Raw genomic sequence first — 115,343 nt, forward strand, 5'->3', positions numbered from 1 at the left:
GATGTAATCGTCGTTACAGGATTCCAAGGGCAAACGAAAAAAGGTGATACGACAACACTTGGGCGCGGAGGTAGTGATACTTCAGCTTCAGCATTAGGTGTTGCACTTCATGCTGAATACATCGATATATTCACTGATGTAGAAGGTGTTATGACTGCGGATCCTCGTATTGTAAAAGATGCACGTCATCTTCAAACTGTAACGTACAACGAGATTTGTAACATGGCTTATCAAGGTGCGAAAGTCGTTCATCCACGTGCAGTTGAAATTGCGATGCATGCAAAAGTGCCACTTCGTGTACGTTCTACGTATTCTGATAGTGAAGGTACACTTATTTCAGCATATGATGGTGCTATGAGAGGTCGTGATGTAGAAGAACGTCCTGTTACAGGTATTGCCCACGTATCAAACGTAACGCAAATTAAGGTGCTTGCAAAAGAAACGGCATATGATTTGCAACAACATGTGTTTAAAGAGATGGCGAACGAAGGAATAAGCGTCGATTTAATTAATATTTCACCTACTGGCGTAGCATATACGGTGAGTGATAATGTATCAAGTCATGCAGTTAAATTATTAAAGAACCTTGGATATGAGCCAATTGTGACAGAACATTGTGCGAAAGTATCTATCGTTGGAGCTGGAATGGCAGGATACCCAGGGGTTACTGCGAAAATCGTTACAGCTCTAGCGGAAAAAGGTATTCAAATCCTACAATCGGCAGATAGTCATACAACAATTTGGGTTCTTGTAAAAGAAACTGATTTAGTGGAGGCTGTAAATGCATTACATAGTGCGTTTGAGCTTTCAAAAGAAAAGCAACTGGAACAATAAGGAGTGAGACCATGATAGATTTTGGGACAATTGCAACCGCGATGGTAACACCGTTTGATATAAACGGGAATATCGATTTTGCAAAGACAACGAAATTGGTAAATTATTTAATTGATAACGGTACAACAGCAATCGTGGTAGGAGGAACGACAGGAGAATCTCCTACATTAACTTCAGAAGAGAAAGTAGCGTTATATCGCCATGTCGTATCTGTTGTCGATAAAAGAGTGCCCGTAATCGCTGGAACAGGTAGCAATAATACGCATGCTTCTATTGACTTAACTAAAAAGGCAACAGAAGTTGGTGTGGATGCAGTAATGCTAGTAGCACCGTATTATAACAAACCGAGCCAAGAAGGGATGTATCAGCATTTTAAAGCAATTGCTGAAAGCACGCCGCTTCCGGTTATGCTATATAACGTTCCGGGACGATCTATTGTACAAATCTCCGTTGATACAGTTGTTCGTTTATCAGAAATAGAAAACATTGTTGCTATTAAAGATGCCGGCGGCGATGTGTTAACAATGACAGAAATCATTGAAAAAACAGCGGACGACTTTGCGGTATACAGCGGTGATGACGGTTTAACGTTACCAGCTATGGCAGTTGGAGCGAAAGGTATCGTTTCGGTAGCATCTCATGTTATCGGAAACGAAATGCAAGAGATGATTACAGCATTTCAAGCAGGAGAGTTTAAGAAAGCACAAAAATTACATCAATTACTTGTAAGAGTAACTGATTCATTATTTATGGCGCCAAGTCCAACTCCAGTAAAAACAGCGTTACAAATGGTTGGATTAGATGTAGGTTCTGTACGTTTACCACTTCTTCCATTAACAGAAGAGGAAAGAGTAACGTTACAATCTGTTATGCAATCTATCCCTCGTTAATAAAAAATGACCTAGTGTAGAACTAGGTCATTTTTTATTATATGCAAATCTTTTCCTCTTTTTCTCACCTATATGTGTTTTTATAAGAACATTAATCGCTTCTTCATTATGTGTATAAGAAAATAATCATACCCCTTTAACTGAGTCAAAAAATGATAGATATTATGGAATAAACGTAATAAACCACGGTGTCTGTTTTTAGAGAAATCCCCTAAAATGTGACGTAATTCATAAAAAAAATCCATTTTGTAAGTGTTTTTGTTGGATTCTAGAAAAATAAATCTTGAAACTTCCTATTATGAAATGAATTTGGCGTATGTATGGCTAGTTCTTCAAAATAATATGGAGTATAAAATCGGAGTAAATATAAAGGAAATACGTTCGATACTTTTATTGTCATTCCGTTCTTTTCCTCTTTCTTTCGCACGATTTAACTTGTGTTCTATTTCTTGTATCAGGTATAATATGGCTAAGTAGCTTAGTACGGGTATGCTTAGCAAAATTGGTAAAAATTATAATTTGATTACATTTTCATATCATATCGAATAAGATATTTGATTTATATAATGAAAGAGAGGTGAAACCTGGTTTAAAAAATAAACAAGGACATGATATCGCATAACGGTAAGGACATTCGTCTTGGACGGTGAATATATGGTGGTTGTAGAGTTTCCCCTGGTGTCTCTGCAATTTTAGTGAAATCAGTGTTTGAAAGATTTTTAAACCAGGCAACAACATGAAGAGAAAAGAGAATGAGTCTGTTAAAGTATTTGCTCTTGGTGGAGTAGGTGAAATCGGGAAAAACATGTACTGTGTTGAAATTGATTCTGAAATCTTTATTGTAGATGCAGGGTTAATGTTCCCAGGAGATGAAATGTTTGGAATTGATATCGTTATTCCTGATATTACATATTTAGTGGAAAACCAAGAGCGAGTAAAAGGTTTATTTATTACTCACGGTCATGAAGATCATATTGGTGGTATTGTTTACGTACTTCGTAAATTATCTATTCCAGTATATGCAACGAAATTAACAGTAGGACTTATACAAGAAAAACTTGGCGAAGCGGGTATGTTAGGCCGTGTAGACTTAAAAACAATCGATTCAAATTCAACAGTAGAGTTTAATACTACAACGGTGTCATTCTTTGGAACGACACATAGTATTCCAGATTCTGTTGGTGTTTGTTTCCATACATCAAAAGGTGCGATTGTATATACGGGAGACTTTAAATTCGATCAAACTCCAATTGGAAATAGTGGAGCAGACCTTGGGAAAATGGCGCAAATCGGAAATGAAGGCGTACTTTGCTTATTATCTGATAGTACAAACGCAGAGCGCCCAGGTTATACAGGTTCAGAAAAAGAAGTTGGTGTAGAAATCTCTAAAGTGTTCTACGGCGCAGAAGGTCGTATTATTGTTGCTTCATTTGCATCGAATGTACATCGTATTCAACAAGTATTTGATGCAGCTGCTGAAACAGGGCGAAAAGTGGCGGTTGTAGGACGTAGTATGGTGAAAGTGGTAGATATCGCAAGACGTCTTGGTTATTTAGATGTTCCAGAAGGTATGGTTATTTCACTACAAGAAGTAGACAATTTCCCAGAGAAAAAGGTAGCTATTTTAACGACAGGTAGTCAAGGTGAACCGATGGCTGCTCTATCTAGAATGGCAAAGCAAGCTCATAAACAAATTTCAATTCGTAAAGGTGACACGGTTATTATTGCGGCTTCTCCAATTCCGGGTAATGAAATATCTGTATCAAAAATTATCGACTTGTTATTTAGAGCGGGAGCTGAAGTTGTTTATTACGGTGAAAGAAAAGTTCACGTTTCAGGTCACGGTAGCCAAGAAGAATTAAAATTAATGTTAAATTTAATGAAACCAAAGTACTTTGTACCCGTACACGGTGAGTTCCGTATGCAAAAAGCACATGCATACTTAGCTGAAGATGTAGGTATTACAAGAGAAAATATCTTTATCGTAGAAAAAGGCGATGTAATTGCTTTTGGTGACGATGAAGCGAACTTAGTCGGTAAAGTACAAGCTGGTAATGTTTTAATTGATGGATTAGGTGTAGGTGACGTTGGTAATATCGTTCTTCGAGATAGAAAGATGTTATCTCAAGATGGAATACTAGTAGTTGTTGTAACGCTTGGTAAAGATGAAAAGAAAATTATCTCTGGTCCAGAAATCATTTCACGTGGTTTCGTATATGTTCGTGAATCAGAAGCGTTAATTGAACGATCTACAGAGATTGTACGTATGATTGTTGAGCAGTCAATTAAAGAATATTCAATTGAATGGTCAATGTTAAAACAAAATATTCGTGAATTATTAGGACAGTTTTTGTACGAAGAGACAAAGAGAAAACCTATGATTTTACCGATTATTATGGAAGTATAAAAAAGATCACCCTTATGGGTGATCTTTTTTCTTTTTAACCCTATCGAATGAAATTTATAACTTAAGAAATAATAGTTATATACGAGTGAAAGGGGATGCGAAATGACAGAACGTGATCGATATACAAATGAAGAAAAAGAAGCTGAGCCAAAAGAAGCTGGAAAAGAGGCTTCAATAGTCGAAAAAATTCAACAGCTTGGACAGACAAATGTACCACAGATGAATGAATCACGTATTCATTGTTTAACGATTATCGGACAAGTGGAAGGTCATGTTCAATTACCACCGCAAAATAAAACAACAAAATACGAGCATATCATTCCGCAAATTGTTGCGATTGAACAAAATCCGAAAATTGAAGGTTTGCTTTTAATATTAAATACGGTTGGAGGTGACGTTGAAGCTGGGCTAGCAATTTCTGAAATGGTAGCTTCACTTTCAAAACCAACAGTGTCTCTAGTTTTAGGTGGGGGACATTCCATCGGTGTACCGATTGCTGTTTCTACTGACTATTCGTTTATTGCGGAAACTGCGACGATGACAATTCATCCAATTCGTTTAACAGGTCTTGTCATAGGTGTGCCACAAACATTTGAGTATTTGGATAAGATGCAAGAAAGAGTCATTCGTTTTGTGACGAAGCACTCGAAAGTAACAGAAGATCGTTTTAAAGAGCTTATGTTTGCGAAAGGAAATTTAACGCGAGATATTGGGACGAATGTAATTGGTGGGGATGCAGTAAAGTACGGTCTTATAGATGATGTAGGCGGTATTGGAAATGCTATTCGAAAATTAAACGAATTAATAGATGTTCGCGCGGAAGATAGTACAGAAGGGACAATGCTACAATGATTTTATATACAATTATGCCAGAGCAACTTGTGTATCCGGCCGATTATTCACAATGTGAAAGTCAAAAAGTCGTAAATATAAATGGTGTGGAATTAATGGTTTCTGAAGAGGAACATGGATTTTATTCTATTGTACGTGTGCTAAGTACGGACCCACTTCATTATTTAGAGTTTGAGCCCGGTCAGAAAATAACCTTTTAGCAAAAAGAAGGATTTTGTTTAGAAGCTATGGTATAATATAAAAAACAAGACGGTTGAGCAGCCATGAGTAGGCTGCTTTCTTCTGTTTATTTAGCATTTTACAAGAAGTGTAAAAATAGAAGATATAAAGACCTGAAAAATAGAGAAAACAGACATATAAATAGAGCATTTTGAGGGGAGCTTTACTTATATGTAGAACACGAGGTGAAGAAATGGCAAAACAAAAGCAAAGAGGGACGAAGTCAAAGGCAAGACGTACGATAAAGCCAACTTTGTATTATGAAATTGTCGGTTTAACTCTTTTTGCACTTTCAATCATTACGATTTTACAGCTAGGCGTTGTAGGGAAATCGTTTGTGTTATTTTTTCGCTTCTTCTTTGGTGAGTGGTACATAATTGGTGTGTTAGGTGTAATAGCTTTATCGGTTTCCTTTGTTATAAAACGCGGATGGCCGAACCTTTTAAATAAACGATTAATTGGATTTTATTTAATTGTATTGGCGATATTAATGTTTAGTCATATTACATTATTTAACCTTCTTACAAAAGATGGAGCAGTGCAAAATACTTCTGTTATTGTGAGTACGAAAGATAACTTCTTTCTTGAAATGAAAAAGGGGCCAGATAGTGTTCATTTAGGTGGTGGTATGTTTGGTGCGCTTATGTTCGCAACATGTTACTTCTTATTTGACGAAGTAGGAGCTTATATCATTGGTATTATTCTAGTTATTCTCGGTATACTTTGTATAACAAATAAGCATATTGGAGAAGTGTTAGCTCCAGTTGGTAGAATTCTTAGAAGTCAGTTTCAAGTGATGCAAGGGGATTATAAAGATTGGAGAGCTAAAAGAACGGCTGAACAAACAGAAAAGAAAAAAACAACAAGAAGCACAAGAAGCAAACGTGCTGCAGAACAAGAAGAAATTATTGAGCCGATGGAAGAAATCTCAATTGATCCTCCGATTATTTCGAATTTCACTGAGAATTATCCTGTAAATGAAGAAGAGGATAAACGAATCGAAGTAGAGCAAGAAGATTTGATCACTTCACCGTTTATTGAAGAGACTCCGCCAATTGAAGAACCAAAGAAAAAGCGTGGAGAAAAAATTGTTGAATCGTTAGAGAGTGAAGCACAAGCACCTCCTATGCAATTTTCAAATGTAGAAAATAAAGATTACAAGCTTCCTTCACTTGATATATTAAAATTCCCAAAGAATAAGCAAGTTACAAATGAAAATGCGGAAATTTATGAGAATGCTCGTAAATTAGAGCGTACATTCCAAAGTTTCGGAGTGAAAGCGAAAGTAACAAAAGTACATAGAGGTCCGGCAGTTACAAAATATGAAGTGTATCCTGATATGGGGGTAAAGGTAAGCAAAATTGTCAGTTTAAGTGATGATTTAGCCCTTGCTTTAGCTGCAAAGGACATTCGTATTGAAGCGCCAATTCCCGGGAAATCAGCTGTAGGGATCGAAGTTCCGAACTCAGAAGTTTCGATGGTAACGCTGAGGGAAGTTCTTGATTCTAAGGCTAATAATCATCCGGAAGAGAAGTTGTTAATTGGTCTTGGCCGAGATATTACAGGTGAAGCTGTATTAGCCCGTCTAAATAAAATGCCTCATTTACTCGTAGCTGGTGCGACAGGTAGCGGGAAAAGTGTATGTATTAACGGTATTATTGTTAGTATTTTAATGCGTGCAAAACCGCATGAAGTAAAATTAATGATGATTGACCCGAAAATGGTAGAATTAAATGTATATAACGGTGTGCCTCATTTATTAACGCCAGTTGTAACTGATCCGAAAAAAGCATCGCAAGCATTGAAAAAAGTTGTGAGTGAGATGGAACGTCGTTATGAATTGTTTGCTCATAGTGGTACACGTAACATTGAAGGATACAACGATTATATAAAAGAGCATAATAGTCAATCAGAAGCGAAACAACCCGAATTACCTTATATTGTAGTAATTGTGGACGAGTTAGCAGATTTAATGATGGTTGCTTCGTCTGATGTAGAGGATGCGATTATGCGTCTAGCGCAAATGGCTCGTGCTGCTGGTATTCATTTAATTATTGCAACGCAACGTCCGTCAGTTGACGTTATTACGGGTGTTATTAAAGCAAATATTCCATCACGTATTGCATTCGCTGTATCTTCTCAAACAGATTCTCGTACAATTCTTGACGGTGGTGGCGCAGAGAAGCTACTAGGTCGTGGAGACATGCTGTTTATACCAATTGGTGCATCGAAACCTGTACGTGTACAAGGCGCATTTTTATCAGATGATGAAGTTGAGAGAGTTGTAGAATATGTTATTGGACAGCAAAAAGCACAATATCAAGAAGATATGATTCCGCAAGATGTTCCTGATACGAAGCAGGAAGTAGAAGATGAATTATATGATGAAGCGGTTCAACTTGTAGTGGAAATGCAAACAGCATCTGTTTCTATGTTACAACGTAGGTTTAGAGTAGGTTATACGCGAGCTGCTCGCCTAATTGATGCAATGGAAATGAATGGTGTAGTAGGTCCGTATGAAGGTAGTAAACCGAGAGAAGTGCTCATTAATGATGTACAAGAAAAAAGTTCTTAAAAAAAGCCTAATTGTTTTTACAATTAGGCTTTTTTATATAGTGTTTTTGTTATATACTATACTCAGCAATAAAGAAAGGGCTTACATTTAGAGGTGTTCTTTAGAATACGAATACTTTGATTATGTTTTGTGTAAATGTTCGATATTTAATGCAGAAAAATGTTAGATTTTGTTGACACGTATGAGAGCAAGTGGTAAGATTACTTCGAAAAGAATCACTGCCTCATATAATCTTGGAGATAAGGTCCATAAGTTTCTACCTGGCAACCATGAATTGCTAGACTATGAGGGGAAAAGTGTGTAACAAAGGATGTAAAGGATCTTTGTGCCGAACTTTTTCTCGAAATGAGGAATGTTTATGGTGCAAAGTTTTTTTTATGCAATAAAGAGTGAAAATTTTATTTAAAAAAATTATTATTATTTATTCGACAATTACGCTTATTTTGGTGTTTAGTCATTTGTACTATGTTGTAAGTTGAAAAAAGAGAAAAGAAGTCTTACATCAGAGGTCGAATAATTGAAATGCGGGGGAGTCTTATGTCAGTAAAATCCGATAGTCGTCACCTATATCTACGGGTGATTGATCACATCAAAGAAAAAATTAAAGATGGGGCTTATAAAGAACGACAAAAGTTACCATCAGAGTTTGATTTAGCGAAAGAACTTGGCGTAAGTAGAGCGACTTTAAGGGAAGCATTGCGTATTTTAGAAGAAGAAAATGTTGTCATTCGTAGACATGGTGTAGGGACATTTGTAAATGCAAAGCCATTATTTTCTTCTGGAATAGAACAACTTTCTAGTATTACAGATATGATTTCTAGTGTGGGGAAAACACCAGGAACAATCTTTTTATCATCATCTACTACAACTTTAACAGAAGAGGAAAAAGAGAAGTTTAATAGTGAAGATGGTTTTAATGCAGTGATGATTGAACGCGTGCGTACAGCAGATGGGGAACCTGTTGTGTATTGTATCGATAAACTTGCAAAAGAAATATTGCCAGATTTATCGGGTTACAATGAGGAATCATTATTAACGGTGATACATAATAACACGCATAAGCGCATAACATATGCGGTTGCTCACATTGAGCCAATTGGCTATCACCCTAAAATCTCACCGATTTTAGAATGTGAGCCTGAAACAGCGCTGCTTGTATTAAAACAAATGCACTACGATCAAAATGATGAGCCAATCTTATATTCTATCAATTACTTTAGAGCTGATAAATTTAGCTTCCACGTATTAAGAAAGCGTATGTAGGTAAATTCCTTTTTAGGGAGGTGACAGCAAGAAGTAAGGAACAGCAGCGTATAAAAAATAGACAAATCATTTCAGGAGGGGTTTCTAGTATGAAGAAAAAAACAGGTCTTTTATTATCATTAACATTAGCAGCAAGTACGGTGTTAGGTGCATGTGGTAACTCGGATAAGGCGAGCAGTGATAAGAAAGAAGATAAAGACTTCAAAGTTGGTATGGTAACGGATGTTGGGGGCGTTGATGATAAATCATTCAACCAATCTTCTTGGGAAGGTTTGAAAAAGTTTGGTAAAGATAATGGATTAAAGGAAAAGACAAATTATCGTTACCTACAGTCTGAAAAAGAAGCAGATTATATTCCAAACTTAAAGAAATTTTCAAAAGATAAGTATGATTTATCTTTCGGAATCGGTTATAAATTAGAAGGTGCAATTAAAGAAGTTGCAAAAGAATCTCCAAAACAACAATTCGCAATCGTTGATACTGTTGTAGATGCACCGAACGTAACAAGTATTACATTTAAAGATCATGAAGGATCATTCCTTGTAGGTGCGGTAGCAGCTATGTCAACAAAATCGAATAAAGTAGGATTTGTTGGTGGAATGAAAAGTGATTTAATTAGTAAATTCGAAAATGGATTTAAAGCTGGTGCAAAGGCAGTAAATCCAAACATTGAAATCGTATCTGAATATGCGGAAGCATTTGATAAACCTGAAAAAGGTACAGTTCTTGCATCAGCAATGTATGGTCAAGGTGTAGATGTAATTTATCATGCTGCTGGTGGTACAGGTAACGGTGTGTTCACTGAAGCGAAAAACCGTAAGAAAAAAGGTGAAAATGTTTGGGTAATCGGTGTTGACCGTGACCAACATCAAGAAGGTATGCCTGAAAATGTAACATTAACTTCAATGATTAAACGTGTGGATGTAGCTGTAGAAAAAGTAGCTAAAGAAGCAAAAGATGGAAAATTAAAAGGTGGAAAAATTGAAGCGTTTGGTTTAAAAGATGACGGTATTGGTATTTCAAAAACAACTGATAACGTGAAAAAGGTTAACCCTGAAATTTTAACAAAAGTAGAAGAGTTTGAAAAGAAAATTACAGATGGTGAAATTAAAGTACCGGCTACAGATAAAGAGTATAAAGAATATGAAGCTTCTCTAAAAAAATAAATAGAGAAATAGCAAAGGTTAGTTCATAGAACTAACCTTTGTATGTATAAAAATTCCAAATCGCTTAATAAGTTAATAGTGTAATAGGGAATGTTCCCTGTTAAAAGGAGGAACGAAATGGAATACGTAATTGAGATGAATAACATTACGAAAGTATTCCCAGGCATTGTAGCGAATGATGATATTACGCTGCAAGTAAAGCAAGGAGAAATACATGCTTTACTTGGAGAAAATGGTGCAGGGAAATCCACATTGATGAATGTACTATTTGGTTTGTACCAACCAGAGCAGGGTGAAATTAAAATTAAAGGTAAACCTGTAAAAATCACAAATCCGAATATAGCAAATGACCTTGGTATTGGAATGGTCCATCAACACTTTATGCTTGTTCATAATTTTACAGTTACAGAGAATATTATTCTCGGAAATGAACCGAAGAAAAAAGGGAAAATTGCTGTTGAGGAAGCTGCTAAAGAAATTCAAAAATTGTCTGAACAATACGGTTTAGCTGTAAATCCATATGCGAAAATACAGGATATTTCAGTGGGTATGCAACAGCGTGTTGAGATTTTGAAAACTCTTTACCGCGGTGCAGAAATTTTAATATTTGATGAACCGACAGCCGTGTTAACACCACAAGAAATTCATGAGCTAATTCAAATTATGAAAAAGCTTGTACAAGAAGGAAAATCTATTGTTCTTATTACACATAAGTTGAAAGAAATTATGGAAGTTTGCGATCGTTGTACGATTATTCGTAAAGGAAAAGGGATTGGAACGGTTGACGTTGCAAATACGGATGAAAATAAACTTGCAGAATTAATGGTCGGACGTCAAGTGAATTTTAAAACAGAAAAAATAGACGCGAAGCCAAAAGAAGAGGTACTTTCAATTGCAAACCTTGTTGTTCACGATGCACGTCAACTACCTGCTGTAAAAGGCCTTGACTTAACTGTTCGTGCGGGGGAAATTGTTGGGATTGCAGGGATTGATGGAAACGGACAAAGTGAATTAATAGAAGCAATTACTGGTTTACGAAAAGTTGAGTCAGGTTCTATTGCAATTAAAGGAAAAGAAATAACAAATTGGCCTGTTAGAAGAATAACAGAAGAAGGAATTGGTCATATTCCAGAAGATCGTCATAAACACGGACTCGTACTTGATTTTTCTGTTAGAGATAATATAGTTCTTCAAACGTACTATAAAAATCCATTTTCAAAGAAAGGGATTTTAAATTTCAGCAAAATTACAGAAAAAGCAAAGGCTCTTATTGAACAGTTTGATGTACGTACACCTAGTGAGCAAACGTTAGCACGCGCTCTATCTGGGGGGAATCAACAAAAAGCAATTATTGCACGTGAAGTAGACCGAGATCCAGATTTATTAATTGCGGCACAGCCAACACGTGGTTTAGATGTAGGAGCAATTGAATTTATTCATAAGAGATTAATAGAGCAAAGGGATAAAGGAAAAGGTGTATTACTTTTATCATTAGAGTTAGATGAAATCTTAAATGTTAGCGATCGAATTGCTGTTATTTATGAAGGGGAAATTGTAGCAATAGTTGATGCGAAAGAAACGAATGAACAACAGCTTGGATTGTTAATGGCTGGAGGAACAAAGAAGGAGCAGGTGGGTACAAATGGCTAAAAAGCTTTTAACAGAACGAACGATAAATATTTTAGTCCCAGTACTATCCGTTATTTTCGGCTTACTTGTAGGAGCGATTGTAATGCTAGTTAGTGGCTATGATCCAATTGTTGGTTATAGTGCACTTTGGACAGGAATGTTCGGCAGCGCAAGTGCGATTGGTGAAACTCTCCGTACAATGATACCGCTTATTCTTGCTGGCTTATCGGTGGCGTTTGCATTTCGTACAGGCTTATTTAATATCGGGGTAGAGGGTCAATTGTTAGTTGGTTGGCTTGCAGCAGTTTGGTTCGGTTATGCAGTTTCGCTACCAGCTGTTCTTCACATGCCGTTATCAATTTTATTTGCAGCATTAGTAGGTGGAATTTGGGGTTTCATCCCTGGATATTTAAAGGGGAAATTTCAAGTTAATGAAGTTATTGTAACAATTATGATGAACTATATTGCTTTATACGTAACATATGACATTATTAAGCGTTTCTTACACGAGGGTAATGATAAAACGTATGACATTAAAGAGAGTGCGTCACTATCTTCAGACTGGCTTGCTTCTATTACTGATGGTTCACGTCTACACTGGGGAATTATTGTAGCAATTTTAATCGCTATTTTAATGTGGTTCTTATTAGATCGAACAACTTTAGGTTACGAATTAAAGTCGGTAGGATTTAATCAGCATGCCTCTCAATATGCAGGTATGAAAGTTTCTCGTAATGTAGTATTCTCCATGACAATTGCTGGTGCATTTGCGGGGATTGGTGGGGCGATGGAAGGATTAGGGACATTCCAGAGTATGACAGCGATGTCTTCGTTTACAGGAGTAGGGTTTGATGGGATTGCCGTAGCATTACTTGGAGGGAACAATCCGTTTGGTATAATCCTTTCAGCTTTATTGTTTGGTGGTTTGAAAAGTGCTTCCCCTCAAATGAACTTTGAGGCAGATGTACCGTCAGAGCTTATTAATGTAATTATTGCATGTATCATCTTCTTTGTTGCATGTAGTTATGTGTTAAGATGGGCGCTTACACGCATGAGCAAGGAGGGGAAATAAATGAGCTTTTTAGATATATTAGCCATTCTTGTGACGGGTACGTTATATACATCGGCACCTATCATTTTCACAGCACTAGGTGGTGTATTTAGTGAACGATCAGGTGTTGTAAATATCGGATTAGAAGGACTAATGCTATTTGGTGCATTTATTGGAGTTGTTACAAACTTATTAATGGGTGATACTTGGGGCACGATGACTCCGTGGATTGCGTTATTATTTGCGGCAATTGGTAGTGGTTTGTTTGCATTACTTCATGCGGTAGCTTCTATTACATTCCGAGCAGATCAAGTTGTAAGTGGTGTAGCAATTAACTTCTTATCTCTTGGATTAACGGTATTTGCAATTAAGAAGATTTTTGATAAAGGACAGACTGACTTTATTCAGTACCGTATTGAAAAGATTGATATTCCAGGCCTTTCAGATATTCCGGTTTTAGGGAAAATATTCTTCTCTAACGTACCAATAACGTCGTATATTGCCATTATTTTAGCATTCGTTGTTTGGTATGTTATTTATAAAACACCGTTCGGTCTTCGTCTTCGTGCGGTTGGTGAGCATCCAATGGCAGCGGATACGATGGGGATTAACGTATATAAAATGCGCTATATTGGCGTTTGTATATCAGGGGTGTTTGCTGGAATTGGTGGAGCAATTTTTGCGATGTCAATTTCTAATAACTTCTCAGGGGCAACTATTACAGGACAAGGTTTCTTAGCATTAGCTGCTATGATTTTTGGAAAGTGGAATCCACTAGGTGCATTAGGTGCAGCGCTATTCTTTGGTTTTGCACAATCATTAAGTGTAACAGGTGGAACAATTCCTGTATTAGATCAAATTCCGAGTGTTTTATTAACAATATTACCGTATGTATTCACAATATTAGCACTCGTTGGTTTTGTAGGTCGTTCTGAAGCTCCGAAAGCATTAGGAACTCCTTATGAAAAAGGAAAACGATAAGTATAAAAAGCTCGCACATTAGTGCGGGCTTTTTTACATAGACTATATTTAATACGGAATTTTACTATGTTCCTTACATATTACAGTTTTTAGAAAGGGCCTTATGTAAGTATAGTGAGGAAGAAAAGTTGATTTTTCATTTCTAAAAACTGTATATTGAAGAGGAATATTCCTATATACGTAAAGGAGGGCTATAAATGAAACTAATGGAACAACAACTACATGAGTTAGGTGGTTTGCGCGTACATATTATTCCGACTGATAAATATAAAACGAATACCTTTGTATTTCGTTTTAAAGCGCCTTTAAATGAGGAGACGGTGACAGAGCGTGCCCTATTGCCATACGTATTGCAAAGTGCGACAGAAAAATTACCTTCTGTAATTCGTCTTCGTCAATATTTAGAAGAATTATACGGATCTTCTTTAGCGGTAGATGTAAGTAAAAAAGGGGAAGACCATATTATCTCCATTTATGTAGACATTGCAAATGAAGTTTATTTACATGATGCACCACCGTTATTTGAAAAAGCGCTTTCTATGTTGTCAGATATCGTGTTACATCCAGCAACGGAGGAGAACGGTTTCCTATCTTCTATCGTAGAAAGTGAAAAAAGAGCACTGTTACAGAGAATTGAAGCTACTTATGATGATAAAATGCGTTATGCAAACGAGCGTTTAATTGAAGAAATGTGCAAAGTAGAACCGTATCGTTTAAGTGCAAATGGAAAAAAAGAGAGTGTTACGTCTATTACAAATGAAAGTCTGTATCAATATTATCAAAAGGTGCTAGCGGAAGATGAAATGGATTTATATATTATTGGTGATATTTCAGAAAACGCCGTTGATCTTGTAAGTAAGTATTTTTCTATTTCAGCTCGTCCAGTGAGAGAAAGAAATGTACTCCTTCATAGACGAAATAATGAAGAAAAAGAAGTTGTTGAAAAACAAGAATTAAAACAAAGTAAATTACACATCGGTTATCGTACATTTGTCACATATAAAGATGAAGATTATTTTGCATTGCAATTGTTCAATGGATTGTTTGGTGGCTTTTCTCATTCGAAGTTATTCGTAAATGTGCGTGAAAAAAATAGTTTAGCGTACTATGCAGCATCGCGCTTTGAAAGTCATAAAGGTTTATTATTTGTTATGTCAGGAATCGAAGCGAAAAATTATGAAAAAGCAGTTGAGATTATTAAAGAACAAATGCTTGCGATGCAAAACGGAGAGTTTTCTGAAGAAGAAATACATCAAACAAAAAGTGTCATCCAAAATCAAATATTAGAGGCAATTGATACACCACGTGGTTTTGTAGAAATGCTATATCATGGTATTATTTCAGATCGTACACGTCCAGTTGAAGAATGGCTTACCGGTATAGAAAGTGTGACAAAACAAGAAATTGTAAAAGTTGCTAAAAATATTGAACTAGATACAATTTACTTTTTACAAGGAACGGAGGGAGAGTAAATGGAGAAAATTGTTTATGAACAATTAAAAGAAACACTCTATTATGAAAAACTTCCTAATGGATTAGATGTATATGTTTTACCGAAACAAGGATTTAATAAAACATTTGCGACGTTTACGACGAAATATGGTTCTGTAGATAATACATTTATACCATTAGGGAAAGAAGAAATGATTCGTGTGCCTGATGGAATTGCACATTTTCTTGAGCATAAATTATTTGAAAAAGAAGATCACGATGCTTTCCAATTGTTTAGTAAACAAGGGGCATCGGCAAATGCTTTCACATCTTTCACAAGAACAGCTTACCTTTTCTCATGTACATCAAATGTAGAACAAAATTTAAATACATTGTTAAACTTTGTACAAGAGCCTTACTTCTCTGAAAAAACCGTTGAAAAAGAGAAGGGTATTATTGGGCAAGAAATTCAAATGTATCAAGATAATCCAGATTGGCGCTTATATTTTGGATTAATTGATAGCTTGTTTGTAAAGCACCCGATTAAAATTGATATTGCAGGGACGATTGAGTCTATTAGTAAAATTACGAAAGACCTACTATATGAATGTTATGAAACGTTTTATCATCCAAGCAATATGTTAATGTTTGTTGTAGGTGCAATTGATCCAGAAAAAACGATGGATTTGATACGTGAAAATCAAGCGAAGAAAGATTATAAAAACCAACCAGAAATAGTACGTTCATTCGAAGAAGAACCAGATGAGGTAAATGAAAAGAAGAAAATTATTTCAATGCCTGTACAAACTCCGAAATGTTTAGTTGGTATTAAAGCGACAAACTTAAAAGAAAAAGGGGAAGCTCTTTTAAAACAAGAAATTGCGCTTACGTTACTTTTAGATTATTTATTTGGGAAAAGCTCCGTTCATTACGAATCTTTATATAACGAAGGGCTCATTGATGATTCGTTCTCGTATGATTATACAGAAGAGAATAACTTCGGTTTTGCAATGGTTGGCGGCGATACGAAGCAACCTGATGAGCTGGAAGAGCGTTTGAAAGGTATTTTATTAAACACAAATTATGATCAATTAGATGAGGCGGCATTAGAACGAGTGAAGAAAAAGAAAATAGGTGGCTTTTTACGTTCCTTGAATTCACCGGAATATATTGCAAATCAATTTACACGATATGCGTTTAATGAATCGAGTCTGTTTGATGCATTGACTGTATTAGAAAGTCTAACGGTTCAAGATTTACAAGAAGTAGCTCAATTACTATTATCAGAAGAGAAAATGAGTGTTTGCCAAGTTTTACCTAAAAAATAAAAGGTTTCATAACAATACCCTCATCTTATCATTGATAAATTGTAAGATGAGGGTATTATTTATTTGTAGGGAAAAGATTTTTTTGAGATAAGAGAGGAATTGTATGAAAAAGTATGCATTAGTAACTGGAGGAAGCGGAGGGATTGGCTCTGCTATTTCGAAACAATTAATTCAAGATGGATATACAGTATATGTTCATTATAATAACAGTGAAGAGAAAGTGAATGAGTTGCAGAAAGAATGGGGTGAAGTAATTCCTGTTCAAGCGAATTTAGTTTCTACTGATGGGGCAGAGCAATTGTGGAAACAAATTGAACATCCTCTTGATGTTATCGTATATGCAGCTGGGAAGAGTATTTTTGGACTCGTAACAGATGTAACGAACGATGAATTGAATGATATGGTAGAACTTCAAGTGAAGAGTATCTATAAATTATTATCGATGGCATTGCCATCTATGATTCAACGGAGAGGCGGTAATATTTTACTTGTTTCGTCTATATGGGGACAAATTGGAGCGTCATGTGAAGTGCTTTACTCGATGGTAAAAGGTGCGCAAAATTCATATGTGAAAGCTTTAGCAAAAGAAGTTTCATTAAGTGGAATAAGAGTGAACGCGGTGGCGCCAGGTGCAATTGAAACGGAAATGTTAAATGTATTTTCAGAAGAGGATAAGAATGAAATTGCGGAAGAGATTCCGTTAGGACGATTAGGATTACCAGAAGAAGTAGCAAAAACTGTGTCATTTCTCGTATCATCAGGTGCAGCTTATATAACAGGACAAATTATCGGAGTAAATGGCGGGTGGCATTGCTAAAAATTTCTTACATAAAAAATGAAAAACTGTACAAATTAAGCATGATTCTATTACTAAGTAGTGAGGTGCTTACACATGTCAGTTTTAGATAATTTTGATCAATGGAAGAGCTTTTTAGGAGAACGTTTAGAACAAGCGCAAGGAAAAGGTCTTGATGGTGGTGCTGTATCAGATATGGCATTTCGTGTTGGTGATTATTTAGCAAATGAAGTAGAAGCACGCAACGATCAAGAGAAATTATTAGCTGAACTTTGGAAAGTTGCTGACGAACAAGAGCAACATACAATCGCAAACTTAATGGTAAAGTTTGTACAACATAAGTAAAAAATAGAGAGGAGAATCTCCTCTCTATTTTTTTTGCATAATAATTGAAAGGGATAGATTATACATTTAGCTTCCCTATTAAGGTGAAATCATATAATATAGTACGTAGGTGTAAAGTAAGCAAGGGGAGTGATCTTGGATGATTGAATGGTATTTTGAATATGAAATACATAAAAACCGACCTGGCTTGCTTGGTGACGTTTCTTCGTTAATCGGTATGCTTGGCATTAATATTGTCACAATTAATGGTGTAGATAATGCACGACGTGGATTACTCCTTATGTGTGATAATCAAGAGCAAATCTCTAGACTTGAATCAATTTTAAATACGATGGATAACATAACGGTAACGAAATATCGTCCGCCAAAGCTAAGAGATAAGCTAGCGGTTAGACATGGTAGGTACATACAACGAGATGCAGATGATAAGAAGACATTTCGGTTTGTGCGTGATGAATTAGGGTTACTTGTAGACTTTATGGCTGAAATAATGAAAAAAGAAGGTCATAAACTAATTGGTATACGAGGAATGCCTCGTGTCGGAAAAACAGAATCCATTGTTGCTGCAAGTGTTTGTGCAAATAAAAGGTGGTTATTTGTATCATCTACTCTTATTAAGCAAACTGTTCGTAGTCAATTAATTGAAGATGAGTATAGCGATGACAATATTTTCATCCTAGATGGAATTGTGTCAACGAAGCGTGCTAACGAAAGACATTGGCAGCTCGTTCGTGAAATTATGAGATTGCCTGCAACGAAAGTTGTAGAACATCCTGATGTATTTGTGAGTCAGTCAGAATACACATTGGATGATTTTGATTATATTATCGAGTTGCGTAACGATTATGATGAAGAAATTCAATATAATTTAGTAGATGAAATTGAGCAAGGTACGCAAAATAATTTCTCTATGTTTGACTTTTAAAGAAATATTGAGGTGTTAGTAGTGACGGAATTGGGACAAAAGCTGAAAGAAGCAAGAGAAGCGAAAGGCTTGTCTATTGATCAGCTGCATGAGATTACAAAAATTCAAAAACGCCATTTAGTGGCAATTGAAGAAGGCAATTATGATGTATTGCCAGGAGCTTTTTATGCGCGTGCATTCATTAAACAATACGCAGATGCGGTTGGATTAAATGGAGAGGAACTGCTTGTAGAACATCAGAGTACGATACCACAATCTGAAAGGCGTGAAGTTCCACAAGTATCAACGGGACAAAAAACACAAGAAACAATGCAAAAATCTTCATCATGGCCAATTGCAGATCACATGCCGAAAATCTTAGTTGCGCTGTTAGTAATCGCAGTTGGAGTGGTAATCTGGTTTGTGTTTCAAGCGTTAACTGGAAAAGATGATGAAAAAGTTCCAAGCGCTCAAAGTGAGAAAATTGAAGTTCAAAAAGCGAAAGATTCTCCGTTAGATACGAAGAAAGATGAAGCGAAAGCGGAAGAGCCAAAAAAAGAGGAATCAAAAAAAGAAGAACCAAAGAAAGAGGAGCAACCAGCACAACCAACTGGACAGCAAGAAGTGAAAGTAGTTGGAACAACTGGAAAGGTATCTACTTTGGAAATTCATAATAATAAAACATTAGAACTGGAATTATCGGGTAAAGGTGCGAGTTATGTAGATGTTAAAGATGATGCTGGGAATGTGATTCTAAACGCTACAGTACAAGAGGGCCAAATAGAAAAACGTGATGTATCAACATTAAAAGAAGTGCGACTTAATATTGGAAATGCAACGAATGTTGAAGTTAAACTGAATGGCCAAGTGGTCGCTTATCCATTGGATCCAGAAAAAGAACTTCACCAAAGATTGGTGATAAAAAACCAAGGGATAGAGCAACCTGCACAATAACAGTCATCGCTTCGATGACTTTTTTTCGATGAACAAATGTTTTTGATATGATGGAGGAATAGCTGTGAATTTACCAAATAAAATTACAATATCTAGAATCTTCTTAATTCCAATTTTTATGGTAATTATGTTAGCACCCTTTGATTGGGGTTCATATAAAATTGGTGATGTTAATTTGCCAATTCAACATTTAGTGGGGGCGCTTATCTTTATCATTGCTTCAGCTACAGATTGGATTGATGGACATTATGCAAGAAAGTATAATCTTGTAACGAATTTAGGGAAGTTTCTTGACCCGTTAGCTGATAAATTACTTGTTTCGGCAGCACTTATTACATTGGTAGAGATGCAATATGTACCGGCTTGGATTGTTATTGTAATTATCAGTCGTGAGTTTGCAGTAACTGGTTTACGTCTTGTACTTGCTGGAACAGGGGAAGTAGTTGCAGCAAACCAGCTAGGGAAAATTAAGACATGGACACAAATTATTGCGATTGCAGCATATTTATTACACGATGTACCTTTAAATTTAATCCATATTCCAGTTGCGGATATCTTCATATGGATTGCATTAATCTTTACTGTTATTTCAGGATGGGATTATTTCTGGAAAAATAGAGCTGCTTTTGTAAACTCAAAATAGAAGTTTATGGGGGAATTGGGATGAATGCTGAGATTATTGCGGTTGGAACTGAATTATTACTTGGACAAATTGCAAATACAAACGCCCAGTTTTTATCTGAAAAGTTAGCTTCAATCGGAATTAACGTGTACTATCATACTGTTGTTGGTGATAATAATAAGCGACTGCAAAAGGCGATTGAAGCTGCGGAAGAACGTGCTGATATACTTATTTTTACAGGTGGATTAGGACCGACAAAAGATGATTTAACGAAAGAAACGATAGCTACTAGTTTAGATGAAGAGCTTGTGTATGATGAAAAGGCATTAGCCTTAATAAGTAATTACTTTAAGCGTACAGGCCGTGAATTTACGGAGAATAATAAAAAGCAAGCGCTCGTTTTAAATGGAGCAACAGTATTTGCAAATGACCACGGTATGGCGCCAGGTATGGGGGTAAATAAGAACGGAAAAGTTTATATTTTATTACCAGGGCCGCCAAAAGAAATGAAACCAATGTATGTAAGTTACGTAGAGCCTTTTTTACGTAATTTTACAACAGGAGAAAACATTTATTCTCGTGTGCTTCGTTTCTTTGGTATTGGGGAGTCCCAATTAGAGGTGAAAGTTCAAGATTTAATTGATGGACAAACAAACCCAACAATTGCCCCGTTAGCAAATGATGGAGAAGTGACATTACGTTTAACCGCTAAGCATCAAAATGTTAGCGAAGCGGAGAAACTAATTCAACATGTGGAAGATTTGATTTTAGAAAGAGTAGGAGAATTTTTCTACGGATATGACCAAGAATTTTTGCATTATAAGGCAATCGAGTTATTGAAGAGAAAAGGGTTAACTTTAGCGTGCGCAGAAAGTTTAACAGGTGGTTTTTTTGGAAATCAAGTAACTGAAAACGCTGGTGTTTCTTCTGTATTTAAAGGCGGTGTCATTTGTTATCATAATGATGTGAAGCAACATGTTTTACGTGTGCCTGAAGAAGTATTGCATACTGATGGTGCAGTTAGTAAAGAATGTGCTCGTTATCTTGCTGAAAATGTTAAGGATGTATTAAAAGCGGATATAGGAATTAGTTTCACTGGGGTAGCAGGGCCAGATGCTTCAGAACAGAAAGAACCAGGAACAGTATTTGTTGGGCTTTCGATTAAGGATGAACCAACTGTAGTCTTTCCTCTTAATTTAAGCGGAAGTCGTCAACAAATTAGAGAACGAACAGCAAAATATGGATTTTATCATTTATATAAAAAGTTAGAAGAGATATAAGTTTCTTCTAGCTTTTTTTACGTTTAAATTTAGATATTATTTGATAGAAAATAAAAAAATCGAATAAATGTTCGATTTTGTTGGCAAATTGAATTGAAAATAGGTATAATAAGATTAGCAATTCAGTTAAGGAGGAATTTTGAATGAGTGATCGTCAAGCAGCGTTAGATATGGCGTTAAAACAAATAGAGAAGCAATTCGGTAAAGGTTCAATTATGAAATTAGGAGAACAAGCAGAGCGTAGAGTTTCTACGGTTTCTAGTGGTTCTTTAGCACTTGATGTGGCACTAGGAGTAGGCGGATATCCACGTGGCCGTATTATCGAAATTTACGGACCTGAAAGTTCAGGTAAAACGACAGTTTCATTACATGCAATTGCAGAAGTACAACGTCAAGGTGGACAAGCAGCATTCATCGATGCGGAGCACGCAATGGATCCTGTATATGCACAAAAATTAGGCGTTAACATAGATGAATTACTATTATCACAGCCTGATACAGGGGAGCAAGGATTAGAAATCGCGGAAGCACTTGTACGAAGTGGTGCGGTTGACATTATCGTAATTGACTCTGTAGCAGCTCTTGTACCGAAAGCAGAGATTGAAGGCGACATGGGTGACTCACATGTAGGCTTACAAGCACGTTTAATGTCACAAGCACTGCGTAAGCTTTCAGGAGCAATCAACAAATCAAAAACAATTGCAATCTTTATTAACCAAATTCGTGAAAAAGTTGGGGTTATGTTCGGAAACCCAGAAACAACTCCAGGTGGTCGTGCGTTGAAATTCTATTCAACTGTACGTCTTGAAGTGCGTCGTGCGGAGCAATTAAAGCAAGGTAACGACATCGTTGGTAATAAAACAAAAGTAAAAGTAGTGAAAAATAAAGTAGCACCACCATTCCGTGTTGCGGAAGTTGATATTATGTACGGAGAAGGTATTTCAAGAGAAGGGGAAATCTTGGATATGGCTTCTGAGCTTGATATCGTTCAAAAGAGCGGTGCTTGGTATTCTTATAATGAAGAACGCCTAGGACAAGGTCGTGAAAATTCGAAGCAGTTCTTAAAAGAAAATACAGATTTAAGAGAAGAAATTGCCTTCTTTATTCGTGAGCATCACGGAATTAGTGAAGATTCTGGTGCTGAGGGCGCAGAAGATTCAACTCTTCTTGATTAAAAAATAAAAGACACGGCCTCGTGTCTTTTATTTTTTTATCTACTATTAAGGAGCATAATACTATTGATAAAAATATTTTTTTACTTCAAATGGGTTGTGTAAAGAGGGATATTTAAATATTTTAAGGAAAAGAAATTGCAATTACTAAGGTTTTCCAGTATAGTAGGCTCCTTACTTTTTAAATTTACATCACATTCAAGGCTGGAGGTAAAGAAAGTAAAAGTAGACAACGCTTGACAATGAAAATTACGATAGATACAATGAGAATGTATATTTTTTCTTATATACGATATACTCTTCTCAAGAAGAGAAGTAATATTCGGAGTAAGGTTTAAATCTTACCGAAATAATAATATGACATTTTAATTGTGAAATGAAGAAAGTCCCTTAAAAAAGCGGGACGACGGTCTTTGCTGTATGTTGTAATTTAATGTACATGCCGACAGTCTTTTTTCATTCATAGCAAGGGGAGGTGAAATCATGAGTAGTACAGTTTGGATACTCATCTCCATTTTGCTTGCAACAACAGTCGGTGCAGTTGTTGGCTTTTTTGTTCGAAAGTCTATTGCTGAAGCGAAGATTAATGGTGCGGCTAATGAAGCGAAACGTATTCTAGACGAAGCGAATCGTGAGGCTGAAGCACTTAAGAAAGAAGCGCTTTTAGAAGCAAAGGATGAAATTCATACACTTCGTACAGAAGCTGAATTAGAAATTCGTGACCGTAGAAGCGAATTACAAAAACAAGAAAATCGTTTAATGCAAAAAGAAGAGAACCTTGATCGTAAAGACGAAACGCTCGATAAACGCGAGCAGCAGTTAGAGAAGAAAGAGGATTCTCTTGTAGCGAGACAACAACAGATTGAAGAGTTGGAAAGCAAAGTGGGAGAGTTAGTTCAAAAGCAACAAACGGAATTAGAGCGCATTTCCAATCTGACACGCGAACAAGCGAAAGCAATTATTCTTGGTAAAGTAGAAAATGAAGTTTCTCATGAAATCGCTGTTATGGTAAAAGAAAGTGAAGTTCGCGCGAAAGAAGAAGCGGATAAGAAAGCAAAAGAGATTTTATCTCTTGCAATGCAAAGATGTGCAGCTGATCATGTTGCTGAAACAACCGTTTCGGTTGTAAATCTTCCAAATGACGAAATGAAGGGACGTATTATCGGGCGTGAAGGTCGTAATATTCGTACGTTAGAAACGTTAACGGGTATTGACTTAATTATCGATGATACACCAGAGGCGGTAATCCTTTCTGGATTCGACCCAATTCGTCGTGAAACAGCTCGTATCGCTCTTGATAAACTAGTACAGGACGGACGTATTCACCCAGCGCGTATTGAAGAGATGGTCGAAAAATCAAGACGTGAAGTGGACGAGTATATTCGCGAAGTCGGAGAGCAAACAACGTTTGAAGTGGGTGTTCACGGATTACATCCAGATTTAATTAAAATTTTAGGCCGTTTAAAATACCGTACAAGTTATGGTCAAAACGTCTTAAAACACTCTATGGAAGTTGCATATTTAACTGGACTTATGGCGGCAGAGCTTGGCGAGGATGAAAAACTAGCAAGACGTGCTGGTCTATTACATGATATCGGAAAAGCGATAGACCATGAAGTAGAAGGTAGCCACGTTGAAATTGGTGTTGAACTCGCAACGAAATACAAAGAGCATCCTGTAGTTATAAACAGTATCGCATCTCACCATGGTGACACAGAACCAACTTCTATCATTGCAGTTTTAGTTGCAGCAGCAGATGCTTTATCAGCTGCAAGACCGGGAGCTCGTAGTGAAACACTTGAAAACTATATTCGTCGTCTTGAAAAGTTAGAAGAGATTTCAGAGTCTTATGAAGGCGTTGAAAAATCATTTGCAATTCAAGCAGGACGTGAAGTTCGTATTTTGGTAAAACCAGATACAATCGATGACTTAGAAGCTCATCGTTTAGCTCGTGATATCCGAAAACGTATTGAAAATGAACTGGATTACCCAGGACATATTAAAGTAACTGTTATTCGTGAAACGCGTGCAGTGGAATACGCAAAATAAAGTGGTGAAACACCACTTTATTTTTTTGTGTTGGAATTGGATAAAATAAAGACAGTTAGTTATATAGCATAAAAGTGAAACAAACTTATAATAAAGATATTATAAGGAATTTACTTGATGCTATAGCAATAAAAAATGCAGTACATAGAAAGGGTAAGACATATGAGAATATTATTTGTTGGGGATGTAGTAGGATCTCCTGGTAGAGGTATGATTCAACAATACGTACCGGCATTAAAGAAAAAATATACACCTACAGTAACAATCATTAATGGAGAAAACGCAGCAGGTGGCCGTGGGATTACAGAAAAAATATATCGAAACTTTTTAGAGTGTGGGGCGCAGGCAGTTACACTTGGAAACCACGCTTGGGATAATCGTGAAGTATTTGAATTCATCGATGATGCAAAATATCTTGCAAGACCAGCAAACTTCCCAGAAGGAACTCCAGGAAAAGGACTTATATTTGTGAACTGTAATGGAACAGAAGTTGCAGTTATTAACTTACAAGGACGTACTTTCCTTCCTCCAATTGATTGTCCATTCCGTAAAGTGGATGAATTAATTAATATTGCGAAAAAGCGTACGAATATTATATTTGTTGATTTCCATGCGGAGACTACAAGTGAAAAACAAGCGCTAGGTTGGTATGTAGATGGACGTGCTACAGCAGTAGTAGGTACGCATACGCATGTCCCTACAGCGGATAACCGTATTTTACCAAGCGGAACGGCATACATTACAGATGTTGGGATGACAGGGCCGTATGACGGAATATTAGGTATGGACAGAGAAGCAGTATTGAAGAAGTTTTTAACAAACTTACCAGTACGATTTGAAGTAACAAATGGTAGAACGCAATTAAGTGCAGTGTTAATTGATGTGGATCCAAATACAGGAAAAGCAAAGAAAATTGAACGTATTTTAATTAATGACGATCAACCATTTTTTGAGTAAATTTTCGTTAAATTTTAGATAAGTTATTATATTTTAATTTTTTAGAAAAATTACGAAAATTTAGCAGGAATACGCGCCATTCCTCGTGAATATAAGTTAAAGTGAAATAATTGCTAATACTTTTTAAAGAAACGAGGAGGAAACGCGGAATGGAAATATTAAAAGTTAAAGCAACGTCGGTCCCTAATTCTGTAGCTGGTGCACTTGCAGGTGTTATTCGCGAACGCGGAACAGCAGAAATTCAAGCTATTGGTGCAGGTGCATTGAACCAAGCTGTAAAGGCAGTAGCAATCGCAAGAGGATTTGTAGCGCCTAGTGGTTTGGACCTGATTTGTATCCCAGCGTTTACAGATATTATGATTGATGGCGAAGAGCGTACAGCAATAAAATTAATTGTAGAACCTCGTTAAGTTTAAACAACCTGTTTGCAGTATGCAAACAGGTTGTTTTTATAATGGAGGAATGAAAATGAAAATTTTTGATGCTCATTGTGACGTGCTTCTTCAGTTATGGAGTGCACAAGGGAAAAGGAATTTTAAAGATGATTCAAAATTACATATTACATTTGAACAGTTAAAGAGAAGAAAAGGAAGTATACAATGTTTTGCTATATATGTGCCAGAAACAGTGGCATATGAAAACCGATTTGAAGTAGCATTACAAATGGTGGATATTTTTTATAATGAAATTTTATCCCTACCAGGTGTAAAGTTTATTCAGACAAAAGATGATATTAACGTGTTAAAACAGGACGAGGTTGGAGCGATATTAACACTAGAAGGATGCGAAGCAATTGGAAAAGATGCAATGAAATTACGGTTGTTGTATCGCCTAGGAGTACGTTCTTTTGGACTGACATGGAACTATGCCAATTTCTTAGCTGATGGTGCGCTAGAGACGCGTGGGGCGGGTTTAACGACTTTTGGTAAACAAGTTGTACAAGAACTTAATACGTTACATGTATGGACTGATGTGTCTCATCTGAATGAAAGAAGCTTTTGGGATGTGATAGAAATTGTAAAAAATCCTATTGCCTCCCACTCAAATTGTATGAAACTTTGTGAGCACCCACGTAATTTGAATGATGAACAACTTAAAGCTCTTATAAAGAAAAATGGCATGATCGGTGTCACTTTTGTACCACAGTTCCTAACGGATGAAAATGAAGCAAATATAACAGATATAATAAAACATATCGAATATATTTGCTCGCTAGGTGGAGAAAACAATATAGGGTTTGGTTCAGATTTTGATGGGATTGTAGATACAGTTGTAAATGTATCAGCGTATCGAGATTATGAAAATGTAATGAACGAGCTTTGCAAACACTATGCTGCATCTACTGTAGAACGATTTTTATATGATAATTTTGTAGAACATATGAGTTTCTAAATTTTGACTTAAAATTCAGAAAAATTAAAATTAATTCATTTGATTTTATTGCTTTTTTTAAGACCTAATACTAGAATGAAAAACAAAATAGCTTTATACTAAAGATTCAGGGAAATCAGAAGAGGCATAATTTGCGTCCGTTGTAGTTTATTTGCATAAAAAATGCTAAACTATTACTGTAAAAAAATACACTACAATGAATGCAGCCAAAAGGGGTGTAGGAGATGATTAGTCAACTTTCATGGAAAGTTGGAGGCCAACAAGGTGAAGGAATTGAAAGTACAGGAGAAATCTTCTGTATTGCATTAAACCGATTAGGATATTACCTATACGGTTACCGCCACTTCTCATCACGTATAAAAGGCGGCCATACAAATAATAAAATTCGTGTAAGTACAACAGAAGTACGAGCGATCTCAGATGATTTAGATATTTTAATTGCTTTTGACCAAGAAACAATTGATTTTAATTTCCACGAACTACGTCCAGGTGGAATTGTAGTTGCGGATGCGAAATTTAATCCAACAATACCTGACAATACAGATGTAAATCTATATGTGATACCGTTTACAGATATTGCTTCGGAATTAGGCACATCATTAATGAAAAACATGGTTGCTGTTGGAGCATCAAGTGCAGTATTAGGATTAGATGAAACAGCTTATTTAGATGTTGTTGAAGAAATCTTTGGTCGTAAAGGAGAGCAAGTCGTTCAAAAGAATATGGACGCAATTAAACGTGGCTCTCAATATATGAAAGAATTACTAGGTGAGAAAGTAAACATGATGCAGCTTGAAAAAGCTGATGGTAAAAAACGCATGTTTATGATTGGAAACGATGCAATTGCATTTGGTGCGGTAGCTGGTGGTGCTCGTTTTATGTCAGCATACCCAATCACACCTGCATCAGAAATTATGGAATATTTAATTAAAAAATTACCGAAAGTCGGCGGAACAGTAATCCAAACTGAGGATGAAATCGCAGCTTGTACAATGGCAATCGGTGCAAACTATGCTGGTGTTCGTACATTAACGGCATCTGCTGGTCCTGGTCTTTCATTAATGATGGAAGCAATCGGTTTAGCAGGTATTACAGAAACCCCATTAGTAATTGTTGATACACAACGTGGCGGCCCAAGTACAGGATTACCAACGAAGCAAGAACAGTCTGACTTAATGGCGATGATTTACGGTACGCATGGTGAAATTCCAAAAATCGTAATGGCGCCAAGTACAGTTGAAGAAGCTTTCTATGACATTGTAGAAGCATTTAACTTATCTGAAGAATATCAAGTTCCTGTTATTTTCTTAACAGATTTACAGCTTTCGTTAGGAAAACAAACAGTAGAACCACTTAAATTAGATAAAGTGGAAATTCGTCGTGGTAAGCTTGATTTAGAAGCAGAATTACCAGAACGTGAAAATAAAGCATACTTCAAGCGTTATGAAGTAACAGAAGACGGCGTTTCACCGCGTGTTTTACCTGGTATGAAAAATGGTGTTCACCATGTTACAGGTGTAGAACATGATGAAACTGGAAAACCATCGGAATCAGCAATAAACCGTAAAGATCAAATGGACAAACGTTTCCGTAAAATGGAGAACTTGAAGTTTAATACCCCTGTTTATAAAAATGTTAAGCATGAAGAAGCAGACGTATTGCTTGTTGGATTTAACTCAACTCGTGGTGCAATCGAAGAGGCAATGACGCGTTTAGAACAAGAGGGTATGAAAGTAAACCATGCTCATGTGCGTTTAATTCACCCGTTCCCAACAGCTGAAATCGATCCACTTGTGAAAAAGGCGAAGCGTGTTGTAGTAGTAGAAAACAATGCAACAGGTCAGCTTGCTAACATTATGAAAATGAATCTTGGTAATGGTGAGAAAATTTCTAGTCTTTTAAAATATGATGGAAACCCATTCTTGCCGAAAGAGATTTACAACGAATGCAAAAAAGGGGTTGTATTAAATGGCAACATTTAAGGACTTTCGTAACAGTGTAAAGCCAAACTGGTGCCCAGGTTGCGGAGACTTCTCAGTGCAAGCTGCAATTCAACGTGCAGCAGCTAACGTTGGCTTAAATCCAGATGAACTTGCTGTTATTTCTGGTATCGGCTGTTCAGGCCGTATTTCAGGTTATATTAATTCATATGGTGTGCATAGTATTCATGGTCGTGCCCTTCCGATTGCACAAGGTGTGAAAATGGCAAATCGTGATTTAACAGTTATCGCTTCAGGTGGTGATGGTGATGGATTTGCGATTGGTATGGGACATACAATCCATTCTATTCGTCGTAATATCGACATTACGTACATCGTAATGGATAACCAAATTTACGGATTAACAAAAGGGCAAACTTCACCACGTAGTGAAGCTGGATTTAAAACGAAAAGCACACCACAAGGTTCAATTGAACCATCACTAAATGTAATGGAAATGGCTTTAACAGCTGGTGCGACATTTGTGGCGCAAAGCTTTTCGAGTGATTTAAAAGAATTAACACAAATTATTGAAGCTGGTATTAACCATAAAGGATTCTCATTAATTAACGTATTTAGCCCATGTGTTACTTACAATAAAGTAAATACTTACGATTGGTTTAAAGAGAACTTAACGAAACTAAGCACGGTAGAGGGATATGATCCATCTAATCGTATGATGGCTATGCAAACGTTAATGGAAAATAACGGTTTAGTAACAGGTTTAATTTATCAAAATACTAAGCAACCATCATATCAAGAACTTGTTAAAGGCTATAGTGAAGAGCCTTTAGTGAAATCTGATTTAAATATGGATCAGAAAATGTTTGATGAGCTTGTTGCTGAATTTATGTAATGTAAGAAGAGGAGGTTGCCAATTTGGCAACCTTTTTTATGCGCAAAAATATAGGATAGTCTTGTTTACTTAGAAAATTCAGAATGGTAAAATAATATATAAATCGTTGTATGAAAATAGCAAGTTCATTGCTTATGAAATGTAAGATAATAAAGGACCTCTTTATTGTTAAAATTGGCGAAATACATCATACTATGGTAATGTTTATAGGGATAAAGCAATATGCTTTTGGGTAGGACAACAAGAAATGATAAAAAGGGAATGTCTATTTGCGTGGGGAAGACTTCATTCTTATGAATGATTAGATTGATTACTCAAGTTTCAAAGGACAAGTTATCTCTCAAGCTATCTAACCATTTTTGAGGTGAGTCTAGGCGCATTAAAATGGACTATAGAGTATGTATAGTTAAGGGTGAAAGGAGATTACCGATGAACGAGCAACAACGATTAGCAAGTCAACAAGCAAATTCCTCTACGAAAAAAGAAGAGAAAGATTATAGTAAATACTTTGAAAGTGTATATCAACCACCTTCCTTAAAGGATGCGAAAAAGCGGGGGAAAGAAGAAGTTAAAATTGAACGGGATTTTGGCTTACCTGAAGAGTTTCGCAATTTTGGTACAGGAAGAAAATTCTATATTCGTACATATGGTTGTCAAATGAATGAGCATGATACGGAAGTAATGGCAGGTATTTTCACAACGCTTGGATATGAACCAACTTTTTCAACTGAGGATGCAGATGTAGTTTTATTAAATACTTGTGCGATTCGTGAAAATGCTGAAAATAAAGTGTTTGGTGAACTAGGCCATTTAAAGTCACTCAAACGAAGAAATCCGGACCTTTTAATTGGTGTATGTGGTTGTATGTCTCAAGAAGAATCTGTTGTAAATAAAATTATGCAAAAAAATCAGCATGTAGATATGGTATTTGGAACGCATAATATTCATAGATTACCGTACATTCTAAAAGATGCGATGTTCTCGAAAGAGACGGTAGTTGAAGTATGGTCAAAAGAAGGTGACGTAATTGAAAACCTTCCGAAAGTACGTCGTGGTGACATTAAAGCTTGGGTAAATATTATGTATGGCTGTGATAAGTTCTGTACGTATTGTATTGTACCGTATACACGAGGAAAAGAGCGAAGCAGACGTCCAGAAGATATTATCCAAGAGATTCGTCATTTAGCTGCAAATGGTTATAAAGAAATTACGTTACTTGGACAAAACGTAAATGCATATGGTAAAGACTTTGAAGATATAGAATACGGTCTTGGCGATTTAATGGACGAGCTCCGTAAAGTTGATATTGCCCGTATTCGTTTTACAACGAGTCATCCACGTGATTTCGATGATCACTTAATTGAAGTGCTTGGCAAAGGTGGCAACCTAGTAGAACATATCCATTTACCAGTTCAATCTGGAAGTACAGATATGCTGAAAATTATGGCGCGTAAATATTCGCGTGAGCATTATTTAGAACTTGTAAGAAAAATTAAAGAAGCAATTCCAGATGCAGTATTAACGACAGATATTATCGTTGGTTTCCCAAATGAAACAGATGAGCAATTTGAAGAAACGATGTCGTTATATCGTGAAGTAGGATTTGATACTGCCTTTACATTTATTTATTCTCCTCGCGAAGGTACACCAGCTGCAAAAATGAAAGATAATGTACCGATGGAAGTGAAGAAAGAACGTCTTCAACGCTTAAATACACTAGTAAATACGTTGGCAATTGAAAAGAATAGTCGTTATAAAGGTCAAATTGTAGAAGTGTTAGTTGATGGGGAAAGTAAAAATAATCCGGAAGTACTTGCAGGTTATACTCGTACGAATAAACTTGTAAACTTCGTCGCTTCAAAATCTTTAATTGGTCAGCTTGTGAAAGTAAAAGTAACGGAAGCAAAAACTTGGTCTCTTAACGGGGAATTAGTTGAAGAGCCGATTGAGGTGAAATAATAGATGAAAGTATATTCGAAAGATGACATTGTTGAACAAGCGAAAGAATTAGCAAAAATGATTTCTGAAACAGAAGAAGTTGATTTTTTTAAGAAAGCAGAGGCGCAAATTCATAAAAATGAAAATGTAAAGCGCGCAATCGATGAAATTAAAGCACTGCAAAAACAAGCTGTAAACTTGCAACATTACGGGAAATGGGAAGCTTTAAAAAAGGTAGAAGCTGAAATTGATGCATTGCAAGATAAGTTAGACAGTATTCCAGTCGTACAACAATTTAAATCTTCACAAACATACGTAAATGACTTATTACAGTTAGTTGCTAGTACAATTTCTAACAACGTAACAGATGAAATATTAATTTCAACTGGTGGCGATGTACTAAAGGGTGAAACTGGCGCAGCGGTAGAAAGTAAAAAAGGAAATTGTGGTTGTTAAAGAGATGTCATATTGACATCTCTTTTTTTTGTGGATTAAACGTAAGTTCTTCTCAAAAAAAGAATGACACATTCCGCTATTGTCACGCATATGATTAAGTGAATAGTGATTGAGGAGGGTTACGAATGTCCGAATTTAGAGAGATTATTACAAAAGCAGTGGTTGGAAAAGGACGTAAGTATACAAAGTCAACGCATACATGTGAATCGAATAATGAACCAACAAGTATTTTAGGGTGCTGGGTAATTAACCACTCGTACGAAGCAAGAAAGAATGGAAAGCATGTGGAAATTGAAGGTTTCTATGATGTGAACACTTGGTATTCATTTGATGGAAATACAAAGACTGAAGTTGTAACAGAACGTGTGAACTACACGGACGAAGTAAGTATTGGTTATCGTGATAAAAACTTTTCTGGTGACGATTTAGAAATTATTGCTCGTGTTATTCAGCCGCCAAATTGTTTAGAAGCACTTGTATCACCAAATGGTAATAAAATTGTTGTAACTGTAGAACGTGAATTTGTAACAGAAGTAGTTGGAGAAACGAAAATTTGTGTAAGTGTAAATCCTGAAGGCTGCGTAGAATCAGATGATGATTTCCAAATTGCTGATGATGAATTTGAAGAATTAGATCCAAACTTTATCGTTGATGCAGAAGAAGAGTAATAGAAAGCTAGGGAGAAGTTCTTCCTAGCTTTTTACTTTACATAAGTGGCGCTGAATGAACATGATTCTTTATGAAATATGTTATAATGAAGAAAGACTCCTGAAATAGGAGATAAGAGTGTCCGTGAAATGCGACATATATGAAAATAGATTATCATGTAAGAATTATGGAGGAAAAGTATGACTCAATATACGCCTATGATACAGCAATATTTAAAGGTTAAGGCAGATTATCAAGATGCCTTTTTATTTTTTCGCTTAGGCGATTTTTATGAAATGTTCTTTGAGGATGCTGTAAAAGCAGCTCATGAACTTGAAATTACATTAACGAGCCGAGATGGCGGTAGTAGTGAACGTATACCAATGTGCGGTGTACCGTATCATGCGGCTAAAAACTATATTGAACAACTTGTTGAAAAAGGATATAAAGTAGCTGTTTGTGAGCAAGTAGAAGATCCAAAAACAGCTAAAGGTGTAGTACGTCGTGAAGTAGTACAATTAATTACGCCAGGAACGATGATGGAAGGGCGTACAATTGATGAGAAAGAAAACAACTTCTTAGCTGCATTAACACATTTTGAAGATGGATCATATGCATTAGCTTGTAACGACTTAACGACTGGACAAAATACAGTAACGTTATTGACTGGTTCAGTAGAAGATATTTTATTAGAAGTGTATGCAACTGGTTCGAAAGAAATTGTTGTTGATTCTTCATTTTCTAAAGATGAACTAAACAAGTTAACTGAAACATTGAAAATGACGATTTCGTATGAAGATGCAACGGCAATTCCGGAAGGATTAGAACATCTTGTGAAAAATGTTTCACAAGCAAAATTAATTAAAGCAGTTGGACGTTTAGTTAACTATGTAATAAGAACGCAAAAACGTTCTTTAGATCATTTGCAACCAGTAGAAATTTATTATACGAATCAATTTATGAAAATTGATGTACATTCAAAGCGAAATTTAGAACTGACAGAAACACTTCGAACGAAAGAAAAAACAGGATCACTATTATGGTTATTGGATAAGACGAAAACAGCTATGGGTGGTCGTATGTTAAAACAGTGGATGGAACGTCCACTTATACAGAAAGAAAGAATTGAAGAGCGTTTAGAAATGGTTGAAACGTTTGTAAATGATTACTTCTTACGTGAAGATTTAAAAGAAAAGTTAAAAGAAGTATATGATTTAGAACGTTTAGCAGGAAAAGTTGCATTTGGTAACGTAAATGCAAGAGACTTATTACAATTAAGACGTTCATTACTTCAAGTACCAGCTATTTTAGAAGCAATTAGTTTGTTAGATAACGCTTATGCATCGAGATTAATTCAAGGTGCAGATCCATGTGAAAGCTTAACAGAATTACTAGGAAGAAGTATTCAAGAAAACCCACCGCTTTCGATTAAAGATGGAGATATTATTAAAGATGGTTATAATGACAAGCTTGATCAATATCGTTACGTTAGTAAAAACGGGAAAACGTGGATTGCCGAGCTTGAAAAAAGAGAACGTGATATTACTGGAATTAAATCGTTAAAAATCGGATACAACCGTATTTTCGGTTACTACATTGAAGTAACGAAAGCGAATCTTGCAGCACTTCCAGAAGGTCGCTATGAGCGTAAACAGACGCTTGCTAATGCTGAACGTTTCATTACAGATGAACTGAAAGAAAAAGAAACGTTAATTTTAGAAGCTGAAGAAAAGATTGTACAGCTAGAATACGATTTATTTACAGCACTTCGTGAAGAAGTAAAAGTATTTATTCCGAAATTACAACATTTAGCGAAAGTAATTAGTGAATTAGACGTACTGCAAAGTTTTGCGACAGTTAGTGAAGAAGAACAGTTTGTAAAACCTGTACTGACAACAAAGCGCGAAATCTTTATTAAAGATGGTCGTCATCCTGTCGTTGAAAAAGTATTGAACGGGAAATTGTATGTACCGAATGATTGTATTATGCCAGAGAATATGGATGTCTTTTTAATTACAGGGCCGAACATGTCTGGTAAAAGTACGTATATGAGACAATTAGCACTTGTAACGGTTATGTCGCAAATCGGTTGTTTCGTACCAGCAACAGAAGCAGTATTACCTGTATTTGACCAAATCTTTACGAGAATTGGTGCAGCAGATGATTTAATTTCAGGTCAAAGTACATTTATGGTCGAAATGTTAGAAGCGAAAAATGCAATTGCAAACGCATCTGAAAGAAGCTTAATTTTATTCGATGAAATTGGACGCGGTACATCTACGTATGATGGTATGGCACTTGCACAAGCGATTATTGAACATATTCATGACCAAATTGGTGCAAAAACGTTATTCTCTACGCATTATCACGAATTGACGGTGTTAGAAGAGAGTTTAGATCAACTGAAAAATGTACACGTTTCAGCAATTGAAGAGAATGGAAAAGTAGTATTCCTTCATAAAATTCAAGATGGAGCAGCTGATAAGAGTTACGGTATTCACGTTGCGCAACTTGCGGAGCTTCCAGATAGCTTAATCGCTCGTGCGAAAGAAGTGTTAGCACAACTAGAAGGACAGGAAGAAATTATTATTCCAAAGCGTACAGAAGTGAAAGTACAAGAAGTTACTCCAGATGCTGTAGTTGTAAAAGAAGAACCAGTAGAAATACAAGAGACGAAAGTAGAGGCTGAAGAAGAATCACAACTATCGTTCTTTGGCGCAGAGCAGTCTTCGAAAAAACAAGACAAGCCAGTTCTAGATGCAAAAGAAACGGCAGTACTTGCGCAAATTAAAAAAATCGATTTACTTGATATGACACCTTTAGAAGCGATGAACGAATTGTATCGCTTACAGAAAAAGTTAAAGAAAGGATGAGTAAGTAGATGGGGAAAATTCGCAAACTCGATGATCAACTCTCTAACCTAATTGCGGCAGGGGAAGTAGTAGAGCGCCCTGCTTCAGTCGTAAAAGAACTTGTGGAAAATTCTATCGATGCGAATAGTACATCTATTGAAATCCACTTAGAAGAAGCTGGGTTATCGAAAATTCGTATCATTGATAACGGTGATGGTATTGCAGAAGAAGACTGTATCGTCGCTTTTGAACGTCATGCAACGAGTAAAATTAAAGATGAAAACGATTTGTTCCGCATAAGAACACTCGGTTTCCGCGGTGAGGCATTGCCGAGTATTGCTTCAGTTAGTGAATTAGAATTAATTACTAGCACAGGTGATGCGCCTGGTACACACCTTATTATTAAAGGTGGAGACATTATAAAGCAAGAGAAGACTGCGAGCCGAAAAGGAACAGATATTACAGTACAAAACTTATTCTTTAATACTCCAGCACGTCTTAAATATATGAAAACCATTCATACAGAGCTCGGAAATATTACAGATATCGTGTATCGTATTGCAATGTCACATCCAGAAGTATCGTTAAAACTGTTTCATAATGAAAAGAAATTGCTTCATACGTCAGGTAACGGTGATGTAAGACAAGTACTTGCATCGATTTACAGTATTCAAGTTGCGAAGAAGCTTGTTCCAATTGAAGCTGAATCTTTAGACTTTACAATTAAAGGCTATGTAACATTACCAGAAGTAACGAGAGCATCTCGTAATTATATGTCAACGATTGTAAATGGTCGTTACGTTCGAAACTTTGTATTAATGAAAGCAATTCAGCAAGGGTACCATACATTACTGCCAGTTGGCCGGTATCCAATTGGCTTCTTATCGATTGAAATGGATCCAATGCTAGTTGATGTTAACGTACATCCAGCGAAATTAGAAGTTCGTTTTAGTAAAGAACAGGAATTACTAAAGCTGATCGAAGAAACATTGCAAGCGGCATTTAAAAAAATACAGCTTATTCCAGATGCAGGTGTAACAACGAAGAAAAAAGAAAAAGACGAAAGTGTGCAAGAACAGTTCCAGTTTGAGCATGCGAAGCCGAAAGAACCATCTATGCCGGACATCGTTTTACCGACTGGCATGGATGCAAAACAAGAAGAACTGCAGACTGTGAAACAGCCAGCGCAGCTTTGGCAACCACCGAAGCAAGAATGGCAACCACCACAGTCACTCGTGAGAGAAGAACAAAGTTGGCAACCATCCACTAAACCGATAATTGAAGAGCCAATTCAAGAAAAGAAATCGTGGGACAGTAACGAAGAGGACTTTGAACTAGAGGAATTAGAAGAAGAAGTTCGGGAAATAAAAGAGATTGAAATGAACGGGAATGACTTACCACCGCTTTATCCAATTGGACAAATGCATGGAACATATATTTTCGCTCAAAATGATAAAGGCTTATATATGATTGACCAGCATGCCGCGCAGGAACGTATTAATTATGAATACTTTCGTGATAAAGTAGGAAGGGTAGCGCAAGAAGTACAAGAATTACTTGTACCGTACCGCATCGATTTATCTCTTACTGAATTTTTACGTGTCGAAGAGCAACTAGAAGAACTAAAAAAAGTTGGTCTATTCTTGGAGCAATTTGGCCATCAATCCTTTATCGTCCGCTCGCATCCAACGTGGTTCCCGAAAGGACAAGAAACAGAAATTATCGATGAAATGATGGAGCAAGTTGTTAAACTAAAAAAAGTTGATATTAAGAAGTTACGTGAAGAAGCAGCTATCATGATGAGCTGTAAAGCATCCATTAAAGCGAATCAATATTTAACGAACGATCAAATATTTGCTTTACTGGAAGAACTACGTACAACAACAAACCCGTACACATGCCCGCACGGAAGACCAATTCTTGTGCATCATTCTACTTATGAGTTGGAGAAGATGTTTAAGAGGGTTATGTAGAGTGAATAAAATTATATTTCAAAAGGGAGCAACATTTACTGTTGCTCCCTTTTGATATGTAGATTTAATTGTTAAACGAAAATATGGTGGAGTAATTTTACAGTTTATTTCTTGGTTGCGTTAGCTTAAATTTATCTATGTATAAAAAAGCGCTGTATACAGCACTTTTTAAAAGGTGCATGAATTGTCTAATAAAGATTTCTACATTACTAACCAAATAACTATGCATGGTTAAATGTTGCTTCTTATTTGGCTAATTGTTATAAGGGTCTATACAATTATTTATTTTTATTATTATTGATTTTTTCAGTGTATAGAACTTGCTCTTTATAATGCTTCTTAATTGGGAAAGTATGTGTACCAGAGCCGTTCTTGAATTTTTTATCAATGGGGTTCTTTAGAGGAACTGTTGTAGTTTCAGTAAATTCATATGGGTAGTTTATTTTAGATTTATCTTCAAACATGAAAATGCCTCCTTTTAGGATTTCCTAAATTCTTTACTATAACATGATATGCATATAGATTTTTTTTGGACTAGTTATTTATATAGGTTAATGGAATTTAATTACATAACTACTGAAACATTTTAAAGGAAAACAATTGGAGAAAGAAATGGTATGAATAGATGTTGGCTCCTATTGTTGTTTTTTTGTTTGACAGCACAGTGAATTATGCATATAAATTCGTTATAGATTGTTTTTATAATATGGTTTATATGGGGTTTTCCTGATAATATAATGTGGAATATTATAGTGTTATTAGGTTATTAGGAACATTTAATGCTGTTTCATAACTGAAAGGGAATTGAAAAAAAACTGAAATTTTTCTCATAAAAATTCAATCTAACTTGAAAAATGAAAGGAAAATGAAATTTTCCAAAAGATATTCTTTGTTAAGATAAAAAGCATACATACAAAAAGTACTGATATATCTTAAAAATGTATTTTCAAGATATAGTGGGGGAAAAGATGAGATTAGAAAAACAATTAATAAAAAAGATGTATTATGAGACATTCCTAATGGAGAATGAAACAAAGCCAACTCTTGACGTACTTGGACAAGCTTATGTAAACGAAGAAAAAAATGAGATTTCTGATGGGTCTTATATTCGTTTTGCGCAAGGTGAATTTTATTATCGTCATCAAGATTTTGAAGCAGCTATTTTTAAATGGGAGAAGGTTAGTAATGAATTAGCACCATGGGCACAAAAAAATATTGCGGATGCTTATTTTGAACTTAATCAGTTATCATTTGCTGAAAACATTTATACTTCTATTACTACTGATAATAAAATATTGATGACCGAAATTAGGCTACAATTACTTTCTCTTTACATTGAGCAAAATAATTTTGACTCAGCTTTCGGTGTTATTAAAGAAGCAGTTTCTTTAAATCCTGATTATCCGAACGTAACAAAAATTGCCCGTTCCTTTTATGAGGAACAACAAGATTTTGATAGTGCAGTAGAGCTTGCTGTGAATGAGTTAATTCGAATAGAATCGTATCCGTGGTTTGAGGTGTTAAAAGGATATATCGATAAAGGATTTACTAAACATATTTCACCAGATTATTTTTATGATGCATTAGTTACATTAAATAATGTAGATCAAGTACAATTTACGCAAATGGTTTCATCACTTTGGAACAGTTATAGAAATGAACAAAATTACTTATTATGGCTTAATACAATAAATGAATTTTTCTTACATATTGAAATACAATCGTCTGATATATGGAACAAAGTTTCTGCACTTTACGAAGAAACGTACTTTGCATTAATTCAAGGTCAATATACGCTTAGACAATTAAACGATATCATACCAAATCTGTTAGCAAACTGGTTAAAGGTAGTCAATCCATCTTATGCTGTATTTCCATCTGCAGCTGTATTGGCATGGGATGAGATTTTCCCTTCCAAAATAGATTCAGCAAATATAGAACATGCGGAAAACTTACTGTCACATTCTATTAATCATGTAAATGGCTTAGAGTACAGCTTACCCCTTTTTGAATCTATTACACAGTGGGCACAAAAGCAGAATATAGAAATAGGTCACCGATTTAAATGGTTAGTTGACGAGCTCGCAGATTTAAGAACAAATCGTATTTTAGTAACAGGAACTTCAGGGAACGGAAAAACTACATTTATTAACTCTATATTAGGAGAAAATATATTAGAAAAATCAATTTCAAATGTAGTAGTTTTAAAAAATGATGCTCATACAGAAATTAATGCCATAACAGACTCTGCAATTACAACAACGGAAGATGTCTCTGATTACTATAATATGATGTCTCAACACCATCAAACATATAGAGATAGAGCATGTGTTGAATTTAAATTACCATGCCGATTTTTAAATGAAAATAAACTTACATTTGTAGTGACACCTGGCTTTAATAGGAATAACGACACTAGAGATGAAATATTCGAATATTTGAATTCTGTAGACGAATTACTATTCGTATTGAATGCGGATTCACCTTTTACTGACAAAGAACGTGACATTCTATTAAGCATTCAAGAACATACACCAAATTTACAAATTCATTTCTTATTAAATAAAATCGATAACATATACAGTGAAGCAGAAGTGAAAAGAGTATTATATGATACGCAAGCGAGAATAAACACATATTTCCCGCAAGCGAGAATTTTCCCTTACTCTTCGCTATATACAAGTAGTCAACAATTAAATGATTTAACTGAGTTTATTCATTTTAACTTTAATCATAAAAATATGGATGCAGAACGTACTGAAAAGCTATTGTTCTTCATTCGAAAAACAATTACATATCTTTTGGATAAACGCGTTGAGAAAGAAAATAATTTAGTGGATGCGATTAATTGGAATGAAGATATGCTAGTGAAACTAAACGGTAGCATTAATAACCTTACTACATTTGAGAGGGAAAAAATTCATTTCATTACACAATCATATCGTTCAATGAAGACTGAAATTACAAATGATCTTACCGAAAATATTCCGAAGATATTAAAGAGCTGTTCTAATTTAATTAGTGAAGAAAGTGATTTCGGACACATGGATACGGAACTAAATAAAGCAATGAATGAAAGAGTGCATAAATATTTAGAACAAACTGTATTACCTAATCTTGCTCTTTCTATGCAAAATTGGATTGCAACTTCTAATAATGAGCTTCTTCAAAGTCAAACGTATTTAGAAGAACTTAGTGAAGGGCTTAATTCACTATTTGGAGAAAATAAAATACAGTTAGAATGTGACTTTAAAGTGCTTGATGACTGGCGCAGAGATACTGACAGGATGACGACTAGAATACAAATGGATGAAGTAAATATTTTACGTCGATTTACGCCAGCACAATTTTTACTAAAAAGTGCCGGTAAATTATTTGGAGTTCTTCCTAAAAATAAATCTATGCTATATAACAAATATAAACAGTATGTAGAAAATGAAGATTATACTGAAGTAACGGCTTCTATTATGAAGAAATTTTTCTTGCAATTTGAGCTGTTTGAAAACACACAAGAGCGAGATATTAATATATTCTTTAGGAATTCATTTAACTCCTTAAAGCAAGCTGTAGAAAATACGCAATTAGAAATACAAGAAAAACAAGAGATGTTACATAAAATGAAATCAAATCCTGAAGTTTATCATGATTCTATTATGCTCTTTGAATTGAGATTGCGTCAATGTGAAGTAATTTTAAATATAGGTAATGATAATACCTATACAGATGTAGCTTTAGAAACAAGTGTAGAATAAAAGTAAAAGGGAGCAACTGTAATAAGTTGCTCCTTTTTCATATAGATTATTTTTCTGTTTCTTTAATTTTAGTTTGTACTTCGCCAGTTTTAATTTTATTGCTTTCTGAGAAACGTAATAAATCGCCTTCAATAATTTTGTCAGACATTCGTAATTCATTTTGTGCACGTTTAATGAGGGCTTGAGCTTCTTTTTTTGGTAAATCCACAATTTCACCCGTTATACGGTCGTAGAAAGTGTTGTTTTTGTATGCATACTTATCTGTAACGAAGCTACCATCACGTAAAACAACAAAGCCAGTATATTCATCTGAAAACATATCATGGCCAAAACGGATATCATTCGTAGAATCAACACCTAATAAATTTAGAATAGTAGGCTTCATATCGATTTGTCCCGTAGGCTTTGAAATAGTTTGACCTTCTGTTTGTCCAGGAATATGAATATATAAAGGTGTACGTTGTAAATTTAAAGTGTCAAATTCTGTTATTTGATCTTTTTCTAAAAACTGTGCCATTGCACGATTATGTTTTTCGGAAATGCCATAATGATCACCGTATAACACAATAATAGAATTATCGTAAAGCCCCTCGGCCTTTAGACGTTCAATAAATTTTTTAATGGATTCGTCTAAGTAACGTGCTGTTACGATGTAACGATCAAATACGCCATTACCAGAGTTGTATGGTTCAATGAATTTTGTATCTTCATCATACGTAAATGGATAATGGTTTGTTAAAGTAAGGAAACGAGCATAGAATGGTTGATTAACAGTTTTTAATATATCTACTGATTGATCAAAGTATTCGATATCTTTTAATCCCCAATTTAAATTTGTTTCTGGCGTGATTTTGTAATCAAGTTCATTATAGTAACGGTCATAACCAAGAGCAGAGTACATAATATTACGATTCCAAAATGTTGCGTTATTCGCATGAAATACAGAAGTGAAATAACCTTGCTGACGTAAAATTTCTGGAGTTGCAGTATAATCATTGTTACCGTGTGTAAAGAATACAGCTCCTCGATTTAATGGATACAACGACGTATCGATTAGAAATTCAGAATCAGATGTTTTCCCTTGACCAGTTTGATGGAAAAAGTTATCAAAGTAATAACTTTCATTTATGAATTCATTTAGGAATGGTGTAACTTCTTGCCCGTTCACTGATGCGCCTATTAAGAAGGTCTGCAAGGATTCAAGAGTGACGACAATTACGTTTTTTCCTTTCGCTGCACCAAACATATTAGGGTTTGGCTCGCTTTGGTTTGCTTTTACGTAGTTTTCAGTTTCTTGTAATTTACTACTATCAGCAAGTGCTTTTTGTGACCCAGCTTTTACTTGCAGTGTTAAGTCGTATACTTGGTGAGTATATAAGCCTAAATTTTTGACAAGCATGACTCGGTCGAATGATCTTGTTAATAATTCAGGGCGCTCTTTTTCTGCAAGATGTAGATTTGCAAAGAATACACCAATCGTTAAAAGAAAGTATAACAAGCGCGTAGAATGAGTTACACGTTCTGTTTTAAAGACCAATGATTTCTTTTTTAATAAAATAAAGAAGAAAACAATGTCTACGAATGCGAGTATAATTTTGTAGTTTAATATTTCTATAATACTGGCGCCTAATTGGCCAAAGTTTGAGGTTTGTCCAAGTACTGGTAATGTAACGAAATCACTATAAAAATCATAGAACATTACATTTCCAACAAGCACGATTGTTAATAAGAAATTAATACAGAGCGCTATATAATTTCGCTTTTCACCAGTTGCAAATAATGCTAATCCAATAAATGCTAATGATGCGGCTAGAGGGCTAATAAACAAAATGAGCTCTTGCGTTGAAGACTCGATTTTTAAATCAAAACTGAATCGCGTAATAAGATATGTTTTTAACCATACTGCTAAAGCCATTATTATAACAAAACTTATATTTTGCATTTGTAAATTTATTTTGTTATTCATTTTTACACCTTCTTTATATAATTTATTTAACTAAAGTTATATATTATGTTTTTATAACTATTAGAGTGTAATGAACCATTTAGACTTTGTTTTCTAAAGGGAATAATTTGAAGTATTCATATATATACAATGGGGATTTTTAAAGCGTAGTAGCATAAATATAACTCTTTTTGAGAAACGGGCAGAACAAGTCATAGTTGTAGTGAAATTGACTTATAGACATCCTACCATATTAAACACTATGATGATGTTACAAAATATCGAACAAATAAAGGTGAAAATGGATAGAGACTTTTAAAACTGTTGACATTCAATTTATTAGAATTGAATGCCAATCGTTTTAATTATACAGTTATATTACACATGTATTTTGTAAAATCCCGATTTTTTGTCGGTTAATCATTAGCCGGGAAGGATAGGGGGCTTATTAATATACTTTTACTATATGTAAGTAAAGTGTTTTGAAATTGAAAATATTTGACTGACATTTTAATGATAGAAATTAAATGTCAGATAAGTACTTTCCAACATACAGACCACTTGCAGCTGCTTGAGATAATGAATGCGTAACGCCTGAACAATCTCCAATTAAAAATAGCCCATGTATACTAGTTTCAAAATGATTATTAATTCTTATCGTAGGAGCATAGAACTTTCCATCAATTCCATATAGTAAAGTATGTTGATCGATAGGCTCTTGTATAAATTGTTCTAAACGGAATAAAAATTCTTTGAGCCCTTCAATATATAATTGAGGGATTTCTTGATTCAAATCTCCATAATCCCCCTGTAGTGTAGGCTGTATACGATTATGTTCCATGCTGTTTTCCACCGTAGGTTGTTTCTTTAGTAAGTCCTCTAAGCGCTGTATAACAATCCGATCTCGTCCTTGGTTAATGCCTTTAATAATTGAACTTGCGTATACATTTGCTTCTTTGAGAGTTGGAAAATAGCGAGGAATAAATAAAGTGAAATTTAGGTTAGAAGTGCCAGTTCCTTGTTCTCGAAAATTTTGACCGTCAGGCATAACTAAACCTTCTTCGTACTTTCGAATGATGCGTCCCTTTGGATTCATACAGTAAGTAGTTGCTGTGAAATGCTCACCTTGATAAGAAAGTTTTGTTTCAAAAGTATCTTTTAATATAGAACGTAATTGATGTTCTTTCATTTCTACTCTAATTCCTAAATCTACACGTGTTTGCTTCTGAGAAATATTTAGGGAACTGCACATTTCTTTTAACCAATCGGCCCCAGAGCGCCCAGTTGCAAATACTAGTTGCTTAGTTTGAACTGTTCCTTGATTTGTCTCTATTGTAAAATAATCTTCCTGTTTCAGAATATGTTGTACATCTATATGAAATTGGATTTTTATTTTCGTAAGTAAAAAGCCATAGAGCTGCTGAAAAATATTACTGGAAAGTGTAGTACCAAGATGTCTTACTTCTGTTGTTAGTATTTGTAAACCACACGCTTCAGCTCTCTTAGTGAGACTTGAATTTTCAGTAGAATATTTTGAAACCGAACTTCCACCAAACTGACATAGAATTTCATCTACTTCAGCCATGAGTTGTATAAAGCCCTCTTTACCGACTTTTTGCTCAAGTTCTCCGCCAAATCCGTTTGTATAATTAAATTTCCCTTCAGATTTTCCTAAACCACCAAACCCGAAATATTTATCACATGTAGTACAATTACACGCCTTTCCTTCGTCTAACGGACAATGGCGTTCTTCTAGCGCTTTACCTTTATCAAGAATTAAAACTTTTTTGTTACTTTTAGCTAGTGAATAAGCCATAAAAATGCTACTTACTCCAGCGCCGATAATCGTAACATCATACATATTCTTCCACCTGCTAACGAATAGTTTGTTTTTTATTTTTCTAGTGTATAACAATTTTATGAAGTTAAGAAATAGCTTTTATTAATAAAGTGAGAGTTTTTGAACTTGATGCTTTATTAATTTCTACGAGTGGTGGAGTAAATACAAAAATTTTTATTTGAAAGAAGAAACAGTTTAAAAAATAACTATGTCATATGATTAATAACATTTTACATAGAAAAAAACAGACCTTTTAAGTGAAGAGGTCTGTTAATGATTTTAAATCTTATTTAGCAAAAACATGGTTACCGATTACTGCTACTGTTTGACGTGTCGTAATCCACTTGTCTGTTGATGTTTTTGGATTGTAGAAATAAAGCCAGTCAGAATGTACTCCATTTGTGGAGATAGCCTCTTCTACAGCCATTTTTGCTTCTGCGCTTGCAGGCTGATTAATTCTTCCATCTGTAACAGGAGTAAATGCATATCCGTATTTAATAGGTTCATAAATAACGCCTGTTATTGTATTTGGAAAACCTTTTGCATTCACACGATTTAGTATAACTTTCGCTACTGCTACTTTTCCTTTATAGGATTCGCCACCTGCTTCAGCGGTAACTAAGCGTGCCATTAAGTCTTTTTCTTTTTGTGAAATGCTTGAGTTGATTTTTAAATGTTGTCCTGTATAAAGCTTATTTCCGACTGTATTGTTAATTTGTTTTATAGATTGGACAGTGACATTGTAACGCTTTGCTATCGATTCTAATGAATCTCCCGGTTGTACTTGATAAATAATTTGTCCAGAAATGTTCGCAGGCTTGGCGTTTTGAGGAACAGTGATTTCATTTGATTTCACGGACCCTGGAATATGTAACTGTTCGCCAATAAATGTTTGATCGTTTCCTTTATTATTAGCCTGTTTAATGGATTGTATTGAAACTCCGTATTGTTTGCTAATGCCCCAAAGTGTATCGTTCTTTTTTACTGTATGAATGGTAGAAGCTTCAGCTGTACTTTGACTACATACGAATGTAATTGCAGCCGCAGATAAAGGGATTATATGTTTGATTTTTAGTAATTTCATTGTAAATCCTCCTAAGAAAAAATTAAGGTGAAACTATTAAGTAATGTAGTTAAGAATGTGTATATGCGTAATATATTAATGTAAGTATATTAGCACATATAAAATAAATAATCACTATAAGTTTCATATGCGTGTAGTGTTGAGTCAGAATATGAAATATTGCATATGAAAATACATTGAAGTTCATATTTCTGATTACTATAATCTATTTAGTAGAAAGGGAATACGTTATAGAAATAAAATCATTGTAGATTAATATAATGATTAATAATTATTAATAGGAGGATTGATGTAATGAAAATATTTCAAAAAATGTATGCGTCAACTGTAATCATTACAACACTTTTAGGAACAGGAGGTACTATCAATAGTGTACATGCTGATTCTATAGAACAGCAGAGTAAATTAGGGATAGAACAAGAAACAGATAAGCAAATCATTGTAAAATTTAAAGCAGATTTGGATTTTCCATATGAAGATGGTATTGAAAAACAAATACAATCTCAAACGAATGATAAAGTAATAAAAGATCTTTTGACAGAATATCCCGATGTAACATTTACTCGTTTATTCACATCTGTAAGCCCGGAACAAATACAAAACCTTGAAGTGAAAGCACCTAATCATGTATCTACAAGTTTATTAAACTACTATATTCTTCAAAATCAAAATAGTGGGTATGAAGAAGAAATAGTAGATAAGTTAAAGGCATCTTCTTTAATAGAAGATGCGTATATGAAGAAACAAGAGAAAATAATGCCACCTGAAGTGCAATCATCAAGTGTAGCTCTTAATCCTAATAACAATCCTAGATTTAAAAAACAAGGTTATCTTGAAGCAGCCCCATACGGTATTAATGCGCCTTTCGCCTGGGGAGTTCAAGGCGGTAATGGAAATGGTATCACTTTTGTTGATATGGAATACGGATGGCTATTAAATCATGAGGATTTATTACATCAAAATATTGAATTAATGTCTGGAAGAAATATAAATCAGCATGTCGGTCATGGGACGTCTGTACTAGGAATTGTATCCTCTGAGGACAATGAAGTCGGGAATATTGGGATTGCGCCAAAAGCGAAAGCAAAGGTTATCTCTCAAATAAGAGATAACGGACAGTATAATACGGCTGATGCAATATTAAGCGCTGTAAATCAGTTAGAAGCTGGGGATGTTTTATTGTTAGAGGCGCAAGCATCCTTTGATGGATATGGTGATAAATATTTACCTGTTGAAGTACAACCAGATATTTTTGATGCAATTCGTGCTGGTACAGATAAGGGAATTGTAATTATAGAGGCTGGAGCAAATGGGTGGAATGATTTAGATCAGTTCAAAGATAGAAAGGGTAAGCAAGTCTTAAATCGTAATAGTAAAGATTTTAAAGATTCGGGTGCAATTATGGTAGGAGCTGGCTCTTCATCTTTCCCTCATGAACGTATGTGGTTTTCGAATTATGGAAGCCGTATTGATGTGTACGGATGGGGAGAAAATGTAGATACAACTACAGCCGAGCAAAGTAGAAGTGCTGTAAATCTTTATACTTCAAGCTTTAGCGGAACATCTAGTGCTTCGCCAATTATTGCTGGGGCAGCGACTTTAGTACAAAGCATTGCTAAAGAAAATTTAGGACAACCATATAGACCTAGTGAACTAAGAGCAATATTAAGCAACCAGAGCACAGGAACAAAATCTAAAGATCCATATGCAGATAAAATTGGTGTTTTACCAGATTTGAAGTCTATACTAGTAAACTTAGGCTATGAACAAAGAAAACCAAACGGTGGGAATGAATTACAAGTAACAGAAAATGAACCAAATAATGAGCCTAGACAGGCAAATAAAGTTAACTTTCATACACCGGTGAAAGGAACGCTACATAATAGTGATAGAGTAGATGTATTTACTTTCCAAATTGACTCGCCGGAAAATATTAATATTTCTCTACTAAATGAACAAAATATCGGAATGACATGGGTACTTCATCATGAATCAGATTTAAATAACTATGTAGCATATGGTGAAAATGAAGGAAATGTAGTTAAAGGAACTTATAATGCAAAGCCAGGTAAATATTATTTATACGTCTATAAATATGAGAATAAAGATGGTTCATACGTATTGAACATAAAATAAGTAAAAGGAACTTCAGATGAAGTTCCTTTAAATTTTTCTAATTTAGTATATGTGAATGATTTTTTAACTTTACTTCTATGCAATATTTCATATTGATGAAATGTTATTTATTTTTTATGAACTAGCTTATATTATATTCAATAAGTTTGATATAAAAACAGAAAAAGAGAGGGATAATAATGAGCAATAAAAAGTTAATTTTGAAATTATTCATATGTAGTACAATATTTATCACATTTGTATTTGCTTTACATGATAAGAGAGTAGTTGCAGCTAGCTCTGTTAATGAGCTTGAAAATTGGTCAAAATGGATGCAACCTATACCTGATAATATCCCGTTATCACGAATTTCAATTCCAGGAACACACGATAGTGGAACGTTCAAGTTGCAAAATCCGATTAAGCAAGTATGGGGAATGACGCAAGAATATGATTTTCGCTATCAAATGGACCATGGAGCTCGCATTTTTGATATAAGAGGACGTTTAACAGATGATAATACGATAGTTCTTCATCATGGGCCATTATATCTTTATGTAACACTGCATGAATTCATAAACGAAGCGAAACAATTTTTAAAAGATAACCCGAGTGAAACGATTATTATGTCTTTAAAAAAAGAGTATGAGGATATGAAAGGGGCAGAAGGTCCATTTAGTAGTACGTTTGAAAAAAATTATTTTGTTGATCCTATCTTTTTAAAAACAGAAGGAAATATAAAACTTGGAGATGCTCGTGGGAAAATTGTACTACTAAAAAGATATAGTGGTAGTAATGAATCTGGAGGATATAATAATTTTTATTGGCCAGATAATGAGACGTTTACCACAACTGTAAATCAAAATGTAAATGTAACAGTACAAGATAAATATAAAGTGAGTTATGATGAGAAAGTAAAATCTATTAAAGATACGATGAATGAAACGATGAATAATAGCGAGGATTTAAATCATCTATATATTAATTTTACAAGCTTGTCTTCGGGTGGTACAGCATGGAATAGTCCATATTATTATGCGTCTTATATAAATCCCGAGATCGCGGCATATATTAAACAAGAGAATCCAAAAAGAGTTGGTTGGGTTATCCAAGATTATGTTAGTGATAAGTGGTCACCGATTCTCTATCAAGAAGTTATAAGAACTAATAAGTCGCTTTAATTTTTATCATAATTTCATAGAAACAATATAACTCTATTAAAAGTCTTGTGGAATTCCCATAAGACTTTTTAGTATTTGATAGTATGAGAATCAAGTTCTTCGAATATAATTATAAGATTAATAAAAAAATGTCGATAAATGTCGATTGTTGTTGTAATATAAAACAAGTAAAATATAATATATAGATGGAGTGATTTTGTTGTCTTTTATTAAAAATAGTAAAATTGGAACGAAATTAAATGTGTTAGTCATTATATCGAGTTTGGCTTGTATTATGTTATCTTCACTCGGGTTTTTAGGGCTTCAAAAAGGTGAAAATGCATCTTCTAGTATGTATGAAGAAAGACTATTACCAATTGAATGGATAGGAATTGTAGAATCAAATTTTTACCATGTTAATATGAATTTTATGGAGATTATGATATCGAAAGATGAAAAAAGAATGAAAGAACTCATAATAGAAATGGATAAGACTAGAAAAGAAAATGATGAGCTGTTAAAACAATTTGAAACTAGAATTAGTTCTCATAAAGAAAAAGATTTGTATAATGCGTTTCAAAGTCAATTTAAAGATTTAAGAGTACAAATGAAAAAAGCACAGGATTTGGGACTGACTAATAATGAAGAAGCCTATAGCTATTATTTAAAAGAAATTGACCCTAATATGGAAAAAACAATTCAGTCTATTCGCGAACTTATTTTATATAATAATAATGCTGCTGAACAGCTACAAAAAGAGAATGTTAATAGTGTGAAAAATACAATCATAACATTTGTAATTATTTCATTTGTTGGAATCATAATAATCATTTTTATTGGTTTTATAACAAAAAATGCTATAAAAAAACCAATTGTATTATTACAAAAAGATATGGAACGAGTATCTGCTGGAGATTTAACAATTCGAACTTCTTATAAATCCGAGAACGAATTAGGCCATATTGTACAATCCTTTAATAGTATGTTAGATAACTTGCAACAATTAGTCGGTCAGGTGAAGGTTACGGCGAAAGAAGTGATTGTTTCAACTGAAAATATGCTACAAGAGACGAAAACGGCAGCACATATATCAAACGAGGTTGTTCGAACTACTTCTGAAATAAATAAAGAAATAGAGGGACAAGTGACTAGTATTCAAGAAAGTTCAACTTCAATGGAAGAAATTGCAACTGGTGTTCAAACAGTAGCTGAATCTTCAGCGATGGTTGCTGAAGTTGCTGTTGCAACAATAGACCAAGCAAATTCTGGTAGTGAAGTTATAAAACAATCTATTCATCAAATGAATAGCGTAAATGAAGTTGTCGAAGAAACTTCTAAGGTCATTGATAGACTTGTTACGCGTACACAACAAATTGAAGAAGCGTTAGATGTTATTACTAATATTGCGGAACAAACGAATTTACTTGCTTTAAATGCTGCAATTGAGGCAGCACGTGCTGGAGAAAATGGAAAAGGATTTGCAGTAGTTGCAGCTGAAGTAAGAGGTCTAGCTGAGAAATCTAAAACATCTGTAAATGATATAAATAATTTAATACGTTTTATACATCAAGATACAGAGGATACAGTTCATGTAATGAAAAAAGGTCAACAACAGGCTAGTGGTGGTAAAGAAGCAGCGCATAAGGCAGAACTCGCATTTTCATCTATTATGCAAGATATTAATAGAATAACGACCCAAATTCAAGAAGTGTCTGCTGCCACAGAAGAAATGTCTGCTGGGACAGAAGAAGTAAATGCTTCTTTGTCAATAGTTTCTGAAACTGCAACACAAGTCGCACAAGAAACGAATCGAACGGTACAATCAATTCAAGCACAAGCCACATTGATTCAAGAAATAACGACGAAATCTAATGAAATGAAAAAGAAAGTCGAAAATTTAGAAATGCTAATTTCACAATTCATTATTGAAGAATAAGTCTATTAACATTTATCCCGCTATTTGCCGGGCAGTAAGACCCCTGCCTCAAAATTCAGAGGAAGCAAAGAAGTTAGGTAGGAGCCTGCTGCCCGTAAAAGCCCGATTGGTGAGGGCTGATTAAAGTTTCACTTTATCATTAGTATAAACTTTAAGATACTCAACATAGTGCTGTGTTGTACAATTCGAAAAAGGACCTTCATAGGTTCTTTTTTGTAAATGGTGTGAACGATACTTTTCATTATGAAAAAATCAAACTTTTAAATCGGATTAATTTTAAGTGAAAAATGAATATAATTAACCTTGCGAAAAAGCAACTGGTCTTAAGTGATCAGTTGCTTTTTATTTTTAAAGTGGATGAGCAAAAAAACGCGAAAGTGGTTGGTTCGATTTTTACAAACATCTATTATGATAAGAGAAGAAAGGTAGTATGTTATCAACGTTTTAAAGAGGAAGGTTTTTATGTAAGTTCTTTAATTAAAATAGATGGGTCTTAGAGAGGTGAAAAGACAATGAGTTTTGCAATTTCACTAGTCGTTATTATTGTAATTGTATCGCTATTTGGGACTGTACTAGTTGCAAGAAACGTGGAGGATAATTATGGAAAGTCTACAAAGAGAAATGTGAAAAACTTATCTGCAATCTATATTCTTCTTCTTTTTGTTCTACTGGTTGGGGTAACATGGTATGTGGTAATGATTTGATAGTTTGTGAAAGAACTGAAATGAGAGTATGAAGTTGGAATTTCAGAAGCTATCGAGTAATCAGAAAGAGGACTATTTTGGATATATCCATTTACGGATAAGAAAATGTGACTAATTAATACTATTTTTACGGTGAATACTGTTAGTAAAAAATGAGGATAGTTCGTTTTGAAAGGAGGGAACTAGATGGAATGGAAACCAAATCGTGCAGATAAGACACCTGTATATAAACAAATTGCTGATTATATTGAAAGAGGCATTTCTTCAGGTGAATTTCCTTCTGATAGTAAGTTACCTTCTGAGCGTATGTTAGCAAAGGAATTACAGGTGAACCGGAGTACAATAGTAGCTGCGTATGAAGAATTAAAATCACTTGGAGTAGTAGAACGGCAAAAGGGAAGCGGAACACGGGTCAATACAGACATATGGGGTGTCTCACATAAACGAATACCGAACTGGGGTAGGTACGTGGAGGACGGATCATTCTTACCTAACGTACCACTCGTTCAACAAATTCGAACGGAAACACAAAAAGATGATTTAATTAATTTAGCAAGTGGTGAACTGTCACCAGAATTAATTCCAAGTGATAGATTTCGAACAATTTTGTCAGAGAAAACATTTATGGAAAACCTCGGTTATGACCATCCACTTGGAAATGAGATGTTGAGAAAAACAATTTCAGCACATGTTCAGCAATATAAACAAATTGAAGCAGATTCAAGCTCTATTCTTATTACGTCTGGAGCACAACAGGCGCTTAATCTTATCGTTCAATGTTTATTAAAACCTGGCGATGCGATCGCGATTGAAGATCCTTCGTATTGTTTTTCGCTTCCAATGTTTAAATCGGCCGGTTTAAACATATTTCATTTACCTGTTGATGAGCATGGAATGAATCCAGATGACTTAATCGATTTGCACAAAAAGCATCGCATTCGTATAGTATTTTTGAATCCAGATTATCAAAATCCAACAGGTACTGTGCTTTCATTAGCGAGACGTAAAAAGATTTTAGAACTGTCTTCTGAATTTGGTATACCAATTGTAGAAGATGATCCGTATAGTTTAACTTCATTTAATGGAGAAGTGAATCCGACATTAAAATCAATGGATCAAAATGGGAATGTTCTTTATATAAGTTCATTATCAAAAATTGTTGCATCAGGATTACGTATTGGCTGGATAATTGGTCCTACGCGCGTAATTGAGCGTTTAGCAGATGCAAAGCAACAAGTTGATTTTGGCCATAGTGTATTTACGCAGTGGGTAGCAAATCAGTTTTTAGAATCAAAGGATTTCCATACACACATTACGATACTTCGTGGACAATTGAAGCAAAGAAGAGATGAATTAATTGCAGAGCTTGAAGGAACATTGGGAGACCGAGTTGAATGTTTCGCGCCAGAGGGTGGAATACATGTATGGTGTAAAGTGAAAGGAAAGTTTGATGAATATAACTTATTAGGTAAATCTATACGGAATGGTGTCGCATTTGTTCCGGGCAGTGTTTTAGGTTCGAAAAATGAATATATACGATTTACGTTTGGTAGAGCGAATATAGAACAAATTCAAATTGGAATTAAACGGTTTGCCGACACGCTAAATGAGATTTCATAATATGGATATGTGATTGTAACTGGCATACTCATTAGTATACTAATACCGTATGGAACGAAATTTATTTTTTAAATGTAATGGAGATGATAACAATGACAACATGGTTTATAGTTACATTATTTGTTTTTGGAGCTATTAAAGTATTAGTTTCTAGCATGCCCACTTCTGTTGTAGAATCAATTATTAGTAAATTTGAATTGCATCAAAAGCTTGAGGCGGAAAATACTTCTATATCGATAGATGGAAAAAATATAGAGGGAGAAATGAAACTACAAGTTATTCATGAATTTAATGAGGCTTTGTTTTTAGATAAACATTATTTCCCACCGCACGGAGAAGGGATACCAATAGTCATTGATACGAAGAAAGGGAATAAAGAGATTAGATTTTCTCTATATAGCTATGAGGAACATGTTGATGTCATTAAGCAATATAAGAAGAAAGTCGTTGCCTATCGTTTACGCTCTAAAAGCCTTCAAACATTGGCACCATTAGCAATAACGGAAGAGTATGCTTAAGAAGGGACCTATAATGGTCTCTTTATTTTTTTATCCAATTATATACGTTCCAAATAAAAGAATGAAAAATCATATAACCAAATAAAGAATATGTATGGTTCCAATTCGCACTATGTACAAATAAACCTAACCTTTCAGCAATCTGCTCAAAAAGGCTAGCACAAATACCGATTGAAATAATAAATAAAATTCTAGAAACCTTAGATAATTTTTTTGAAATGTGTATAAAGATAACTGTTAAAATCGGCAGTACGAACAATGTAAAAGCTATATTAACCGAAAATGTGGATGAGAAGGGCCTAGCCGGAAAGGAATATATTTGTTTATTAACAAAAAAGGCATCTAAGCAAGTTCCAATAATAGAAGAGAGAAAGGTTGTAACTACTAATGCTAGAAACTCATTCTTCTTCTCGGAAGAGGACATTTTTCTTTGCGAGAATGGCGAGTTCAATTTTTTCGAGTGTTTTGCAGTAGTCTTCTGTAATTTGTCCATTTATATTTTCCTCCTTATCAACTAAGTAATTTACAACTTGCCAATCAGTAAACCAATCATTATTGTCAACTTCTTCATGCTTCATATCTCGCCATGCATAGATGAGTGCAGGGCTGTATATGCGATAAGCATCATTTCGTAACTGGCATTTCTTTATTCGGCGCTTATAAAACTCACGGGAAAAAGATTCATTTACACTCGAAAATAAATGGGGCCAGTAATCTTTCCTAGATCCTGTATGCGGATGGTGTTGAGCCCAGCTTATTATTTGAGATAAAATATGTGTATCTCGAAATAATAATGAGTACAATCTTTTTCCAATTAATATCCGTTCATGTAAGGAAGTGAAATGTTTCATTGTATCACCAAATAGTAATACTTTTTGTTTCTTATCATTTTCGTAGAATGGGAAAAGGATATGATTAAACTGAAAGAAATCAAAGAGTTTAAATCCAATACTATTTAGTACAGTCTTTTTAAATTGTCCATTTTGAATCACTCTTTTTTCTAAGTAGTTTTGTTCATTAATAATAGTTGCAATCGCTAAAGTTTTTTTGTTACCTGTTTTCCAAAAATGGTTCCACATCGTTTCCATAAATGTAGAAACATTTAGGTGAGAAAGAAGGTGAAATAACTTTTGTGATCTCTTTACACTTTGTTCGTAAAGTAAAAATTGAGGATATACATCTTGGAAAATAAGCCAATTCCCTCTTTCTAAAAAAGAAAAAAATATGAATTGATCTTTTTCTGATAAAATTCTCGTATATAAATCGCCCTTTAAATCAGTCATATTCCAACCGCCGTTACGTGATACCATATGTCCAAGCAGTGCCCAATGTATTTCTGGATATTGAATGTAAAATTGGTAGTATGCGCGTGTTCTTGTAACATTATTTTTATTTAGTTGTTCTGTTTGTATTTTTATTTTGTTGATGATGAGTTGTTCTTCTTTCGTTAATTTATACATGGTGTCAGAAGGAATAAGCTTGCTTTTTTGTTTTAATTCATTTTTTACGTCGAATAGGGAGAGGGGCAGTGCTTTGGAAGGTCCGTTATATGTATGATTTGAATTGCTTAGATCCATTCCGTTACCTCCCTTTTTCATAAATTTAAACATGATTATTGGCTATGAATCATTCTATTTATTTTATTACGAGTATAAGAAATAAATGAGCGGTGTTTTTTACAAGGAATTTATTTATCATGAAAACCGTATAAAAAATCTTACTGTTGTGAGATGAAATGAAAAACAGAAACTATGTTTAATAGTTTCTGTTTTTTTATTTTGTCAATTAAATGTAACAAACGACGATTATGATTTGAATCAATTGAAAATAATTCAATAAATATTATTTAAATTGAGATGTTTCGTAGGAGGAAAAAGAATGCTAAATAAAATAATTTTAATTACTGGTGGGACAGGTTCGTGGGGGCATGAACTTATAAAACAACTATTAGAAAAATCACCGAAAGAAATTAGAGTTTTTTCAAGAAATGAAACGGTTCAGTTTGAAATGCAGCAACAGTTTATAAATGATGATAGGTTAAAATTTATTATTGGAGATATTCGTGATAAAGATCAACTAGTCTATGCTTGCCAAGATGTACATTATGTGTTCCATCTTGCAGCTTTAAAACATGTTCCAGTATGTGAGTATTATCCTTATGAAGCTATAAAAACCAATATACATGGTACGCAAAATGTAATTGAAGCCTCTATACAGATGCAAGTTGAAAAAGTTATATATGTTTCAACGGATAAAGCAGCTGATCCATCAAATACGTATGGGATGACAAAAGCCATTGGTGAAAAATTAATGGTTCATGCGAATATACAAACGAAGAAAACAAAATTCATTTGTATTCGTGGTGGAAATGTTTTAGGAACGAGTGGAAGTGTAGTACCACTTTTTAAACAACAAATTAAAAAATCTTCACAAGTAGGGATTACCGATGCCAATATGACTAGATTTTTCTTAACAGTTGAAGATGCTGTTGGGTTGTTATTTAAAGCCGTATCTCAAGGTAGAGGCGGGGAAATCTTTGTTATGAAAATGCCGGCATGTAAAATAACAGATTTAGCAGAATTATTAATTGAAGATTCGGGAAAAGAAAACATTAAGGTAAAAGAGGTAGGGATAAGACCGGGTGAAAAATTAAGTGAAATGCTTCTATCTGAGGTAGAGAGTAAAACAAGTATAAGTTTTGATCAAAATTATTTTGTGGTACTACCGACTATTCCTATAGAAGGACTTCAAGAATATTATTCTAGCTATCCTCTAGTGGATGTAAAGAGTTTTAGTTCTCAACAAGACTTACTTGAAAAACATGAGGTGAAACAAATGCTATTAAAAGGAGGATTTTTGCGATGAAAAAAAATGCGAGCCTTTTGATAACTGGTGCAAATGGGTTCACAGGACGCCATGCTTGCCACTATTTTTTAGAGCAGGGCTTTCATGTAATTCCTATGTTTCAAAATCGTGCACATAGAGAAAAAATTAGAAATGGTATTACTTGTAATTTAACTAATAAGAGCGAAGTAATGAAGGTGATGAAACAAATAAAGCCAGACTACGTATTGCATTTAGCAGGAAGGAATTCGGTCATAGAATCTTGGACAGCTGCCCTTGAATATATAGAGATTAATGTAATAGGAACGTTATATTTATTAGAAGCAATTAAGCAAGAAGCCTCGCATTGTAGAACATTAGTTATAGGATCTGCTTTGCAAGCAAATAGTATGAACGAAATAAAAATTTCAAATCCATATAGTTTAAGTAAAACGATACAAGTCATTATTGCAGAGGCTTGGGGAGGATTAATGGATTCAAATATTATCATTGCAAAGCCCTCAAATTTAATTGGTCCAGGAGTATCGAATGGTATTTGTTCGATTCTTGCAAAGAAAATGATAGAGATAGAATCAGGTACAAGTAAAGCTATTATCAAAGTAAACAGTTTGAAAGATAGTAGAGATTTTGTAGATGTACGTGATGCGGTCAAAGCGTATCATGTGTTATTACGAGATGGAATAAATGGAAAACAATATAATATCGGATCAGGAGTAAAACGGTCTTTATTAGATGTACTAGAACAATATAAAGAATTAACACAGCTAAATTTTTTTATAGAGGAAACAGAGAAAAAAGGGAGCGACTCAAATGAGAGTTTAGCAATAGAGGAAATAAAAAAGTTAGGTTGGATCCCAGAAATTGAATTTCATCAATCATTAAAAGATGTACTTGAGTATGCGAAATGTAGTGACATCTACATGCAATGAAAAACAAAAAAGGATGTAAGAAATATATGAATGGTTATGAAGTAATAGATAATCAAAATACGCTATATCTTTCAATTGTTGATACGCAGGACTGGAGAGATGAAAAAGCGCATGTATTGCTTATTTATGAGGCAATACATAAATATCAAGCGTATGTAGAAGAAAAAAGGGTTAATCGAATAAAGTCAGCATTAGAGACGGAAACTAGGTATGTGATTCAAATCTTTGCTCAATACGAGTGTAGTGAGTATGGAAATGATTTTTATGAACTCATTAACGATCTTTTACAAGATATAGAGGTGGAGTTAAGGATTTATATAAAAAATAATAAGTTTATTTACATTTAAAAGGTAAAGAGAAAGCTAGATTTTTAATAATAAAGGTGGGTATAAGTTATGAGCAAAACGATTCTTTTTACTGGGGGCGGTACAGCCGGACACGTTATGATTAATATTGTATTAATTCCTAAATTTATAGAGAAAGGATGGAGAGTCGAGTATATTGGATCCAAAAATGGAATTGAAAAATCATTAGTGCAAAATGTTAAATACAATAGTGTTTCAACGGGCAAGCTTAGGAGATATTGGGATTGGGAGAATTTTAAAGATCCTTTTAAAATTATACGCGGTTGTTTACAAAGTTATAATTTAATTAAGAAAACAAAACCTGACGTTATCTTTTCAGCAGGAGGATTTGTTTCAGTTCCTGTAGCTATAGGAGCATGGTTAAATCGTGTGCCTATAATTATACGTGAACCAGATAGCACATTAGGGCTTGCCAACAAAATAGCATTACCTTTTGCTACAAAGCTATGCACAACATTTCCTCAGACAGGAGAAAATGTAAATAAGGAGAAGAAGGTTTATGTAGGACCAATTGTAAGGGAAGAAATTGAGAAGGGTAATGTATTACGAGGAAGAAGATATTGTGAATTTCAGCAAGATAAACCAGTATTATTAATTATGGGTGGGAGTCAAGGTGCTAAGTGGATAAATGATATGGTAAGGGAATGTTTAGATACAATACTATTAAACTTTAATATTATTCATATATGTGGTAAAGGGAAGATAGACCCATCTATTGGCACGGAGGGGTATATGCAATTTGAATATATAGGCGATGAGTTGCCGCATATACTAAATATGGCAAGTGTTGTAGTTTCAAGAGCGGGTTCTACTGCTATTTCTGAATTGTTATTTTTGAAGAAACCGATGTTGCTTATCCCGTTAACTAACAGTTCCAGTAGAGGAGATCAAGTTTTAAATGCTGAATATTTTTCACGGCAAGGATATGCGGAAGTTATACTCCAAGACAAAGTAAGTACGAATACATTTATACATGCAGTAAATAAGTTGTATACAAATAAGGATAAATATATTCAAAACATGAATGGATATAAGAAAACAAATGATGAGGGGATTCATCATTTAATAGATATAATAAATGAAGTGGTGAAGTAATAGAAATGTAAATAGGAAAACAAAAGGAAAGAAGGTATCTTCTTTCCTTTTTACTATATTTGTTCAAATTCATTATTATTTATTTCAATTGGCTATGTACTATGGGTGAATGCCGTTTTCTAATAGCTCAGTAAATGCATGAATATGAATAGGTTTACTGTAATAATAACCTTGAATAAACTGACATTTATTTTTTTGAAGGAAATTTACGTGCTCTTTCGTTTCTACACCTTCAGCAATGACAGACATTCCTAATGTATTTGCTAATGTGATGATTGTTTTAATAATTTCCATTCCATCATCACATGTTTCAGACATTGTAATAAATTCTCTCGGGATTTTTAACGTATCAATTGGATATAAAGGTAAGTAGGCTAGCGAAGAATAACCTGTACCAAAATCGTCAATTGAAATGTGAATCCCTAAACTTTTTAGTGTACGCAGTTTTATCAATGTTTCTCGCTCATCCATCATTGCAATTCGCTCTGTTAATTCAAGATCAAGAGAGCTTGCTGGTAAACCAGTATTTGTTAAAGTAGAAGAAATAGATTTTACAAAATCCTCTTGTTCAAATTCTTTAGCAGATAAATTTACACCTATTTTTAAATGTGAATATCCGAGTGCGTGCCAACGTTTCATTTGCTTACAAGCCTGCTCTAATGTCCATTTTCCTATTGAAATAATTTGTAGTGTTTCTTCTGCAATCGGAATAAACTCGTATGGAGAAATAATACCTAATTCAGGATGATTCCACCTAATTAAAGCTTCTGCACCGATAATTTTATTAGATTCACTATCAACTTGAGGTTGATACAAAAGGAACAATTCTTCATTTTGTAGTGCGTTTGGTAAATCTTTTTCTAATCGCAATCGTCTTTCAATTTTTTTAGCGATTACATCGTCATAAATAGATACAGAGTTAAGTTCTTTTGCTTTTGCATCATACATTGCAACATTAGCGTTTTTCAGAAGTGTAGCGGTATCGATTCCGGAATGTGGATAAATAGCGATGCCGATACTCAGTGATAAAGTTAATTTATGCTCATGTATGATAAATGACTTTTTCATGCATTTAAATAATTGGTTACATAATTGGAATAAGTAATCTTCGTCAGTATAGTTTTCAATTATGATTGTAAATTCATCGCCACCGATTCTTGAAAGATGAGTATGTGATGGAAGACATGATTGGAAGCGCTTTGCTACTTCTTCTAATATGTAGTCTCCTGATGAATGTCCAAGTGTATCGTTAATTGCTTTAAAGCGATCTAAATCTAAATATAATAATGCAAACTCGCTTTCTGTTATTTCAGCATTTTTTATAACTCTCTTTAATTTCTTATGGAAAAAGGCACGGTTACCAATTTTCGTTACAGTGTCATGGAATGCTAAATATTTTATTTCTTCTTGCTGTTTTTTTAGTGCAGTAATATCTTTCACCATAATATAGCTTCCTGAAATTTGTCCGTCTATTATAATAGGAATGATTGTAACGTATAAAAAATAAGTAAAGCCATCTTTATATTGAGAACTAAGTTGTAAGGATGCCGATTCTTGTTGTTTCACTTTCTCTAACGCCAATGCTAGCTTATGCTTATCTTCATCTAAAATAATCGAAAAACAAGTTTCACCGAGTAACTCATCTGTTGGTGCTCCAAGTAGTACACTCCCAGCCTTATTTACATTTAAAAATATTCCATTTAAATCAATGGTGAAAATAGGATCAGGATGATATTCATATAATGATTTGAATTTTTGTTGTTTTTGAGAAAGAGCCTCTGATTTATGAACTAAATCAGAAGTCCGTAAAGTAACTTTTTCTTCTAGTTGGGCATTAAATGCCTGCAAACGTTTTGTTAAGGAATTGTTTTGCATACGTACGATAGAATGACGAATGAGTACGAAAATAAAAGTAATACAATTTCCTGTAATGAGAGTTGAAGATGATGTTTGTTCTTTTAATGTAAACCCGATTAGTATTGCAACAGCAAGATAGGGAAATACAACTAAAGCTTTTTTTCCTATTATAGGGTTTACAAGGAAATAATTTTTATGGCTATTATGATCTTCTGAAATAGAGCCAGCTATTGCAATAAGTAATATAGGTATTCTATATAAAAGACGTAATAATATTATCGTTTCAGTTGATAAGTGGTTATTTAAGTAAAAATAAATATAGTTAAAAGTTGCAGAACTTATTAATACAAAAATAAAGATATAAATTTTCCGTTTGGAATTAAAAATTGTTGGACGGAAAAAGAGACTAACAGCTAGCAGTAGAAATAATAAATCTGCAATTGGGTATAAAAATGAAAGGAAAACATCTCCTAGTGAAAGAGCGAATATATTTAAATTTGGTTGATTAAATAAATACCATTCTAATGTAAATATGGAAGTAAGCACTATGCATATATCACAAATAAAGAACGCTTTTTCCCATTTATTGCATTCCTTTAAGATTTTATAGCAGAAAGCGATAAGACAGAAAAATAGAAAAAACATGTAAAATACATCAGAAACCGTAAAACGATGTATTGGAATTTCGAAGAAGCTATCTTGATATGTATATACTATTTTCCCTAATAAAAAACTACCAATTGCTATTGTAATACATATCCAAAACGGATTTGAACTGACTTTTTTAGAATATATAGAGTAAATCAGTGATACAAATGTAATGGCTTCAACGACAAGTGAAGCGAAGCGTACATCTGAATTTGAAAAATGAGTAGGGAACAGATAGAAAAACATAAAATAGATTGAATAGCATATTAATGTTCCGATTAATATACATAATTGTAAATTTTTATTTAATTTCAATGAAATCACCTTCTTTAATTATGCACTATGTTCGTTATATCTATACATAATAATATTATTTAAGAATTGTATCAGATTTCCTTATAAAAATCATGTTTATAAGGAAAGTGTTAAAGAGTGTAAGTATTCTTAAGGTTGAAAAAATATTGCAGTTGATAGTATAGACTGTATCAAGACTTTAAATAGAAATTGTATATTTAGTCATCCTTTGAATTGTAAAGTTTTTTTAGTGATTTGTAAGTGGAGATGCAAAATTGCATATAAAATGAGGAGTATCTTTTTTTGATGAGCTTTTTATTTTTAATCTAAAAATTAACATTTGCGGAAATATTGAGAAAGGATATAAAATAAGAACGTGTATTCTTACAGAGTGGAATAGTATTGCCACTAAATAGGGAGGCTTTTTTATGATATATCGAATTAAAGATGCAGAAATATACTATGAAATTGTGGGAGAGGGTAAACCGGTCATTATCATACATGGCTGCGCCCCTGACCATAGGTTAATGATGAAATGTATGGAATCAGTATTTCAGAAATATGAAGGTTATAAGCGAATATATATTGATTTACCCGGAATGGGAAAATCGAATGCTCCAAATTGGATAAATAGTTCAGATCGTATAGTAGAAGTGCTTATCACATTTATTGAGGAAATCATTTCTACTGAAAAATTTTTATTGGTAGGAGAATCATATGGAGGCTATTTAGCCAAAGGTATACTTGCAAAGATGTTTGAGAGAGTTAGCGGATTATTATTAGTATGTCCTGTTGTTGTAGCGGAGCCAGAAAAAAGGATTCTTCCAGATAAACAGGTAATTGTACAAGATGAGGAATTTTTAAATACGCTCACTTCCACAGAAAGAGAGGAGTTTTGTGAGTTAGCTGTAATAGCAAATGAATATACATATAAGCGATTTAAAGAAGAAATTAAGCCTGGGTTAGATGTTGCTAATTATGAATTTATTGAAAGGTTGCAAAAGAATTACTCTCTTACTATGGATTTTCAGCATGAAAAATATGAAAATCCCGTTCTTTTACTGACTGGAAGACAAGATATATCAGTAGGTTATCAAAATATTATAGAAATTATTGAAGAATATCCAAGGGCAACATTAGCAGTGTTAGATATGGCAGGGCATAATTTGCAAATTGAGCAGCCTGAATTATTTGAGAGTTTAGTAGGAGAATGGATTAGACGAACAAATCAGCACAGTTTATAAAGTATTTTAGTATTACCCCTAAGTGTTGAAATGGGATAAATGAACGTGATTTATTAACTTATCTCGCTATTTGCCGGGCAGCCCGATTAGTGAGGGCTGATTAAAGTTTCACTTTATAAAAAATTTTAAGGAGAAATTATGAGCACATATATTTATATGGTTAGACATGGTGAATCACCAAAACTAGAAGGAAATGAAAGAATGCGTGGATTAACTGAGAGGGGACATATGGATGCCCGTAGAGTAACTGACATATTAAAAGCGGAGAGGATTGATACTTTTATTTCCAGTCCTTATAATCGGGCTATGCTAACGATAGAGGAGTCAGCTAATTTCCATGAAAAAGAAATAGTAGTATATGAAAATCTTAAAGAGTGTATGTTTTCAAGTGAGGATCAGGTTATATCAGACAAAGAGGTGTATCCACTTGTACAGAAGATGTTCTCTAATCCGGACTTTGCACGAACGGAAGGAGAGTCATATGCAGATTGCCAGAGAAGAGTAGTGAAAGTATTAAAAGAAATCTTAATGGATTTTCGAGGATGCAAAATTGTAATTGGTACACATGGGCTTGTCATGACATTAATGATGAACTATTTTGATAAACAATATGGTTTTGAATTTTTAATGAATACGTCAAAACCGGATATATATAAGATGGAATTTAAAGAAGAACAATTAATGAATGTAGAGAGATTATGGAAAGCTGAATAAAATTAGTTGCATGGATTTTGTTGTAAAAGTTACTTTTATAGCAAAGTCTTTTTTGGAATAGAAAGCATCTTTATCAACTATTGTTAGAATGTTAAATAAATAAGTAATTATTCAGTCTTTGAATAAATTATGGAGAAATTGGTTTAGGGAAACAATTTTAAATGTGTCAAAATTCCAAACGTTGGATTTATATTCAATAGGAGAAAAAGATGTAGAATTTTGTCTTACAGTCCCCATTTACTTTTCATTTCATTACATATAGGCTTTGTGGTGTAAGGGGGACATCACCTTTACGCAAAATCTATAAGGAGGTCATTGTAATGAAACAGATTAAAAAGTTTGCGGGAGTTGCTTTAGCGGGGACGATTGGATTAAGTGGACTACTGTTTTTAGAACCAAGTGTAAGCGTTGCGGAAGCACAGCAAGTGAAAGAGGAGAATTTCAATGTAATTGATGTATCAATGAATCTAAATGAATTATATGTATTAAGTGGCAGAAGCATTGATGTTCTTTCTGGAGATAAAGAAGCAATTCAGCTAAATAAATACACAATTAGTTTTAGTAAACCCGGGAAGTACGTTATAAGGGTAAATGGCTGTATTTATGACGATGTATATACTTTTATTGTGAATGAGTAGTATATATTCTAAAATTATGAGATAAAAAAACACCTTATTTGCGGTGAGAATCGTAAATAGGGTGTTTGATTTGTATTAAGTTGTAATTTAAATATGTTTACTAACTTTATCTTTGTTTTGTAAAGTATGTAAAAGTGTTTGAAATACCTTAAATGATTGCTGAAAGATTGGACTTTGAATAAAAGTGTATAGAAAAGTTACGATAAAAACAGGGCCACCGAGCATAAATCCAATAACTAGTACAATACATTCTACTATGATTCTAGCACGGCTAATAGATAGTCCTGTTTTGTCGGAAATAGTAAGCATGAATCCATCACGAGGTCCAGCGCCAATTCCAGCAGCAACATACATACCTCCCCCAATACCCGTAATGGCGATACCAGAAAATAAAATGAGTAAGTTTAACCATAAATAATCACTAGCGTTTGGAAGAATATTTGATTGTAAGAAAAAGTCCATAATCGGACCGATAAGTAGTGCATTTAAAAATGTTCCCACATTTATATATTTTCGATCTACTAGTAAAGAAATGAGAACGAGACATAACCCACATATGACACTCCACGTACCAATCGTCCATCCAAACTTTTGGTAGAGAGCCATATTTAAAACTTCCCAAGGATGTAAACCGAGAAATTTTACTTTGACTGCAAGAGCATTTCCAAGGCCAAAGAAAATTAATCCTAAGAAAAAAAGAAAATAGCGAAAGAGAGTTAGCCTCATCTTTAAAACCTCCCATATTTTATAATTATGTATGTTACCTGTTACGGTTTTAATGTACAAATATTATGTCTTTTTATCATTCGTTTAAAAATGTTAACAATGTAAATTAAATATACATCTTCACAGTCAAAAAAGTTAAAATATTTCGTTTTAAGGATTATAATGGAGGGAGAAACATAAAAGGGAGTGAATGAACTTGAAACAAGAACTTATTGAAAGATTTACGAGATATGTAAAAATTGATACGCAATCAAATGAAGAAAGCCATACAGTACCAACAACACCAGGACAAATTGAGTTTGGTAAGTTATTAGTGGAAGAGCTAAAAGAAATTGGGTTAACAGAAGTAACGATGGACGATAACGGGTATGTAATGGCAACACTTCCGGCTAATACCGATAAGGATGTTCCTGTAATCGGCTTTTTAGCACATTTAGATACAGCAACAGATTTTACAGGGGAAAATGTAAAACCACAAATTCATGAAAACTTTGACGGAAACGCAATTACGTTAAATGAAGAGCTAAATGTTGTGTTAACACCAGAACAATTTCCAGAGTTACCATCTTATAAAGGCCATACAATTATTACAACTGATGGTACGACACTTCTTGGAGCAGATGATAAAGCTGGTCTTACAGAAATTATGGTTGCAATGAACCATTTAATACATAATCCGCAAATTAAGCACGGGAAAATAAGAGTAGCATTTACACCGGATGAAGAAATTGGTCGTGGGCCAGCGCATTTTGATGTAGAGGCGTTTGGTGCATCATTTGCTTATACGATGGATGGAGGCCCATTAGGTGGTTTAGAGTATGAAAGTTTTAATGCTGCAGGTGCTAAGTTAACGTTTAACGGAACGAATACACATCCTGGAACAGCGAAAAATAAAATGCGCAATGCTACTAAACTGGCTATGGAGTTTAACGGGTATTTACCAGTAGAAGAGGCGCCAGAATATACAGAAGGCTATGAAGGATTCTATCATTTACTTTCTTTAAGTGGTGATGTTGAGCAAAGTAAAGCGTATTATATTATTCGAGACTTTGATCGTGAAAATTTTGAGGCGCGTAAAAATAACGTTGAAAATATTGTGAAGACTATGCAAGAAAAGTATGGCGAAGATGCAGTCGTTTTAGAAATGAATGATCAATACTATAACATGCTTGAAAAAATTGAACCGGTAAGAGAAATTGTTGATATTGCATATGAAGCAATGAAAAGTTTAGACATTGAACCGAATATTCATCCGATTCGCGGAGGCACAGATGGATCACAATTATCATATATGGGATTACCGACGCCGAATATTTTCACTGGTGGTGAAAATTATCACGGTAAATTTGAGTATGTTTCGGTAGATACTATGGAAAAAGCCGTTCAAGTTATTGTGGAAATTGCAAGACGTTTTGAGGAGCAAGCTTAAAAAAGAACCAAGTAGTACGAATGTGCTACTTGGGTTCTTTTAATATAGTACTCGCCACAAATAAAAAGTCGCATAAGACTCCCAATTAGCCCAGTTTGCCGCGAAATCTTTTATTTCATTTTTAGTCGGTTTATTTTCGGAACCTGTTATAAATTTAATTGCATTATGCAGACCAACATCATCAATTGGAAAAGCTGAAGGAAATCTTAAACAACGCATTAAAACGTAGTTGGCAGTCCATGGGCCTATACCATGGATAGCAGTTAATTGTTTCTCAGCAACTTTTACATCTTGTGTTTGCAGTAAATCCTCTTTTGATAGTTTTCTCTCTGTAATAAGCTTCGCAATACCGATTAAATATTCACATTTTCTAGTCGTCAGTTTTAGTTGTTGAAGATCTTCTACATGTAGATTTGCAATTGTTTCAGGTGATGGGAATATCCAATGTTTTCTACCGTCCCATTCTACATAACTTCCAAATTGCTCAACTAATCTTCTTTTTAGCGTATAAGCATATGTTAGGTTAATTTGTTGACCGATAATTCCCCAGGAAAGTGCCTCAAATAAGTCTGGAATACCTAAAGTACGAAGGCCATAATATTGTTCAATTGGTCCTTGAAGGAGTAAATCATGTTTAGCTAATGTATAAAAGGGGGTTAAATCAGTAGTTAAATCAAACCATTCTTTTACATAGTTAGCTACAGCTTCACGTATCGATTTTTCAGATGTATATGATTCTTCTAAACAACGTATTTGAATATTTCCATCTGTATTCACACTAATTTCAACTAAAGGATTTACATCTTGAACAGGGATAACTTTATAAATTTTGTTATCTTCAATATGGAACATACATTCATTATTAGAACGTGATAGATAACGTAAATTTTCTTGGAAACAAAATTCTTTTGGAACTGCTATAGATAATGCGCTATTATATTCTGCTGTCATATGAATTCCACCTGCAACTTTTCTAATGTAAGCAATTTTTTCTTCATTTCTAATCCGCCCCTAAATCCGGTTAGTTTCCCATTCTTCCCAATAACGCGGTGACAAGGAATGGTAATAAGAAGAGGGTTAGCAGCAATAGCAGAAGCAACGGCGCGCACAGCTTTAGGTTTTTGAATTCTTTCAGCAATTTCTGTATAAGAATAGGTCTTTCCATAAGGAATTTCACGTACCGCATTCCAAACAGATAATTGAAAATTAGTTCCATAAGCATCGATAGGAAATGTAAAAGTTTCTCGCTTGTTTTCTAAATACTCGATAACTTCTTGTTTATATATTTGCAAGTAATCTGGAGTATGAATCAATATATGTTGGGGCATATTTTTTCTAGCCCATATATTTAATTCTTCAAAGTTTTCGTCTTGTGATCCAATGAAACATAGTCCATTTTCAGTTGCAGCAATATGAAATCGCCAATTTTTATGTGTAAGTAGCGTCCAATATATATAATTATTTTTGTAGGAATTCATTATCGTATCCCTCTTTCATTTCGTTCTTTTTTCGATATTCAGTAGGAGTAAATCCGGTTTTCTTTTTAAATAAAGTTGCGAAATACTCTGGGTTTTCTATCCCGACAGCAGTACTAATTTCTTTAATAGATTGATTTGTGTGTAAAAGGTATTCGGTTGCTTTAAGAACCCTGAATTGTTGTATATATTCTATAGGAGTTAGCCCTATTATTCTTTTGAAAGTACGCTGTAAATGAAAAGGGCTACCGTGACACATTTCCGCAAGCATGTCGAGAGTTAAGGATTCGTCATAATGCTTTTCGATATAGTCTTTAATTTGTTCTACCCACTCTTCATTAGGTAAAGTGATCCCATTTGGCTTACAACGTTTGCACGGGCGAAAGTTTTCACTTAATGCTTGCTCTGCATGATGAAAAATTCGTACATTGTTTCTATTCGGTATTCTTGATTTGCATGATGGTCTGCAAAAGATTCCAGTTGATTTCACAGCATAAAAGAATTTGCTATCATAGGAAGAATCATTATGAATAATTGCTTGCCAATACTCATTTGTTAATGTAACTCCTTCATTGTGCAAAGAACATCACCTCTGAAATTAGTATAACCTGAATAAAGTCCGTATGTATGTATTCATAAATGTAAGAGCAAGATTACAAAGATGAAAATATGATTGTTTTTCTATTTTGTGATAGCATGAAATTTGGAAATAAACATCAAGAGGAGGGCTAAAAGTGAAGTTAATTTCATGGAATGTAAATGGTTTGCGAGCAGTTATCGCAAAAGGTGGATTTTTGGAATATCTCGAGGAATCAAGTGCTGATATATTTTGTCTACAAGAGATTAAATTACAAGAAGGGCAAATTGATTTAAATCTAGAGGGATATTATACATACTGGAATTATGCTGTGAAAAAAGGATATTCAGGAACGGCTATTTTTTCGAAGAAAGAACCGCTTTCAGTTACATATGGTTTAGACATTGAAGAGCATGATCAAGAAGGGCGACTTATTACTTTAGAATTCGAAGATTTTTATATGATAACGTTATATACACCAAATTCAAAACGTGGATTAGAACGATTAGATTACAGAATGAAATGGGAAGATGATTTCAGGTCCTATATCAAACGATTAGATGAGAAAAAACCAGTTATTTTTTGTGGAGACTTAAATGTTGCTCATAAAGAAATCGATTTGAAAAATCCAAAAAGTAATCGTAAAAACCCTGGATTCTCTGATGAGGAACGAGAGAAATTTTCATGTATTTTAGAAGAAGGATTTATTGATACGTATCGTTACCTTTATCCTGATCAAGAAGATGCATACTCGTGGTGGTCGTATCGTATGGGCGCGAGAGCGAAAAATATCGGATGGCGTTTAGATTATTTTGTTGTTTCGGAAAGAATGAAAGACCAAATAACAGAAGCGAAAATTAATAGTGAAGTAATGGGATCAGACCATTGTCCAGTTGAATTACATATCAATTTCTAAAAAAAGAAGTATCTCCCTAATATTAGGGGAATACTTCTTTTTTTAATTCAGTTTGTTAAAATTTTTCAAATCATTCTTGAAATAATTGCATATTAAATATATACTTAGTAACGATAATCATTATCAATGAAAAGCGTTATCAATGGATGAGGTATAAAAGAATTATAGCTTAGGGGAAGTGAACGAGAATGAGTTCTGGATAGAATTATTAATCTAATGAAATATATATGTAAGACAAGATTCATATAGTTGAATTTTATTGAGAATATAGTTTGAAAATTCGAGAGGAGACATATAAAGATGAACAAGAAATTATTTACTTTAGGGATGGTTACAGTTTTAAGTGTAGGTTTAGCGGCATGTAATAGTGCGGATAAAACTTCAGGTGAGCAAAAACAACAGACAAAAGCTACGGAAACGAAAAAAGATGAAAAACGAAAAATTACATATTTAGGTAAAGAGTATACAGTGCCAGCAAAAGTAGATAAAATTGCGACAGCTAGTTTAGAGTCAATGGAAGATGCGGCAGTACTTGGAATTAAACCAGTTGGTGCCATTACTGTAGGTGGTAAATTACCAAAATATCTTGAAAAAGAGTTAGAAGGTGCTAAATCTGTTGGTGAGAAAATGCAACCAAATTTCGAAACATTACTACAATTAAAACCAGATGTTATTACATCGAGTACGAAATTCCCAGCAGAAACAGCTGAAAAGTTTACAAAAGTAGCTCCTACATTCCCGGTATCACACGTTTCAACAAATTGGGAAGATAACTTAAAGTTAATGGGAGAATTAACTGGTAAAAAAGATAAAGCAGAAAAAATTATTAAGGATTACAATTCGGATGCTGAAAAAGCAAAAGCAAAACTAGGAGATAAGTTAAAAGATAAAAAAGTACTTGTCATAAGACTAAGAGCAAATGAATTATTCCTATATCCAGAAGGAGTATACTTCAACCCTGTAATTTATAAAGATCTTGGACTAACTGCTCCAGAACAATTGAAAACTGTAAAAGCACAAGAGAAAATTTCATTTGAAAAACTTGCTGAACTTAACCCGGATTATATTTTCTTACAATATGAGGCAAGTGAAAATAAAAACCCGAAAGTGTTAGAAGAAATTGAAAGCAATCCAATTTGGCAAAGTATGAATGCTGCGAAGGAAAAGAAAGTATTTGTAAATGTCGTAGATCCAATGGCACAAGGTGGTACTGCTTGGAGTAAAACAGCATTCTTAAAAGAAGCAGTGAAAAATTTATCTAAATAATACAATAAGTAAGGTGCGTTGAATGATATGCAGAAAACAAATGCAGTACCAGTAACTATATTATGTATAGCACCCATACTCATCTTATTTACAGTTATACTTTCGATTTTGTATGGGGCGAAAAGTATTGATGCTGAAACAGTGTGGAACGCATTATTTCATTTTGATTCAAGTGATGTAAATCATAATATTATTATTACTTCACGTTTACCAAGGGTAGTTGCAGCTCTTTTAGTCGGAGCATTTCTAGCCATATCAGGAGCACTTATGCAGGGGATGACAAGAAACTATCTTGCATCCCCTTCTATTATGGGTGTGACGGATGGTGCTGCCTTTGTTATTACGCTTAGCATGATTTTTCTTCCGGGAATGTCATCAATTGGTATGGTTGTATGTTCAATGATTGGTTCTGCACTAGGAGCTGGTATCGTGTTTGGTTTTGGTTCGCTCCTTCAAAATGGCTTATCACCAGTTAGGTTAGCGATTATAGGAACAGTTATTGGAACATTTTTAAGCAGTGTATCGGCTGCCATGGCTTCGTATTTTCAAATTTCTCAAAATGTTAGTTTTTGGTTTAATGCAAAGTTAGATCAAGTAGATCCTAATATAATTAAAATCACGATACCGTTTGGGATAATTGGAATAATTTTAGCGTTGTTAATATCAAAATCTATTACCATTCTTTCATTAGGCGAAGAGGTTTCTATTAATTTAGGACAGCGTACAAAACTAGTTAAAGCGATGGCAATTTTATCAGTTATCTTTTTAACAGGAACAGCAGTTGCTTTAGTGGGGAAAGTTGGTTTTGTAGGTTTAATTATTCCGCACATTACCCGCTTTATAATTGGGGTAGATTATAAGTGGATTTTGCCATGTGCAGGCATTATTGGCGGCGTTTTCTTAGCTTTATGTGATGTTTTAAGTAGGTTTGTAAATTATCCATTTGAAACGCCAATTGGAGTCGTAACATCTTTAATTGGAATTCCTTTCTTCCTTTATTTAATTCGTACAAGAGGAGGAGAGAGACATGCTTAAAAGTTCAAGTCAACGTTTCGGGATGACGATGGGGATTATTGTATTTTTAATACTATGTGCCATTTACATTAGTTTAACGAATGGTACGTTTGATATTACGATTACAGATGTATTTAAAACACTTTTTAGAATTGAACCAGTACCAGAACATGATTTAGTTATTTTTGAGTTTCGTCTTCCGCGTATTGTAATTGCTGGATTAGTAGGATTAGGCCTTGGTGTTGCAGGTGCCGTTATTCAAGGGATTACGAGAAATGGATTGGCAGACCCAGGTATTTTAGGAGTAAATGCCGGAGCAGGAACAGCGATCGTCATTTTTATGTTTTTCTTTCAAGGGCAATTAAAAAGCACAGACTGGGTTTCTATTATGATGATGCCAATGTTTGGTTTAGTAGGCGGATTAGGTGCAGCTATCATCATTTATCTGTTTTCTTGGAAAAACGGTAAGTTGGATTCGCAGCGACTTTTATTAACAGGCATTGCAATTGGGACAGGATTTGGAGCCTTTTCTATGTACTTATCACTCAAAATGAAGTCAACTGATTTCGAGATGGCTGCAGTGTGGGTGTCTGGAAGCATATATAGTGCGAACTGGAAGTATATTGTAGCTATGTTACCGTGGCTTATTATCTTAATTCCACTGATACAAAAGAAAGCTTATTTATTAGATTTATTTCAATTGGAAGAAACGAGTATTACAAGTTTAGGTGTTTCAGTAGAACGAGAGAAATCAATTTTACTATTAAGTAGTATCGGACTTGTGAGTGCATGTGTTGCTGTTTCAGGGAGTATCGGTTTTATTGGTTTAATGGCACCGCATATAGCGAAAAGGCTTGTCGGTATTCAGCATAAGCATATCATTCCTACGTGCGGCGTAATCGGAATGTTTCTTGTAATTGCTTCAGACTTTATTGCGAAAACAGTTTTCACACCTGTAGAGCTACCAGTTGGAATCGTTATTTCTATTGTCGGTGTACCGTATTTCTTATATTTACTTTATAAGGCGAAAGCGTAAGAGGAGGAATAAAATTGAGTATTTTAAGTGCAAAAAATTTAGAAACAAGTTATGAAAAGCTTACAGTGTTTCGCGATTTAAATGTGGAAATACAAGAAGGAAAAGTAACGACAATTATAGGTCCAAACGGTTGCGGTAAATCGACATTGTTAAAAACAATGGGAAGAATTTTAAAACAAAAAAGCGGAAAAGTATATTTGCAAGGACAAGATTTACATACAATTCCAACGAAAGAAATTGCGAAGCAGTTAGCTTTACTCCCGCAAACTCCAATTGCGCCAGGTGAACTTAAAGTGGAAGAATTAATTTCTTATGGACGCTATCCACATCGAAATAACGTGAATAAGTTAACGACAAAAGATAAAGAAATGATTGATTGGGCATTAAATATAACGAAAACTTCTGAATTTCGAACGAGACAAATTGCAAATTTATCAGGAGGCCAAAGACAAAAGGTATGGCTAGCGATGGCATTAGCACAAGAAACAGAAGTGTTGCTATTAGACGAGCCAACAACATACCTTGATATGTCTCATCAATTAGATGTATTACAAATTGTGGAGAGATTAAATAAAGAACATAATTGTACGGTCGTAATGGTACTACACGATATTAACCATGCAGCAAGGTTTTCAGATGAGATTATTGCAATGAAGGAAGGGGAAATCGTTACAACTGGTATCCCAGAAGAAATCATTACAAATGAAGTGTTAAAAGAAGTATTTCATATTGATGCGCGTGTCATGATTGATCCGTATAATGGGTCTCCTGTTTGTTTTGGGTACGATAGCGTTGGACTTAAAGAAGAGAAAGTTGAAATATATGTAACGAGTTAAAAAGGGGGGATATAAGATGAATACTACGATTGAAAAACAGCAGATTATAACATCTAATACGGAACAGTGGAAAATGTATTCGAAAATAGAAGGTAAGGAATATCAAATTCATATTTCAAAACCGAGGCAGCCAGCACCAGAGTCGGGCTATCCTGTTATATACGTATTAGATGGCAATGCCTTTTTTCAAACATTCCATGAAGCGGTTAAAATACAATCAGTTAGAGCAGAGAAAACAGGTGTTTCACCAGCCATTATAGTAGGTATTGGTTATCCGATTGAAGGGGCATTTTCAGGTGAAGAAAGATGCTATGATTTTACGCCTAGCGTAATTTCAAAAGATGCGCCTTTAAAACCAGACGGTAAACCGTGGCCAAAAACAGGAGGAGCACATAATTTCTTTACTTTTATCGAAGAAGAATTAAAGCCGCAGATTGAAAAGAATTACGAGATTGATAAAAGAAAACAAACGTTATTTGGGCATTCACTAGGTGGTTTATTTGCTTTACATATACTATTCACAAACGCAAATGCTTTTCAAAATTATTTTATTAGTAGTCCATCTATTTGGTGGAATAACCAATCTGTTCTTGAAAAAGAAGAGAATCTTATAAATGAATTAAACAGTGCCAAGTTTGAAACGGGAGTGTTCCTTACAGTTGGATCACTAGAACGAGAGCATATGGTTGTAGGGGCAAACGAATTATCAGATCGCCTTTTCCAAGTAAAACACGATCAGTTTAGATTTACGTTTTATGAAGCTGAAGGGGAGAATCACGCATCTGTTGTGCCGACTTCTTTAAGTAAAGGGTTAAGATTTATTAGTCACGTATAATTTGGAATGATTGTCTAATAAAATGCAAACGAAAGGCTATGGAGAAATTCTCCATAGCCTTTCGTTTGTTCAAGTAGAATTGTCCTTTTTGAAAGTTTTGTTTCAACTTTTCGTCTAAAGAGACAAAAAGTTGTCACAATTCGTTCACAATTAGCATAAACATAAAATAGACGAAATGAACTTATTTCCAAAAAGGCTTAGTTCATTCCATTTATGATTAGTGGAGCTAAAAGAACGGATTAAAAGTTCACTATATTCTCAAGGAGGTAGATCGTATGAAAACTATTCTTGCTATCGCTGGGCTTATTTGGGTTTTATCACATGGCATTCCAATTTATGAGGGAGAACAAATTCGCAGTGCTCTAAATAAAAATTTTAATGAATATCACGTTATTGATCGGCAAGATAATGTTGTGACAGTTCGTGTAAATGACTGTTTTCATACGGTAACCGTTGAAGGAACTTCAGTAGTGAATGATACAAAAGTATGTGATCAGCAATAATTATATATGGAAAGAAAAAATTTCTAGATTAAATAGCTGAAAATTAAGTTTTTAATATTATAGACGAAGGATAAGCGGGGGCGGGTAATCCCCGCTTATTCTTGTTTCATTTTATTGAATTTTGATGAGAGATATAATGATTTTTTTGACAAAAGGAAAGGGTATACTGAAAATTGAGATTAAGAAGCTAATGTGTTGTTAAGAATAATCATAAAGCGTAAATATACTCTTATGGGGTATCATGCGTAGATATTTAATGCTATAATTGGTATACTCATAAAAAACAATTGTTTTATTGGATGAAGAGAAACTTTAAGAAGGTGATAATATGGATCATAAAGAGCATGAAGCAGTAACATATAGATCAGAAAAAGAAAAAGAACAGATTATAAATAGATTAAAGAGAATTGAAGGACAGGTCCGCGGTATTCAAAACATGATTGAAAATGATCGTTATTGCGTAGATATTTTAGTGCAAATTTCAGCGATTAATGCAGCGATGAAAAAAGTAGGAATGGGCGTTCTCAAAAATCATACGAGTCATTGTGTTTCAGGAGCTATTAAAAATGGAAATGGTGACGAAGCAATTGAAGAATTAATGACAGTATTTGAACGTTTTTCAAAAGCGTAAAAACAAGCTAGTATTTAACTGGCTTGTTTTTTTCTTTATCCTTGTAGGGGTGTGAAAAAGTGTGTGTAAAATAAACTTTCAGAAAAAAATTGAAAAATCATGACAAAAAACCATTGATTACCTTAGGGGGGTATGGTAAGATGAGGTTGTGATTAACAAACAATGAATAAACAAGAGGAGGATTTTAAATGGAACAGTTAACATTACAAGTTGAAGGTATGTCTTGTGGACATTGTGTAAATGCTATCGAAAGCAGTGTGAAAGAGCTAAACGGTGTTGAACAAGTGAAGGTTCAACTAGCAGAAGGAACTGTTGAAGTTACTATCAACTCGTCTGCCGTAACATTAAAAGATATCGTTGCTGTAATCGAAGATCAAGGATACGATGTGCAATAATTATTTTTAGATATGGAAATAAATCGTACTTTAAATGAAGTACGATTTATTTTGCTAATAATTATACCTCATAAGGGTATATAGAGGTGAGAGACATGAATGAAAAAAAAGAGGCCAATCTTCAAATATCAGGAATGACATGTGCGGCATGTGCAAATAGAATTGAAAAAGGTCTAAAAAAAGTAGAAGGTGTCCATGAGGCAAATGTAAATTTTGCGCTTGAAAAAACAAAAATAATATACGATTCAACTAAAACAAATCCGCAACAGTTTAAAGAAAAAGTTGAATCGTTAGGATATGGAATTGTAAGTGATAAAGCCGAATTTACTGTTTCAGGAATGACATGTGCAGCATGTTCAAATAGAGTTGAAAAGCGTTTAAATAAGTTAGATGGTGTGAACAAAGCGACAGTAAATTTTGCTTTAGAATCAGCTACAGTAGACTTTAATCCTGATGAAGTTAATGTAAATGAAATGAAGAGCGCGATTACGAAGCTAGGATATAAATTAGAAGTGAAACCAGATGATCAAGATGCATCAACTGATCATCGATTACAAGAAATTGAAAGACAAAAGAAGAAGTTTATTATTTCGTTTATTTTATCTTTCCCGTTACTTTGGGCAATGGTTAGTCATTTCTCATTTACGTCGTTTATTTATTTACCAGATATGTTAATGAATCCTTGGGTGCAACTAGCACTTGCAACTCCTGTTCAATTTATCATTGGTGTACAGTTTTATGTTGGGGCTTATAAAGCGTTACGTAATAAAAGTGCGAATATGGATGTTCTCGTGGCGCTTGGAACGTCGGCCGCTTATTTTTATAGTGTATATGTAAGTATTCAATCTATTGGTTCTTCGGAACATATGACAGATTTATATTTTGAAACAAGTGCGGTACTTATTACATTAATTATTTTAGGTAAATTATTTGAAGCGAAAGCAAAAGGGCGCTCATCAGAAGCAATTAAAAAATTGATGGGTTTACAAGCGAAGACAGCTACAGTTGTGCGAGATGGAACAGAAATAAAAATTTTGATTGAAGAAGTAGTAGCTGGTGATATCGTCTATGTAAAGCCTGGTGAAAAAATACCAGTAGATGGTGAAATTGTAGAAGGAAAGTCAGCAATTGATGAATCAATGTTAACGGGTGAAAGTATTCCTGTTGATAAGTCAATTGGGGACGTAGTAATAGGTTCGACAATAAATAAAAATGGCTTTTTAAAAGTGAAAGCAACTAAGGTAGGAAGAGATACTGCATTAGCTCAAATTATTAAAGTAGTAGAAGAGGCACAAGGTTCAAAAGCTCCTATTCAAAGGGTAGCAGATCAAATTTCAGGTATTTTCGTACCGGTTGTAGTTGTGATTGCGATTATCACATTTGCAGTATGGATGATATTTGTTACACCTGGTGATTTTGGCGGAGCACTTGAGAAAATGATAGCAGTACTTGTTATCGCTTGTCCATGTGCATTAGGTCTTGCAACGCCGACATCTATTATGGCAGGATCAGGAAGATCAGCAGAGTATGGTATTTTATTTAAAGGTGGAGAGCATTTAGAAGCAACGCACCGATTAGATACGGTTATTTTAGATAAAACGGGTACAGTGACAAATGGGAAGCCGGTGTTAACAGATGTAATTGTAGCAGATGGATTCAATGAAAATGAATTGCTTAGATTAGTAGGGGCAGCAGAAAGAAATTCTGAACATCCACTTGCAGAAGCGATTGTAGAAGGAATTAAAGAAAAGAAAATTGATATCCCAAGTTCAGAAACGTTTGAAGCGATTCCGGGATTTGGTATCGAATCAGTTGTAGAAGGAAAACACTTATTAATTGGTACACGTCGATTAATGAAGAAATTCAATATTGATATTGAAGAAGTTTCTAAATCAATGGGAGCGCTAGAACGAGAAGGAAAAACAGCAATGCTTATTGCAATTGATAAAGAATATGTTGGTATAGTTGCCGTTGCGGATACGGTGAAAGATACTTCAAAAGCAGCTATCGCAAGACTGAAAAAAATGGGTCTAGACGTTGTGATGATTACAGGAGATAATACACAAACTGCTCAGGCAATTGCAAAGCAAGTTGGTATTGATTACGTAATTGCAGAAGTATTGCCAGAAGGAAAAGCAGAAGAAGTGAAAAAACTGCAAGCAAATGGTAAGAAAGTAGCGATGGTTGGAGACGGGATAAATGATGCTCCTGCTCTTGCTACAGCGAACATTGGTATGGCAATTGGAACGGGAACGGATGTAGCGATGGAAGCAGCGGATATAACGTTAATCCGCGGTGACTTAAATAGTATTGCTGATGCGATCTTTATGAGTAAAATGACGATAAGAAATATTAAACAAAATTTATTCTGGGCATTAGCTTATAACGCGTTAGGAATTCCAATTGCGGCATTAGGTTTCTTAGCCCCTTGGGTTGCTGGAGCAGCGATGGCATTTAGTTCTGTATCCGTTGTATTAAATGCGTTACGATTACAAAGAGTTAAATTAAAATCTTAAAAAGCTGCATTAAGTAATTGAATAGAATTAAAAAAACAATACTTTAAATAAGTATTGTTTTTTTGTTCGTATAGAAATTAAAACGATATAATAAAGAAGAAATATGGAATTGTATATAGTAGAAAAGTTAAGAGGTAGTTTGGTAAAGAAACTTATATATGTTAAAAGATATTATAATTAGGACATTTCAGAAAGAAGATTTAGATCAAGTATTACAAATGTTCTATGAGACAGTTCATACGGTTAATGCAAAAGATTATAATGATTTACAGCTACAGGTGTGGGCACCGGATCAACTAGATAGAGAAAGCTGGTTAAAGTCTTTAGAGAAGAATATTAGTTATGTAGCGGATCATAACGGTGTAATATTGGGATTTGGGGATTACAACGATGAGCATTACGTAGATCGTTTATTTACACATAAAGATCATCAAGGGAAAAGAGTCGCTTCATACATACTACAGAAGTTAGAAAAAGAAGCAGTGAAATTGGGGCATAGGGAGATATATACAGAGGCGAGCATTACCGCAAAACCTTTTTTTGAAAGTAAAGGTTTTATTTGCATAAAAGAACAAAAGAAACAGCATAATGGTCAGATATTTATTAATTATGTTATGAAAAAAATATCCTTCTCATAAATGAGAAGGATATTTTTCATTATTTTACAGCTTCTTTTAGTTCTTTACCAGCTTTGAAAGCAGGTACTTTAGAAGCTGCGATTTGCATTTCTTCACCAGTTTGTGGGTTACGGCCTGTACGAGCAGCTCTTTCGCGAACTTCGAATGTACCGAATCCGATAAGTTGTACTTTTTCACCAGCAGCTAAAGTGTTAGTGATTGATTCTACTACAGTTTGTACAACTACAGTAGCTTCTTTTTGAGAAATCTCAGCATTTTGTGCTACGTTTTTAATTAATTCTGTTTTGTTCATGTTTTTCACCTCATATGTAAATAATGCTATTTAAGTTGTTATTATAACGTATAAAACATTCGAGAACAAGTGTACGTACATATATTCGCAAAAAAAATGAAATTTGTAATATTTTTTTAGGGCACTTTATTGACATTCCATTTAAGCGGACAGAGATTTGTTCTTCATTTCAGTCTTCTCTTGATAAGAAGGTAGTTCCTTATTATAAGATATGGAGTAAGGTAGTGCTACAAATAACATACCTTCTACTAAATTTCCAAAGAAAACAAAAATAAAGTTTGGAAAATATTCAGCCCAAGTGAAATGACCGGCAAAAATCGCGGCTGGGATGACGAACATATTGGCTACAACGTGTTGAAATCCAATCGCAACAAAAGTCATAACCGGGAACCAAATGCCGATAATCTTTCCGATAAATTCTTTACTTCCCATACTGAGCCAAACAGCTAAACAAACGAGCCAGTTACATCCGATTGCAGAAATAAATGCTTGCAATGGTGTATCTTGTAGTTTCGCTTGAGCGATAGAAATAGTTTTCGCTAAAAAAGCTCCTTCAGTTAAGCCAACGATATGACCGAAAAAGTAGGCTACAAATACAGCCCCTATGAAATTGCTAAATGTAACAATAACTAAATTTCGTATGAAATAAAATAAAGTAATTTTCTTTTGAAGCCAGGCCATAGAAACTGTCATCATGTTACCAGTTACTAGTTCACCGCCTGCAAGAATAACGAGAATAAGACCAATAGGGAATACAGCAGCGCCTAGAAAACTAGAAAATGATCCCCAATATTTTGGCATTGTCCCAATAACATGAATATCGAGTAAATATCCTAATGCGATAAAAGCACCACCAAAAAAACCAAGAATTAGCATAGGGAGCAATGATAAATGAGCTTTTTTCCTTCCTGAATTCGCAGCAAGTTCCGTAATTTCTTCTGGTGTAAATACAGACATGAATAACCCCTCCGTAATAAAATGATGGAATGAATAGAGAAAATTTCAAAAATCTATGTATTATAAAAATATGTTATGACTTCTGTATAAAATTGTCAAAGTGAATAGGGAGGGAATTACATATTAAGAACATTATTCATGTTGTCACATTAATGTAACAATAAGGATTTAAAGTGTTTCTAGAGGTGAAAACATGAATACGAATCATGTAAAAAAAGAACGAAAAAAATCAATCATAAAGATATTTATTATTAGTTTTATAAGTATATTAATGATACCAGTAAGTTTGTATTATTATGCGACAGAAATAGAACGAAAACTAGTAACAGTTACATGGAATGAAATAGAAGATTCTGCAATTCCTAAAGAATTTAATAATAAAAAAATATTACAGTTTTCAGATGTACATTTAGGACCACAGTTTACACTGAAGCAACTTGAACATTTAGTGGAGAAGATGAATGAATTACATCCAGATATAGTAGTTTTTACCGGGGATTTAATAGATAAATTTGGGTCTTATAGTGCGGAAAAAGAAGAAGCGAAGGCTATTTTGCAGAAAATTTACGCTCCCTTAGGGAAATATGCTGTGTTTGGGAATCATGATAGGGGTGGGGGCGGTAGTTTATTTTACAAAGAATATATGGAGGAAGCTGGTTTTTCTGTATTAGTAAATGAAGTGCAGAAAATTAAAGTGGAAAACGGCAAATATATTACAATATCAGGTTTGGATGATTTTCTATTAGGGAAGCCGCAAATAGATTCAACTTTAAAAAACTTGAAACAAAATGATTTCAACATGTTATTAGTACATGAGCCGGATGTTGTAACCAAAATAAATCGTTACCCGGTTGATCTTCAACTGTCAGGACATAGTCACGGAGGACAAGTCCAAATTCCTTTTGTAGGTCCGTTAATTACTACCAAACTAGCTGAGAGCTATGTTGAAGGTATGTATGAAGTAGAGGGGAAGAGTAAGCCGTTATATTTATATGTAAATCGTGGCATTGGGACTACTAGGATGCCTGTTAGATTTTGGAGTGTACCTGAACTTTCAGTTTTTGTGTTGAAGCAAAATAGTGAATAGAATAGTAGGAGGACTTTTAGAGAAAGTTCTCTTTTTTTATTGATTAAACACTGAATATTATGTAAATTTTGTTTAAAGTGTTAAATAAAGAAAGGGGAATTTCTATGATAGAAACATGGCATAAAGAATTGGAAAGTTTATATAACCAAATAGTTTCATGGCGAAGAGATTTTCATCAATATCCAGAGCTATCGTTTCAAGAAATAGAAACGCCGAGAAAAATAGCTGAAACCTTAAAAAGTTTTCATATTGATGTGAAAACAAATATCGGGGGCAGAGGAGTAATCGGCGTAATTGAAGGTGGAAGACCTGGGAAGACGATAGCGCTACGTGCTGATTTCGATGCACTACCTATCCAAGATGAAAAGCAAGTTTCATATAAATCAAAGATTCCTGGTGTAATGCACGCTTGTGGGCATGATGGACATACAGCAACACTTTTAGGAGTTGCAAAAATATTAAGTGACCATAGAGATCAGCTTTCTGGAAAAATAGTTCTTATACATCAACATGCAGAAGAGAAAGAACCTGGTGGGGCAATTGCCATGATTGAGGATGGTTGTTTAGAGGGAGTAGATGTTGTATTTGGTACACATTTATCTTCTCAAATGCCATTAGGAATTGTTGGTGCAAGAGCTGGAGCAATGATGGCAGCAGCTGATTCTTTTGAAGTGAAGGTTCAAGGGCGAGGTGGTCATGGAGGTATGCCGCATCATACTGTAGATACTATTATCGTCGCAACGCAAGTTATTAATCAATTACAACTTTTAGTTAGTAGAAAAGTAGATCCGCTTCAATCTGCAGTATTAACAGTAGGCACATTTTATGCTGGTCAAGCAGATAATATTATTGCAGATACTGCTACATTTACAGGGACCATTCGAACGCTAGATCCTGAAGTGAGAGAATATATGGAGAAGGAATTTAAACGAGTTGTTGAAGGGATTTGTCAGTCTCTTCATGCTGAAGTTAATATTCAATATAAACGAGGCTATCCAATATTAATAAATCATGTAGATGAAACACGTCATTTTATGACGGTTGCGGAACGTGATCTTGGCAGAGAACGGGTCATGGAAGTACCACCTATTATGGGGGGAGAAGATTTTGCATACTACTTAGAACATGTTCCTGGAGCATTTTTCTTCACAGGTGCGGGGAATGAAGAAATAGGAGCGACATATCCACACCATCATCCTCAATTTGATTTTGATGAACAAGCGATGTTAATTGGTGGTAAATTACTTTTAAGTCTTGTGAATAGTTATGTAAGAGATGAAAAAGAATCTTTTCATCATGTAGAAGTGAAAAAGTAATTTACATAAATAAAAAACAACAACAATAGGCCCTATAACCTATTGTTGTTGTTTATTATTTTTGCAAGGAAAGACCATCAAAATATGTTCTATAGTTACTAGAGAATTCAAAGTTGTTTTTTGCATCCCAATTAATAGACCAAGACATTAGGCCGCGGAATGCAGGATAGCCACTCTGGTTAGAAAGTTTATACTTTCCTCCGAACGGAACGCCTTTAATGATATAATTTAAAGCTTTTTTCATTTCAGTTGGCGAAATGTATCCACCACTTGGAGCTGCCGCCGGTGCTGCTGGAAGCCCAATCATGACTTGATCTGAACGAAGAGCTGGGAAAATGTTATTTGGATTACCACCTACAGGAAAACCATGTAAGAGCATATCTGCCATAGCGACTTCGTAGTCTGCAGTACCTTGATTGTAGTTATTACCGTCCATTCCAATCCCGCTACCAGCATTGTAGTGTTGAACGTGAATGTATGTTAGTTTATCTTTCACTCCGTAAATAATCGGTAAATATGCACCCCAGATACTTCCGTATGCGCTATAACCGCCTTGAACATAAGCTGTTTCAGGAGCCATGCTTAATAGAAAATCTGGACCATAATGATCTGAGATTGTTCGAATAGCTGATATAAGATTTACGATTTGGGGAGTAGTTGGGTTTTTGAAATTAGTGTCATTTCCGTTTAAATAAATACCTGATTCAAGGTCAATATCTATTCCATCAAAACCGTATTTATCGATTAGAGATTGTATGGAATTAATAAAACGTTGCTTAGCGGCATTGTCAGGAAGTAAAACGACTCCATTTTGTCCACCTATTGAAAGAACTACTTTCTTTCCTTTACTTTTTAAATAAGAAATATCTGATTTGAAGTCTGCATCTGTACCATACACAGGAGAAAATTCAACAGTGGAACGATCACCACCAGTTTCACCAAAAGATACATTGATTACATCCCATTTTGGTGAAACGTCTTTTAATTTAATAATGCCAGTACCGTTATCAAAGTTATGCCAGTATCCAACGAGTAATTTTGAACCTAAATTGTTTGCTGCTTGTGCTTGGAAAGGGGATAGCGGTAGAAGTAAGAACATTACTAAAATACAACAAAAAAATTTGAACTTGTTTAACATATCAACACTCCTATACAAAAAGTTGTCTAGATGTATAATCTTGTTTATTTAATAATATCTGAAAGTTCTTTCTTTTGTAAGAGGACTATAATTTTCTCAACAATTGTGTATAGGAAAGTATTAAAACTAATGTAATAATTTTTGAAGGAGGTTGAATTGTAATTGTTAAATTCAGAATATTTTGATATATTTTAAAGTATAGGACAAAATCTTTCGCACAGTACTCTTACATAAATTTCAAAATTTAGTTTGGAAGGGGATGTACAAGATTTGGATAAAAATCTAAAGAAAGACCTCAAAATACGCCACATTACAATGATCTCAATTGGCGGCGTAATAGGGGCTGGTTTGTTTGTTGGAAGTGGTGCAGTTGTACATTCGGCAGGACCAGGTTCTATCGTTTCATATGCATTAGCAGGACTTCTAGTCATTTTCGTCATGAGAATGCTAGGAGAAATGGCAGCTGTTAATCCGACAAGTGGTTCATTTGCAACGTATGCAAGAGAAGCGATTGGTCCTTGGGCGGGTTATACAATAGGCTGGTTATACTGGTTTTTCTGGGTAATTGTTATTGCAATAGAAGCCACAGCAGGTGCTGGTATTATCCAATATTGGATTCCACAAATACCGCTTTGGTTATTAAGTTTAATATTAACAATTTTATTAACGCTGACGAACGTTTTTTCGGTAAAATCATTTGGAGAGTTTGAATATTGGTTTTCTTTTATTAAAGTAATAAGTATTGTTTTGTTCCTTTGTCTAGGTCTTGCTGTTATTTTAGGATTTGTTCCAGGAACAGAAGCACCCGGCACTTCGAATTTAATTGGACAAGGTGGATTTATGCCAAACGGTATAAGTTCGGTATTGCTTGGAATTACTGTCGTTATATTTTCATTTATGGGATCAGAGATTGTAGCAGTAGCAGCAGGTGAATCTGCAGAACCTGTAAAAGCAGTAAAAACAGCAACAAACAGTGTGATTTGGCGTATTCTTGTATTTTTTATTGGGTCTATAGCGGTAGTTGTTACACTACTGCCATGGAATTCAGCAAACATATTAAAAAGTCCATTTGTAGCTGTACTTGAACATATAGGAATACCAGCGGCAGCGCAAATTATGAATTTTATCGTTTTAACAGCTGTGCTTTCTTGCTTAAATTCAGGATTATATACAAATTCAAGAATGCTTTTTTCAATGGCAGAAAGAGGAGATGCTCCAAAGTCATTTTTAAAATTGAACAGTAGTGGTGTTCCTGTTCGGGCCGTTTTATTCGGAACGTTCTTCGCTTATATTGGAGTTGTGTTTAGTTACATTTCTCCAGATAAAGTCTTTTTGTTTTTAGTGAATGCATCTGGCGGGATTGCGCTACTAGTTTATCTCGTTATTGCAGTTTCGCATTTAAAGATGCGTAAAAAAATGGGGAAAGTAGAACAACAAAATTTGAAAGTGAAAATGTGGCTTTTTCCGTATGTAACGTATGTTACAATTGCTGCTATTATAGCAGTTTTAGTTGCGATGTTCGCAATTGATACTTTACGTTCACAAGCACTTTTAACAATGTTTGTTACAGTTCTTATAATACTTTCTTATTTTATTTTTAATAGAAATAAAAATAGCACAGTTTTGAATCCTAAAAGTAAGAATGAGGAATCTGTTCGATTCTAATTTTCTTATTTTCGAAGAGAGTTACACCCAATCATTGCTATAAAAGAATCATATATAATCATAGAAACAAGTAATTACTATTGTCATAGTGAATATAAACTTTTTTCTTGACTTTTTATACGAAGGCGAGCAAAATGGTAAAAAAGGAAGGGGGGATGATGATGGAAGAGTATGTATTAGAGCTGTATAACCTGTTATATACAACAGAATGGCAAGATATTGTTTCGTTTCTAGGAATCGTATTTTGCATGAAAATTGTAATTGTATATATGGAAGAGCAAGGTATGTTCTATTCCTTCTCATCTCCGTTCGATATGCAGCGCGAGCCGTTGCTAAACTATGCCAATGTGAATTACGAACAATTTCCTTTTGTAGTTTTCTTTATGATTCGATTTATTACAGCAATTGTAAGGAAAAAGGAAAGTGACGATGAAGAGTGCCACTCAACTTGTAATATAGTGAATGTTTTTTAAGCTAAATACAAGGAGGAGATTTATATGTGGTTTCGATTTCTTATGATTGGTTTCTTTTCATTAACAGCAATTTCTTTAATGGGATATCAAGTGTCTGAAATTTTTCAAGCATATAGCGATACATTTTTTAACAAAAACTAATCGCATTGCTATTTGAATAATAAAGCGATAAAATCCTTCTTAAGAAGTTTTATTAAGAAGGATTTTTTTCTTTGTCTTGTCTTGCTGTGTCAAACTATTGTCACATTTACACTGTGAATAGTATGTTAAAATAGTGAGGTTACGTATACATATTTGAAGGAAGAGGGAGTGACCATTTTGGTGGATCAATCAACAAATCAGAAAAGCTATGCTCCTATTGTGATAACGCTTTCTGTAATTGTAAATGCGATTATTTTATTTTTGTTCTTTGGACCTGTTGGCTATGAAGGAGAAGTACATTTTGATGTAACAATTTTACCAATGTTAAATGCGATTTTTAATAGCTTTACGTTCGTATTCTTATTAGCAGCTTTATACTCTATTATTAAAAAGAATGTGAAAATGCACCGTGGTTTTATCCTCGCAGCATTTACAACGACGTTGCTATTTTGTGTTTCTTATTTATCGTATCATTACTTGGCGCCAGCAACACATTTTGGCGGAGAAGGGTTTATTAAATATGTGTACTTCATTATTTTAATTACGCATATTATCCTGGCAGCAATTATTGTACCACTTGCATTGTTTGCACTTGTATTTGGTTTTACAAATCAATTAACACGTCATCGTAAAATTGTACGTTGGACGATGCCAATTTGGTTATATGTAAGTTTATCTGGTGTTATTGTTTACTTAATGATCTCACCTTATTATCAATAAAAGTCTCAGCCTTTAGGCTGGGGCTTTTTTGTTAAGCAAATCTTTTTGTGAAATGAAAAAAATATGGTATACAAAAGTATAGTTGCTTTTCATATAGAAGGGATGGTAAAGAAATATGCAAAATTTTGTATTTCGTAATCCAACGAAACTTATTTTCGGTAAAGATCAATTAGAACAGTTAAAAACTGAAATTCCACAGTTTGGTAAGAAGGTTCTTCTCGTATATGGAGGAGGCAGTATTAAAAGAAACGGTATTTATGATAATGTAATCTCTATTTTAAAGGATATTAATGCAGAAGTATTTGAATTGACGGGTGTTGAACCGAATCCTCGTGTATCAACTGTAAAGAAAGGGATTCAAATTTGTAAAGAGAATGGAGTCGAATTTATTTTAGCAGTTGGTGGAGGAAGTGTAATCGACTGTACGAAAGCGATTGCTGCTGGTAGCAAATATGATGGAGATGTATGGGATATTGTAACGAAAAAAGCATTTGCTAGTGAGGCATTACCATTTGGTACTGTACTTACTCTTGCAGCAACAGGATCTGAAATGAATGCAGGCTCGGTAATTACAAACTGGGAAACGAATGAAAAGTATGGATGGGGAAGCCCAGTTACATTCCCGCAGTTTTCAATTTTAGATCCAGTTCATACTGCATCTGTACCGAGAGATCAAACGATTTATGGTATGGTAGATATTATGTCACATGTATTAGAACAATATTTCCATCATGGAACGAATACAGAACTACAAGACCGTTATTGTGAATCTGTTTTAAGAACAGTCATTGAAACAGCACCTAAGCTTTTAAGTGATTTAGAAAATTATGAGCATAGGGAAACAATTTTATATTGCGGAACGATGGCGTTAAATGGCATTTTAGCGATGGGAGTAAGAGGTGACTGGGCAACTCATAATATTGAACATGCAGTTTCTGCTGTTCATGATATACCGCATGGAGGTGGCCTTGCGATTTTATTCCCGAACTGGATGAAACATGTTGTAGAGGAAAATGTAAGTCGTTTTAAACAGTTCGCTATTCGTGTATTTGATATAGAAACAGATGGCAAAACAGATAAAGAAGTGGCATTAGAAGGAATTGAGGCATTGCGTCAATTTTGGACTTCAATTGAGGCACCAGTAACATTGTCTGATTACGCTATTGGAGAAAGTGAAATTGATATAATGGCTAATAAAGCGATGGCGTATGGTGAATTTGGTAACTTTAAAAAATTAAATAAAGATGATGTTCTAAGTATATATAAAGCTTCTTTATAAGTGAATTTAGAAAAGAAACCTATTTGATTGTTTGATCGAATAGGTTTCTTTTTTGATGTTTATAAACGTTTGTGGATGTTTTTGATTATTTTTGATTGTTTATGGTTGATTTTTGTGACCGTTTTCATTATACTGTAATCAAAGAAGAGGTGAATAAAATGTTAACTCCTGAACGTCATCAAATGATATTACAACTTGTAAAAGAACAGAAAGTTGTAAAATTACAGCAATTAGTTGAAAGAACAGAAAGCTCTGAGTCGACAATTCGCCGTGATTTAGCACAATTGGAAAAGCAAAGGTTATTAAAAAGAGTTCATGGTGGTGCTGCTGTTTTAACAGGAAAAGGGAAAGAACCAACGATGGTTGAAAAATCATCCAAAAACATTCAAATAAAACAACAAATTGCTAATTATGCGGCTAGCGTTGTTGACCAAGGTGATTGTATTTATTTAGATGCAGGAAGTACAACATTTGAAATGATTCCATTTTTAATAAATAAAGATGTTACTGTCGTTACGAATGGACTTATGCATATTGAAGCTTTAGTTGAAAATAATATTCGTGCGTATTTACTAGGCGGAATGATGAAGAGTAGGACGAAAGCTTTAATCGGTGCTATGGCACAGGAAAGTATGCAGAAGTATCGTTTTGATAAATGTTTTTTAGGTGCAAATGGTGTACATGAACAGCTTGGCTTTACAACGCCAGATCCAGAAGAAGCGCTCTTAAAACAAATGGCATTAACATTAGCAAACGAAGGATATTTCTTAATTGATGAAAGTAAGTTTTCAGAAGTTGCATTTGCGAAAATTGCAAATGTTGAAGATGCAAATATTATTACAAACCATTTAGAAATTGATTTAGAAAAATATAAAAGACAAACCAATGTAATTGAGGCTGATAAAAAATGATCTATACAGTTACTTTAAACCCATCTATTGATTATGTAGTGCAAGTTTCTTCTTTTGATTTAGGAACAATAAATCGAGCGGAGAAAGATATGAAGTTTCCTGGAGGAAAAGGCATTAATGTTTCTCGTGTTCTTCAGCGTTTAGGTGTTAAAAATATAGCACTTGGATTTACTGGTGGATTTACTGGTCAATTTATTAAAGAGGTATTACAGACGGAAGGTGTAACAACAAACTTCGTCCAAGTAGATGAAGATACTCGCATTAATGTGAAAATAAAAGGGGAAGAAGAAACAGAATTAAATGGCCAAGGTCCTATTGTAACAAAAGAGCAGTTCGAACAGTTAATGAAAAAAATTGAGAGTATGCAACCTGGAGATTGTGTTGTACTTGCTGGGAGTGTACCAGTTTCTATTCCAAGTACCTTTTACGAATCAATTGCTGCGTTTGGAGCTGAAAAAGGTATTCGTGTAGTAGTAGATGCAAGTGGAAGTGCACTGCAACATGTAATTAAAAATAAGCCATTTTTAATTAAGCCAAACCACCATGAACTTGGTGAGTTGTTTGGAGTGGAGCTTTCAACAGTAGAGGACGTTTTACCTTATGGAAGAAAATTAATTAAACAAGGTGTAAAACACGTTATCGTATCGATGGCTGGAGAGGGAGCTTTATTATTTACGGCAGAAGGTATATATGAAGCGACTGTTCCAAAAGGTGTTGTAATTAATTCAGTTGGGGCCGGAGATTCTCTTGTTGCAGGGTTTGTAGGCAAATATGAACAGACAAAAGATATTGAAAAGGCATTTCAATACGGCGTTGCAACAGGGAGTGCAACAGCATTTTCAGCTGATTTATGTAAGAAGGAAAAAGTAGAAGAATTATTGTCGCAAGTAATTGTAGCTAAGCGATAGGGGGAAGCAACATATGAAAATTACAGAACTATTAAAAAGGGATACAGTCATTATGGATTTGACAGCTTCAAATAAAGAAGCTGTCATAGATGAATTAGTTGAGAAATTAAACGGGGCAAATCGTTTAAATAGTAAAATGGAATTTAAAGAAGCTATTTTAAAGCGGGAGTCCCAAAGTACGACGGGAATAGGGGAAGGTATTGCAATACCTCATGCGAAGACAAAGGCTGTTAAACAACCATCGATTTGTTTTGGTAGAAGTGTAAGCGGTATCAATTATGAGTCGCTTGACGGACAGCCAGCACACTTATTCTTTATGATTGCTGCAAGTGAAGGAGCGAATAATACTCATTTAGAAACGTTGTCTCGTTTATCGACATTATTAATGGATGAAGGGTTTCGCAAGCAACTATTAGAAGCGAAGGATGAAAGTGAGCTTCTTCAACTATTTGATGAAAAAGAGAATGAAAAAGAAGAAGAGATTGAAGTTGCAAAACCAGAAGGAGATGAACCGTACGTACTTGCTGTTACAGCTTGTCCAACTGGAATCGCTCACACATATATGGCAGCGGATAGCTTAAAAGCAAAAGCGACAGAGTTAGGAATAGCGATTAAAGTTGAAACAAATGGATCAACGGGTATTAAAAACGGTTTAACGAAAGAGGATATTGAACGTGCAACAGCTATTATTGTTGCGGCGGATAAACAAGTAGAAATGAATCGTTTTGCTGGTAAACATGTCATTCAAGTGCCAGTTGCTGATGGGATTCGAAAAACGGAAAATCTGCTTAAACGAGCTGTCAAACAAGATGCACCAATCTTTAAAGGTGTAAAAGAGGACGGGAAGTCAGAAAGTATTGAGGGAGAAAAGGGATTAGGAATTTATAAGCATTTAATGAGCGGTGTAAGTAATATGCTTCCATTCGTTGTTGGTGGCGGGATTTTAATAGCGCTAGCGTTTTCGTTTGGTGGTATAAAGGCGGAAGGTCCTTTAGCTGAATTGTTCATGTCAATTGGTGGAGGAAAAACAGGTGCGTTTTTATTCCTTGTACCAATTTTAGCTGGATTTATTGCAAGTTCTATTGCTGATCGTCCTGGTTTTATGCCTGGTGTTGTAGGTGGATTTTTAGCGGCGAATGCGAATGCGGGATTTTTAGGTGGATTAATTGCTGGTTTCTTAGCTGGATATGTTGTTTTAGGGTTGAAAAGATTATTTTCAGGACTACCAGTACAATTAGAAGGAATTAAACCTGTATTGTTATATCCAGTCTTTGGATTATTGATTACAGGAGTTGTAATGCAAAAAGTAGTAATTCCGCCTGTAGTAGCATTAAATGAAATGTTGACAGGGTGGTTAAATGGTTTAAACGGTACGAATGCTATATTACTAGGTCTTATTTTAGGTGGTATGATGGCAATTGATATGGGGGGTCCAATTAATAAAGCGGCATTTACGTTTGGTATTGCTGCAATAGAAGCGCAGAATTTTGGAGTGCACTCAGCAGTTATGGCTGGTGGTATGGTACCGCCACTTACGATTGCATTCGCAACTACATTCTTTAAATCAAAGTTTACAGAAGCGGAACGTAAGTCTGGTTTAACAAATTATATTATGGGAGCATCATTCATTACAGAAGGTGCGATTCCGTTTGCAGCTGCAGATCCGGTTCGAGTAATCGTAAGTTGTGTTGTTGGTTCAAGTATTGCAGGGGCGTTATCTATGTTATTCCAAATTACATTACCGGCACCGCATGGTGGATTATTTGTAATAGCGTTAGTAAATAAACCGTTACTATATATTTTCTCTATATTAATTGGAACAATTGTCTCGGCTATTATGCTAGGTGTTTGGAAAAAGAAAGTTCAATAACAAATGAAAATAGAGCAGTTTTTAGTAGCTGCTCTCTTTTTATTACAAAAAAATAGGTTAACAATTGAATATTGATGTTTTTTAGTAAAAGATGTAATGAATTGTGAATTTTTTGTAACAAAAAAGTAACACTGTAATTTTTTCTGGAAAAAGTTCTTGCGCTCGTATATGAAAAATATATGAACACCATTGGAAATTGTATTAGAAATACATTTTATTAATATGGGAATTTATGTTACAACTCGTTAATCGTATATTACGAATGCTTTGTAATTGTGTGATTTCCGAAAATTCTAAAAATCTGTTGCTATAATAAAAATACGAAAACAAAGCAAATGGAGGCTATTCATGAAAAAATTATTAGGTATAGCAACAGCAGCAGTTTTTGGTCTTGGGATTTTTGCGGGTTCTGCTAAAGCGGAAACAATTGTAACAACAGACGTATTAAATGTTAGAGAAAACCCAAATGTAGAGTCAAAGCTTGTAGGTAAAGTGTTAAGTGGGAATACACTAGATGTTATAAATACAGAAAATGGATGGACAAAAATTAAGTTGAACGGTAAGGAAGCGTTTGTAAGTGCTGAGTTTACAAAGAGCACATATTATGTAACGGCGGGTGTATTAAATGTTCGTGCTGGAGCGAATACTGATTCTGAAATTTTAGGTAAACTTAATAAAGATGATGTGATTGAAACGACGAATCATGTTCAAAATGAATGGTTACAATTCGACTACAATGGAAAAGTCGGATATGTTCACGTGCCATTTTTAACAGGAACGGCACCTGTAATTGAAAAGAAAGAGGTTGTAGCTCAAGAAGAAGCGCCAGCTAGAACAAATACGCCGGTTAAAAATAATACAGTAGTTAAGAATAAAGAGTCTATTAAGAAGGTAGAATCAAGTAAACCTGTGGTAAAAGAAAAACCGGCTGCAAAACCAGTTGCAAAATCTACTGAAACAAGTGCGCCTGCTGGTGGTCGTGAAATTACGGTAGAAGCGACGGCATATACAGCAGATCCGAGTGAGAATGGTTCGTATGGTGGTCGTGTATTAACTGCAATGGGGCATGATTTAACAGCAAATCCAAATATGAAAGTAATTGCTGTTGATCCGAAAGTAATTCCGCTTGGATCAAAAGTATGGGTAGAAGGGTATGGAGAAGCGATTGCTGGAGACACTGGTGGTGCGATTAAAGGAAATCGTATTGATGTATTGGTCGGTTCAGATGGTAGTGCTAATAGCTGGGGGCGCAAATCTGTAAAAGTGAAAGTTATACAATAGGTTATCGATATTAATATAAAAAGCGGTTGCTTGAATTTATGTAAGCAACCGCTTTTTATGGGTTATTGAAAAGGATAAATAGTTTTACCTGTAATAATTTTATATGCACTGCAAAATTGCGTTTGTATATATTCTGTATTTTCATCTTCTGGATGTAATGTTGTTTCATGGAGAGTAGAATGAAAAGCCCGTAGTAAACAATTTAGGGCGAAGTATAACTCCTCTTGTGAACAATTTTGTTCTTTTGTAGAAGTAGCTAAAATGAGGTCTTTTGTCAAAGATGAAAAATTGATGGTGGATTGTTTCATAGTTAACTCATCCTCTCGAAACTATTTTTATCATGTATATGCAGAATTGGACAAACTATGTTCTTTTTATATATAATTTCATGTACCAAAATGAAAGAACTTGCAATCATGCCGTTAAAATTGGTAAGATTGGGTATAATCAATAGATGGAGTATATTACATAAAGAGAGTTGAATGATATGGGAGAAGTGCAACGTGAAAAAGTTGCTGTCATCATTGGACCAACTGCTGTTGGAAAGACAAAGTTAAGTATCGATCTTGCTAAAGCGTTGAACGGTGAAATTATTAGTGGTGATTCCATGCAGATCTATCGAACGATGGATATTGGAACTGCAAAGGTAACAAAAGCAGAGATGGACGGAATTCCACATTATATGGTCGATATAAAAAATCCGGAAGATTCATTTTCTGTCGCGGAATTTCAAGAACGTGTTCGCAAGCATATTCGAGAAATTACAGAACGTGGTAAATTACCAATTATAGTTGGTGGGACCGGTCTTTATATACAATCTGTTTTATTCGATTATCAGTTTACAGATGATGCTGGTGATGTGATATACCGAGAGCAAATGGAAAAGTTAGCTTTAGAACGCGGTGTGGAATATGTACATAAAAAATTGCAAGAAGTAGATCCAGAAAGTGCGGAGCGTATTCATGCAAATAATGCACGACGTGTCATTCGGGCGTTAGAAATTTTCCACACGACGGGTGAAAAAATGAGTGACCAAATTGAGAAACAAGAAAAAGAGTTACTCTATGATGTTTCATTAATTGGCTTGACAATGGATCGAGAAATGCTATACGATCGCATTAACTTACGAGTGGATTTGATGATGGAACAAGGCCTATTAGAGGAAGTAGAAGGACTGTATAATAGAGGGATACGAGATTGTCAATCTATTCAAGCGATTGGATATAAAGAAATCTATGATTATTTTGAGAATCGAGCCTCTTTAGAAGATGCGGTATCACAATTAAAGACGAATTCGCGTCGTTATGCAAAACGTCAATTAACGTGGTTCCGTAATAAAATGGACGTTACGTGGTTTGATGTTACAGACGGTGAAAAAACGTCAGAAATTTTACGATACATAGAAGGAAAGTTACAAGTAAAGTCGAATAATAGTAAGTAGAGAAAAAGAGGAGGATTCGACATGAAGCAATCAATCAATATTCAAGATCAGTTTTTAAATCAACTCCGTAAAGAAAATACGTTTGTTACGCTGTACTTATTAAATGGTTTCCAGCTTCGTGGACTAATTAAAGGATTTGATAATTTTACAGTCCTGCTGGAAACAGAAGGTAAGCAACAGCTTATTTATAAACATGCAATTTCTACATTTGTACCACAAAAAAATGTTTCAATTGAATTAGAATAGTAATGAATTATTGTACATAACAAAAAAGAGCGAGTTTCCTCGCTCTTTTTTTATTTGTCATAAACAATATATAGTGAAATTTAAGCGATTCTAAATACAGTAAGGCGGATGTTAGTGTTTCCTGTTGCAGGGATCGTAATCTCATTAAGAGTAGATTGGACAGAGATTCTTGCATCAGCTGCTAATGTTTCGATTGTAGTAAATGAAAGTGAGTCGCCTATTAAATTTGAAGAGAAATTATCAGTTGCGACTGCCCCATTAATTGAAATGCCTACTCCAAGAGGAGCGCATCCTGGCGCAGTTGTAGAAATAGATACGCTAATTACATAAATACCACCGTTGACAACTGTAACTGTATCTGTGCCATTAAAGATAATATTGTTTACGTTAATTGCAGTATTGAAAATAAAGTTATTAAATTGTAGTACTGTTTGTTGAATATTGTTTGTTACAACAATTGTTGCTACAGGGAAACTAGGTCCAGTAGGCCCAGTAGGTCCGGTAACTCCTATACCAGTCGCGCCCGTTGGCCCTTGAACACCTTGAGGTCCAGTGGCACCGGTAGCACCCGTGTTACCTTGAACACCTTGAGGTCCAGTCGCGCCCGTGTTACCTTGAACACCTTGAGGTCCAGTCGCGCCCGTGTTACCTTGAGCACCTTGAGGTCCAGTCGCGCCCGTGTTACCTTGAACACCTTGAGGTCCAGTAGCGCCAGCAGGTCCTTGAGCACCCTGAGGTCCAGTAGCACCCGTGTTACCTTGAGGTCCCTGAGGTCCAGTAGGTCCCTGAGGCCCACCAGAAGGTCCGGTAGGTCCAGTAACTCCTATACCAGTCGCGCCCGTTGGCCCTTGAATACCCTGAGGTCCAGTGGCACCGGTAGCACCCGTGTTACCTTGAACACCTTGAGGTCCAGTGGCACCGGTAGCACCCGTGTTACCTTGAACACCTTGAGGTCCAGTGGTACCAGTAGCACCCGTGTTACCTTGAACACCTTGAGGTCCAGTCGCGCCCGTGTTACCTTGAGCACCTTGAGGTCCAGTAGCGCCAGTAGCACCCGTGTTACCTTGAACACCTTGAGGTCCAGTAGCACCGGTAGCACCCGTGTTACCTTGAACACCTTGAGGTCCAGTGGCACCGGTAGCACCCGTGTTACCTTGAACACCTTGAGGTCCAGTGGCACCGGTAGCACCTGTGTTACCTTGAGGTCCCTGAGATCCAGTGGCGCCAGTAGCACCAGCAGGTCCTTGAGTACCTTGAGGTCCAGTAGCACCCGTGTTACCTTGAACACCTTGAGGTCCAGTAGCGCCAGTAGCACCCGTGTTACCTTGAGCACCTTGAGGTCCAGTAGCGCCAGTAGCACCAGCAGGTCCTTGAGTACCTTGAGGTCCAGTGGCACCAGTCGCGCCCGTGTTACCTTGAGCACCTTGAGGTCCAGTGGCACCGGTAGCACCCGTGTTACCTTGAACACCTTGAGGTCCAGTGGCACCAGTAGCACCCGTGTTACCTTGAACACCTTGAGGTCCAGTGGCACCGGTAGCACCCGTGTTACCTTGAGCACCTTGAGGTCCAGTAGCGCCAGTAGCACCAGCAGGTCCTTGAGTACCTTGAGGTCCAGTGGCACCAGTAGCACCCGTGTTACCTTGAACACCTTGAGGTCCAGTGGCACCAGTAGCACCTGTGTTACCTTGAGGCCCCTGAGGTCCAGTAGCGCCAGTAGCACCAGTAGCACCGGCAGGTCCTTGAGCACCTTGAGGTCCAGTAGCGCCAGTAGCACCTGTGTTACCTTGAACACCTTGAGGTCCAGTAGCGCCAGTAGCACCCGTGTTACCTTGAACACCTTGAGGTCCAGTGGCACCGGTAGCACCGGCAGGTCCTTGAGCACCTTGAGGTCCAGTAGCGCCAGTAGCACCCGTGTTACCTTGAACACCTTGAGGTCCAGTGGCACCGGTAGCACCCGTGTTACCTTGAACACCTTGAGGTCCAGTAGCGCCAGTAGCACCCGTGTTACCTTGAACACCTTGAGGTCCAGTGGCACCGGTAGCACCCGTGTTACCTTGAACACCTTGAGGTCCAGTAGCGCCAGTAGCACCCGTGTTACCTTGAGCACCTTGAGGTCCAGTGGCACCGGTAGCACCCGTGTTACCTTGAACACCTTGAGGTCCAGTGGCACCGGTAGCACCCGTGTTACCTTGAACACCTTGAGGTCCAGTGGCACCGGTAGCACCAGCAGGTCCTTGAGTACCTTGAGGTCCAGTAGCGCCAGTAGCACCCGTGTTACCTTGAACACCTTGAGGTCCAGTGGCACCAGTAGCACCTGTGTTACCTTGAGGCCCCTGAGGTCCAGTAGCGCCAGTAGCACCGGCAGGTCCTTGAGCACCTTGAGGTCCAGTGGCACCGGTAGCACCCGTGTTACCTTGAACACCTTGAGGTCCAGTGGCACCGGTAGCACCGGCAGGTCCTTGAGCACCTTGAGGTCCAGTAGCGCCAGTAGCACCTGTGTTACCTTGAACACCTTGAGGTCCAGTGGCACCAGTAGCACCTGTGTTACCTTGAGGCCCCTGAGGTCCAGTAGGTCCAGGAGGCCCGCCAGAAGGTCCGGTAGGTCCGGTAACTCCTATACCAGTAGCGCCAGTGGCACCGGTAGCCCCCGTGTTACCTTGAATACCTTGAGGTCCAGTGGCACCAGTAGCCCCCGTGTTACCTTGAGCACCTTGAGGTCCAGTGGCACCCGTGTTACCTTGAATACCTTGAGGCCCAGTGGCACCAGTAGCCCCCGTGTTACCTTGAGCACCTTGAGGTCCAGTGGCACCGGTAGCCCCTGTGTTACCTTGAGGTCCCTGAGATCCAGTGGCGCCAGTAGCCCCCGCGGGTCCTTGAGCGCCCGTATTGCCGGTAGCGCCTGTATTGCCTTGAGGTCCCTGAGATCCAGTGGCGCCAGTAGCCCCAGTAGCCCCCGCAGGTCCTTGAGCGCCCGTATTGCCGGTAGCGCCTGTGTTGCCTTGAGGTCCCTGAGGTCCAGTGGCACCAGTAGCCCCAGTAGCCCCCGCAGGTCCTTGAGCGCCCGTATTGCCGGTAGCGCCTGTGTTGCCTTGGGGTCCCTGAGGTCCCTGAGGTCCAGTGGCACCAGTAGCGCCTGCTGGTCCAGTAGGTCCGGTAGGTCCTTGGATGAACGAAGCAGAATTAACTAGAGCAGTTTGTAATGCTGCTATTAATTTAAGGAGCTCTTGAAGTGTGCAAGGGTCAATTCGGAATAATTTTGTAATGTATAGTAAATAGTTAATGAGATTTTGAAGCTCAATAAATACAGCGCTTGCTACAAAGGTTGGATTTCTTAATATAGTTATTAAGTTTTTAATAATAGCTAACCCTTGTGCTTTCAGGGAGGAAGTAGCGTCTAGTGAACAAATAAATTTACTTAGTAGGTTCAATGTATCGATTAGATCTTCAATATTTTGGGGAGATGGATTGGCGAAAAGTTTTGGGATTATTTTTGTTAAGTCAATAATAATCGCACGAAATGTTCTAAGTTGAGCTTTAGTAATTGGGATTGATGGAGTATTTGGGATTCGTCCGGCGCTACTTGGAAAGCATGGTTTGGAGAATTTGTTTTGATTGTCGTTATAACGAGACATTAAATCTCTCCTTTCTCACGAAAATGTGAACGAAACTCATCATAGTAGATGCAGAAATTAGTTAAATGGTCATAGTAAAATCGTTTGTTTAAAGAAAAAATAGAAAAAACACCTTACAATAAGGCGTTTTTTCTATTTTCTGCGTATTGATAATATCGCTTTAATGAAATTTTTGATTTGAATCCAGCGAGTTTTATAATTTCTGATTCAGGAGTTTCTTTTTTTATTAAGTTTAAAATATAGGTGTTACGAAAATGTTGTCCTGAAATTCCTTTACGTAAATTGGCTCTAGCCACTTCGAGGCGAATCATTTTTTGGATAGCAATTTCCGTTAATGCCTTTGGTGCATCATTTTCATATACCCACCTGTATGTTCCGCGGTTAAAATCGAATGCGACAAATAATGGATCATCACTATGGTATTTAGGGCGAACTGGTTCTGGGATGCTTTTGTAATAATTATATAGTTGTTTTTTGTCTTCTTTTGCTAATGTAATTGTTCTTTCTACACCTGCGGTTGCTGGGATTGACAATGTGTTAGTTTCAAAGTGAACGTGATGCATTGTTAATGCTGTAAGTTCCTGTAAGGATAAACCGTAGTCGATCAATAGATTTAAAATAGCGATATTGCGAGCCATTAATAAAGGGCGCACAGGAAGTTGTTTTTCTGAAAGTCCTTCTAATGAAGTGACTATATACTTTAATCTTTTTTCTTCATCAGGTGAAATGAAATCTTCGTTACGAAGTGTACGGTCTGGTTGAATGGATATTTCCATATTCTTCAATGGATTAGGGATGTTTAGAAAATGATGCATTCTATTTAGTACAATAAATACACGATGCATCGTTTTTTCTGAGTAATGTCGATTCGTTTTTAAATCGGAAAAGTAATCTTCGTAGTCTTTTGTACAAAGTGTAGCCCATATATTACTGGAAGGGAGCTTTTTGTTTTTTTCTAACCAATGTCCGAAGTCTTCAACGTCATAAACATAACGTTTAATAGTTGAGGGTTTTCGGCCTTTATTCAATAAAAAAATAGAAAAGGCTTGTATTGTATCATGGAATTCCGTTGTCTCCATAGTCCCACCACCTTAATTATTTCTTATATTATAGCAAACTTTTCTGAAAATAGGCATTTACAAGGGGGACAGGAATAATAATATTTGGTGAGTGGATAAAATGAGGTGATTGTATGGAACAATCGATGCGAAAGAAAAACAACAATCAAATTAATATTGTGTTAAACCATCGAAAGAAAATTTCTTTGCCAGCCGCAGAAAATAAAACGGTAATTTCAAATGAAACTGCAATTAAACATGAAATGCTGCAGAGAATTGAAGAAGAGATGGGGAAGCTTGTTGGGATGGATGATATAAAAAAGATAATAAAAGAAATATATGCTTGGATTTATGTGAATAAAAAAAGACAAGAGAAGGGATTGAAGTCTGAGAAGCAAGTACTTCATATGCTGTTTAAAGGGAATCCGGGTACAGGGAAGACAACTGTTGCTAGAATGATAGGAAAATTGCTGTTTGAGATGAATATTCTATCAAAAGGGCACTTGGTTGAAGCTGAACGTGCTGATCTTGTAGGAGAGTACATCGGCCATACAGCTCAAAAAACAAGAGATTTAATAAAAAAAGCAATGGGAGGTATTTTGTTTATTGATGAGGCGTATTCTTTAGCTCGAGGAGGAGAGAAGGATTTTGGAAAAGAAGCAATTGATACGCTTGTAAAACATATGGAAGATAAACAACATGGTTTTGTATTGATTTTAGCTGGATATTCAAGAGAAATGAATCACTTTCTTTCATTAAATCCAGGGCTGCAATCTCGTTTTCCATTTATTATTGAATTTGCGGATTACTCGGTAAATCAGCTATTGGAAATTGGGAAGAGAATGTATGAAGATCGTGAATATCAGTTATCAAAAGAAGCTGAATGGAAATTTAGGGATCATTTACATGCGGTGAAGTATTCGTCGCAAATTACATCGTTTAGTAATGGGCGGTATGTACGGAATATTGTTGAAAAATCAATTCGTACACAGGCGATGCGGTTGTTGCAAGAAGATGCATATGATAAAAATGATTTAATTGGAATATCGAGTATGGATTTGATGCTCGAAGAGGAGACGCACAGTACATAAACTGTGCGTCGATTTTTGTGTATAAGTTCGTTTACTCTTTTTTGGCTTTTTCTTGGTGTGTTTTATGGAAGTGTTCCATTTTAGCGCTCTTTTCGTGTGCTGAATTAGGATCGTGTCCAAATTGATTTACTGAGCTTTTTTGAGCTCCTTTATTAACGTGGTTTGTCATTTGTATTCACCTCACTTTAAAAATTAGTATAAACATTATATAAAGAAAAAATCGTTAGAAAAGAAAAACCTCTTTACGATATGTAAAGAGGTTAGAGTGCTATTTATGCATTGAACGTTCTTTCGTTTCGATACGTCTGTGCGGTAAATGCCATTTGTAATGAATAGAAACCATGCGGAAGCAAACAATTAAAATGAATAGAATGTAAAGAGCCCAATCGCTAACAATAATTTGAGCTCCAATTAAGAAACCTGCTAAAATTGTCCAAAAGGCATATACTTCAGCTCGAAGAACGAGAGGTTTTCTGCGGGCTAAAAGATCGCGAATGATACCGCCGCCGATACCAGTTAAAACAGCTGCTACAATTGTGGCGCTAATTGGTAAATTTAATTTTTGGGCATATAATGCTCCTTGTACAGCAAATGCCGATAAGCCAATAGCGTCAGTGATATTTTCCCACTTTTTCCAATGTCTAATTAACTTATTTGGAAAAAGAAAAATAATAGTCATTGATAAAAGTGCGATTTGGAATAACATGTCTTGTTGCCAAAACGCGACAATCGGATAACCGATTAATAAATTACGAAGGGCACCTCCCCCAAATGCGGTTGCCATTCCTAAAATATACACCCCGAAAATATCATAATCCTCTTCCATTGCAACAATGGCTCCGCTTAGTGCGAAAGCGATTGTGCCTATGATGCTAAAAATCTCCCATGCCATGAATTTTCTCCCCCGCTAACTAGATGAAATGTGCTTCCTCTGCTATTATATTAGAAGGTTTAAATTTCGAAAAGGATGAGTGAACATATTTGATGGAAGAAAAAGAAAAAGTCATATTAGTAGGCTGTCAATTGCCACAAGATGATGATGAAAAATTTATGCATTCCATGAAAGAGCTTGCATCACTAGCGAAGACTGCACGAGCAGAATTGTTAGTGTCAACAACGCAAAAACGACCAAAGTTTCATCCGGCAACTTACATAGGTAAAGGGAAATTAGAAGAGCTTACAATGTTAACTGAAGAGTTAGAGCCGGATGTTATTGTATTTAATAATGAATTAACGCCGAGTCAAATTCGGAATTTATCCTCAGTATTAGATGCGAGAGTAATTGATCGAACGCAACTAATACTGGATATTTTTGCGCAACGTGCGAAGTCGAGGGAAGGTAAGCTTCAAGTAGAATTAGCTCAGTTGCAATATACAATGCCGCGTCTTATGGGGCAAGGATTGTCCTTATCACGTCTTGGTGGTGGTATTGGAACAAGAGGACCGGGTGAGACGAAATTAGAGACGGATCGTCGTCATATTCGATCGCGTATTGATGAAATAAAGAAACAACTTGCAGTTGTTGTGGAACATCGAAAAAGATATCGTGAGAGAAGAAAAGATAATAAAGTATTTCAAGTGTCATTAATAGGGTATACAAATGCAGGGAAATCGACACTGTTTAATAGATTAACGGAAGCTGATACGTTTGAAGAAAACCTTCTGTTTGCAACATTAGACCCAACGACAAGGAAGATGCCGTTACCTTCTGGTTATACAGTATTACTAACTGATACTGTTGGTTTTATACAAGATTTACCCACTTCATTAATCGCTGCATTTCGTTCAACACTGGAAGAAGCGGGGGAAGCAGATGTCATTTTACATGTAGTTGATTCCGCGGATCCTAACTACATAGGGCATGAAAAAACAGTAAAAAGATTATTATCAGAACTTGAAATTAACCATATTCCTGTTATTACGTTATATAATAAAAAAGATGAATTACATCAAAACTTTATTCCGTTTCCGAAAAGTGATTTCTTAATGACTAGTGCTTTTGAAGAAAGTGATTTATTGCGTATAAAAGAAGCGATAGAAACGAAGATGAAGAAAGAAATGGATCGTTATCGAGTGGAAATCCCTCCGAGTGAAGGTAAGTTGTTAACGCTTTTAAAGACGGAAACTCTATTAGCAAAGATGGAGTTTCTAGAAGATAAATTTGTATATGATTGTGCAGGGTATATTTTTGCTCATTCATCACTTAATGTGCAATTAAAGAGATTTTTAGTGGAAGAAGGAGACAATAAAAATGTTTGATCGTTTGAAAAATGGAGAAAAAATTGCTCCAATCGTAAAAGAAGTAGAGAGTCAGATTACAGAAGTACATAAACGTGCGGATGAAGTAATTGAAAGCAATCAGTTTCGTGTATTAGAAAGTTTTCGTAAACATAAAATTAGTGACTCGCATTTTATCCCGACAACAGGTTATGGTTATGATGATATTGGCCGTGATACGTTAGAAAAAGTATATGCTGATGTATTTGGGGCGGAAGCTGGACTTGTTCGTCCGCAAATTATTTCAGGTACTCACGCTATCTCTACAGCGTTATTTGGTATTTTACGCCCCGGAGATGAGTTATTGTATATCACTGGGAAACCGTATGATACGTTAGAAGAAATTGTTGGTGTACGTGGGAAAGGTGTAGGTTCATTTAAAGAATATAATATCGGTTACAATGCAGTTCCGCTAACTGAAGCTGGGCTTGTTGATTTTGAGGCTGTTGCAGCAGCGATTCATAATAATACGAAAATGATCGGTATTCAGCGCTCGAAAGGTTATGCTACTCGTCCGTCGTTTACTATTTCTCAAATTAAAGAGATGATCGCGTTTGTTAAAGAAATTAAACCTGATGTTGTTGTGTTTGTAGATAACTGTTATGGCGAGTTTATTGAAGAGCAAGAGCCATGTCATGTTGGTGCAGATTTAATGGCGGGTTCGCTTATTAAAAACCCGGGCGGCGGAATTGTTAAAACTGGTGGTTATATTGTCGGGAAAGAACAGTATGTTGAAGCGTGTGCATATCGTTTAACATCTCCGGGAATTGGCGCTGAAGCTGGAGCGTCTTTATACAGTCTGCAAGAAATGTATCAAGGGTTCTTCTTAGCGCCACATGTTGCAGGACAAGCGCTGAAAGGTGCAATTTTTACAGCTGCGTTTTTAGAAAAGTTAGGAATGAACACGTCACCAGCGTGGAATGCACCAAGAACAGACTTAATTCAATCTGTTCAATTTGATGATAAAGACCGTATGATTGCCTTCTGCCAAGCGATTCAATATGCATCTCCAATTAATTCGCATTTTACTCCGTATGCAAACTATATGCCAGGTTATGAAGATGATGTAATTATGGCTGCGGGAACATTTATTCAAGGTGCAAGTATTGAATTGTCTGCTGATGGTCCAATTAGACCGCCATATGTTGCGTATGTGCAAGGTGGCTTAACGTATTCGCATGTTAAAATTGCGATTTGTTCTGCGATTGACGAATTGATTGAAAAGAATTTATTAACAATTTCTTAAAGGGAAGCTGTCGATTTCGGCAGCTTTTTTCGTATAAAAGTAATGATTTATGCGATTAGAAAAAAGAGTGAAAAAATTCATGAAAAAATTTATAAAAAATCATGTAAGAAAAGCTAACATCTATTGACACTAAACATAACATAGTATAAAATGAGAAGCAGTTAAGGCGAAGGAGGAACTGAAAAATGAAAGAAGATAGACGTTCTGCCCCGCTGTTTCCTATTGGTATTGTTATGGATTTAACACAATTGTCTGCACGTCAAATTCGCTACTATGAAGAGCATAATCTTGTTTCTCCAACCCGTACAAAGGGGAATCGTAGATTATTTTCATTTAACGATGTGGATAAGTTGTTAGAAATTAAAGATTTGTTAGATCAAGGCTTGAATATGGCTGGTATTAAACAAGTGTTACTAATGAAAGAAAATCAAACAGAAGCAGTGAAAGTAAAAGAAGAAACGAAAGAAATTTCAAAAACTGAGCTTCGCAAAATACTTCGAGACGAACTACAACATACAGGTAGATTCAATCGAACTTCATTGCGACAAGGTGACATTTCAAGATTTTTTCACTAAAGATAACTGATTCTGAAGGCGATTAGAGGGACTAAGGAGGAATTTATAATGTCTAGATACACAAAAGAAGATATTTTCCGTTTGGCGAAAGAAGAGAATGTAAAGTATATCCGTTTACAATTTACGGACCTTTTAGGGGTAATTAAAAACGTAGAGATTCCAGTGAGACAATTAACGAAAGCTCTTGATAACAAAATGATGTTTGATGGATCTTCGATTGAAGGTTTCGTACGTATTGAAGAATCTGATATGTATTTATATCCTGATTTAGACACTTGGGTAATTTTCCCTTGGACAGCTGAAAAAGGTAAAGTAGCTCGACTAATCTGTGATATTTACAATGCAGATGGCACTCCATTTGATGGAGACCCACGTAACAACTTAAAACGTGTGTTAAAAGAAATGGAAGCTTTAGGATTTTCAGACTTCAATCTTGGACCAGAGCCAGAATTCTTCCTATTTAAGGTTGATGAAAAAGGAAATCCAACATTAGAACTAAACGATAACGGTGGATACTTCGACCTTGCGCCGATGGATCTAGGGGAAAACTGTCGTCGTGATATCGTTCTTGAACTTGAAGAAATGGGATTTGAAATTGAAGCATCTCACCATGAGGTTGCTCCAGGGCAGCACGAAATTGACTTTAAATATGCAAATGCAATTCGCTCATGTGATGACATTCAAACATTCAAACTTGTTGTAAAAACAATTGCTCGTAAACATGGTCTACATGCAACGTTTATGCCAAAACCACTATACGGTGTGAACGGTTCAGGTATGCACTGTAACTTATCATTATTTAAAAATGGTGAGAACGTATTCTTTGATGCAAACGGTGACTTACAATTAAGTGATGATGCTCGTCACTTCATCGCAGGTATTTTAAAACATGCACCAGCATTTACGGCGATAGCAAACCCAACTGTAAACTCATACAAACGTCTAGTACCTGGATATGAAGCGCCTTGTTACGTAGCATGGTCTGCACAAAACCGTAGCCCGTTAGTGCGTATCCCTGCATCTCGTGGTATTAGTACACGCGTAGAAGTACGTAGTGTTGACCCAGCTGCAAACCCATATTTAGTAATGGCTACATTATTAGCTGCAGGTCTTGATGGAATTAAAAACAAATTAACTCCACCAGCAGCAGTAGATCGTAACATCTATGTAATGACAAAAGAAGAGCGCGAAGAAGCAGGTATTGTTGACTTACCAGCAACATTAGCGCAAGCATTAGTTACATTACAATCTAATGAAGTAGTATGCGGTGCACTAGGAGAACACTTACTTGAGCACTTCATCGAAGCGAAAGAGATTGAGTGGGATATCTTTAGAACGCAAGTTCACCAATGGGAACGCGATCAATATATGTCTCTATACTAAGAGGATTAAACCCTTGATACAACTGGTATTAAGGGTTTTTGATTTACCTCTCATCACAACGTTATGTGGTTGCAAAATGAAAAACAGCCACAAAAAACACCAAAAAAAATTCTACTCTAAAACATTACTCATATACTTTTCAAATTCAGAAATAGAGTCTTTATTGATTTTATCACTAATATGTGAATAGACATTGGAAGTCATTTCGATACTTTTATGACCTAATCGTTCTTGTATATATTTTAAGTTAGCGCCTGATTCTAATAACAAAACAGCATGCGTATGTCTTAGAGAATGGATATCAAGACTAGATATGTTAACCTTTTTCAAAATTCTTGAAAAGGCATTAAATAAAGTTGATTTTGGTAAGAAATTACCGTCTGTTCGGGTGAAAACTAAATCTAAATCATGTTTATAACTTTCTTGTAATACTAATTTATTTTCATTTTGCCATTTCTTATGGTTTAACAAATCTTTAGCGAGTGGAGCTGGAATCATAATTGTTCGTCTGGATGAAAATGTTTTTGTATCACCGAATAGTTCTTCAGCATCTTTAGTTGTAAAATCTAATGTCTTTGTAATATTTATCGTTTGTTCTTTAAAATCAATATCACTCCATTGAAGTGCGGCAGCTTCACCTTTTCGTATTCCAGTATTGATAAGTGTCTTAAAAAAGATATAATAGATATAATTATATTGATAAGATGCTTTTAAGAATCGTGGAATGTCTTCTGTACGCATATACTTGAGACCTTCCTCTTTTTTTTTGATTTTTATTTGAGATTACAACATCATCACAAGGATTTGTGAAGTGAACCCCGAAAACGGGACACCAATCAAAACACCTAAACCACTTGTTCCCTAAATTCTTTAGGGGATAGGTGGTTTAATTTTTCTTGAATTCGCACACAATTGTAGTAATGAATGTATTCTAGCACAATCTTTCGCACAGTTGTGTTGGATACTTTTGTTATCTCTTGTGAATAGAAGGCTTCACTTTTTAAATGACCAAAGAAGCTTTCCATGACGGCATTATCATGGCAATTTCCTCTCCGGGACATGCTGGTGATAATGCCATTTTCTTTGGCATATGCTTGAAATTCCTTCGCTGTATAAATACTTCCTTGATCTGAGTGAAGAAGGACATCTTTTACTTTTCGCCCCCTCATTGCTTGTTTTAATGTCTTCATTGCTAATGGCAGTGCTTGGGACTCGCTGATGACATAACTAATAATTTCACGATTAAAGGCATCCATAATCGTTGATAAATACAAGGCACGCTCTCCAAATAATAGATACGTCACATCCGTAAACCACTTTTCATTTGGTGCGGATGCATCGAATTGGCGTTCCAATCGATGAGGGGCTACTACTGACTTCGCACCACTGATATATTTCTTTTTCTTTTGACGAACTTTTGAGAGAATCTGATTTTGTCTCATGATTCGTAATACTTTTTTATGATTCACACACAGCTCCATTTTCCGAAGAGTTGCGGTCACTCTTCGATATCCATATCGTAATTTATGCCGAAGACAAACATCCTTTATTTTCTCTTCTATCTCATCTCTTAGGTCCACTGTTCGTTGTAACCAACGATAAAATGTAGACCGGGGTAATTCTAATACATTACACAATTCTTTTACCGTTAGTTTTGTTCTTAAATGGTTCCATAAAGTAACTACAGTTTCCGGGTTCAACTCCTTTCGATTTCCAGATACTTTCCCCATATCAGTAATTTTGTTTTTAACTGTTTATTTTCTAACCGTAGCTGTTCCAATTCATTTAACTCTTTTGGCCCTTTTCCATAAGAATATTATTTTCCTACAGGTTGTTGAAAACGGTACGTTTGACCGGTACGATACCACTTCATCCACGTCTTAATTTGGGAAACATTTTTAATTCCAAGCTTCTCCATAATTGTCCGATTGGAATATCCATCCTTTTTCATTTCAATCACTTTCCACTTTACTTCTTCTGGGTAATGAACTCTTGTCTTCAAACCAAAAACACCTCCAATGAATTTGCATACTTAGTATGCGAATTCAGAAGGTGTTTTTTTCATGTACCACTACTCGGGTTCACTTCAAAGTATTAGGGTTTTTTCTCATTAGCTATAGTGAATAAGGTGTGGTGGATTCTTCAAGAGGAAAGAGTGAATGAAGTTTAATATTAATGTAAATGAAATGAAACCTTGAATGCTGCTCAGTTATAACGCAGTCTTATTCAGAATTTCGTTAGTTCATTTTCTAAATTTAGGGAATAAATATAGTTTAGTACCTTGCAATAAATAATACTAAGTGGTATATTATGGATAAAACGGGTACCGTGTATTGAACAGTACTGAGATAGGGAAGGAGGATGGCGCTTGAACGTTCAGTTTAAAAAAGGTGTGCTTGAACTTTGTGTATTAGCACTTGTAAAACGTAAAGATAGTTACGGTTATGAACTTGTTCAGCAAATTTCTAATAAATTTTTAATATCGGAAGGGTCAGTATACCCTTTATTACGTCGTTTGACGAAAGAAGGGTATTTTCAAACGTATTTAAAGGAATCTACGGAAGGGCCACCTCGTAAATATTATCAATTAACAGAGCAAGGGGAGACGCAATTTCATTTGTTAGTAACAGAATGGCGTGATTTTGCGAAAGGGGTACAAGAAATTATTGAAGGGGTGGAATGGGATGAGTAAAGAAGGGTTTCTTAAAGAATTATCAAGTTATCTTAGAAAGTTACCAGAGGAAGAGAGGCAAGATATTTTATTGGATTATGAAGAGCACTTTCAGTTTGGACTAGAAGAAGGGAAAACTGAATCGGAAATAATACAGGGCCTTGGTTCTCCGAAAGTAATCGCGAAAGAATTACTTGCGATGTATCGCTTTGATGAAATGAAAAAAAATCCATCGACTTCAAATGTGACAAGAGCTGTTATGGCAGCGATTGGACTTAGTTTGTTTAATTTTATTATTGTGTTAGGCCCGTTAGTCGCAATTATTGCTTTTATATTTTCTTTTTGGATCGGTGGTATTGCTAGTGTAGTAACACCATTTTTCGTTATTGGAAAAGTATTTATGGGTACTTTTATATGGTTGGATCTTTTCGTTAGTATAACGTTTGTTGGAGTAGGTTTATTGTTATGTATTATCGCTTTTTATAGTACAAAGTGGTTTAAGAGATTGTGTGTACGATATGTAATATGGAACTTCAAAATGATAAAAGGAGAGTAAATGATGAAAAAACTATTTTTAATCGCTATCGCTTGTATCATTATTGGAGTAATAGGAATTTCCCAAACATATGAAAAAGCAGTACAGACTGCTGAAAAAGGCGATAAAGAAAATGTAATTAAAAACGAAACATTAAAAAATATAGAAGTTAAGTTAGATGCCGGGGATATTATTGTCCAAAAATCTCCTGACTCTTCTTTTTATGTAAAGCAATCGGGAGATGTACGTAAACAAGAGATTCGTATCGCAGAAGATGGTGACACATTAAAAGTTATTGGGGAAAGAGAAAAAGGTGCTTCATTTGATTTTTCTTTTTACGATTTTAGGTTTCAAACGTCTAAATTGACTCTCCTTGTGCCCGAACGCTCTTACCAAGATGTAAAAGTAAATTCATCTGCTGGACAAATCGAAATGAGTGATGTGAAAAGTGATAGCGTAAGTGTTAGAACACTTGCTGGAGAAGTAGAGTTGAAACAAGTAACGGCTAAGAATGTGGAGGGATCGACAAAAGCTGGTGAGGTGAACTTTAAGAAGGTATTAGGGAAAGTGACCGCAAAAACAACAAGTGGGGAAATAAATATTCAAGATCATGATTCTAAGTATAATCTAGAAGCAAGTTCAACTGCGGGAGATATAGATATTACTTTATCGGAAAAACCACAAGATGCGGTAATTACTGGGCAAAGTGCTGCGGGAGATGTAACAATTTTTAATGAAGAAAATAAAAATGTAACAATTGGAAATGGTAGTAAAAAGATTAGCGGTAAAACGGCTGCTGGAGATGTGACGATTGAAACTCGTTAATAAGAAATAGAATGCATGGAAATCTATCAAAATACAAAAAGAAGATAATTACCGTATGTAAATAAGGTAATTATCTTCTTTTTATTATTTTTAATGTAAATCACGATATACGCCAATTACTTTCCCGATAACTGACACTTGTTTTAAAATGATAGGTTCTAACGAAGAATTTTCTGGTTGTAGACGGAAATGGTCTTTTTCTTTATAGAAACGTTTAACAGTTGCTTCGTTATCTTCTGTTAAAGCGACTACAATTTCACCATTATATGCAGACTGTTGTTGGCGAACAACAACTAAATCTCCATCGAAAATACCAGCTTCAATCATACTATCTCCAGAAATACGTAACATGAACACTTGGTCTGCTCCAGCAACAATACTAGCTGGAAGTGGGAAATGTTCCTCTACGCTTTCGACCGCCGTAATTGGTAAACCAGCAGTAACTTTTCCGACAATTGGAACTTGAATAACAGATTGTGTTTCCGTATCCATTCGGTCTTCGCCTAAAATTTCAATGGCACGTGGTTTTGTTGGATCGCGTCGAATGTATCCTTTTTCTTCTAATCGTGATAAATGTCCGTGCACTGTAGAACTAGAAGCGAGGCCGACTGCTTGACCAATTTCACGTACGGAAGGTGGATATCCTTTTTCTTGTACTTTTAGCTTAATAAAGTCGAGAATGTCTTGCTGGCGTTTCGTTAACTTTTCCATGTTTTCTAACACCTCGTTTTCTTTCATTTTTCTTATTAATAAGTATAACATGTGAAAAAACATTCTACAAACATAAGTTCGAACAAATGGCGGATTTATGTTACACTATAGGGAAATAATAGGGAGAAAGAGGGGTTCAAAATGAATGCAATTATTTATGCACGTGTGAGTACAACGAAAGAAGCGCAAGAAACATCATTGTTACGTCAAAAAGATGAATTATTGCATTTAGCTGAGCGCTATCAAATGAATGTTACTAAGGTGATTGAAGAGCAGGCTAGTGGATATACAATTGAACGTGACGGTATATTAGAGGTGTTGGATACAATTCGAGACGAACAAATTGATGTGTTACTTATACAAGATGAAACGCGCCTTGGTAGAGGAAATGCGAAGATCGCATTAATGCATTGCTTACATAAAGAAGGCATAAAAGTATATACGCATACACATAATGGTGAATTACAATTATCGGATTCTGATTCGATGGTATTAGATATTATTGGTATTGTTGAAGAATATCAAAGAAAGATTCATAACTTGAAAATTAAACGAGGCATGCAACGTGCAGTAGAAAAAGGTTATCGTCCAGAAAATAATTTAAAAAATCGTCATTTAAGTGTAGGAAGAGAGAAAAAAGAAGTGCCAATTGAGGAAATTGTACGTTTGCGAAAAAGTGAACTCACGTTTGAAGAAATCGCAGCAACATTACGTGGATTTGGTCATAATGTTTCAAAGGCGACTGTACATCGTAGATATGTAGAGTATACGAAGCAATTGCTTGATAAAGAAGAGTAACTATTGTATGATAATAATCAGTTTTGATTAGAAGGGGGATTCGAGATGATTAATCACGAACTCGTTGAACGCATTAACTTCTTAGCGAAAAAAGCAAAAGCTGAAGGTTTAACTGAAGAAGAGCAACGTGAGCGTCAATCGCTACGTGAACAATATTTAAAAGGATTTCGTCAAAATATGTTAAACGAACTTAAAGGTATTAAAGTTGTTAACGAAGAAGGTACAGATGTTACACCGACGAAATTAAAAGCTTTAAAAAAGCAAGATAATGCAAAATTAAATTAAAAGATGGGCGAAGCCCATCTTTTTTATTTGTAAAAATCGTTATTTAATAACTTTCCAGTTGTTATTAACAGTTGCTTCTATCGTTTTATGTTCCAATATATAATTAGCGATAAGTTCAGACATATCTATGGGTATATCTTTTACTACCGGTTTGTTTTGAAACATAAAAAAATTTCCCCCGCCACTTGCACGATAATTATTCATTACAACGTCATATTCTTCATTCATATTAAGAGGAGCACTGTTATGCTGTAAAGATTCTACTCTTTCACCAATTGGTTTTGAAATGTTTAATACGTATGAAATCCCTTCCCACATATCATAATTATAATGTTGTGGCTTTGGTTCTATGTAGATAGGACTTACGGTGATTGATCCATCTGTTTTTAATGTGAAATAAGAAGCAGAGAGTTCAAGAGCATCTTTTATATCTGCTCCAGTTATTCTAATTACTTTTAATGTGTTTGGATAAATATAATTAGAAACGATATCACGCATTGTTACATGTTCAGGGAAACCTGGAGATGTATTATGGAACAAACTTGTACAAGAAATTGATACATTAGCTATATTCATCTGTATTTTATTTATGAATTCGATAAAAGGATGATCATGCAAACGAGTTTGCATAGCATCTGAAATTTGCATGTCCCCCTGAATGATTCCAATAGGTTGATCAAGCCACTTTTGTGTTTTCTCTTCGTAATCGGCTACCAATGAAAGTACATTTTGGTCCGCCTCAACTCCTTGTACAGATAATAATTCAGAAGAACTCTCTTTTTTCACCCATTTATGTTTTGTTTTTTCGAATGTTATTTTTACTTTTCCAACTGAGTGTCCATTGCATCCAGTCTGTAAAATTGTTACACCGTTAGCCATCGTATGAGAAATTTCTCGGTGTTGATGACCTGTTAGTAAAAGATCTATACCTTCAATTTCATGGCACATTGCATATCCTTGGTTTTCTCCTGTTAACACTTCAGTCGGTACCCCGGTTTGTAAATCTCGTTCAACTCCCCCGTGATACGCTACGACTAGTAAATCTGGTTTCTCATGTTTGCGAATGTAAGAAACCCATTCTTTTGTAGTCTTTAATGCATCTTCAAATAGTAAATTTTTAATGTGATGGGGTTGTTCCCAATTGGGAATGTAATGCGTTGTCACTCCTAAAATAGCAATTTTTATATTTGATTCAATATGTTTTATTACATATGGTTTCCCGAAATAAGGTTTTTTACTGTTTTTATCTAAAATGTTTGCTGATAGGTACGGGAAGTTCGCAGTAGTCACAGCATTATTTAATATATCCATCCCGTAATTAAATTCATGATTGCCGATAATTGCAGCGTCATACTGTAAGTAATTCGCTAATAAGGACATTGGGTTTTTTTTGTTTTTTTCGTATGTAACATAATGATAAGTAAATGGTGTGCCTTGAATAAAGTCGCCATTATCAATTAAAAGAACGTTTGTATTTTGGGAACGTTCTTTTTTTATAAGAGTAGAAATTTTAGCTAAACCAAGTTCTGCTGGGGAGTTATCTTGGTAGTGAATAGGATAAACAGTGCCATGTATATCGCTTGTTAATAAGATGTTTAAAGTTACAGTTTGATTTTGTTCCAATATGACTCACCTTTTCTATTGTTATCTTCCAATTCATCATATCAAATATGTGAAGAGAATTTTAATGTGAGTGTATAGAATGTGTAAAGATTCTGTAAATAATCAATTATTTGTAAAAATATGTGATATATTTCTTCATGTTTATGAAAGGTTATTTTATAACAATGAAAAATGGAGGCATTAACATGTTGAAAAAAGTTTTTGCAATGAGCACAACAGTTGTACTAGCAGCGGGATTATTAAGTGGCTGCGGGACGAAAGAGTCAAGTGCAAGTAAAAATGAAGATACGAAAAAAGGGTATGTACCGAAGACTTTAAATGTTCAATTTGTTCCTTCTCAAAATGCGGATACGTTAGAGGCGAAGGCAAAACCGCTTGAGAAGCTATTAAGTGATAAGTTGAATATTCCAGTAAAAGTTAGTATTTCAACGAACTACAATACAATTGTAGAAGCGATGGCATCTAAACAAGTAGATGTAGGATTTTTACCACCAACAGCGTACGTATTAGCACATGAAAAGAAGGCTGCAAATGTAATTTTACAAGCACAACGTTTTGGAGTAGATGATGAAACGGGAGCCCCTACAAAGGATTTAGTAGACTTTTATAAATCTGAGTTTGTTGTTAAAAAAGACTCTAATATAAATAGTGTAAAAGATTTAAAAGGTAAAAAGATTGGTTATCAAGATGTAACATCATCAGCAGGGTATGTATGGCCTGCAGCTGTTCTATTAAAAGAGGGAATTGATCCGTTAAAAGATGTGAAACCTGTTACATTAAAAGGTCACGATCAGTCGCTTATTGCTCTTTTAAATGGTGACGTAGATGCGGCTGTTGTATTCCAAGATGCTCGTAATATTGTAAAAAAAGATTATCCGAATATATTTGATCAAACGAAAATAGTGAAATTTACTGAGAAAATTCCGAACGATACAATTTCTGTACGATCTGATTTAGATGCAGAGTGGAGCAAGAAATTACAAGATGCTTTCATTGAAATTGGAAAGAATGAGG

103 protein-coding genes, 1 pseudogene and 1 riboswitch (2 of these 105 running past the window's edge) are annotated in these 115,343 nt (G+C 35.2%); of the genes and pseudogenes, 81 read left to right on the forward strand and 23 right to left on the reverse strand.

Annotated features, from left to right (window positions below; genetic code table 11):
• From dapG to mutL, 31 genes are all read left to right on the forward strand, one after another.
• On the forward strand, positions 1-834 hold the 3' portion of the coding sequence (dapG, locus tag AC0OM3_RS05255; protein ID WP_474211156.1) for an aspartate kinase. 399 nt of this gene lie to the left of the window's left edge; 834 of the gene's 1,233 nt are visible here — the last part of the coding sequence; the start codon falls outside the window, past its left edge; its stop codon occupies positions 832-834.
• Between the two features lie 11 nt (positions 835-845).
• Positions 846-1,724: a 4-hydroxy-tetrahydrodipicolinate synthase gene (gene dapA, locus AC0OM3_RS05260; RefSeq protein ID WP_000564763.1), complete on the forward strand. Its 879-nt coding sequence runs from the start codon at positions 846-848 to the stop codon at positions 1,722-1,724.
• Positions 1,725-2,460: 736 nt separating this feature from the next.
• A complete protein-coding gene (locus tag AC0OM3_RS05265; protein WP_000823089.1) occupies positions 2,461-4,131 on the forward strand; it encodes a ribonuclease J in 1,671 nt (556 codons plus the stop codon).
• A 102-nt stretch (positions 4,132-4,233) separates the two neighbouring features.
• On the forward strand, positions 4,234-4,983 hold the full coding sequence (gene tepA / locus AC0OM3_RS05270) for a translocation-enhancing protein TepA (protein ID WP_000139806.1): 750 nt from the start codon (positions 4,234-4,236) through the stop codon (positions 4,981-4,983).
• Entirely contained in the window at positions 4,980-5,183 is a 204-nt protein-coding gene (locus AC0OM3_RS05275) for a YlzJ-like family protein (RefSeq protein ID WP_000605023.1), read from the forward strand. The genes tepA and AC0OM3_RS05275 overlap by 4 nt, the downstream gene beginning before the upstream one ends.
• Before the next feature lie 212 nt (positions 5,184-5,395).
• On the forward strand, positions 5,396-7,777 hold the full coding sequence (locus AC0OM3_RS05280) for a DNA translocase FtsK (protein ID WP_151521876.1): 2,382 nt from the start codon (positions 5,396-5,398) through the stop codon (positions 7,775-7,777).
• 203 nt (positions 7,778-7,980) lie between these two features.
• Positions 7,981-8,082: riboswitch (purine riboswitch) on the forward strand.
• A gap of 232 nt (positions 8,083-8,314) precedes the next feature.
• Positions 8,315-9,040: a GntR family transcriptional regulator gene (locus AC0OM3_RS05285; RefSeq protein ID WP_000114182.1), complete on the forward strand. Its 726-nt coding sequence runs from the start codon at positions 8,315-8,317 to the stop codon at positions 9,038-9,040.
• A gap of 89 nt (positions 9,041-9,129) precedes the next feature.
• On the forward strand, positions 9,130-10,206 hold the full coding sequence (locus AC0OM3_RS05290; protein WP_000730604.1) for a BMP family lipoprotein: 1,077 nt from the start codon (positions 9,130-9,132) through the stop codon (positions 10,204-10,206).
• Between the two features lie 117 nt (positions 10,207-10,323).
• A complete protein-coding gene (locus tag AC0OM3_RS05295) occupies positions 10,324-11,856 on the forward strand; it encodes an ABC transporter ATP-binding protein (protein WP_000456911.1) in 1,533 nt (510 codons plus the stop codon).
• Positions 11,849-12,907, forward strand: coding sequence for an ABC transporter permease (locus tag AC0OM3_RS05300; protein WP_001085260.1), 1,059 nt, complete (start codon positions 11,849-11,851; stop codon positions 12,905-12,907). Before AC0OM3_RS05295 ends, AC0OM3_RS05300 begins: the two co-directional genes overlap by 8 nt.
• Positions 12,908-13,867 carry an ABC transporter permease gene (locus AC0OM3_RS05305; protein ID WP_000008857.1) on the forward strand — a complete coding sequence of 320 codons (960 nt, stop codon included), beginning with the start codon at positions 12,908-12,910 and terminating at the stop codon, positions 13,865-13,867. It begins immediately after the preceding gene.
• 197 nt (positions 13,868-14,064) lie between these two features.
• Entirely contained in the window at positions 14,065-15,339 is a 1,275-nt protein-coding gene (gene yfmF / locus AC0OM3_RS05310) for an EF-P 5-aminopentanol modification-associated protein YfmF (RefSeq protein WP_000772411.1), read from the forward strand.
• Complete coding sequence (gene yfmH / locus AC0OM3_RS05315) at positions 15,340-16,626, forward strand: EF-P 5-aminopentanol modification-associated protein YfmH (RefSeq protein ID WP_000411968.1); 1,287 nt, start codon at positions 15,340-15,342, stop codon at positions 16,624-16,626.
• A 103-nt stretch (positions 16,627-16,729) separates the two neighbouring features.
• Positions 16,730-17,443: an elongation factor P 5-aminopentanone reductase gene (gene ymfI / locus AC0OM3_RS05320; RefSeq protein WP_474211157.1), complete on the forward strand. Its 714-nt coding sequence runs from the start codon at positions 16,730-16,732 to the stop codon at positions 17,441-17,443.
• Between the two features lie 75 nt (positions 17,444-17,518).
• Positions 17,519-17,767, forward strand: a complete 249-nt coding sequence (locus AC0OM3_RS05325; protein ID WP_000114454.1) for a DUF3243 domain-containing protein — start codon at positions 17,519-17,521, stop codon at positions 17,765-17,767.
• 139 nt (positions 17,768-17,906) lie between these two features.
• The gene (locus AC0OM3_RS05330; protein ID WP_000574107.1) at positions 17,907-18,692 is read left to right on the forward strand and encodes a DUF3388 domain-containing protein; all 786 of its coding nucleotides are present in this window, start codon (positions 17,907-17,909) and stop codon (positions 18,690-18,692) included.
• A gap of 21 nt (positions 18,693-18,713) precedes the next feature.
• A complete protein-coding gene (locus AC0OM3_RS05335) occupies positions 18,714-19,625 on the forward strand; it encodes a helix-turn-helix domain-containing protein (RefSeq protein WP_474211222.1) in 912 nt (303 codons plus the stop codon).
• A 64-nt stretch (positions 19,626-19,689) separates the two neighbouring features.
• Positions 19,690-20,268 (forward strand): CDP-diacylglycerol--glycerol-3-phosphate 3-phosphatidyltransferase, encoded by a 579-nt coding sequence (pgsA, locus tag AC0OM3_RS05340; protein ID WP_001052968.1) that lies wholly within the window; start codon positions 19,690-19,692, stop codon positions 20,266-20,268.
• 20 nt (positions 20,269-20,288) lie between these two features.
• A complete protein-coding gene (cinA, locus tag AC0OM3_RS05345) occupies positions 20,289-21,527 on the forward strand; it encodes a competence/damage-inducible protein CinA (protein WP_000990698.1) in 1,239 nt (412 codons plus the stop codon).
• 143 nt (positions 21,528-21,670) lie between these two features.
• Complete coding sequence (recA, locus tag AC0OM3_RS05350; protein WP_001283860.1) at positions 21,671-22,702, forward strand: recombinase RecA; 1,032 nt, start codon at positions 21,671-21,673, stop codon at positions 22,700-22,702.
• Positions 22,703-23,182: 480 nt separating this feature from the next.
• A complete protein-coding gene (gene rny / locus AC0OM3_RS05355) occupies positions 23,183-24,748 on the forward strand; it encodes a ribonuclease Y (RefSeq protein ID WP_000099769.1) in 1,566 nt (521 codons plus the stop codon).
• Between the two features lie 162 nt (positions 24,749-24,910).
• The gene (locus AC0OM3_RS05360) at positions 24,911-25,705 is read left to right on the forward strand and encodes a TIGR00282 family metallophosphoesterase (protein WP_001221095.1); all 795 of its coding nucleotides are present in this window, start codon (positions 24,911-24,913) and stop codon (positions 25,703-25,705) included.
• Between the two features lie 149 nt (positions 25,706-25,854).
• The gene (spoVS, locus tag AC0OM3_RS05365; RefSeq protein ID WP_000404341.1) at positions 25,855-26,115 is read left to right on the forward strand and encodes a stage V sporulation protein SpoVS; all 261 of its coding nucleotides are present in this window, start codon (positions 25,855-25,857) and stop codon (positions 26,113-26,115) included.
• 58 nt (positions 26,116-26,173) lie between these two features.
• Positions 26,174-27,097: a dipeptidase gene (locus tag AC0OM3_RS05370; protein WP_474211158.1), complete on the forward strand. Its 924-nt coding sequence runs from the start codon at positions 26,174-26,176 to the stop codon at positions 27,095-27,097.
• Positions 27,098-27,321: 224 nt separating this feature from the next.
• On the forward strand, positions 27,322-29,079 hold the full coding sequence (locus tag AC0OM3_RS05375) for a 2-oxoacid:acceptor oxidoreductase subunit alpha (protein WP_000625417.1): 1,758 nt from the start codon (positions 27,322-27,324) through the stop codon (positions 29,077-29,079).
• Positions 29,066-29,932, forward strand: coding sequence for a 2-oxoacid:ferredoxin oxidoreductase subunit beta (locus tag AC0OM3_RS05380; RefSeq protein WP_000190155.1), 867 nt, complete (start codon positions 29,066-29,068; stop codon positions 29,930-29,932). Before AC0OM3_RS05375 ends, AC0OM3_RS05380 begins: the two co-directional genes overlap by 14 nt.
• Before the next feature lie 429 nt (positions 29,933-30,361).
• Positions 30,362-31,891 (forward strand): tRNA (N6-isopentenyl adenosine(37)-C2)-methylthiotransferase MiaB, encoded by a 1,530-nt coding sequence (gene miaB / locus AC0OM3_RS05385; protein WP_001005391.1) that lies wholly within the window; start codon positions 30,362-30,364, stop codon positions 31,889-31,891.
• Positions 31,892-31,894: 3 nt separating this feature from the next.
• Entirely contained in the window at positions 31,895-32,326 is a 432-nt protein-coding gene (locus AC0OM3_RS05390; protein WP_000870461.1) for a YlbF/YmcA family competence regulator, read from the forward strand.
• Positions 32,327-32,451: 125 nt separating this feature from the next.
• Entirely contained in the window at positions 32,452-32,994 is a 543-nt protein-coding gene (cotE, locus tag AC0OM3_RS05395; protein WP_001288799.1) for an outer spore coat protein CotE, read from the forward strand.
• A gap of 180 nt (positions 32,995-33,174) precedes the next feature.
• On the forward strand, positions 33,175-35,847 hold the full coding sequence (mutS, locus tag AC0OM3_RS05400) for a DNA mismatch repair protein MutS (RefSeq protein ID WP_474211159.1): 2,673 nt from the start codon (positions 33,175-33,177) through the stop codon (positions 35,845-35,847).
• An 8-nt stretch (positions 35,848-35,855) separates the two neighbouring features.
• Positions 35,856-37,799, forward strand: a complete 1,944-nt coding sequence (gene mutL / locus AC0OM3_RS05405) for a DNA mismatch repair endonuclease MutL (RefSeq protein WP_474211160.1) — start codon at positions 35,856-35,858, stop codon at positions 37,797-37,799.
• A gap of 278 nt (positions 37,800-38,077) precedes the next feature.
• On the opposite strand, the gene AC0OM3_RS05410 is transcribed toward mutL, so the two are convergent.
• Positions 38,078-38,263 carry a hypothetical protein gene (locus AC0OM3_RS05410; RefSeq protein ID WP_000461135.1) on the reverse strand — a complete coding sequence of 62 codons (186 nt, stop codon included), beginning with the start codon at positions 38,261-38,263 and terminating at the stop codon, positions 38,078-38,080.
• 504 nt (positions 38,264-38,767) lie between these two features.
• On the opposite strand from AC0OM3_RS05410, the gene AC0OM3_RS05415 reads away from it, so the two are divergent.
• Complete coding sequence (locus tag AC0OM3_RS05415; protein WP_474211161.1) at positions 38,768-41,551, forward strand: dynamin family protein; 2,784 nt, start codon at positions 38,768-38,770, stop codon at positions 41,549-41,551.
• 46 nt (positions 41,552-41,597) lie between these two features.
• Here the strand turns inward: AC0OM3_RS05415 and AC0OM3_RS05420 are convergent, their stop codons facing one another.
• The 3 genes from AC0OM3_RS05420 to AC0OM3_RS05430 form a co-directional block, all read right to left on the reverse strand.
• The gene (locus AC0OM3_RS05420) at positions 41,598-43,517 is read right to left on the reverse strand and encodes an LTA synthase family protein (RefSeq protein WP_474211162.1); all 1,920 of its coding nucleotides are present in this window, start codon (positions 43,515-43,517) and stop codon (positions 41,598-41,600) included.
• A 502-nt stretch (positions 43,518-44,019) separates the two neighbouring features.
• Positions 44,020-45,357, reverse strand: coding sequence for an NAD(P)/FAD-dependent oxidoreductase (locus AC0OM3_RS05425; protein ID WP_474211163.1), 1,338 nt, complete (start codon positions 45,355-45,357; stop codon positions 44,020-44,022).
• A gap of 265 nt (positions 45,358-45,622) precedes the next feature.
• Positions 45,623-46,420, reverse strand: coding sequence for a cell wall hydrolase (locus tag AC0OM3_RS05430; protein WP_000771012.1), 798 nt, complete (start codon positions 46,418-46,420; stop codon positions 45,623-45,625).
• 294 nt (positions 46,421-46,714) lie between these two features.
• Between AC0OM3_RS05430 and AC0OM3_RS05435 the strand changes: the two genes are divergently transcribed.
• The 7 genes from AC0OM3_RS05435 to AC0OM3_RS05465 all read left to right on the forward strand — a co-directional run bounded on the left by AC0OM3_RS05435 (position 46,715) and on the right by AC0OM3_RS05465 (position 54,473).
• Positions 46,715-48,556, forward strand: a complete 1,842-nt coding sequence (locus tag AC0OM3_RS05435) for a S8 family peptidase (RefSeq protein WP_474211164.1) — start codon at positions 46,715-46,717, stop codon at positions 48,554-48,556.
• A 179-nt stretch (positions 48,557-48,735) separates the two neighbouring features.
• Entirely contained in the window at positions 48,736-49,716 is a 981-nt protein-coding gene (gene plcA / locus AC0OM3_RS05440) for a phosphatidylinositol diacylglycerol-lyase (protein ID WP_474211165.1), read from the forward strand.
• A gap of 199 nt (positions 49,717-49,915) precedes the next feature.
• Positions 49,916-51,631, forward strand: a complete 1,716-nt coding sequence (locus AC0OM3_RS05445) for a methyl-accepting chemotaxis protein (RefSeq protein WP_000008148.1) — start codon at positions 49,916-49,918, stop codon at positions 51,629-51,631.
• Between the two features lie 287 nt (positions 51,632-51,918).
• The gene (locus AC0OM3_RS05450; RefSeq protein WP_474211228.1) at positions 51,919-52,128 is read left to right on the forward strand and encodes a hypothetical protein; all 210 of its coding nucleotides are present in this window, start codon (positions 51,919-51,921) and stop codon (positions 52,126-52,128) included.
• A 15-nt stretch (positions 52,129-52,143) separates the two neighbouring features.
• Positions 52,144-52,335, forward strand: a complete 192-nt coding sequence (locus tag AC0OM3_RS05455; protein ID WP_000006453.1) for a hypothetical protein — start codon at positions 52,144-52,146, stop codon at positions 52,333-52,335.
• Positions 52,336-52,521: 186 nt separating this feature from the next.
• Entirely contained in the window at positions 52,522-53,955 is a 1,434-nt protein-coding gene (gene pdxR / locus AC0OM3_RS05460; protein WP_474211166.1) for a MocR-like pyridoxine biosynthesis transcription factor PdxR, read from the forward strand.
• Between the two features lie 92 nt (positions 53,956-54,047).
• Positions 54,048-54,473, forward strand: a complete 426-nt coding sequence (locus AC0OM3_RS05465) for a YfmQ family protein (RefSeq protein ID WP_000214631.1) — start codon at positions 54,048-54,050, stop codon at positions 54,471-54,473.
• A 22-nt stretch (positions 54,474-54,495) separates the two neighbouring features.
• On the opposite strand, the gene AC0OM3_RS05470 is transcribed toward AC0OM3_RS05465, so the two are convergent.
• Together AC0OM3_RS05470 and AC0OM3_RS05475 are read right to left on the reverse strand one after the other, a co-directional pair.
• The gene (locus AC0OM3_RS05470) at positions 54,496-54,897 is read right to left on the reverse strand and encodes a CBO0543 family protein (protein ID WP_474211167.1); all 402 of its coding nucleotides are present in this window, start codon (positions 54,895-54,897) and stop codon (positions 54,496-54,498) included.
• Positions 54,872-56,050, reverse strand: a complete 1,179-nt coding sequence (locus AC0OM3_RS05475; RefSeq protein WP_474211168.1) for a DUF2515 domain-containing protein — start codon at positions 56,048-56,050, stop codon at positions 54,872-54,874. The genes AC0OM3_RS05470 and AC0OM3_RS05475 overlap by 26 nt, the downstream gene beginning before the upstream one ends.
• Positions 56,051-56,351: 301 nt before the next feature.
• Here AC0OM3_RS05475 and AC0OM3_RS05480 point away from each other — a divergent pair, with 301 nt between their 5' ends.
• The 4 genes from AC0OM3_RS05480 to AC0OM3_RS05495 are packed head-to-tail and all read left to right on the forward strand — an operon-like array spanning position 56,352 to position 59,706.
• Entirely contained in the window at positions 56,352-57,338 is a 987-nt protein-coding gene (locus AC0OM3_RS05480; RefSeq protein ID WP_000932600.1) for a UDP-N-acetylglucosamine 4,6-dehydratase family protein, read from the forward strand.
• The gene (locus tag AC0OM3_RS05485; RefSeq protein ID WP_474211169.1) at positions 57,335-58,246 is read left to right on the forward strand and encodes an NAD-dependent epimerase/dehydratase family protein; all 912 of its coding nucleotides are present in this window, start codon (positions 57,335-57,337) and stop codon (positions 58,244-58,246) included. Before AC0OM3_RS05480 ends, AC0OM3_RS05485 begins: the two co-directional genes overlap by 4 nt.
• Positions 58,243-58,593, forward strand: a complete 351-nt coding sequence (locus AC0OM3_RS05490; RefSeq protein WP_074593605.1) for a DUF6572 domain-containing protein — start codon at positions 58,243-58,245, stop codon at positions 58,591-58,593. Before AC0OM3_RS05485 ends, AC0OM3_RS05490 begins: the two co-directional genes overlap by 4 nt.
• A gap of 48 nt (positions 58,594-58,641) precedes the next feature.
• The gene (locus AC0OM3_RS05495; protein ID WP_061884506.1) at positions 58,642-59,706 is read left to right on the forward strand and encodes an undecaprenyldiphospho-muramoylpentapeptide beta-N-acetylglucosaminyltransferase; all 1,065 of its coding nucleotides are present in this window, start codon (positions 58,642-58,644) and stop codon (positions 59,704-59,706) included.
• Between the two features lie 99 nt (positions 59,707-59,805).
• Here AC0OM3_RS05495 and AC0OM3_RS05500 read toward each other — a convergent pair whose 3' ends face one another.
• Complete coding sequence (locus tag AC0OM3_RS05500) at positions 59,806-62,526, reverse strand: sensor domain-containing protein (RefSeq protein ID WP_474211170.1); 2,721 nt, start codon at positions 62,524-62,526, stop codon at positions 59,806-59,808.
• A 407-nt stretch (positions 62,527-62,933) separates the two neighbouring features.
• Here AC0OM3_RS05500 and AC0OM3_RS05505 point away from each other — a divergent pair, with 407 nt between their 5' ends.
• From AC0OM3_RS05505 to AC0OM3_RS05515, 3 genes are all read left to right on the forward strand, one after another.
• Complete coding sequence (locus AC0OM3_RS05505) at positions 62,934-63,749, forward strand: alpha/beta fold hydrolase (RefSeq protein ID WP_000640334.1); 816 nt, start codon at positions 62,934-62,936, stop codon at positions 63,747-63,749.
• A 138-nt stretch (positions 63,750-63,887) separates the two neighbouring features.
• Entirely contained in the window at positions 63,888-64,463 is a 576-nt protein-coding gene (locus AC0OM3_RS05510) for a histidine phosphatase family protein (RefSeq protein WP_000109179.1), read from the forward strand.
• Between the two features lie 320 nt (positions 64,464-64,783).
• Positions 64,784-65,101: a hypothetical protein gene (locus AC0OM3_RS05515; protein ID WP_000809491.1), complete on the forward strand. Its 318-nt coding sequence runs from the start codon at positions 64,784-64,786 to the stop codon at positions 65,099-65,101.
• Between the two features lie 87 nt (positions 65,102-65,188).
• Here AC0OM3_RS05515 and AC0OM3_RS05520 read toward each other — a convergent pair whose 3' ends face one another.
• Positions 65,189-65,827: a YczE/YyaS/YitT family protein gene (locus AC0OM3_RS05520; protein WP_001241254.1), complete on the reverse strand. Its 639-nt coding sequence runs from the start codon at positions 65,825-65,827 to the stop codon at positions 65,189-65,191.
• 196 nt (positions 65,828-66,023) lie between these two features.
• On the opposite strand from AC0OM3_RS05520, the gene pepT reads away from it, so the two are divergent.
• Positions 66,024-67,256, forward strand: coding sequence for a peptidase T (pepT, locus tag AC0OM3_RS05525; protein ID WP_000807004.1), 1,233 nt, complete (start codon positions 66,024-66,026; stop codon positions 67,254-67,256).
• A gap of 39 nt (positions 67,257-67,295) precedes the next feature.
• Here pepT and AC0OM3_RS05530 read toward each other — a convergent pair whose 3' ends face one another.
• From AC0OM3_RS05530 to AC0OM3_RS05540, 3 genes are read right to left on the reverse strand one after another with little or no spacing between them, the layout of a single operon-like run.
• Complete coding sequence (locus tag AC0OM3_RS05530) at positions 67,296-68,207, reverse strand: DNA glycosylase (protein WP_000123508.1); 912 nt, start codon at positions 68,205-68,207, stop codon at positions 67,296-67,298.
• On the reverse strand, positions 68,204-68,734 hold the full coding sequence (locus tag AC0OM3_RS05535) for a methylated-DNA--[protein]-cysteine S-methyltransferase (protein WP_001089844.1): 531 nt from the start codon (positions 68,732-68,734) through the stop codon (positions 68,204-68,206). Before AC0OM3_RS05535 ends, AC0OM3_RS05530 begins: the two co-directional genes overlap by 4 nt.
• A complete protein-coding gene (locus AC0OM3_RS05540; RefSeq protein ID WP_000551322.1) occupies positions 68,715-69,311 on the reverse strand; it encodes a bifunctional transcriptional activator/DNA repair enzyme AdaA in 597 nt (198 codons plus the stop codon). Before AC0OM3_RS05540 ends, AC0OM3_RS05535 begins: the two co-directional genes overlap by 20 nt.
• A gap of 154 nt (positions 69,312-69,465) precedes the next feature.
• Between AC0OM3_RS05540 and AC0OM3_RS05545 the strand changes: the two genes are divergently transcribed.
• The 11 genes from AC0OM3_RS05545 (at position 69,466) to AC0OM3_RS05595 (ending at position 79,894) form a co-directional block, all read left to right on the forward strand.
• On the forward strand, positions 69,466-70,224 hold the full coding sequence (locus tag AC0OM3_RS05545; RefSeq protein ID WP_000767615.1) for an exodeoxyribonuclease III: 759 nt from the start codon (positions 69,466-69,468) through the stop codon (positions 70,222-70,224).
• 300 nt (positions 70,225-70,524) lie between these two features.
• On the forward strand, positions 70,525-71,490 hold the full coding sequence (locus AC0OM3_RS05550) for an iron-hydroxamate ABC transporter substrate-binding protein (RefSeq protein WP_001035506.1): 966 nt from the start codon (positions 70,525-70,527) through the stop codon (positions 71,488-71,490).
• 27 nt (positions 71,491-71,517) lie between these two features.
• Positions 71,518-72,525 (forward strand): FecCD family ABC transporter permease, encoded by a 1,008-nt coding sequence (locus AC0OM3_RS05555; RefSeq protein ID WP_001173065.1) that lies wholly within the window; start codon positions 71,518-71,520, stop codon positions 72,523-72,525.
• A complete protein-coding gene (locus AC0OM3_RS05560; RefSeq protein WP_000920457.1) occupies positions 72,518-73,540 on the forward strand; it encodes a FecCD family ABC transporter permease in 1,023 nt (340 codons plus the stop codon). The genes AC0OM3_RS05555 and AC0OM3_RS05560 overlap by 8 nt, the downstream gene beginning before the upstream one ends.
• 14 nt (positions 73,541-73,554) lie before the next feature.
• A complete protein-coding gene (locus tag AC0OM3_RS05565; RefSeq protein WP_000025767.1) occupies positions 73,555-74,376 on the forward strand; it encodes an ABC transporter ATP-binding protein in 822 nt (273 codons plus the stop codon).
• Between the two features lie 16 nt (positions 74,377-74,392).
• Positions 74,393-75,211 carry an alpha/beta hydrolase gene (locus AC0OM3_RS05570; RefSeq protein ID WP_061884500.1) on the forward strand — a complete coding sequence of 273 codons (819 nt, stop codon included), beginning with the start codon at positions 74,393-74,395 and terminating at the stop codon, positions 75,209-75,211.
• A 275-nt stretch (positions 75,212-75,486) separates the two neighbouring features.
• Positions 75,487-75,714 carry a hypothetical protein gene (locus tag AC0OM3_RS05575; protein ID WP_000849106.1) on the forward strand — a complete coding sequence of 76 codons (228 nt, stop codon included), beginning with the start codon at positions 75,487-75,489 and terminating at the stop codon, positions 75,712-75,714.
• Positions 75,715-76,042: 328 nt separating this feature from the next.
• A complete protein-coding gene (locus AC0OM3_RS05580) occupies positions 76,043-76,345 on the forward strand; it encodes a metal-sensing transcriptional repressor (protein ID WP_000349639.1) in 303 nt (100 codons plus the stop codon).
• Between the two features lie 188 nt (positions 76,346-76,533).
• Positions 76,534-76,740, forward strand: a complete 207-nt coding sequence (gene copZ / locus AC0OM3_RS05585; protein WP_000436977.1) for a copper chaperone CopZ — start codon at positions 76,534-76,536, stop codon at positions 76,738-76,740.
• Between the two features lie 95 nt (positions 76,741-76,835).
• The gene (locus AC0OM3_RS05590) at positions 76,836-79,256 is read left to right on the forward strand and encodes a heavy metal translocating P-type ATPase (protein ID WP_199717660.1); all 2,421 of its coding nucleotides are present in this window, start codon (positions 76,836-76,838) and stop codon (positions 79,254-79,256) included.
• A 158-nt stretch (positions 79,257-79,414) separates the two neighbouring features.
• Positions 79,415-79,894 (forward strand): GNAT family N-acetyltransferase, encoded by a 480-nt coding sequence (locus AC0OM3_RS05595; protein ID WP_000910162.1) that lies wholly within the window; start codon positions 79,415-79,417, stop codon positions 79,892-79,894.
• Positions 79,895-79,913: 19 nt separating this feature from the next.
• Here AC0OM3_RS05595 and AC0OM3_RS05600 read toward each other — a convergent pair whose 3' ends face one another.
• Both AC0OM3_RS05600 and AC0OM3_RS05605 read right to left on the reverse strand, forming a co-directional pair.
• Positions 79,914-80,186, reverse strand: coding sequence for an HU family DNA-binding protein (locus AC0OM3_RS05600; protein WP_001043904.1), 273 nt, complete (start codon positions 80,184-80,186; stop codon positions 79,914-79,916).
• Between the two features lie 141 nt (positions 80,187-80,327).
• On the reverse strand, positions 80,328-81,143 hold the full coding sequence (locus tag AC0OM3_RS05605; RefSeq protein WP_474211171.1) for a formate/nitrite transporter family protein: 816 nt from the start codon (positions 81,141-81,143) through the stop codon (positions 80,328-80,330).
• A gap of 193 nt (positions 81,144-81,336) precedes the next feature.
• Here AC0OM3_RS05605 and AC0OM3_RS05610 point away from each other — a divergent pair, with 193 nt between their 5' ends.
• Both AC0OM3_RS05610 and AC0OM3_RS05615 read left to right on the forward strand, forming a co-directional pair.
• Positions 81,337-82,230, forward strand: a complete 894-nt coding sequence (locus AC0OM3_RS05610) for a metallophosphoesterase (RefSeq protein ID WP_001095331.1) — start codon at positions 81,337-81,339, stop codon at positions 82,228-82,230.
• A gap of 104 nt (positions 82,231-82,334) precedes the next feature.
• On the forward strand, positions 82,335-83,546 hold the full coding sequence (locus tag AC0OM3_RS05615; RefSeq protein WP_000573496.1) for a M20 metallopeptidase family protein: 1,212 nt from the start codon (positions 82,335-82,337) through the stop codon (positions 83,544-83,546).
• Between the two features lie 55 nt (positions 83,547-83,601).
• On the opposite strand, the gene AC0OM3_RS05620 is transcribed toward AC0OM3_RS05615, so the two are convergent.
• The gene (locus tag AC0OM3_RS05620; protein WP_000932438.1) at positions 83,602-84,684 is read right to left on the reverse strand and encodes a chitinase; all 1,083 of its coding nucleotides are present in this window, start codon (positions 84,682-84,684) and stop codon (positions 83,602-83,604) included.
• A 270-nt stretch (positions 84,685-84,954) separates the two neighbouring features.
• Here AC0OM3_RS05620 and gabP point away from each other — a divergent pair, with 270 nt between their 5' ends.
• The 8 genes from gabP to entD all read left to right on the forward strand — a co-directional run bounded on the left by gabP (position 84,955) and on the right by entD (position 93,932).
• On the forward strand, positions 84,955-86,349 hold the full coding sequence (gabP, locus tag AC0OM3_RS05625; RefSeq protein WP_000360113.1) for a GABA permease: 1,395 nt from the start codon (positions 84,955-84,957) through the stop codon (positions 86,347-86,349).
• A gap of 134 nt (positions 86,350-86,483) precedes the next feature.
• On the forward strand, positions 86,484-86,822 hold the full coding sequence (locus AC0OM3_RS05630; RefSeq protein WP_157407007.1) for a hypothetical protein: 339 nt from the start codon (positions 86,484-86,486) through the stop codon (positions 86,820-86,822).
• A 318-nt stretch (positions 86,823-87,140) separates the two neighbouring features.
• The gene (locus tag AC0OM3_RS05635) at positions 87,141-87,683 is read left to right on the forward strand and encodes a DUF420 domain-containing protein (protein ID WP_000228316.1); all 543 of its coding nucleotides are present in this window, start codon (positions 87,141-87,143) and stop codon (positions 87,681-87,683) included.
• Between the two features lie 115 nt (positions 87,684-87,798).
• The gene (locus tag AC0OM3_RS05640) at positions 87,799-88,962 is read left to right on the forward strand and encodes an iron-containing alcohol dehydrogenase (RefSeq protein ID WP_001179069.1); all 1,164 of its coding nucleotides are present in this window, start codon (positions 87,799-87,801) and stop codon (positions 88,960-88,962) included.
• A 158-nt stretch (positions 88,963-89,120) separates the two neighbouring features.
• Entirely contained in the window at positions 89,121-89,873 is a 753-nt protein-coding gene (locus AC0OM3_RS05645) for a DeoR/GlpR family DNA-binding transcription regulator (protein ID WP_000957273.1), read from the forward strand.
• Positions 89,870-90,781, forward strand: a complete 912-nt coding sequence (pfkB, locus tag AC0OM3_RS05650; RefSeq protein WP_000640861.1) for a 1-phosphofructokinase — start codon at positions 89,870-89,872, stop codon at positions 90,779-90,781. The genes AC0OM3_RS05645 and pfkB overlap by 4 nt, the downstream gene beginning before the upstream one ends.
• A 13-nt stretch (positions 90,782-90,794) precedes the next feature.
• On the forward strand, positions 90,795-92,651 hold the full coding sequence (locus tag AC0OM3_RS05655) for a PTS fructose transporter subunit IIABC (RefSeq protein ID WP_000704594.1): 1,857 nt from the start codon (positions 90,795-90,797) through the stop codon (positions 92,649-92,651).
• A 348-nt stretch (positions 92,652-92,999) separates the two neighbouring features.
• Entirely contained in the window at positions 93,000-93,932 is a 933-nt protein-coding gene (gene entD, locus AC0OM3_RS05660; protein WP_000734615.1) for a cell wall-binding protein EntD, read from the forward strand.
• Between the two features lie 62 nt (positions 93,933-93,994).
• On the opposite strand, the gene AC0OM3_RS05665 is transcribed toward entD, so the two are convergent.
• Positions 93,995-94,240: a hypothetical protein gene (locus AC0OM3_RS05665; RefSeq protein ID WP_474211172.1), complete on the reverse strand. Its 246-nt coding sequence runs from the start codon at positions 94,238-94,240 to the stop codon at positions 93,995-93,997.
• A 179-nt stretch (positions 94,241-94,419) separates the two neighbouring features.
• Between AC0OM3_RS05665 and miaA the strand changes: the two genes are divergently transcribed.
• Complete coding sequence (miaA, locus tag AC0OM3_RS05670; RefSeq protein WP_000504932.1) at positions 94,420-95,373, forward strand: tRNA (adenosine(37)-N6)-dimethylallyltransferase MiaA; 954 nt, start codon at positions 94,420-94,422, stop codon at positions 95,371-95,373.
• Between the two features lie 21 nt (positions 95,374-95,394).
• Complete coding sequence (hfq, locus tag AC0OM3_RS05675; protein ID WP_000813896.1) at positions 95,395-95,619, forward strand: RNA chaperone Hfq; 225 nt, start codon at positions 95,395-95,397, stop codon at positions 95,617-95,619.
• Positions 95,620-95,699: 80 nt separating this feature from the next.
• On the opposite strand, the gene AC0OM3_RS05680 is transcribed toward hfq, so the two are convergent.
• Together AC0OM3_RS05680 and AC0OM3_RS05685 are read right to left on the reverse strand one after the other, a co-directional pair.
• A complete protein-coding gene (locus AC0OM3_RS05680) occupies positions 95,700-99,251 on the reverse strand; it encodes a Gly-Xaa-Xaa repeat protein (protein WP_474211173.1) in 3,552 nt (1,183 codons plus the stop codon).
• Positions 99,252-99,364: 113 nt separating this feature from the next.
• Positions 99,365-100,330, reverse strand: coding sequence for a tyrosine-type recombinase/integrase (locus AC0OM3_RS05685; RefSeq protein ID WP_000450324.1), 966 nt, complete (start codon positions 100,328-100,330; stop codon positions 99,365-99,367).
• A 113-nt stretch (positions 100,331-100,443) separates the two neighbouring features.
• Between AC0OM3_RS05685 and spoVK the strand changes: the two genes are divergently transcribed.
• Entirely contained in the window at positions 100,444-101,400 is a 957-nt protein-coding gene (gene spoVK / locus AC0OM3_RS05690; RefSeq protein WP_000438174.1) for a stage V sporulation protein K, read from the forward strand.
• 31 nt (positions 101,401-101,431) lie between these two features.
• On the opposite strand, the gene AC0OM3_RS05695 is transcribed toward spoVK, so the two are convergent.
• Both AC0OM3_RS05695 and AC0OM3_RS05700 read right to left on the reverse strand, forming a co-directional pair.
• On the reverse strand, positions 101,432-101,569 hold the full coding sequence (locus AC0OM3_RS05695; protein ID WP_000181501.1) for a hypothetical protein: 138 nt from the start codon (positions 101,567-101,569) through the stop codon (positions 101,432-101,434).
• Between the two features lie 99 nt (positions 101,570-101,668).
• A complete protein-coding gene (locus tag AC0OM3_RS05700) occupies positions 101,669-102,292 on the reverse strand; it encodes a trimeric intracellular cation channel family protein (protein ID WP_000312267.1) in 624 nt (207 codons plus the stop codon).
• Positions 102,293-102,384: 92 nt separating this feature from the next.
• Here AC0OM3_RS05700 and hflX point away from each other — a divergent pair, with 92 nt between their 5' ends.
• The 4 genes from hflX (at position 102,385) to glnA (ending at position 106,881) form a co-directional block, all read left to right on the forward strand.
• Positions 102,385-103,659 (forward strand): GTPase HflX, encoded by a 1,275-nt coding sequence (gene hflX / locus AC0OM3_RS05705; protein ID WP_000391394.1) that lies wholly within the window; start codon positions 102,385-102,387, stop codon positions 103,657-103,659.
• Positions 103,652-104,923 carry a methionine gamma-lyase family protein gene (locus tag AC0OM3_RS05710; protein ID WP_000460290.1) on the forward strand — a complete coding sequence of 424 codons (1,272 nt, stop codon included), beginning with the start codon at positions 103,652-103,654 and terminating at the stop codon, positions 104,921-104,923. The genes hflX and AC0OM3_RS05710 overlap by 8 nt, the downstream gene beginning before the upstream one ends.
• 185 nt (positions 104,924-105,108) lie before the next feature.
• A complete protein-coding gene (gene glnR / locus AC0OM3_RS05715) occupies positions 105,109-105,498 on the forward strand; it encodes a transcriptional repressor GlnR (RefSeq protein WP_000656783.1) in 390 nt (129 codons plus the stop codon).
• 48 nt (positions 105,499-105,546) lie between these two features.
• Positions 105,547-106,881, forward strand: a complete 1,335-nt coding sequence (gene glnA, locus AC0OM3_RS05720) for a type I glutamate--ammonia ligase (RefSeq protein WP_000092763.1) — start codon at positions 105,547-105,549, stop codon at positions 106,879-106,881.
• Positions 106,882-106,992: 111 nt separating this feature from the next.
• Here glnA and AC0OM3_RS05725 read toward each other — a convergent pair whose 3' ends face one another.
• Entirely contained in the window at positions 106,993-107,622 is a 630-nt protein-coding gene (locus AC0OM3_RS05725; RefSeq protein WP_074593494.1) for a site-specific integrase, read from the reverse strand.
• Positions 107,623-107,726: 104 nt separating this feature from the next.
• Positions 107,727-108,883: pseudogene (locus AC0OM3_RS05730) on the reverse strand (IS3 family transposase).
• 366 nt (positions 108,884-109,249) lie between these two features.
• Between AC0OM3_RS05730 and AC0OM3_RS05735 the strand changes: the two are divergent.
• The 3 genes from AC0OM3_RS05735 to AC0OM3_RS05745 are packed head-to-tail and all read left to right on the forward strand — an operon-like array spanning position 109,250 to position 110,912.
• Positions 109,250-109,573, forward strand: coding sequence for a PadR family transcriptional regulator (locus tag AC0OM3_RS05735; protein ID WP_001102628.1), 324 nt, complete (start codon positions 109,250-109,252; stop codon positions 109,571-109,573).
• A complete protein-coding gene (locus AC0OM3_RS05740) occupies positions 109,566-110,108 on the forward strand; it encodes a DUF1700 domain-containing protein (protein WP_000031383.1) in 543 nt (180 codons plus the stop codon). Before AC0OM3_RS05735 ends, AC0OM3_RS05740 begins: the two co-directional genes overlap by 8 nt.
• On the forward strand, positions 110,109-110,912 hold the full coding sequence (locus AC0OM3_RS05745; RefSeq protein WP_000976239.1) for a DUF4097 family beta strand repeat-containing protein: 804 nt from the start codon (positions 110,109-110,111) through the stop codon (positions 110,910-110,912).
• Between the two features lie 90 nt (positions 110,913-111,002).
• Here AC0OM3_RS05745 and lexA read toward each other — a convergent pair whose 3' ends face one another.
• A complete protein-coding gene (gene lexA, locus AC0OM3_RS05750) occupies positions 111,003-111,623 on the reverse strand; it encodes a transcriptional repressor LexA (RefSeq protein WP_000413738.1) in 621 nt (206 codons plus the stop codon).
• Between the two features lie 141 nt (positions 111,624-111,764).
• On the opposite strand from lexA, the gene AC0OM3_RS05755 reads away from it, so the two are divergent.
• Together AC0OM3_RS05755 and AC0OM3_RS05760 are read left to right on the forward strand one after the other, a co-directional pair.
• On the forward strand, positions 111,765-112,421 hold the full coding sequence (locus tag AC0OM3_RS05755) for a YneB family resolvase-like protein (RefSeq protein WP_000991471.1): 657 nt from the start codon (positions 111,765-111,767) through the stop codon (positions 112,419-112,421).
• A 45-nt stretch (positions 112,422-112,466) separates the two neighbouring features.
• Positions 112,467-112,706, forward strand: a complete 240-nt coding sequence (locus tag AC0OM3_RS05760; RefSeq protein WP_000607015.1) for a DUF896 domain-containing protein — start codon at positions 112,467-112,469, stop codon at positions 112,704-112,706.
• A 39-nt stretch (positions 112,707-112,745) separates the two neighbouring features.
• On the opposite strand, the gene AC0OM3_RS05765 is transcribed toward AC0OM3_RS05760, so the two are convergent.
• Positions 112,746-114,329 (reverse strand): bifunctional metallophosphatase/5'-nucleotidase, encoded by a 1,584-nt coding sequence (locus AC0OM3_RS05765; protein WP_474211174.1) that lies wholly within the window; start codon positions 114,327-114,329, stop codon positions 112,746-112,748.
• A gap of 185 nt (positions 114,330-114,514) precedes the next feature.
• On the opposite strand from AC0OM3_RS05765, the gene AC0OM3_RS05770 reads away from it, so the two are divergent.
• A protein-coding gene (locus tag AC0OM3_RS05770) for a phosphate/phosphite/phosphonate ABC transporter substrate-binding protein (RefSeq protein WP_098782635.1) crosses the window boundary here: on the forward strand, positions 114,515-115,343 show its 5' portion. The gene runs 110 nt beyond the window's last position; the window shows 829 of its 939 coding nt (coding positions 1-829); its start codon is at positions 114,515-114,517; its stop codon lies off the right edge, out of view.

Source organism: Bacillus sp. FAU20 (assembly GCF_056033865.1).

Bases quoted from the DNA above. Each gene is read 5' to 3' on its own strand.
- dapA (WP_000564763.1), top strand. From the start codon at position 846: ATGATAGATTTTGGGACAATTGCAACCGCGATGGTAACACCGTTTGAT.
- AC0OM3_RS05265 (WP_000823089.1), top strand. From the start codon at position 2,461: ATGAAGAGAAAAGAGAATGAGTCTGTTAAAGTATTTGCTCTTGGTGGA.
- tepA (WP_000139806.1), top strand. From the start codon at position 4,234: ATGACAGAACGTGATCGATATACAAATGAAGAAAAAGAAGCTGAGCCA.
- AC0OM3_RS05275 (WP_000605023.1), top strand. From the start codon at position 4,980: ATGATTTTATATACAATTATGCCAGAGCAACTTGTGTATCCGGCCGAT.
- AC0OM3_RS05280 (WP_151521876.1), top strand. From the start codon at position 5,396: ATGGCAAAACAAAAGCAAAGAGGGACGAAGTCAAAGGCAAGACGTACG.
- AC0OM3_RS05285 (WP_000114182.1), top strand. From the start codon at position 8,315: ATGTCAGTAAAATCCGATAGTCGTCACCTATATCTACGGGTGATTGAT.
- AC0OM3_RS05290 (WP_000730604.1), top strand. From the start codon at position 9,130: ATGAAGAAAAAAACAGGTCTTTTATTATCATTAACATTAGCAGCAAGT.
- AC0OM3_RS05295 (WP_000456911.1), top strand. From the start codon at position 10,324: ATGGAATACGTAATTGAGATGAATAACATTACGAAAGTATTCCCAGGC.
- AC0OM3_RS05300 (WP_001085260.1), top strand. From the start codon at position 11,849: ATGGCTAAAAAGCTTTTAACAGAACGAACGATAAATATTTTAGTCCCA.
- AC0OM3_RS05305 (WP_000008857.1), top strand. From the start codon at position 12,908: ATGAGCTTTTTAGATATATTAGCCATTCTTGTGACGGGTACGTTATAT.
- yfmF (WP_000772411.1), top strand. From the start codon at position 14,065: ATGAAACTAATGGAACAACAACTACATGAGTTAGGTGGTTTGCGCGTA.
- yfmH (WP_000411968.1), top strand. From the start codon at position 15,340: ATGGAGAAAATTGTTTATGAACAATTAAAAGAAACACTCTATTATGAA.
- ymfI (WP_474211157.1), top strand. From the start codon at position 16,730: ATGAAAAAGTATGCATTAGTAACTGGAGGAAGCGGAGGGATTGGCTCT.
- AC0OM3_RS05325 (WP_000114454.1), top strand. From the start codon at position 17,519: ATGTCAGTTTTAGATAATTTTGATCAATGGAAGAGCTTTTTAGGAGAA.
- AC0OM3_RS05330 (WP_000574107.1), top strand. From the start codon at position 17,907: ATGATTGAATGGTATTTTGAATATGAAATACATAAAAACCGACCTGGC.
- cinA (WP_000990698.1), top strand. From the start codon at position 20,289: ATGAATGCTGAGATTATTGCGGTTGGAACTGAATTATTACTTGGACAA.
- recA (WP_001283860.1), top strand. From the start codon at position 21,671: ATGAGTGATCGTCAAGCAGCGTTAGATATGGCGTTAAAACAAATAGAG.
- rny (WP_000099769.1), top strand. From the start codon at position 23,183: ATGAGTAGTACAGTTTGGATACTCATCTCCATTTTGCTTGCAACAACA.
- AC0OM3_RS05360 (WP_001221095.1), top strand. From the start codon at position 24,911: ATGAGAATATTATTTGTTGGGGATGTAGTAGGATCTCCTGGTAGAGGT.
- spoVS (WP_000404341.1), top strand. From the start codon at position 25,855: ATGGAAATATTAAAAGTTAAAGCAACGTCGGTCCCTAATTCTGTAGCT.
- AC0OM3_RS05370 (WP_474211158.1), top strand. From the start codon at position 26,174: ATGAAAATTTTTGATGCTCATTGTGACGTGCTTCTTCAGTTATGGAGT.
- AC0OM3_RS05375 (WP_000625417.1), top strand. From the start codon at position 27,322: ATGATTAGTCAACTTTCATGGAAAGTTGGAGGCCAACAAGGTGAAGGA.
- AC0OM3_RS05380 (WP_000190155.1), top strand. From the start codon at position 29,066: ATGGCAACATTTAAGGACTTTCGTAACAGTGTAAAGCCAAACTGGTGC.
- miaB (WP_001005391.1), top strand. From the start codon at position 30,362: ATGAACGAGCAACAACGATTAGCAAGTCAACAAGCAAATTCCTCTACG.
- AC0OM3_RS05390 (WP_000870461.1), top strand. From the start codon at position 31,895: ATGAAAGTATATTCGAAAGATGACATTGTTGAACAAGCGAAAGAATTA.
- cotE (WP_001288799.1), top strand. From the start codon at position 32,452: ATGTCCGAATTTAGAGAGATTATTACAAAAGCAGTGGTTGGAAAAGGA.
- mutS (WP_474211159.1), top strand. From the start codon at position 33,175: ATGACTCAATATACGCCTATGATACAGCAATATTTAAAGGTTAAGGCA.
- mutL (WP_474211160.1), top strand. From the start codon at position 35,856: ATGGGGAAAATTCGCAAACTCGATGATCAACTCTCTAACCTAATTGCG.
- AC0OM3_RS05410 (WP_000461135.1), bottom strand. From the start codon at position 38,263: ATGTTTGAAGATAAATCTAAAATAAACTACCCATATGAATTTACTGAA.
- AC0OM3_RS05415 (WP_474211161.1), top strand. From the start codon at position 38,768: ATGAGATTAGAAAAACAATTAATAAAAAAGATGTATTATGAGACATTC.
- AC0OM3_RS05420 (WP_474211162.1), bottom strand. From the start codon at position 43,517: ATGAATAACAAAATAAATTTACAAATGCAAAATATAAGTTTTGTTATA.
- AC0OM3_RS05425 (WP_474211163.1), bottom strand. From the start codon at position 45,357: ATGTATGATGTTACGATTATCGGCGCTGGAGTAAGTAGCATTTTTATG.
- AC0OM3_RS05430 (WP_000771012.1), bottom strand. From the start codon at position 46,420: ATGAAATTACTAAAAATCAAACATATAATCCCTTTATCTGCGGCTGCA.
- AC0OM3_RS05435 (WP_474211164.1), top strand. From the start codon at position 46,715: ATGAAAATATTTCAAAAAATGTATGCGTCAACTGTAATCATTACAACA.
- plcA (WP_474211165.1), top strand. From the start codon at position 48,736: ATGAGCAATAAAAAGTTAATTTTGAAATTATTCATATGTAGTACAATA.
- AC0OM3_RS05450 (WP_474211228.1), top strand. From the start codon at position 51,919: ATGAATATAATTAACCTTGCGAAAAAGCAACTGGTCTTAAGTGATCAG.
- AC0OM3_RS05455 (WP_000006453.1), top strand. From the start codon at position 52,144: ATGAGTTTTGCAATTTCACTAGTCGTTATTATTGTAATTGTATCGCTA.
- pdxR (WP_474211166.1), top strand. From the start codon at position 52,522: ATGGAATGGAAACCAAATCGTGCAGATAAGACACCTGTATATAAACAA.
- AC0OM3_RS05465 (WP_000214631.1), top strand. From the start codon at position 54,048: ATGACAACATGGTTTATAGTTACATTATTTGTTTTTGGAGCTATTAAA.
- AC0OM3_RS05470 (WP_474211167.1), bottom strand. From the start codon at position 54,897: ATGTCCTCTTCCGAGAAGAAGAATGAGTTTCTAGCATTAGTAGTTACA.
- AC0OM3_RS05475 (WP_474211168.1), bottom strand. From the start codon at position 56,050: ATGGATCTAAGCAATTCAAATCATACATATAACGGACCTTCCAAAGCA.
- AC0OM3_RS05480 (WP_000932600.1), top strand. From the start codon at position 56,352: ATGCTAAATAAAATAATTTTAATTACTGGTGGGACAGGTTCGTGGGGG.
- AC0OM3_RS05485 (WP_474211169.1), top strand. From the start codon at position 57,335: ATGAAAAAAAATGCGAGCCTTTTGATAACTGGTGCAAATGGGTTCACA.
- AC0OM3_RS05490 (WP_074593605.1), top strand. From the start codon at position 58,243: ATGAAAAACAAAAAAGGATGTAAGAAATATATGAATGGTTATGAAGTA.
- AC0OM3_RS05495 (WP_061884506.1), top strand. From the start codon at position 58,642: ATGAGCAAAACGATTCTTTTTACTGGGGGCGGTACAGCCGGACACGTT.
- AC0OM3_RS05505 (WP_000640334.1), top strand. From the start codon at position 62,934: ATGATATATCGAATTAAAGATGCAGAAATATACTATGAAATTGTGGGA.
- AC0OM3_RS05510 (WP_000109179.1), top strand. From the start codon at position 63,888: ATGAGCACATATATTTATATGGTTAGACATGGTGAATCACCAAAACTA.
- AC0OM3_RS05515 (WP_000809491.1), top strand. From the start codon at position 64,784: ATGAAACAGATTAAAAAGTTTGCGGGAGTTGCTTTAGCGGGGACGATT.
- AC0OM3_RS05520 (WP_001241254.1), bottom strand. From the start codon at position 65,827: ATGAGGCTAACTCTCTTTCGCTATTTTCTTTTTTTCTTAGGATTAATT.
- AC0OM3_RS05530 (WP_000123508.1), bottom strand. From the start codon at position 68,207: ATGACAGCAGAATATAATAGCGCATTATCTATAGCAGTTCCAAAAGAA.
- AC0OM3_RS05535 (WP_001089844.1), bottom strand. From the start codon at position 68,734: ATGAATTCCTACAAAAATAATTATATATATTGGACGCTACTTACACAT.
- AC0OM3_RS05550 (WP_001035506.1), top strand. From the start codon at position 70,525: ATGAACAAGAAATTATTTACTTTAGGGATGGTTACAGTTTTAAGTGTA.
- AC0OM3_RS05555 (WP_001173065.1), top strand. From the start codon at position 71,518: ATGCAGAAAACAAATGCAGTACCAGTAACTATATTATGTATAGCACCC.
- AC0OM3_RS05560 (WP_000920457.1), top strand. From the start codon at position 72,518: ATGCTTAAAAGTTCAAGTCAACGTTTCGGGATGACGATGGGGATTATT.
- AC0OM3_RS05570 (WP_061884500.1), top strand. From the start codon at position 74,393: ATGAATACTACGATTGAAAAACAGCAGATTATAACATCTAATACGGAA.
- AC0OM3_RS05575 (WP_000849106.1), top strand. From the start codon at position 75,487: ATGAAAACTATTCTTGCTATCGCTGGGCTTATTTGGGTTTTATCACAT.
- AC0OM3_RS05580 (WP_000349639.1), top strand. From the start codon at position 76,043: ATGGATCATAAAGAGCATGAAGCAGTAACATATAGATCAGAAAAAGAA.
- copZ (WP_000436977.1), top strand. From the start codon at position 76,534: ATGGAACAGTTAACATTACAAGTTGAAGGTATGTCTTGTGGACATTGT.
- AC0OM3_RS05590 (WP_199717660.1), top strand. From the start codon at position 76,836: ATGAATGAAAAAAAAGAGGCCAATCTTCAAATATCAGGAATGACATGT.
- AC0OM3_RS05595 (WP_000910162.1), top strand. From the start codon at position 79,415: ATGTTAAAAGATATTATAATTAGGACATTTCAGAAAGAAGATTTAGAT.
- AC0OM3_RS05600 (WP_001043904.1), bottom strand. From the start codon at position 80,186: ATGAACAAAACAGAATTAATTAAAAACGTAGCACAAAATGCTGAGATT.
- AC0OM3_RS05605 (WP_474211171.1), bottom strand. From the start codon at position 81,143: ATGTCTGTATTTACACCAGAAGAAATTACGGAACTTGCTGCGAATTCA.
- AC0OM3_RS05610 (WP_001095331.1), top strand. From the start codon at position 81,337: ATGAATACGAATCATGTAAAAAAAGAACGAAAAAAATCAATCATAAAG.
- AC0OM3_RS05615 (WP_000573496.1), top strand. From the start codon at position 82,335: ATGATAGAAACATGGCATAAAGAATTGGAAAGTTTATATAACCAAATA.
- AC0OM3_RS05620 (WP_000932438.1), bottom strand. From the start codon at position 84,684: ATGTTAAACAAGTTCAAATTTTTTTGTTGTATTTTAGTAATGTTCTTA.
- AC0OM3_RS05630 (WP_157407007.1), top strand. From the start codon at position 86,484: ATGGTAAAAAAGGAAGGGGGGATGATGATGGAAGAGTATGTATTAGAG.
- AC0OM3_RS05640 (WP_001179069.1), top strand. From the start codon at position 87,799: ATGCAAAATTTTGTATTTCGTAATCCAACGAAACTTATTTTCGGTAAA.
- AC0OM3_RS05645 (WP_000957273.1), top strand. From the start codon at position 89,121: ATGTTAACTCCTGAACGTCATCAAATGATATTACAACTTGTAAAAGAA.
- pfkB (WP_000640861.1), top strand. From the start codon at position 89,870: ATGATCTATACAGTTACTTTAAACCCATCTATTGATTATGTAGTGCAA.
- AC0OM3_RS05655 (WP_000704594.1), top strand. From the start codon at position 90,795: ATGAAAATTACAGAACTATTAAAAAGGGATACAGTCATTATGGATTTG.
- entD (WP_000734615.1), top strand. From the start codon at position 93,000: ATGAAAAAATTATTAGGTATAGCAACAGCAGCAGTTTTTGGTCTTGGG.
- AC0OM3_RS05665 (WP_474211172.1), bottom strand. From the start codon at position 94,240: ATGAAACAATCCACCATCAATTTTTCATCTTTGACAAAAGACCTCATT.
- miaA (WP_000504932.1), top strand. From the start codon at position 94,420: ATGGGAGAAGTGCAACGTGAAAAAGTTGCTGTCATCATTGGACCAACT.
- hfq (WP_000813896.1), top strand. From the start codon at position 95,395: ATGAAGCAATCAATCAATATTCAAGATCAGTTTTTAAATCAACTCCGT.
- AC0OM3_RS05680 (WP_474211173.1), bottom strand. From the start codon at position 99,251: ATGTCTCGTTATAACGACAATCAAAACAAATTCTCCAAACCATGCTTT.
- AC0OM3_RS05685 (WP_000450324.1), bottom strand. From the start codon at position 100,330: ATGGAGACAACGGAATTCCATGATACAATACAAGCCTTTTCTATTTTT.
- spoVK (WP_000438174.1), top strand. From the start codon at position 100,444: ATGGAACAATCGATGCGAAAGAAAAACAACAATCAAATTAATATTGTG.
- AC0OM3_RS05695 (WP_000181501.1), bottom strand. From the start codon at position 101,569: ATGACAAACCACGTTAATAAAGGAGCTCAAAAAAGCTCAGTAAATCAA.
- AC0OM3_RS05700 (WP_000312267.1), bottom strand. From the start codon at position 102,292: ATGGCATGGGAGATTTTTAGCATCATAGGCACAATCGCTTTCGCACTA.
- hflX (WP_000391394.1), top strand. From the start codon at position 102,385: ATGGAAGAAAAAGAAAAAGTCATATTAGTAGGCTGTCAATTGCCACAA.
- AC0OM3_RS05710 (WP_000460290.1), top strand. From the start codon at position 103,652: ATGTTTGATCGTTTGAAAAATGGAGAAAAAATTGCTCCAATCGTAAAA.
- glnR (WP_000656783.1), top strand. From the start codon at position 105,109: ATGAAAGAAGATAGACGTTCTGCCCCGCTGTTTCCTATTGGTATTGTT.
- glnA (WP_000092763.1), top strand. From the start codon at position 105,547: ATGTCTAGATACACAAAAGAAGATATTTTCCGTTTGGCGAAAGAAGAG.
- AC0OM3_RS05725 (WP_074593494.1), bottom strand. From the start codon at position 107,622: ATGCGTACAGAAGACATTCCACGATTCTTAAAAGCATCTTATCAATAT.
- AC0OM3_RS05740 (WP_000031383.1), top strand. From the start codon at position 109,566: ATGAGTAAAGAAGGGTTTCTTAAAGAATTATCAAGTTATCTTAGAAAG.
- AC0OM3_RS05745 (WP_000976239.1), top strand. From the start codon at position 110,109: ATGATGAAAAAACTATTTTTAATCGCTATCGCTTGTATCATTATTGGA.
- lexA (WP_000413738.1), bottom strand. From the start codon at position 111,623: ATGGAAAAGTTAACGAAACGCCAGCAAGACATTCTCGACTTTATTAAG.
- AC0OM3_RS05755 (WP_000991471.1), top strand. From the start codon at position 111,765: ATGAATGCAATTATTTATGCACGTGTGAGTACAACGAAAGAAGCGCAA.
- AC0OM3_RS05760 (WP_000607015.1), top strand. From the start codon at position 112,467: ATGATTAATCACGAACTCGTTGAACGCATTAACTTCTTAGCGAAAAAA.